We start from the raw sequence: 115343 nt of genomic DNA, 5'->3' as shown, positions 1-115343 counted from the left end.
CGATCTGGTCAAGGGCTCATTCTTCACCGGCGGTTTGTTCCAGGTGGTGATCGGCCCCGGCGAAGTGGAAAAGGTCTACGCCGCCCTGCGCGAACAGACCGGCCTCGCCGCCGCCACCATCGCCGATGTGAAGAAGAAGGGCGCCGACAAGACCAATGCCATGCAGCGCCTGGTGCGGGTGTTCTCCGATGTGTTCATGCCGATCCTGCCCGCGCTGATCATTGCTGGCCTGCTGATGGGCATCAACAACCTGATGGGCGCCAAGGGCATGTTCATCGAGGGCCAGACGCTGCTGGAGGCGTATCCGAACCTGGATGGTCTGTGGAGCCTGATCAACCTGATGGCCAACACCTCATTTGTGTTCCTGCCGGCGTTGGTGGGCTGGTCGGCGGCCAAGCGTTTTGGCGGCAGTGAAATCCTCGGCATTGTGCTCGGCCTGATGCTGGTGCATCCCGATCTGCTCAATGCCTGGAACTACGGCAAGGCGGTCGCCGGGCTCGACGGCCAGAGCCTGCCGTACTTCGATATTTTCGGTTGGTTCAAGATCGAGAAAGTCGGCTACCAGGGGCAGATCCTGCCGATCCTGATGGCGGCGTATGTGATGAGCGTCATCGAGAAATGGCTGCGCGCTCGCGTGCCCAATGCCATTCAACTGCTGGTCGTGCCGATCACTACCATCGTCGTCACCGGCGTGCTGGCGTTGGCGATCATCGGCCCGGTGACCCGTCACCTCGGCATCCTGATCACCGAAGGCGTGGTCACCCTGTTTGACCTGGCGCCGATGGTTGGCGGAGCGATTTTCGGCCTGCTGTACGCACCGCTGGTGATCACCGGCATGCACCACATGTTCCTCGCCGTCGACCTGCAACTGATCTCCACCCAGGGCGGCACGTTTATCTGGCCGATGATCGTCATGTCCAACCTGGCCCAGGGCAGCGCCGCGCTCGCGGTGTTCTACACCACCCGCAATGCGCGGGATAAAAGCATGGCCTCGACCTCGGCGATTTCCGCTTACTTCGGCATCACTGAACCGGCGATGTTCGGAGTGAACCTGCGCTTCAAGTTTCCGTTTTACGCGGCCCTGGTGGGCTCGGCGCTGGGCAGCATTTTCCTGTCGCTGAACAAGGTGCAGGCCTCGGCCATTGGGGTGGGGGGCTTGCCTGGGTTTATCTCGATCGTGCCGCAATCCATCTCGATGTTTGTGATCGGGATGGTCATCGCGATTGTCGTGCCGTTCGTACTGACCTGTGCGTTGAGCATGAAGATTGTTCGGCCCGGTTATCGCGTTGCCTGATCTACCGCTATCGGGGGCAAGTTGAACCGCTGCACCATTAATTGAAGGAACCCACCATGCAAGACTGGCAACACTCGGTGATCTACCAGATCTACCCCAAAAGCTTCCACAGCCACGCGGGTAACGCCACCGGTGACCTGCTGGGTATCGTGGACAAACTCGACTACCTCAAGTGGCTGGGCGTGGATTGCCTGTGGATCACACCGTTCCTGCGCTCGCCGCAACGGGACAACGGCTACGACATCAGCGACTACTACGCCATCGACCCCAGCTACGGAACCATGGCCGACTGCGACCTGTTGATCAGCGAAGCGGCCAAGCGCGGCATCAAGCTGATGCTCGACATTGTGGTCAACCACACGTCCATCGAGCATGAGTGGTTCCAGCAGGCGCGCAGCAGCCTCGACAACCCCTACCGCGACTTCTACATCTGGCGCGACCAGCCCAACAACTGGGAATCCAAGTTCGGCGGTTCGGCCTGGGAATACGAGGCGCAAACCGGCCAGTACTTCCTGCACTTGTTCGACCACACCCAGGCTGACCTCAATTGGGACAACCCCCAGGTGCGTGCCGAAGTGTTCAAGTTGATGCGCTTCTGGCGTGACAAGGGCGTGGGCGGTTTCCGTCTGGATGTGATCAACCTGATCTCCAAGCCCGCCGATTTCCCCGAAGACAACAGTGACGGCCGCCGCTTCTACACCGACGGCCCGAACGTGCATGAATACCTGCAGGAGATGCACCGCGAAGTCTTTGAAGGCCATGACCTGATCAACGTCGGCGAGATGTCGTCCACCAGCCTGGAGCATTGCATTCGCTACTCGCGACCGGAGTCGAAAGAGCTGTCGATGACCTTCAACTTTCATCACCTGAAAGTTGATTACCCGAACCTGCAAAAGTGGGTGAAGGCCGACTTCGACTTCCTGCAACTCAAGCAGATTTTTTCCGACTGGCAACTGGGTATGCAAGCCGGTGGCGGCTGGAATGCGCTGTTCTGGTGTAACCACGATCAGCCCCGGGTGGTCTCGCGGTTTGGTGACGACGGTGAGTACCGCGTGGTCTCGGCCAAGATGCTCGCCACCGCATTGCACTTCCTCCAGGGCACGCCGTTTGTGTATCAGGGCGAAGAGCTGGGCATGACCAATCCGGGCTTCGCCAGCATCGATCAGTACCGCGATGTGGAGACCCTGAACATCTTCCGCCTCAAGCGCGATGCCGGTGAATCCGGAGCGGCGAGCATGGCGGCGATCATGCAGAAGTCGCGCGACAACGGCCGCACGCCGATGCAGTGGAGCGCGCAACCCAATGCGGGCTTCAGCACCGGTGAGCCGTGGATCGGCATCCCGGCGAATGCCGCGCAGATCAACGTTGAACACCAACTCGATGATCCCGACTCCGTGCTGCATCACTACCGTGCGCTGATCGCCTTGCGTCGTCATGAACCGCTGATTCAAGCGGGTGTTTACCGCCAACTGCTGCAAGACCATCTGCAGGTCTGGGCGTACCTGCGTGAAGGCCACGGCGAGCGCTTGCTGGTGCTGAATAATTTCTACCGCCAGCCCTGTGAGATCCAACTGCCTGACGACGTGATCGGCGCGGCGACCGAGCAACGCCTGCTGATCAGCAATTACCCCGACTGCCCGCAACGCACGGCCACGGTCGTCTTGCGTCCCTACGAATCGTTCGTGCTGTATCTGAAGGACTAAACCCCGGGCGCAGGGTGCTTCAAAAAAAACATAATAAAAATATCGGAGTGCTTCATGAAAACAACAATAAAGCTGGGCCTCGTTGCCTCCTGCCTGAGCCTGCCATTCGGTGCGCAGGCCCTGGAATTTGCAGGTTACTTGCGCAGCGGTGCGGGGACTTCAACGGGCAGTGGCAAGCAGCAATGTTTCCAACTGCCGGGGGCGCAAACCAAATACCGATTGGGCAACGAATGCGAGCAGTACGCCGAACTGGAACTGCGTCAGGACCTGCTGACCCTCGACGATGGCTCAGTGCTCAGCGTCGACGCCATGGCATCCCTCTACAACAAATACGACCGCGCCCTTAAATTCCAGGGCGAAGACAACGGTTCGGCGCGCATGCCGCAGATGTATGCGCAGTGGTCGAACCTGCCGGCCCTCAATGGCGGTTCGCTGTGGGCCGGTCGGCGCTACTACAAACGCAATGACATCCATATTTCCGACTTCTACTACTGGAACCAGAGCGCCACCGGTGGCGGTATTGAGGACGTGCTGATCGGCGACCTGAAATACAGCTACGCGCTCTCGCGCAAGGACAACCTGTACCAGAAGGAATACGCCACCCGTCACGACTTCAACGTGGCGGGCTTCAAGACCAACCCCGGCGGCGAGCTGGAGCTGGGCTTGAGCTATATCGAAAAGGCCGGCGGGCGCGACACCAACAGCGGTTGGGCGCTCACCGCGCAGCATGTGCAAAAACCCTTTCTGGGCGGCAAGAACAAATTCGCCCTGCAGTACGGCGAAGGTCCCGGCACCGGCCTGGGCTACACCGGCAATACCTTCCTAGATAACAGCAGCAAAAGTTATCGCGCCGTGGAGTTCTTCGACTGGCAAGTGACCCCGCGCTTTGGTGGGCAGATCGAAGCGGTGTACCAGAAGGATATTCGCCCCGGCAGCCAGGACCAGACCTGGATGTCCATCGGTGTTCGCCCTGCGTATGCGATCAGCGAACAATTCAAACTGGTCACCGAACTCGGGCACGATCAGGTCGATGCCACAGGCGGCACGCGCAAACTGAGCAAATTTACCTTCGCCCCGACCTGGTCGCCCAAGGGGCCGGATTTCTGGGCGCGGCCGGAAGTGCGGTTGTACTACACCTATGCGACCTGGAACGAAGCGGCCAAGCGTGCAGCGAATGAACTGGCGGCGGGCTCGGCGTTGTCCGACACCGGCGCCTATGGCACCGCGCGGCATGGGTCGAACGTTGGCGTGCAGGTTGAATACTGGTGGAAATAAGTCATCCGTGGGATAGGCATCCACCCAAGGATTTTTACAGAACAAAACAGCAGGTGACGTCATGACCGCAACTCAACCCCTGGAATTGCTCGCGCCTTTATCCGGCGTGCTGCTGGCACTGGACCAGGTGCCTGACCCGGTGTTCGCCAGCCGCATGATTGGCGACGGCCTGTGCATCGATCCCACTTCGCAGACCCTGTGTGCGCCGCTGGCCGGAGTGATCAGTAATATCCAGGACAGTGGGCATGCGGTCAGCGTCACCGACGACAACGGCGTGCAGGTGCTGATGCATATCGGCCTGGACACCGTGAGCCTGGCGGGCAAGGGCTTCACCCGCCTGGTCGAGGAAGGCCAGCGGGTGGAGGCCGGGCAAGCACTGATTGAATTCGATGCCGACTACGTGGCGCTCAACGCGCGCAGTTTGCTGACCTTGATGCTGGTGGTCAGCGGCGAGCCGTTCACGCCGTTGGCAAGCGGCCTGGTGGAACGGGGCCAACCGGTGTTGCAGGTATCGCCCGGCAACCGGGTAGAGGAGGCCGATGAGGAGGAGGGCGATGCACGCTTCTCCAAGCCGTTGACCTTGCCCAACGCCAATGGCTTGCACGCGCGCCCGGCAGCGGTATTTGCCCAGGCGGCGAAAGGTTTTAACGCGAGCATTTACCTGCACAAGCAAACCCAGAGTGCCAACGCCAAGTCGCTGGTGGCGATCATGGCGCTGCAAACCGTACAGGGCGATACCTTGCAAGTCAGCGCAGCCGGGGAGGATGCCGAGGCAGCAATCAATGCGCTGGTTGCGCTGTTGGCTGAAGGCTGCGGCGAGGCCATTGCGGCGCCGGCTGCACAGCTCGAAGCGCGCGTGCCGGTATCGTCGACGACGCTGCTGCGAGGCGTTTGCGCATCGCCGGGGTCGGCGTTTGGCCAAGTGGTTCAGGTCGCTGAGCCCGAGCTGAAGGTGACTGAACAGGGGGCGGGAGAAACCTTCGAACGCGCTGCGTTGGCGCGTGGCCTGTTGGCTGCAAACGAAGCGCTGCAAGCCCTGCACACCCAGGCGGCAGGCAGTGCCCAGGCGGAGATTTTCCGTGCCCATCAGGAATTGCTCGAAGACCCGACGCTGCTGGAACAGGCCCACGGCTTGCTGGCCGAAGGCAAGAGCGCCGCGTTTGCCTGGAACAGCGCCACGGTCGCCACGGCCCAACTGTTCCAGGGCCTGGGCAATGCCCTGTTGGCCGAACGTGCGGCGGACCTGGCGGATGTCGGTCAGCGCGTGCTGAAACTGATCCTCGGTATTCAAGACCGCGCCTGGGACCTGCCCGACCGCGCGATCCTGGTCGCCGAACAACTGACGCCTTCGCAAACCGCCAGCCTCGATACCCAAAAGGTGCTGGGGTTTGTCACCGTCGGCGGCGGGGCGACCAGCCATGTCGCGATCCTGGCGCGTGCCCTGGGCCTGCCTGCCATGTGTGGGGTCGGGCCTCAAGTACTGGCGCTGGCCAACGGCAAACAGGTCCTGCTCGACGCCGACAAGGGCGAGTTGCACCTGGACCCCAACCTGGCCGAGATCGAACAATTGGAGGCTGCGCGCCAACAGCAAATGCTGCGACGCCAGCGTGACGTGGCGCAGGCCTCCGTGCCTGCGATTACCCGTGACGGCCATCACGTCGAGGTGACCGCCAACGTCGCTTCATTGCAGGAGGTGGAACAATCCCTGGCCCTGGGAGGCGAAGGCGTCGGCCTGCTGCGATCGGAGTTCCTGTACTTGGATCGCAATCGCGCGCCAAGCGTGGATGAGCAGGCCGCAACCTACAGCGCCATCGCCCGTGCCCTGGGCACCGAGCGCAATCTGGTGGTGCGCACCCTGGATGTCGGCGGCGATAAACCGCTGGCGTATGTGCCGATGGACAGTGAAACCAACCCGTTCCTGGGCCTGCGCGGCATACGCCTGTGCCTGGAGCGCCCGGAGCTGTTGCGTGAACAGTTGCGCGCGATCCTTGCGAGTGCCGGGCTGGCACGCCTGCATATCATGTTGCCGATGGTCAGCCTGCTGTCGGAGCTGCATCTGGCGCGCAAGATTCTGGAAGAAGAAGCCCAGGCCCTCGGGATCAGCGAGTTGCCCAAACTGGGCATCATGATCGAGGTGCCGTCGGCAGCCTTGATGGCGGATGTGTTTGCGCCCCATGTGGATTTCTTCTCCATCGGCACCAACGACCTGACCCAGTACACCCTGGCCATGGACCGCGATCACCCGCGCCTGGCCAGCCAGGCCGACAGCTTTCACCCGGCGGTGCTGCGCCTGATCGCCACCACCGTCACGGCCGCCCACGCCCATGGCAAGTGGGTGGGCGTATGCGGTGCACTGGCCTCCGAAGCGCTGGCGGTGCCGGTGTTGATCGGGCTGGGTGTGGATGAGCTGTCGGTCAGTGTGCCGCTGATTCCCACCATCAAGGCCACCGTGCGCGAGCTGGACCTGGTCGACTGCCAGACCATCGCCCGTCAGGTACTGGGCCTGGAAGAAGCCGCCCAGGTGCGCGAGGCCTTGCGCCTGTATCACGCGGCCACCGTTGAAACCTCACCTGTCGTGGAGCACTGAGCATGTTCGAGAAATTGCAGCGGGCGTTCTGGAAAGCCCTGACCCCGGATTTGATTGCCGAGACGGTGGTGACTCCGACGCAGGGGCTGTTGTCGGCCGAGGTGCTGAGTGCGTTGGGAGGTGCGGATAACCTCAAGTCGCAACAGCGTGTGGCGCTGACGCGGGTGAGGGTGCAATTGCAGGATGCGGGCCGGCTGGATGAGGCGGCGTTGAAAGCGGCGGGTGTGCCGGGTGTGATGGTGTTGGCGGGAGGAGTGGTCCACCTGATCACCGGCCTCTAATCCAAGTAGAGATCAAAATGTGGGAGGGGCGGTGTTGGGAGGATCAGTTTTACAGCTGCGGGGTGTCTTCCGGCGGCTTGGTCTTGTCCACACCCGGCACATGCAGGTTGCCCTCCACCACCTGGTTGCCTTCCAGCTGCGGCTGGGTCACCCAGGTCAGGATGTCGTAATAACGCCGGATGTTCGCCACAAAGTGCACCGGCTCGCCGCCTCGCGCGTAGCCGTAGCGGGTCTTGCTGTACCACTGCTTCTGCGACAGGCGCGGCAGCATCTTCTTCACGTCCAGCCACTTGTTCGGGTTCAGGCCTTCCTTCTTCGCCAGAATGCGCGCGTCGTCCAGATGGCCGGTGCCGACGTTATAAGCGGCGAGGGCGAACCAGGTGCGGTCGGGCTCGGCGATCTTGTCGTCCAGCTCGTCCTTGATCTTGGCCAGGTACTTGGCGCCGCCCATGATGCTTTGCCTGGCATCCAGGCGATTGGACACGCCCATGGCCTGGGCGGTGTTCTGGGTCAGCATCATCAGGCCGCGCACGCCGGTCTTTGACGTGACCGTCGGTTGCCACAGCGATTCCTGATAGCCGATCGCCGCGAGCAGGCGCCAGTCGACTTTTTCTTCCTTGGCGTAGGCGCGAAAGTGCTTCTCGTATTTGGGCAGTCGCTGCTGCAAATGCTGGGCGAAGGTGTAGGCGCCGACATAGCCGAGGACATCGACATGCCCGTAATAGCGGTCTTTAAGGCGTTGCAGGGTGCCGTTCTTTTCCACCTTGTCCAGGTAGCTGTTGATCTCGTTGAGCAGGCTGTTGTCGTCGCCGGCCGCCACGGCCCAGCTCTGGTTGCTGGCATTGCCGAGGTCGAACGCCACCCGTACGTTGGGGAAGTACACCTGGTTCATCGCCACTTCGTTGGAGTCCACCAGGGTCAGGTCGATTTGCCCCTCGTCCACCATGCGCAGCAGGTCGACCACCTCAACGGCGTCGGATTCTTCGTATTCGATGGCCGGGTTCTGCTTTTTAAGCGCCGCCAGTTGTTCGGCGTGGGTGCTGCCCTTGAGCACCATGATCTTCTTGCCCACCAGGTCTGCCGCGTTCGTCGGCCGTGACTGGCCGTTGCGGTAGATGATCTGCGGGGTGACTTCAAGATAAGGGTGGGAGAACCGCACCTGTTGCTGGCGCTGCTCACTGCTGACCAGGCCGGCGGCGGCGAGCACCGGGCCGTTGGGTTTGCCCAGTTGGCTGAACAGGTCATCGAGGTTGTCGGCGGTCTCGATCTCCAGCTTTACGCCCAGGTCATCGGCAAAACGCTTGACCAGTTCGTATTCGAAACCGGTTTCACCGTTGCGGTCCTGGAAATAAGTCGCCGGGCTGTTTCGGGTAATCACCCGCAATACGCCATCCTCCTTGATTCGCTCGAGCGTGCTGGGTTTATCAACACAGGCGCTGAGCATCAGGAAGAGTCCGGTGACGATGAGCCATCTGGCGCATCGCGGGCGCAAAGCAGTTGGGGAGAACATCTGCGCAGTATACGCAAACGGCCCACGGCGCCATATCTCGACAGCGGCGGACTTGTCTGCTAGCGCCGGAAAAACTGTGCTGCAGCCCGCAGAAACGTGGCCTGGGGGCCGATTGTGACGGTTAAAATAACTGCGCGGAATGCCCTGGATAACGCCCCGATAGCGTGCAAACCGTGCCAACTGACGTTCGGCAGCGGCCAGCGGTGCCGTTTCGGGTGCCGTTGGCGCAGGTTTACGCTAGAATGCACGGCCTCAAAGCACACCCCTTCCCGAGGCTGTCCCGAAGATGTTGATCCTGCGCGGCGCTCCTGCCCTTTCTGCCTTTCGCCACAGCAAACTCCTTGAGCAACTGAGCCAGAAGGTTCCAGCGGTTACAGGCCTGTATGCTGAATTTGCTCACTTCGCCGACGTTACCGGCGTCTTGACCGCCGACGAACAGCAAGTGCTCGCACGCCTTCTGAAGTACGGCCCCAGCGTTCCCGTTCAAGAGCCGACTGGCCGCTTGTTCCTGGTTCTGCCACGGTTCGGCACCATCTCGCCCTGGTCGAGCAAGGCCAGCGATATCGCCCGCAACTGCGGCCTGGAAAAAATCCAGCGTCTGGAGCGCGGTATCGCCTTCTACGTTGCCGGCCAGTTCAGCGATGCCGATGCCGAGCTGATCGCCAGCAGCCTGCACGACCGCATGACCCAGATCATCGTCAGCCAGCTGGAACAGGCTGCCGGCCTGTTCAGCCACGCCGAGCCCAAGCCGCTGACCGCGATTGACGTGCTTGGCGGTGGCCGCGCCGCCCTCGAGAAGGCCAACACCGAACTGGGCCTGGCCCTGGCCGAAGACGAGATCGACTACCTGGTCAACGCCTTCAACGGTCTTAAGCGCAACCCGCACGACATCGAACTGATGATGTTCGCCCAGGCCAACTCCGAGCACTGCCGTCATAAGATCTTCAACGCCAGTTGGGACATCGACGGCGAGAGCCAGGAAAAAAGCCTGTTCGGCATGATCAAGAACACCTACGTGATGCATAGCGAAGGCGTTCTGTCGGCTTATAAGGACAACGCTTCGGTAATCGTCGGCTCGGTTGCCGGCCGTTTCTTCCCGGACCCTGAAACCCGCCAATACGGCGCGGTGCAGGAACCGGTGCACATCCTGATGAAGGTCGAGACCCACAACCACCCGACCGCGATTGCCCCGTTCCCGGGCGCCGCCACCGGTTCCGGCGGCGAGATCCGCGACGAAGGTGCCACCGGCCGTGGTGCCAAGCCAAAGGCCGGCCTGACCGGTTTCACCGTGTCCAACCTGCAGATCCCGGGCTTCGAACAGCCATGGGAAGTGCCGTACGGCAAGCCTGAGCGCATCGTGACTGCGCTGGACATCATGATCGAAGGCCCGCTGGGCGGCGCCGCGTTCAACAACGAGTTCGGCCGTCCGGCGCTGACTGGTTATTTCCGTACTTTCGAACAGTCCATCACCACCCCGCGTGGCGATGAAGTGCGCGGCTACCACAAGCCAATCATGTTGGCTGGCGGCATGGGCAACATCCGTGAAGAACACGTCAAGAAAGGCGAGATTCTGGTCGGCTCCAAGCTGATCGTCCTCGGCGGCCCGGCGATGTTGATCGGCCTGGGCGGCGGCGCGGCTTCCTCCATGGCCACCGGCACCAGCTCGGCAGACCTCGACTTCGCCTCCGTACAGCGCGAAAACCCTGAGATGGAACGCCGCTGCCAGGAAGTCATCGACCGTTGCTGGCAGTTGGGTGACAAGAACCCGATCAGCTTCATCCACGACGTCGGCGCCGGCGGTTTGTCCAACGCCTTCCCGGAGCTGGTCAACGATGGCGACCGCGGTGGCCGCTTCGAACTGCGCAACATTCCAAACGACGAGCCGGGCATGGCCCCGCACGAAATCTGGAGCAACGAATCCCAGGAACGTTACGTACTGGCGGTCGGCCCTGAAGACTTCGCGCGCTTCCAGGCCATCTGCGAACGCGAGCGTTGCCCGTTTGCCGTGGTCGGCGAAGCCACTGCCGAGCCGCAACTGACGGTCACCGACAGCCACTTCGGCAACAGCCCGGTGGACATGCCCCTCGAAGTGCTGCTGGGCAAGGCCCCGCGCATGCACCGTTCGGCGGTACGTGAAGCCGAATTGGGCGATGATTTCGACCCAAGCGCCCTGGAACTGGCCGACAGCATCGAGCGTGTGCTGCACCACCCGGCCGTGGCGAGCAAAAGCTTCCTGATCACCATCGGCGACCGCACCATCACCGGCCTGGTGGCCCGTGACCAAATGGTCGGCCCATGGCAGGTACCGGTGGCTGACGTTGCCGTCACCGCCACCAGCTTCGACGTCTACACCGGTGAAGCCATGGCCATGGGCGAGCGTACGCCGCTGGCCCTGCTGGACGCCCCTGCGTCGGGCCGCATGGCCATTGGTGAAACCCTCACCAACATCGCCGCGTCGCGTATCGGTAAATTGTCCGACATCAAGCTGTCGGCCAACTGGATGTCCGCCGCCGGTCACCCAGGTGAAGATGCGCGTCTGTACGACACGGTAAAAGCGGTCGGCATGGAGCTGTGCCCGGAGCTGGGCATCACCATTCCGGTGGGCAAGGACTCCATGTCCATGGCCACCCGTTGGAACGATGAAGGCGTGGACAAGAGCGTCACCTCGCCGCTGTCGCTGATCGTCACCGGCTTTGCGCCGGTCACCGACATCCGCCAGACCCTGACCCCGCAACTGCGCATGGACAAGGGCACCACCGACCTGATCCTGATCGACCTGGGCCGTGGCCAGAACCGCATGGGCGCCTCGATCCTCGCGCAAACCCACGGCAAGCTCGGCAAGCACGCGCCGGACGTGGATGACGCCGAAGACCTGAAAGCCTTCTTCGCCGTGATCCAGGGCCTCAACGCCGACGGCCACCTGCTGGCTTACCACGACCGTTCCGACGGTGGTCTGCTGACCAGCGTGGTCGAGATGGCGTTTGCCGGTCACTGCGGCCTGAACATCGTGCTCGACAGCGTTGCCGAGGACGCCTCTGAAATCAACGGCATCCTCTTCAACGAAGAGTTGGGCGCCGTGATCCAGGTTCGCCAGGACGCTACTCCGGACGTCCTCGCACAGTTCAGCGCCGCTGGCCTGGACGACTGCGTCGCGGTGATCGGCCAGCCGATCAACAACGGTGAAATCAACATCTCCTTCAACGGCGACACCGTGTTTGCCGGCCAGCGCCGCTTGCTGCAACGCCAGTGGTCCGAGACCAGCTACCAGATCCAACGCCTGCGTGACAACGCCGACTGCGCCGAGCAGGAATTCGACGTGATCCTTGAAGAAGACAACCCGGGCCTGAGCACCAAGCTCAGCTTCGACGTCAACCAGGACATCGCCGCGCCGTACATCAAGAAAGGCATCCGCCCGCAAGTTGCCGTACTGCGTGAGCAGGGCGTCAACGGCCAGGTGGAAATGGCGGCCGCGTTCGACCGCGCCGGCTTCAATGCGATCGACGTGCACATGAGCGACATCCTCGCCGGTCGCGTTGACCTCGACGCGTTCAAAGGCCTGGTGGCCTGCGGTGGTTTCTCCTACGGCGACGTGCTCGGTGCCGGCGAAGGCTGGGCCAAATCGGCCCTGTTCAACAGCCGTGCCCGCGATGCGTTCCAGGGCTTCTTCGAACGCAACGACAGCTTCACCCTGGGTGTGTGCAACGGTTGCCAGATGATGTCCAACCTCCACGAACTGATCCCGGGCAGCGAGTTCTGGCCGCACTTCGTGCGTAACCGTTCCGAGCAGTTCGAAGCCCGTGTCGCCATGGTGCAGGTGCAGGAATCCAACTCGATCTTCCTGCAAGGCATGGCCGGTTCGCGCATGCCAATCGCCATCGCCCACGGTGAAGGTCATGCCGAGTTCGAAAGCGAAGAAGCCTTGCTCGAAGCCGACCTGTCCGGTTGCGTGGCCATGCGTTTCGTCGACAACCACGGCAAGGTCACCGAAAGCTACCCGGCCAACCCGAACGGCTCGCCGCGCGGGATCACCGGCCTTACCAGCCGCGACGGTCGCGTCACCATCATGATGCCGCACCCGGAGCGTGTATTCCGCGCCGTGCAGAACTCGTGGCGCCCGGAAGAGTGGAACGAAGACGGTGCGTGGATGCGCATGTTCCGCAACGCCCGCGTATGGGTGAACTAAGGCCGTGTACAAGCTTGCCTTCTTCGTGCCCGACAGCCATGTGGAGGCGGTGAAAACCGCCGTCTTCGCGGTTGGCGGCGGGCGCATCGGCGACTACGACAGCTGCGCCTGGCAAGTACTGGGCCAGGGCCAGTTTCGCGCGTTGGACGGCAGCCAGCCGTTTATCGGGCAGGTTGGCCAGGTTGAAGTGGTGGAAGAATGGAAGGTTGAGCTGGTGGTGGCCGATGAGTTGATCAGCGCGGTGGTCGCCGCGTTGAAGCTCAGCCACCCCTATGAGACACCGGCTTATGAAGTGTGGCAGTTGGCGGACTTCTGATCCGCCGACGGTAAAGACAAGAAACCCGCTGGGCCAGTTTGGCCAGCGGGTTTTTTGTTGACGGTCACGAACCCCGCGTCAAAGCCTCAGTGGCTCAGGGGGCCGGAACCAACCCCACTTCCGCCTTCAACGCATCGATCAAGATGTTTTCGTAGCTGAAACGCTTGCCCTGCATCGGCTCCCAGCGTTCGACATAAAACAGGCCGTTGTTGTCGACCTTGATCGGCGTCGACACGATCTCCCCGCTGCGCGAGCGATGCAGCAAGTTGCTCTGCGACGGCGACGAGCGTTCGATCAGGAACAGGCCGGGCCGGTTCAGTCGTGCCCTGTCCACCGCAACGAACGGGGCGGGGGCGTTGATACCGGCAACACCGGCGTCTAGGATGAAGTCGCTGCGCAAGGCTTTCCTGTACGGACTCATCCCTTCGGCAAACGACTCCCAGGCACCCGGACGAATATTCCGGGCCAGCGCGGGGGCTGTGTCCCGGACATGCAGGCTGACCGCACCTTGCAGTTCCGCCAGGCCTTGCACGCCCAGGTGCGTATTGGTGTGGGTGCTGCCAATGAAGGCAAGCCACTTGTGAGATCCCTGTGCCGCCTGGTCGGCCGTGATTACCTGGTTGGCGAAGTAACTGAACAGCTGGTTGCGCGAGACGTCCGCATCCCCCAGGCCCTTGACGTGATAACTGGCGGTGCAGTCCAGGGCCCGGATGCGCAGGCCATGTTTGGCCGCCGCCTGGATCACCTCAGTGTAGGTATCGTTACCTTTGTAGCCAGGCATATGGCCCCGATCCAGCTGGGTGAGGTAGCGCTTGAGGTTGTCCGGCAGCCGCTGTGTACGCAGAAAAATATCCAGCTCTTCCTGGTGGATATCGGTCAGCAGGTGCTCCATGTACAGCGTCTTGAATTCCAGGTCCTTGAGCTTTTTCATGTAGTCGCGCAACCAGCGTTTGCTGGACTGCGCGCTGTGTCCTTCACCGATTACCAGCCCCGAGAACTCGCTTTGACGGACGTTCTCCAGCAGCGCTTCCGGGCTTTTCGGTGAGGCGAGAACGGAGGGATCGGGCCTGGCGGGGGGGACGTGGCTGGCCAGGTAGGTATCTGCATCGGTGACCAGACGTGCCCTGGCGTTTTGAAACGCCAGGAAGGCCTCGGTATGGTCAGGGTTCTGTGGGAAGTAGCGAGTGTCCAGCCCGTGCCGGGTATCGGTCTGACGGACGATGCTTTCCCTGAGAGGGCGGGCAATGTCGTATTCGTCGTAATGTGCCACCGCCGCCGTGACTGTGCTGGACGATGCTATCGGCTCGGGCGCTTTGTACGAGGTTCGCAGGGCCAACTGGTAATCGCCCCTGGCCAGCGCGTCACCCGCCAGGGCGCCGGGGGCGTCGACCCACACGCCCACCGGTTGGTCCGCGCCCACATCCACCACGCGCAGCGCAACCGCATCCTGCAGGTCCGCCAGGCCAGGCGTTTTCTCGAAGGTACGCAGGCGGGAGTGATCCACCAGGGCAATCCAGCATTCATCCTGTTCGCTGAGGGCATCGGCCTCAATGACTTTATGGGAGTAGAAGTTCCTGACGCTGTTACCCCGTGGCGTGGTCGGTGGGGTATCGCCCATTTGCAGCACATCGTCCAGCAGGTAGGACGTGGAGGCGTCCAGGGCTTTGACCTGCATGCCCTTTTCCTGGGCTTTGCGCACCAATGCTACGTAGGAGTACTCGGCATCCTCGGCAAAACCGAGGGTTTTATCGACGGCCCTGAGGTGCCGTTCGATATGCTGCCAGGATTTGCCGCTGTTGAGTTTTTCCAGTTTTAGGCGGAATACATCGGTGGGCAGGTACTCGATGTACACATGCTTGAAGCCGCGCTCAATCAAGGCGTCCATCTGGGTGATCAATAGTTGTTTGCTGGCGATGGAGCCCGGTAGTGCGCCAATGACCAGGTTCTTGTTGCCGCTGAAGGCATCGCTGGCAATCAGCTGTGCAAACGATGTGCTGGCCTCCAGGGCCGGGGGCGCGGTACGGGGCGGCAACGGGTCGAGGTGCTTGAAAAAGTCCTCGGCGTCAGTCGCCAAGCGTTTGGCCTGTTGCAGGTAAGCCGTGCGCAGGGATCGCAGGTCGCTGATGCCACTTCCCCGACCGACGTTTGTGGTGCCGAACTCCCATTCGGAACGTGACAGGATGTCGGCTCGCACCTGCGGGTTAAGGGCCAATTCCAGCTTGCCGGCGTATTTCCCCGGTACCTCGTAAGGCTTGAGCGGCTCCGGTGTGTCCGGCAATTTTTCATACTTGGGCGCGCCGCCCGTGACCCCGGTGCGGCGCCACACACCTTGTGCATCAGGCGCAGCCACGCGAGTCGTGGAGATCAATTTGCCGGTAGGCGGATCGAGTCGGTACAGCAAATAACGTCCGATCGGGTCCGGGGTGTTCTTCGCCCAAAGCAACTCGCCATCGAACAGCACCGCCTGCATGTCTGCCGGTGCAAGAGCCTGGGCTTGCAGGGGTTGCACCAGCTTCACGGCCTCGCTGGCAGCGGCGGCGCTCTTGGCTGCCTCGCGCGGCGCCGGTCTTGCCAGTTGCCTAAGGGAAACCAATGCCGGGCGCAGATCGGTAAAAGCCGCGCCGGCGCTGTTGAGCACGTAACCGATCAAGTGTTCCACGGCAGCCCCGGTGTCGCCTTGCTCATAAGCGTTCAGGGCGAGCATGCCGTCCTTGAACGCCAGCAGCATGCCCAGGCTCAGGCTGACGGTGGGAAACGGCGCGGTAGCAATGGCAGTGACCCATTCCACGCAGGTCCAGAGGATGCCCGTGATCATCTGGGTGCGATTGGCCGTGGTGCCTTCAACGTCATCGATCTTGCGCTGCAGCTTCATGTCGTACAGTGCTCGACGCAGATCCGTCAGCGGTGGTTGTGCACGGATTGTGTCGTAGCGTGCCGGGCTGGTGTCGGTTTTGTTCAGGTCCTCGGGCAGCTGTGCCTTGGCATTTTCGAGAAAGGTACGCACTTTGGCCTGGGAGTGGGCGCCAACCCGCAGGGTGAAATAGCCGACCATGCCGGGCACCTTTTTCAGCAGGTAGTTGAACTGCCTGGCCTCGCGAAAGCTGATGCCGTCCGGGGCATTGGGGGTGTAGAGCAGCGTCGGGAAAGTGGCGTGGCTGAAGAGGAAATTGCCCATCACCCATTCGCCATCGATGAGCAGGCGATGAATGGCGTAGGTGTTGCGTGTGTCGGTGGCGGTGTCACCCATGCTGGCTATGGCGAGCTCCAACCAGGTCCAGTCGACACCAGCGATGTAGCCTTCAAGCCGGCACTCCAGGGCGGCGCTCTGCATCTGGCGCTGGGTGATGCTCAGCGTCGCATTGCGCCGCAGGTCATAGTCCGCGTTGCCAACGTTGAGCAGGCGGCGCCTGACCTCGTTGATGTAACGCTGGCCGACCCAGGTGCCGGTGATCGAGCGGGCGACTTTTTCTGCCGTCAGCGCACTCAGGTCCACCCCTTTGGGGCCTTTGAACCGGGCGGCGCGCGAGAACTTCTCGTCGATAAACCCCACACCGTTGGCGTAGCCGTCGCGGTACAGCTGGGTGTAGGTCATGGGCGCGGGGGTTAATGAGCCGAGCAGCGCCGGTGGTGAGAAGGCCCAGACGGTGTCGGGGTCGACATCGTTCTGAGGGCGTGCCAACAGCAGGTTAAGGCGTTTTTTGGCCTGTTCATGCAGGTAGTCAGCGAAGCTGGGAAACTGCGCGTCAGACAGCGGAAAGTCCTGGTAGGTGAGCAGCGCACCTTCGCTGTCCTCGGCCAGTTTCAACAACTTGCGGCGGGTGTCGGGGTGGGCCGCGCGGTACCAGGTCGGGGTGCTGAACGCGTAGTCGTCGAGGCGGGTCGCCAGCACATGGGCGGACATGGCCTTGAGGCAGTCGGCGTGGCTGCCGACATTGCCAAAGCTGATCGCTGTGTACTCGCGGTCCTGAACCTTGAAGCTCAAGCCGCTCAGGACGCGCTTCATGGCCCTGCGAAAACGCAGGGCGACCCGTTTGATCAGGTAATCGGTGAGGGTGCCCGGCGGTTTTTTTTCGCCGTTGTCCAGGCTCCAGCCGAGGATGTGATTCTGGCACGCGACCTCGCTGTCGAAAGCCTGGAACTGCTGCTCCCGTGGCGCTTCGGGCGTGCACAGCAACAGGCGGATGATCGCGCCGCTGGCGTCGCGTTGGCGCAGTACCCATATGTCCTGCAACTGGGCTTCGTGCAATGACAGGGTGGCGGCGCTCAGGCGAGTGTTGGTGCCCAGGCGTACGTCCTGGACCAACTGAAAGTCCTCTTCACTGAGATGACCCTGGAGCATCGCGGTGTAGGCCAGTGCGTTGATCCGCTGGTCGAGCATTGCTTCGATCGCACGGCTGACCACAGGTTTGGCATGCATCTGTTGCTGCAACTCACCGAACTCGATACGCGGCTGCAAGGTGGTCAGTACCTGCGCCAGCCAGGCGGGAGTCAGGTCCTGGTAGGCCTCGGGCAGCGGTGCCTCCTGGTAGGTCAGCGTGGTTTTGGTCAGGAAGTCCGAACCCGGCGCGTCATCACCGGCGTGCAGCCCGCGCAGGGCCAGCTCAACCAGGTTGCGGTCGTGTTCGTATTCGCCGATGGGGTCCACGTAGCGGCGCGTGTTGATCACCAGGTGTTCCGGCGCCAGGTCGTGGATGTCCAATTCATCGCTGAGGTGTTGCAGCAGTCGATAACGGGCCAGGGCTTCAGGGCTGGTGACCGGGCCGAGCACGTCGAGAAGCTGCTGGCGGGCCTCGTTATAGCTCGCCAGGTGAGCGGCGAGTGCGGCGCGGCGAGCTTCGGTGGCGCTGCGATACCAGTCCGGAGCGCTGTGGCGCAGGTGCCGCTCCAATAGACGTCGGCTGCGCCATTGCAGGCGTGCGCTGAAATCCGGCGACCCCCGCGCTATGGCACGGTCCAGGGCGTCGATCAACTGAGCCGCCGCGTGGGCGGGGTTGTCCACCAGGCTCAAGGCGCGCTCGATGTCCTGGGTGCGCTTGTCGACCAAGGCGTTGTAGGTGTGCTCAAACAGCGGCTTGTCCTGGATGGGCGTCAGTTCCAGCGGCCAGATGGCGGCGGGCGTCACATCGCGATAACGCACGGGCAACAGCGCCATGAAGTCGCGTCGCCGCTCGGCATCCTCCATGCCTTGCAGCACGTGCGTATTGAGTTGCGCCAGCGAGCCGAAGGACTCGATCCCGCGCGAAGGCGTGAACAGCATCACTTCACCTAACGCCGGCACAGCGCTCAGGTCAGCCACCACAGGGTTGGTTTTTTCGGTCAGGACGAAGGCCCCGGCCAGTTCGACCGTCTGATCCTGATAACGAAAGGTCAATGCATACAAACCAGGGCGCAACGTAGCGCCCAGCGGTACGCGCTCAAGCATGGCCTGTTGTTGCGGATGCAGCAGGCGGTCCTGGGCACTGACCGCCGTTTCGTTGGCCAGGGCCGTGTAGCCGGCTTCAAAGGTCATGAAGGATTTGCGGGGCTTGCCATCGATTTGCTCGTTGCGATCAAGTGCCAGCAGATACGTATTCAAGGTGGTCTTGAGTGCTTCGACTCGGGCGAGCAAATCGCTCTGGGTGATGTCCTGATAGAGGGCGCGGCTCTTGGCCAGGAACTGCTGGCGGTAACGCGTCAGGATGCCGTTGGTTTTTTCCAGGTAGGCCAGTTCGGCAGACGGTGTGTGTTCGGGCACTAGCGGCTTTTCGATCTGGAGCAGATGGTGCCCGATCTGATTGAGGTGACCTTTGATACCTTCAAAGGTCTGGGGGGTTGTGCTCACAGGTACGCTCTCCATGCGGGGATAAGAACCTTGAGCATGCGCAGGCGGGCCATTGGCAGAGAGGTAGATAAGTAAGTTTTTTGATTTGTGGGAATGAATCTACCCGACGACAATCTGCATGTTTCCTACAACCCTTTCAGGTTGTCCCTAGGAACCCGCCTCAATAACCTTCGCCGGTCGCTGACAATTCAGTGATCGGGGTTTGAACTCAAGACCCGTTCAGTAACGTTGCACCGGCTTGAGATTCAATAATGGAGTTACCAGACGTCGTCGTTCCTAGACTCAATACGAGTACTGCACTGGGGCAAGCATTGGTTTCGATGTTCAAGTCCATCGAGGTGGAGTTAATGCTTGAGGGCGCCGCGTCAGGCGCGGTCAAGTCATTGTATTCGGTGGTTGCGCTGTTCATTTATATACGCACCACCGTGTTTCCACTGACGTGGATGCAGAGATTTATTGCGCGAATATTCAGGACAAGCTGCGTCTGCGGACATTGCTGGCCGAGTTTCCAGAGCAGTTTTTCGACCAGCAGTCTGGCCGTGTAATGGAACTGAATTACGATCTTCAGTACAACACGGGTTTTGGCCCGCTTCACGAAGATTACTGGGAACGCAGTCTTCCCCTCGAAGAGTTTCCTGATGAGTCTGCATTGCATCTGCGTATAGCTGCGCCTATCGATATTGCAATTTCCAAACTGGGTAGAGCGACTGATCAGGACATTGGCGATATCATGGCGTTGCTTAGGGCCGGCTTCATTGTGACCACTGAGTTCCGCCGGCTGGCGTTGCAGGCGATTGATATGTATGTTGGTAACAAAGAGCCACCTAGATCCATTCTGACCAATATTTTGCACGATTATCTGGACACTGAAGTTGACGAAGCCTTTTGATGGTCCAGTCCTCTCTTGCGCCTTGGGGACTCTGGTCAAAGAACCTTTGAATCAGGCTGATGACACTGCTCTTGTCAGTGCAGCGAAAGCGGTTTGGTACTCGGAAGCGAACCTTGTGGGCGAGGTGAGAGCTTTTCTGGAGGAACACTCCAGTGAGGTGGAACTTCGTCGCGCAGGCTACTTGCTTGAGCGATTCACGCGTTTTTCGTGTGCGACAGACAGTCGGGTAATGGAGGCGTTGAAGGCGCTTGAGTTGTTTTCTGCTTCCAGGCAAGACGTAAAACCACAAGGTACTGTTGCGCTTCGCCGTCGTCGTGATGAGTTGGCAGTGTCTTGGGGGTTGAGTGAAGGGCTGGGTTTGAAGGCTCAGGCATTGATACCTTTTCAGACCCGCCACTACGAGGCGCAACAACGTGCGGCAGCATCTACCTAAGCGTTGGTCGCGATCAGAGGACCCGGTTCAGGCCGGTTTTTTATTGTCTGCGATATCTTCAGCTCTCGGAGATTTCCCACAATCTGTTCAGGTTGTCCCTCGGAACTCACCTCACTAACCTTCGCCAGTCGCTGCTTATTCAGCGATCGGGACTGCAAGCCCGCCGAAACCTCACCAGTTAGTCACAAGCGCCTTTATAATTGCGGCGCTTTTTCATGGTCGTCATATGGTGGCTGTGTGCGGGAGACCTTCGGGTCTACCGAGATTTACTGGTGATTCTCGGTCTTGCAGGCCTGCACACAGCTGCCACCCATCAACTGCAAGTGATGCTGGCTGCTATTACTTCACACCAGAGGTTCACCATGATCAAAGACAGTCCAAATCCCCCATCCGCCTCTCAACCCACCGACCAACTCTTCACCGTACTTCCCCATCTGAACAGCGAAACCTTGCTTGCCAACGCATCCCAGGATCTGGCATCCGTGCAGGCGCTGGCGGCCCATCTGGCGTTTGACATCGACGGCTCGCAGCGTGATGCGGTGCTGGGCATTCACCGGATGGTGGAGGGGATCCAGTTGATGGTGGATCGAGTACTGGATTTATCCGAGGTGCCTGCGCAGTAGTAATTCGGCGCCGATGAGGCCCATTCGCGAGCAAGCCCGCTCCCACATTTGACCGTATTGCCAAGTCGGGCACCGATCAAAATGTGGGAGTGGGCTTGCCCGCGATTGGTCAGTACGGTCACCGCAGCTCTATACCCTGGCGCCTACGTCACGGCCACTGACCAAGCGCTCCAGTGCGTCCCCCAACCCCGACGCCTTGTCACCCATCACCAGGTGCCAGACCCCGCTGTCCAGTTGGCGCACACCCTGGCAACCCAACGCCGTCAGTTGAGCTTCGGACACCACCGAATCATCGCCCAACTCCACCCGCAGTCGCGTCATCGCCACCGCTTCCAGCTGGCGCACATTCCCTCGACCGCCCAGCGCGCTCAGCCATTGTTCGGCCTCCTGCACATTCACCGCAGTCGGCTTATCCACAGGCACCGCCGCTACGGATGCAGAGGCCACGAACGATGGCATCGCCAACCGAATTTCATCGGCAATGCTGTCCGCCAGCGGTCCGACCACCACCTGCAAACTCCCCCCATTGCCAGGCCGCACCACGGCCATCGCACCCAGGGCTTTCAATTCGGCATCCACGGCTTTGTTGCGGTCGACCATGTCCAACCGCAGGCGCGTGGTGCAGGCGCCCACACTGAGCAAGTTGGCCGCACCGCCCAAGGCCCGGATGTAAGCCGTGGCGCGCTGGTTATCACTCATCGCTTCGGCCTTCGCCACCTGGATATCCTCACGGCCCGGGGTTTTCAGGTTGAAACGGCGGATGCAGTAACTGAAGACGCTGTAGTAGATCGCGGCATACGCCAGGCCCACCGGGATCACCAGCCAGCCATTGGTGGACTTGCCCCAGCCCAGCACCATGTCGATAAACCCACCGGAGAAGGTAAAGCCCAGGTGGATATTCAACATATTGGTCACCGCCATCGACAGGCCGGTGAGCAGCGCGTGGATCAGGTACAGGAACGGTGCGAGGAACATGAACGCGAATTCAATCGGCTCGGTCACCCCGGTCAGGAACGACGTCAGCGCCATCGACAGGAAGATCCCGCCCATCACCTTGCGCCGCTCCGGCAGGGCGTTACGGTACATCGCCAGGCATGCGGCGGGCAGGCCGAACAGCATCACCGGGAACATGCCGGTCATGAACTGGCCGCCTTTCGGGTCGCCTGCAAAGTAGCGGGTCAGGTCGCCGGTGACGACGGCGCCGGTGACCGGGTCGGTGAAGGTACCGAATACGAACCACGCCATATTGTTGAGGATATGGTGCAAACCGGTGACGATCAGCAGGCGGTTGAACACGCCAAACACGAACGCGCCGAAGCTGCCACTTTCCATCAGCAACACGCCGAAGCTATTGATGCCGTGCTGGATCGGCGGCCAGATCAGGCCAAAGATCACCCCCAGCGCAACGGCCGAGAACCCGGTGACAATCGGCACAAACCGCCGCCCGCCGAAGAACGCCAGGTATTCCGGCAGCTTGATGTCCTTGAAGCGGTTATACAGCGCACCGGCCATCAGGCCGCTGGCGATACCGGCGAGCATGCCCATGTTGATGCTGCTGTCCATCACCTTGAGTGTGGAGACCATCACCAGGTAACCAATCGCACCGGCCAGCCCGGCCGTACCGTTGTTGTCGCGGGCAAAGCCCACGGCGATGCCGATGGCGAAGATCAGTGCCAGGTTGGCGAAGATGGCCTGGCCGGCATCGTGCATCACCGCGATGTTCAACAGGTCGGTGTCACCCAATCGCAGCAGCAGGCCGGCAATCGGCAAGATGGCGATGGGCAGCATCAGCGCGCGGCCCAGGCGTTGCAGCCCTTCGATGAATAATTGGTGCATGGCGGGTCTCCTTTTTCTTGTTGTTGTCAGCTCAGCGGCCAGTGGTGTTGACAGGCTTGGCGAACTGCCTTGGCGCTGCTCAGGTCAAGCAGGCCCTGGCTGAGTTGCCGGCATTGCGCCGCGTCCAGGTGACGGACGCGGTCCTTGATTTCTGCGATCTGCGGCGGGCTCACCGACAGTTCGCTGACCCCCAGGCCGACCAGCACCGGCGTGGCCAGCGGATCGGACGCCAGGGCGCCGCACACGCCGACCCAGCGCCCGTGTTTCGCCGCGCCGGTACAGGTCTGGGCGATCAGCCGCAACAGCGCCGGGTGCAGCGCATCGACACGTGCGGCGAGGCCGGCGTGGTCGCGGTCCATGGCCAGGGTGTACTGGGACAGATCGTTGGTGCCGATGGACAGGAAGTCCGCGTGCTCGGCCAACTGCTCGGCCATCAGCGCCGCGGCGGGCACTTCGATCATCACCCCCAGCTCGGGGCGTTGGGTCAGTTCCAGCTCTGCACACAACTCATCCAGGCGCTGGCGAATCTGCAGCAGTTCGTCGACTTCGCTGACCATCGGCAGCAGGATGCGGCAGCGTTCCAACGGGCTGACTTGCAGCAGCGCCCGCAGTTGCTGGTCGAGCAGTTCGGGACGCACCTGGGCCATGCGGATGCCGCGCAGGCCCAGCACCGGGTTAGCCTCGACGGGAAGCGGCAGGTAGTCGAGCTGCTTGTCGCCACCGACGTCGATGGTGCGGATGATCACCGACTTGTCGCCCATGGCGTCCAGCACGGCTTGATAAGCGTCGCATTGTTCCTGCTCATCCGGCGCAGTGCGGCGGTCGACGAAGAGGAATTCGGTGCGCAGCAGGCCGACGCCATCGGCGCCGTTCTCAAACGCTATGTGCGCCTCGGCACTCGACGCGACATTGGCGGCCACTTCGATGCTTACGCCATCGCGGGTCAGGGCCGGCGATTGGGCCTGGGCCTGTTGATGCTGGCGGCGCAGTTTTTGTGCGTCACGCATCTGGTGTACTTCGGCATGGCGCGCCTCGCTGGGGGCCAGCTCCAAGCGGCCGTTGACTGCGTCGAGCACCACGCGCTGGCCTTGCGGTACAGCGAGCACTTCAGCACCCAGGGCAACCACGCAAGGCAAGCCCTTGCCCCGGGCCAGGATCGCCACATGGGAGGTGGCGCCGCCTTCGGCCATGCAGATCCCGGCAGTCTGTTGCGCGCTCAGTTGCAGCAAATCCGAAGGGGTCAGTTCATGGGCACTGACAATCGCCCCCGCAGGCAACTCGAAATGCCAGGCTTCGCCCAACAGTGCGCGCAGCACCCGTTGTTGCAGATCGCGCAGGTCGTTGGCGCGTTCGGCGAACAGCGGCTTGCCCAGGGCCAGCAATACCGCGCACTGCGCCTGGATCGCATCGCGCCAGGCGTGGGTGGCGGCGCTGCCGTGTTCGATGGCGTCGGTGGCGGCCTCCAGTAGGGCCGGGTCTTCGAGCAGGGCGAGGTGGGCGGCGAAGATCTCTTCTTCTTCGACGGCCTTGCGTTGGCGAGCCTGGTCCAGGGTGCTGCGGATCTCACCGCGCACCTGCTCCAGGGCCGCGTCCAGGCGTTGCAGTTGTTCGTCGGTGCCGTGATTGCCGGGGTCTGACGGCAACTCGATACCCGCCAGCCGGAACAACGGCCCGCAGACCAGGCCCGGCGCCGCACACACGCCCTGCAACACATCTGCCTCAGTAGTTGCCCGGCGTGGCATGGCGACGACCGGTGCGTGGTGTTCTTGCTTAACCGCGACGGACAAGGCCGCGACCAGCGCCTGCAGCGCGGCCTCGGCGTCCTTGCCGCGACAGGTCACGCGCACCTCGTCGCCTTCGCCAATGCCCAGCCCCATCAGGCCGATCAGGCTGTCGCAAGCGGCCGACTTGGCGCCGAAGTGCACCTTTGCCTGGCTGCTGAAACCCTGGGCGGTCTTGCGGATCAGCGCCGCCGGTCGTGCGTGCAGGCCGCCACGGTGAGTCACGCGCACGCTGGCGCTGGCTTCGGCGACGACGTTATCCACAGCCGTTTGCAGCGGCGCGGTTGCGCGCGGCACGACCTGCAACAGCGGTTCGCCCAGCTTGACGGTTTTCGCGGCAAGCGGGCGCAGTTCAAAGTGTTCGCCATTGGTGAGGATGATCAGGCTGATCAGGCTTTTGCACTGGCGGGCGATACGGTCCAGGTCAAAGCGCACCAGCGCCTGCCCATTGCGGACCCGGGCGCCTTCCTTGACCAGCAGGGCAAACCCTTCGCCATTCAATTCGACCGTGTCGATGCCGATGTGCAGCAACACTTCGGCGCCATTGTCGGCACGAATCGTCAAGGCGTGGCCGGTGCGGGCGACATGGATGATTACGCCATCACACGGCGCATGCAGGCAATCGTTGAGCGGGTCGATAGCGATGCCGTCGCCCATGGCGCCGCTGGCGAACACGTCATCAGGCACGGTGCCCAGGGCCAGTAACGGCCCGCTTAGGGGCGCGTTGAGGGTTAATTCATTATTGTTGTTGGACATGGGCACGGTACTCATCAGGAAAGCGCGACTCAGTGAGTGCGGGTAACTTTGCTCAGGTGGCGCGGCTGGTCCGGGTCCATGCCTCGGGCGACGGACAGGCCGGCTGCCATGACATAGAAACTCTGGATCGCCAGGATCGGGTCCAGGCTCGGGTGTTCGGCGCGGCTCAGGGTCAAGTCGCGTTCGGCGATATCGTCGGGCGCGGCGAGCAGCACGCGGGCGCCGCGCTGGCGCATATCGGCGGCCAGGCTCAACAAGCCGGCTTGCTCGGCACCCCGTGGTGCGAAGACCAGCAGCGGGTAGTCCGCGCCGATCAAGGCCATCGGCCCGTGGCGCACCTCGGCGCTGCTGAAGGCTTCGGCCTGGATCGCCGAGGTTTCCTTGAGCTTGAGCGCCGCTTCCTGGGCGATGGCAAAACCGGCGCCACGGCCGATCACCATCAGTTGCTGGCAGCCACGCAGCGCCTCGATGGCGTGCGTCCAGTCCTGCCCGGCGGCCTCACGCAGGCCAGCGGGCAGGGCCTGGCAGGCTTGCAGCAAGTCGGGCTCCTGGTTCCAGTGGCCGATCAGCAGCGCGCTGGCGCTGAGGGTGGCGATAAAGCTCTTGGTCGCGGCGACGCTGAGTTCCGGCCCGGCGCACAGGGGCACATGGAATTCACAGGCGGCTTCCAGCGGTGAGTCTTCGACGTTGACCAGCGAGATGCTCAAGGCGCCACGCTTGCGCAGCAGGCGCAGGCTGTTGACCAGGTCCGGGCTTTGCCCCGACTGGGAGAAACCGAACGCTACCTGGCCGCTGACTTTCATTGGTGCTTGCAACAAGGTCACCACCGACATCGGTAACGACGCCACCGGGATGCCGACATGCTGCATGGTCAGGTAGGCGAAGTAGCTGGCGGCGTGGTCCGAGCTGCCCCGCGCAATGGTCATCGCCACTTGTGGCGGCTGGCGGCGCAGGCGGCCGGCGACTTCTTCCAGCAACGGTTCCAGGCGTTGCAGTTGCGCCGCGACGGCGTCACAGGAGGCCAAGGCCTCTTCAAGCATTTTTGAAGACAATGGTTTCTCCTTCGACCATGACGTCGGTGAGGTGCAGGGAGCGGTCCAGGCGCACGCAGTCGGCGAAGCTGCCGGGTTGCAGGCGACCGCGTTGTTCCAGGCCCAGGTAGTCCGCCGGAAATTGCGACAGGCGTTGTGAGGCTTCGCTGATGGGCAGGCCGATTTTCACCAGGTTGCGCAGCGCCTGATCCATGGTCAGGGTGCTGCCGGCCAGGGTGCCGTCGGCCAGGCGCACGCCGCCCAGGCATTTGGTCACGGTGTGGCTGCCCAGCTTGTACTCGCCGTCGGGCATGCCGGCGGCGGCGGTGGAGTCGGTGACGCAGTACAGGCACGGGATCGCGCGCAGGGCCACGCGCATGGCGCCGGGGTGCACGTGGAGCAAATCCGGGATCAACTCGGCGTACTGGGCGTGGGCCAGCGCGGCGCCGACGATGCCCGGTTCGCGGTGATGCAACGGGCTCATGGCGTTGTACAAATGGGTGAAGCTGGTGGCGCCGGCAGCGAGGGCGGCGACGCCTTCTTCATAGCTGCCCAGGGTGTGGCCGATCTGCATACGCACGCCGCGCTCGCTGAGGGCGCGGATCAGGGCGTCGTGGCCGGCGATTTCCGGGGCGATGGTAATTACCCGGATCGGCGCCAGGCGCAGGTAGGCTTCAACTTCGGCCATCAATGCGGTATGAGCGAAGTTGGGTTGCGCGCCGAGTTTTCCCGGATTGATGTAGGGACCTTCCAGGTGCACGCCGAGTACCCGGGCGCTGCCTGCAGGACGCTGTTCGCAGAAGCGGCCGAGTTGGCCCAGCACGCTGGAGATTTCCTCCACCGGGGCAGTCATGGTGGTGGCCAGCAGCGACGTGGTGCCGAAGCGCACGTGGGTGCGAGTGATGGTCTCGAAGGCGTCGGCGCCTTCCATGATGTCTTTACCGCCGCCGCCGTGGACGTGCAGGTCGATAAAACCCGGCAGCAGGTACGGCAAGTCGTTTTCAGCCGGATCGCAACGCTCGCCTTCAATGGCGATGACCTTGCCGTGCTGGTGCACCAGGCGGCCGCGCATCCAGCCGTGGGGCGTGAGGATATTGTCTTCGGACATGGGCAGTTCTCTAAGGCCGCAACTCGGCGGCAAAGTCATAACGGCGAAGCTCTGCGACAAAGTCGTAGTAGTCGTTGCGGCAGTAGGTGTCGGTGATTTCGATCGGCGTGTTGTCGGCGGTGTAGCCGACCCGGGTCATCAGCAGCATGGCGGTGCCGGGGGCGATGCCCACCAGCTTGGCGAATTCATCCGAGGCGTTGATCGCCTGGATGTGTTGCAGGGCGCGAACGATGGGTTTGCCGATGCCTTCCAGGTATTCGTACAGCGAATTGCCGATGGCTTGCGGCTGCGGCAGTACCGAGGCGGGCATGGCGGTCATCTCGATCGCCATCACGGTGTCATCGGCCTTACGCAGGCGTTTGAGGCGCGCGACCTTGTCGTTCGGCGACAGGCACAGTCGGATCAGTTCTTCATGGGTCGGCGGGGTGATGTCACGTTCCAGCCATTGGGAACTGGGCACAAATCCCTTGAGGCGCAACATCTCGCTGAACCCCGACAGGCGCGACAGCGGTTGCTCCAGGCGTGGCGTGATAAAGGTGCCGGAGCCCTGGCTGCGGCGGATCAGGCCTTGGGCAAACAACACTTCCAACGCTTTACGGGCGGTGACCCGCGAAATGCTCAGCTGCTCGCTGAGGGCACGTTCCGAGGGCAGGGCCTGTTCGGATTTCCACTGGCCGGCATGGATCGCCGCTTCCAGGTTGCGGGCCAATTGCAGGTACAGCGGTGTGGATTGCTTGTCGTCGGGACGCAGCGTCAGGATGGGGTTCATCTATGGGGTTTCCGATGCGGTTATTGGAGTGTTGTCGCCCGGTATTGGCCGGAAGCTAATACCACTTAAATACCATGTCAATGCTTCCAAAACGGTGCATGTAGCGGTTTAAGGGCACCTTAACGGTGCCTGGTATCAAGTGGTATTAGAGAGGTCTTTATAGCGCGCAGAGGTGCGCAGCCCGCGCAGTGAATTGGTATTCACTGGCAGGGGCTGCCGAGGGCAGGAATCTTTTTTGATTTATTTTACGAGCGGTCCAACGTCAGGGCCGAATCTCGATCAGCGTGCCGTCCTTGACCAGGTTCCAGACTTCGCGCATGTCGACGTTGCGCATGCCGATGCAGCCGTCCGTCCAGTCCAGGGTGTGAAACCACTGCTCCGGGTACTCTTCGGTGTCGGGCGTGCCGTGGATCATGATCATGCTGCCGGGCTTCACCCCTTCGCGTCGGGCGCGGGCGGCATCGCTGATATTGGGGTAGGAGATGTGCATGGACAGATAGTAGCGGTCGCTGGTCTTGCGCCAGTCGATCCAGTACAGGCCTTCCGGTGTGCGGCGGTCACCTTCGATCAGCTTGTGGCCCTTGGGGTTTTTGCCCAGGGAAATACGGTAGGTCTTGAAGGGCTTGCCGTCGTTGATCAACTGCAATTGGTGGGCGGACTTGAGCACCAGGACTTTTTCGACCGTCTTGCCACCCAGGGTTTCCACGGTAGAGGCTGACGACAGCGTGGCGAACGACAGGCAGATCAGAGCAAGCAACCAACGCATTAAAACGGTATCCCTGTGGCGACGAGCGGCCGAATGGTTATTGGGCGGGCTTGGAAAGAGGTGGCACGGCTTCGCTGCGCACCGGGAACGACTGCTGGCGGCGGTCGGCGAAAAAGTATTCTAGGGTACGCCCGACCGTGCGGAAAGCCAGCTCGGACCAAGGGATGTCAGCCTCGTCGAACAGCTGCACTTCGAGGCTTTCGGGGCCTGCGGCGAAGTCCAGGTCGACCAGTTCGGCACGGTAGAAAATATGCACCTGGCTGATGTGCGGCACATCAATCAGGGTATAGATGCTCAGGTTGCGTACGTGGGCGCAGGCTTCTTCCAGGGTCTCGCGCATGGCGGCCTGTTCCACGGTCTCGCCGTTTTCCATAAAACCTGCGGGCAGGGTCCAGTAACCCAGGCGCGGCTCGATGGCGCGGCGGCACAGCAGCACCTTATCGCCCCACACCGGCACGGTACCGGCGACGATATTGGGGTTTTGATAGTGAATGGTCGAGCAGTGATCACACACAAAACGCAGACGGGCGTCGCCGTCGGGAATGCGTTGGGTAACCGGTTTACCGCACTGGCTGCAGAAATTCATGCTGGGGTTCCTGGAAAGTGCGTCTATCTTGGCTTGGCCGGCAGGGCCCTGCAAGTTGTCGTTTAGCGACAGCCCTAAGGTTTTGGGGTTGGGCACCCGGCGGCTTTGGTGCATGATGCAAGGTAGCCAACAGACCGAGATGACTCATGCTGGACGAGCTACTTCGCCGGGTAAGCAACCACACCCCCCACACGCTGGAAACCGACGGGCGTTTCCCCGAGGCCGCGGTACTGGTGCCGATTACCCGCAGTGACGAACCCGAGCTGATCCTGACCCTGCGCGCCAGCGGCCTGTCGACCCATGGTGGCGAAGTGGCCTTTCCCGGCGGGCGCCGCGACCCCGAAGACCCGGACCTGATCTTCACCGCCCTGCGTGAAGCTGAAGAAGAAATCGGCCTGCCCCCCGGCCTGGTGGAAGTCATCGGCCCGCTCAGCCCGCTGATCTCCCTGCACGGCATCCGGGTCACGCCCTATGTGGGGGTGATCCCCGATTACGTCGAATACCTGGCCAACGATGCCGAGATTGCCGCCGTCTTCAGCGTGCCCTTGGATTTTTTCCGACAGGACCCGCGCGAACATACCCACCGAATCGATTACCAGGGCCGCAGTTGGTACGTGCCCAGTTATCGCTTCGGCGAATACAAGATCTGGGGCCTGACGGCAATCATGATCGTCGAGTTGATCAACCTGCTTTATGACGACGCCAAGATCAGCCTGCACCAGCCGCCCAAGAGCTTCATCAATACCTAAGCCGTCGTTTGAACGGCCAGCCGTGAGGGAACACCATGAAATACCGCCTGGGCGATGCCCGCGTCGAGACCCATCCACACAGCTGGGTGGCGCCGAATGCCACGCTGGTGGGCAAGGTCAAGCTGGAGGAGGGCGCCAACGTCTGGTTCAACGTGGTGCTACGCGGCGACAACGAACTGATCCTGATCGGCAAGAACAGCAACGTGCAGGACGGCAGCGTGATGCATACCGACATGGGCTACCCGCTGACCCTGGGCACCGGCGTGACCATCGGCCATAACGCCATGCTGCACGGCTGCACGGTCGACGATTACAGCCTGATCGGTATCAACGCGGTGATCCTCAACGGCGCCAAGATCGGCAGGCACTGCATTATCGGCGCCAATTCGTTGATCGGCGAAGGCAAGGAAATCCCTGACGGTTCCCTGGTGATGGGCTCGCCAGGAAAAGTGGTACGTGAATTGACTGACGCGCAAAAACGCATGCTCGAAGCCAGCGCCGCACACTATGTGCATAACGCCCAGCGGTATGCGCGTGACCTGGTCGAGCAGGAAGAATGAGTGCAGTTGAACGCCCTGTCGCCTCGCCGTGCGTGAGCATTTGCGCGCTGGATGACGACGATATTTGCACCGGCTGCCAGCGCAGCGTGGATGAAATCACGCGCTGGAGCCGCATGGACAACGCCGAACGCCGGGTGGTGCTGGGCTTGTGTCATGAGCGGGCGGTGGCGGGAGGGTTGGTGTTTATGGCTTCTGGTAAATCCGGCGCCTGATAGATCGCCATCGGGAGCAAGCCCCCTCCCACATTTTGACCTCATTCTTACAGTTTAAACGCGGTTAAGTGTGGGAGGGGGCTTGCCCCCGATGAGGCCCGCCAAGACGACATATTTCCAAATGTGAAGTACCCTGTGGCCCTTGTTCACAGGTCCCTCGCCCCATGCTCTTCCTGATCGCCTACATCAGCAGTGTCGTGCTGATCAACTTCGCCTTCTCCACCGCCCCGCACCTGGATGTCATCTGGTCGGCCTGGGGTGGCCTGGTGTTTATCCTGCGTGACATGGTGCAAACCCGCTTCGGCCACGGTGCGATCATCGCCATGCTGGCGGCGCTGGTGTTGTCGTATATCACCTCCGACCCGTCCATCGCCCTGGCCAGCGCCACGGCATTCGCGGTGTCGGAATGCATCGACTGGCTGGTGTTCAGCATCACCAAGCGTCCGCTCCACGACCGCCTGTGGATAAGTTCGGCGCTGAGCATTCCCCTCGACACGTTTATCTTTTTCGGCCTGATCGGCGCACTCACACCTGCCGTGGTGGGCACGGCCCTGGCATCGAAATTCGCCGGGGTCACGGTGGTGTGGCTGATCATGGCCTGGCGTATCCGCAAGCGGGCCGTCGCCAACTGAGGCCAATTTTTACAGTTCATGTAAAATGCCGGCCTTTCTCCCCATGATCCGCTCCCCTGAGGACCTGAGATGACCCGAATCGGAACTCCATTGTCGCCAACCGCGACCCGCGTTTTGCTGTGTGGCTGCGGTGAGCTGGGCAAGGAAGTGGTGATCGAACTGCAACGCCTGGGCGTTGAAGTGATTGCCGTGGATCGCTATGCCAATGCACCGGCCATGCAGGTTGCCCATCGCAGCCATGTGATCAATATGCTCGACGGCGCCGCCCTGCGTGCGGTGATCGAAGCGGAAAAGCCGCATTTCATCGTGCCGGAAATCGAAGCCATCGCCACCGCGACCCTGGTGGAGCTGGAGGCCGAAGGCTTCACCGTGATCCCGACCGCCCGCGCCGCGTCGCTGACCATGAACCGCGAAGGTATCCGTCGCCTGGCCGCCGAAGAGCTGGACCTGCCGACCTCGCCGTACCACTTCGCCGACACCTTTGAGGACTACAGCAAGGCTGTCCAGGACCTGGGCTTCCCTTGCGTGGTCAAGCCGGTGATGAGTTCGTCGGGCAAGGGCCAGAGCCTGCTGCGCAGCGCCGACGATGTGCAGAAAGCCTGGGACTACGCCCAGGAAGGCGGGCGTGCCGGTAAAGGCCGGGTGATCATCGAAGGCTTTATCGATTTCGACTATGAAATCACCCTGCTGACCGTGCGTCACATCGGCGGCACCACCTTCTGCGCGCCGGTGGGTCATCGTCAGGAGAAGGGCGACTATCAGGAATCCTGGCAGCCGCAAGCCATGAGCCCGATTGCCCTGGCCGAGTCCGAGCGTGTGGCCAAGGCAGTGACCGAGGCGTTGGGCGGTCGTGGCCTGTTTGGCGTGGAGCTGTTCATCAAAGGCGATCAGGTGTGGTTCAGCGAAGTGTCACCGCGCCCCCATGACACCGGCCTGGTGACCCTGATTTCCCAGGACCTGTCGCAGTTTGCCCTGCATGCGCGCGCCATCCTGGGCCTGCCAATCCCGTTGATCCGTCAGTTCGGGCCTTCGGCTTCGGCGGTGATTCTGGTGGAAGGGCAGTCGACCCAGACCGCATTCGCCAACCTCGGCGCCGCCTTGAGCGAGCCGGACACGGCGTTGCGTCTGTTTGGTAAGCCAGAAGTGAATGGCCAGCGCCGCATGGGCGTGGCGTTGGCGCGGGATGAGTCGATTGAAGCGGCTCGAGCCAAGGCGACCCGTGCTTCCCAAGCGGTTGTTGTAGAGCTCTAAAAGCATCGGGGACAAGCCCCCTCCCACACTGACCGCGTTTAATCTGTAGGAATGCGGTCAAAATGTGAGAGGGGCTTGCCCCCAATAGCTGTTTATCAGGCAACCCTGTTCAAATCGTTATCCCGCGTCTCTTTCAGGCACAGCACCGCAATCAAGCTGAGCAACGCTGCCGCCGACACATACCCGCCGACATAACTCAGCCCACCCATCGCCACCAGCTTGGTCGCGAAGAACGGTGCGGCCGAAGCGCCGACAATCCCACCCAGGTTATACGCCGCCGAAGCCCCGGTATAACGCACGCGAGTCGGGAATAATTCTGGCAACAGCGCACCCATCGGCGCGAAGGTCACGCCCATCAGGAACAGCTCCAGGGCCAAAAACAGTGCTACGGCCCAGGTCGAACCGTGGGTCAACAGCGGTTCCATGGTAAAGCCCGACAGAATCGCCAGGACTGCGCCGACGATCAGCACCGGCTTGCGCCCATAGCGATCACTGGCCAGCGCCGCCAGCGGTGTGGCCAGACCCATGAACAGCACTGCAAAGCACAGCAACCCAAGGAACGTCTCGCGGCTGTAGCCCAGCGTCGAAACGCCGTAGCTCAGGGAAAAGGCCGTGGTGATGTAGAACAGCGCATAGCACACCACCATCGACGCGGCGCCCAGCAGGACCGGCAACCAATGCTGGCTGAACAGCTCCACCAGCGGCACTTTCACCGGGGCTTCCTTCGCCACGGCATTGGCGAACACCGGGGTTTCATGCAGCTTCAGGCGCGCATACAGGCCGACCATCACCAAGGCTGCGCTGAGGATGAACGGGATACGCCAGCCCCAACTGCGGAACTGCTCGTCATTCAGGCTCATCGCCAGGATCAGGAACAAACCGTTGGCTGCCAGGAACCCGATCGAGGGGCCCAGTTGCGGGAACATGCCGAACCAGGCGCGCTTGCCCTTGGGCGCGTTCTCGGTGGCCAGCAGTGCCGCGCCACCCCACTCGCCGCCAAGGCCCAGGCCCTGGCCGAAACGCAGCACGCACAACAGGATCGGCGCCCAGGCACCAATGCTGTCATAGCCGGGCAGCAAGCCGATCAGCGTGGTGCACACGCCCATCAGCAGCAGCGAGGCCACCAGGGTCGACTTGCGGCCGATGCGATCGCCAAAGTGGCCGAACAGCGCTGAGCCCAGTGGGCGGGCGATAAAGGCGATGCCGAAGGTCAGGAACGACGCCAGCATCTGCGCGGTACCGGAGGTCTGCGGAAAGAACACCGGCCCGATCACCAGCGCGGCAGCCGTGGCGTAGATATAGAAGTCGTAGAACTCGATGGCGGTGCCGACGATGCTCGCGGTGGCGACACGTGCGGTCGAGTTGGTCGGGGCGGCGGTCGCGGCCTCGTTATAGGTGGTGCTCATGGAGGTATCCCTGACGGTCGTTGCGCGCTTGGACGCGGATTATTATTGGGTCGAACACCCTTGGATCAGGGTAGTGCTCGGGGCGGCTCGGGATGGGAGCGGACACCGGTCGGACATGGTAAAGCGGTGCCTGGACGCGCTGAGTGCGGGTAGCACGCGGTCGGGCGGGGGCTTGGGTAAGCCGCAGGGATTATAGGAAGGGGTTTGGAATTACAACAAGTGACTGGAGCGCCGCAAATCAAAATGTGGGAGGAGGCTTGCCCCCTCCCACACTGGATTGTGGTTTATCAGGAAGTTATGCGGCTACTGGCACGTGGCTGGTATGCCAGATCAGCACCTTGCTGACGCGGTTGTCCTCGGTCTCAAGGATTTCCAGGCGGTAGCGGCCGATCTTCAGGCACACCGCACAATCCGGAATGGTCTCCAGTGCTTCGGTTACCAGGCCGTTGAGGGTCTTGGGGCCGTCGCTGGGCAGGTGCCAGCCCAGGCTCTTGTTCAATTCGCGGATCGAAGCGGCGCCGTCGATGATATAGCGGCCATCCGGCTGCGCTTCGATATGCGGGTTGTCCGCACTTTGCTCGTTTTCGAATTCGCCGACGATTTCTTCGAGAATATCTTCCAGGGTGACGATACCTAGTACTTCGCCGTATTCATCCACCACCATGCCCAGGCGTCGCTGCTGTTTGTGGAAGTTCAGCAGTTGCAGTTGCAGGGGCGTGCTTTCGGGGACGAAGTAGGGTTCGTAGGAAGCGTCCAGCAGGGCTTCCTTGGTCAGGCTGGCGTCCGGCAGCAGGTGCTGGATCAGCCGGGTGTTCAGTACGGCTTCAACCTGGTTGATGTCACTGTGGAACACCGGCAGGCGAGTGCGCGAGGAGGTGCGCAATTGCTCGATGATTTCTTCGATCGAGTCATCCAGGTTGATACCGTCCACTTCGCTGCGGGGTACCAGGATGTCATTGACGGTGATGTTGTCCAGGGCGTGGATACCCGGCATGCCAGGGATGCGGCCGTCATCGGCCTCGGGCTGCGGTTCATCGTCGTGGCCGGGCTGTGGCTCATCGCTGTTTTTCACCACGCCGGGCTTTCGGGCAAACGGGCGCAGCAGCAACAGGCTGATGCCATTGAGCAGCCAGGCGGCGGGATAGAGGATTTTCAATGGCACGCCCAGCAGCGTGTTGCCGAAGCCCAGCACCGCTTGTGGATGACGGGTTGCCAGGGCGCGTGGCAGGTAGTCGGCCAGGATCAGCAGAACGGCGCAGGAGATCAGCCAGCCGAGCCACGGGCCGTTCTGTGCCCAGGCATAAATCGCCAGCAGGGTGCAGAGGATTACCACGGCCGCACGGCACAGGCTGTTGCAGAGGATCAGGCTGTGGCGCGGGAAACTCAGGCGGGCGGCAGCCTTGTCGCCCTGGCGTGTACCGGGGCGCAGGGCCAGCAGGTGTTGTTGTGCGGCTTCGATGGCGGTAAACAGCGCCGCCCATAACACCAGCAAGGCGATTACCGCGAGCATCGGCCCCAGGGGCAAGTTGTCCATTTTTGCTGCCCGTCAGATATGCAGGATGTATTCGCGAACCAGCTTGCTGCCGAAATAGGCCAACATCAGCAGGCAGAAACCGGCCAGGGTCCAGCGAATCGCTTTGTGTCCGCGCCAGCCAAGGCGGTTGCGGCCCCACAGCAATACGCTGAACACCACCCAGGCCAGGCACGCCAGCAGGGTCTTGTGCACCAGGTGCTGGGCAAACAGGTTTTCGACGAACAGCCAACCGGAAATCAGCGACAGCGACAGCAGCGTCCAGCCGGCCCACAGGAAACCGAACAACAGGCTTTCCATGGTTTGCAGGGGCGGGAAGTTCTTGATCAGCCCGGAAGGGTGCTTGTGCTTGAGCTGGTGGTCCTGCAGCAGCAGGAGCAAGGCCTGGAACACCGCGATGGTGAACATGCCGTAGGCCAGGATCGACAGCAGGATATGGGCGAGGATGCCTGGCTCCTCATCGATCACCTGCACCGTGCCGGTGGGGGCGAACTGCGCGAGCAGCACCGTCAGCACGCCCAATGGGAAGAGCAGGACCAGCAGGTTCTCGACAGGAATCCGATAACAGGCCATCAGCGTCAGCGCAATGACCGCCGCCGCGATCAGGCTGGCGGCGCTGAAGAAGTCCAGGCCAAGGCCAACCGGCGTCATCAGGTGGGTGAACAGGCTCGCAGCATGGGCCAGCAGGGCGAGGACGCCCAGGCCGACCAGCAGGCGTTTGTCCGCCTTGGCGCCTTTGGCCAGACGAGTGCCCTGATAAAGGGTCGCAGCGGCATACACGATGGCGGCGGCGAGGCTGGGTAGCAAACTGGGTGACAAGGGGAGCATAAATCCTGAGAGGCAAGCCCGAAAGGCGCTGAGTTTGGCATACACCTGCGTTCCACGAAAGACTCCAGGGCCAGACAGCGGGTGTGCATGGGCGCAGTCTTCGCTATAATCCGCGACCTGCCCACGCCGCAGGCTCGCCGAGCGCTGTTTTTAATAGCGATTTACCACAGCCTGGGCCGCCATTACCTCGGTCTACCAATGCATTTCGATGAATAGGGCCTGAAAGGATCGCGCATGTTTGAAAACCTGACTGACCGTCTCTCGCAGACGCTGCGCCACGTAACCGGCAAGGCCAAGCTGACCGAGGACAATATTAAAGACACCCTGCGTGAAGTGCGCATGGCGTTGCTGGAAGCCGATGTCGCCTTGCCTGTGGTCAAGGACTTCGTCAACTCGGTCAAGGAACGTGCGGTCGGCACTGAAGTGTCCCGCAGCCTGACTCCGGGCCAGGCCTTTGTGAAGATCGTCCAGGCCGAACTCGAAAGCCTGATGGGCGCGGCCAACGAAGACCTGAACCTCAGCGCCGTGCCACCGGCCGTCGTATTGATGGCCGGCCTGCAAGGTGCGGGTAAGACCACCACCGCCGGCAAGCTGGCGCGCTTCCTTAAAGAGCGCAAGAAGAAGTCCGTGATGGTGGTGTCGGCCGACGTGTACCGTCCGGCGGCCATCAAGCAGTTGGAAATGCTCGCGGGCGAAGTGGGTGTGACCTTCTTCCCGTCCGACCTGAGCCAGAAGCCGGTCGACATCGCCAACGCCGCTATTAAAGAAGCAAAACTGAAATTCATCGACGTGGTCATCGTCGATACCGCCGGTCGCCTGCACATCGATGAAGAGATGATGGGCGAGATCAAGGCGCTGCATGCCGCGATCAATCCGGTCGAGACGCTGTTCGTGGTCGACGCCATGACTGGCCAGGATGCGGCCAACACCGCCAAGGCCTTCGGCGACGCGCTGCCGCTGACCGGCGTGATCCTCACCAAGGTCGACGGCGACGCCCGTGGCGGTGCCGCGCTGTCGGTGCGTGCCATCACCGGCAAGCCGATCAAGTTCATCGGTATGGGCGAGAAGAGCGACGCGCTCGAACCGTTCCACCCTGAGCGTATCGCCTCGCGTATCCTCGGCATGGGTGACGTGCTCAGCCTGATCGAACAGGCCGAAGCCACCCTCGACAAGGACAAGGCCGATAAACTGGCCAAGAAGCTGAAGAAGGGCAAGGGCTTCGACCTCGAAGACTTCCGCGACCAGCTGCAACAAATGAAGAACATGGGCGGCCTCGGCGGCCTGATGGACAAGCTGCCGAACATCGGCGGTGTGAACCTGGCGCAAATGGGCAATGCCCAAGGCGCGGCGGAGAAGCAGTTCAAGCAGATGGAAGCCATCATCAACTCCATGACCCCGGCCGAGCGCCGCGACCCTGAGCTGATCAGTGGTTCGCGCAAGCGTCGGATCGCCATGGGTTCCGGCACCCAGGTGCAGGACATCGGTCGCTTGATCAAGCAGCACAAGCAGATGCAGAAAATGATGAAGAAATTCTCCGCCAAGGGCGGAATGGCCAAGATGATGCGCGGCATGGGCGGTATGTTGCCCGGCGGCGGCATGCCGAAAATGTAAAGAATTCGAGCGGGAGTTCACTCCTGCTCCGACCCACAGGGATGTGGGATCTCCAGCAAACCCGCCGTTGGCGGGGGCTGACCTGCCGTTTTAACCGACGGCTCTCTAGCAGATCTGAATGGCACGCTGATAGGCGCCAGAAAAAGACATTTGCAAAAGTCCGGATATTCCTTAGAATATGCGGCCTTTCGGGCACCTATGCCCGCTGTGCATTTAGATTTGCAGCACCGACTACAGGAACGATGTTCACATGCTAACAATCCGTCTTGCCCTTGGCGGCTCCAAAAAGCGCCCGTTTTACCACTTGACCGTAACTGACAGCCGCAACCCACGTGACGGCTCTCACAAGGAACAAGTAGGTTTCTTCAACCCGATCGCTCGTGGTCAAGAAGTCCGCCTGTCCGTGAACCAAGAGCGCGTAGCCTACTGGCTGAGCGTTGGTGCACAACCGTCTGAGCGTGTTGCCAAGTTGTTGAAGGACTCGGCTAAGGCCGCAGCCTGAGCAATATGAACGCGACGCCAACTGTTGCTGATGATTTGATCGTTATTGGCAAGATTTATTCTGTTCATGGCGTTCGCGGCGAAGTGAAGGTGTATTCCTTTACTGATCCGACTGAAAACCTGTTGCAGTACAAAACCTGGACGCTTAAGCGCGAAGGTAGTGTGAAACAGGTCGAGCTGGTCAGTGGACGCGGGAGCGATAAGTTCCTGGTCGCAAAGCTCAAGGGTCTTGATGATCGTGAAGAAGCTCGTCTTCTGGCCGGTTATGAGATCTGCGTGCCGCGCAACCTGTTCCCTGAATTGACCGATGGCGAGTACTACTGGTACCAGCTGGAAGGTCTGAAGGTTATTGATCAACTCGGGCAATTGTTCGGGAAAATCGATCATCTTCTGGAAACCGGCGCCAATGATGTAATGGTGGTCAAGCCTTGCGCTGGCAGCCTGGATGATCGCGAACGCCTGTTGCCCTATACCGAGCAATGCGTGTTGGCTGTCGACCTGGCAGCGGGCGAGATGAAGGTGGAATGGGACGCGGACTTCTAAGCGTGGCTAATTTGCGCATCGAAGTGATCAGTTTGTTTCCCGAGATGTTTTCCGCCATCAGCGAGTACGGCATCACCAGTCGGGCGGTGAAACAGGGGCTGTTGCAGCTTACCTGTTGGAACCCGCGAGACTACACGACGGATCGACATCACACTGTGGACGATCGCCCATTTGGCGGTGGCCCGGGCATGGTGATGAAGATCAAGCCCCTGGAAGACGCGTTGGCTCAGGCCAAGGTCGCTGCCGGGGAGAAGGCGAAGGTTATTTACCTGTCCCCTCAAGGCCGCCAGCTGAAACAGGCTGGGGTCCGCGAACTGGCGAATGAGGAAGCACTGATCCTGATTGCCGGTCGCTATGAAGGCATTGACGAGCGTTTTATTGATGCTCATGTCGATGAAGAGTGGTCGATTGGGGACTATGTCCTGTCTGGCGGCGAGCTGCCGGCGATGGTCCTGATAGATGCGGTTACACGACTGCTGCCTGGAGCTTTAGGGCATGCGGACTCCGCGGAGGAAGATTCCTTCACGGACGGTTTGCTGGATTGCCCGCACTACACCCGACCGGAGGTGTATGCGGATCAGCGTGTTCCCGACGTATTGCTAAGTGGCAATCACGCACACATCCGGCGTTGGCGTTTACAGCAGTCCCTTGGTCGGACCTATGAACGACGCGCCGATCTTCTGGAAAGCCGCTCGCTTTCTGGAGAAGAGAAGAAGCTGCTCGAGGAATACATCCTCGCGCGGGACGATAGTTAACAACGTATCGATGGTAGGTCCATTGACTTACCTTAGGAGCACAGCATGACTAACAAAATCATCCTTGCACTCGAAGCAGAGCAGATGACCAAAGAGATCCCTACCTTTGCCCCAGGCGACACCATTGTCGTCCAGGTGAAAGTGAAGGAAGGCGACCGTTCGCGTCTGCAAGCGTTCGAAGGCGTGGTAATCGCCAAGCGTAACCGTGGTGTGAACAGTGCTTTCACTGTTCGTAAAATCTCCAACGGTGTTGGCGTAGAGCGTACTTTCCAGACCTACAGCCCGCAAATCGACAGCATGGCCGTTAAGCGTCGCGGTGACGTACGTAAAGCCAAGCTGTACTACCTGCGTGACCTGTCCGGTAAAGCAGCTCGCATCAAGGAAAAACTGGCTTAAGTCCAGCTTCCCGATGCAGAAAAAAGCAGCCTACGGGCTGCTTTTTTGTGCCCGCGATTTGAGCTGCCCTTGGCGGAAATGCGGCCTGCTGCGACGGTTCATACCTTCAAGCGTGTGTACATGGCTGGGCTGCGATAGGATCTACCCGATACCCGCACTTTCCTTACCTGAGCCCTCATGCCTGCCATTGACCACCCCCTGATCGACCGCTTCCTCGACGCCCTCTGGCTGGAAAAAGGCCTGTCAGACAACACCCGCCAGGCCTACCGCAGCGACCTGGCGCTGTTCAACGGCTGGTTGCAGGAGAAACACCTGGAACTGATCAATGCCGGCCGCGAGCTGATCCTCGATCACCTGGCCTGGCGTTTGGAGCAGAACTACAAACCCCGTTCCACTGCACGGTTTCTCTCCGGTGTGCGTGGTTTTTATCGCTATTTGCTGAGGGAGAAACTGATCGCCCTCGATCCAACCCTGCAAATCGATATGCCGCAACTGGGTAGGCCTTTACCCAAATCCCTGTCGGAAGCCGACGTCGATGCCTTGCTTGCTGCGCCCGACCTCAGCGAAGCCATCGGCCAGCGTGACCGCGCGATGCTGGAAGTGTTGTATGCCTGCGGCCTGCGGGTCACGGAGCTGATCAGCCTGACTCTGGAGCAAGTCAATCTGCGTCAAGGGGTGCTGCGGGTAATGGGCAAGGGCAGCAAGGAACGGCTGGTGCCGATGGGGGAGGAAGCAATTGTGTGGGTCGAGCGCTATATGCGCGATGCCCGTAGCGAGCTGCTTGGCGGACGGCCAAGCGATGTGCTGTTTCCCAGTCAGCGTGGCGAGCAGATGACCCGACAGACGTTCTGGCATCGCATCAAGCACCAGGCCAAGGTGGCGGGGATCGGCAAGAGCCTGTCGCCCCACACCTTGCGCCATGCATTCGCCACCCATTTGCTCAACCACGGCGCGGATTTGCGCGTGGTGCAAATGCTGCTCGGGCACAGCGACTTATCCACCACCCAGATCTATACCCACGTGGCGCGTGCGCGCTTGCAGGAAATGCATGCCAAGCACCACCCACGAGGCTGAAAACCGCCAATTTATCCCGCCACGGGCTGCCCTGCGGCCCAACTGTGGTAGGCTTTGCCGGTTAGCAAAGGGACGGCCCGCACCCGTGTTTGCGTATCGGCGTGCCTGCGCCCGTCCCTGCATCTGCCTTCAGGAGTTTCCATGCGCTTGACCCAGATTATTGCCGCCGCAGCCATTGCGTTGGTTTCCACCTTTGCCGTCGCCGATGACGCTGCCGAGCAGACCATCCGCAAGAGCCTGGCCAACCTGCAGCTCGACACCCCGATCGAAAGCATCAGCGCCAGCCCGATGGCCGGCCTGTATGAAGTCAAGCTCAAGGGCAGCCGTGTGCTGTACGCCAGTGCAGACGGTCAGTACATCGTTCAGGGCTACCTGTTCCAGCTCAAGGACGGCAAGCCGGTCAACCTGACCGAGAAAGCCGAGCGCCTGGGTGTATCCAAGCTGATCAACGGCATCCCGGTGGCGGAAACCGTGGTTTACCCAGCTATCGGCGAAACGAAGACCCATATCACCGTGTTCACCGACACCACCTGCCCGTACTGCCATAAGCTGCATGCCGAAGTGCCTGCGCTGAACAAGCTGGGTGTTGAAGTACGCTACGTAGCGTTCCCGCGCCAGGGTCTGGGTTCGCCGGGCGACGAGCAGCTGCAGGCCGTATGGTGCTCGGCCGACAAGAAAGCGGCCATGGACAAGATGGTCGATGGCAAGGAAATCAAGGCCGCCAAGTGCGCCAACCCGGTGTCGAAGCAGTTTGCCCTGGGCCAGTCCATCGGCGTCAACGGTACACCGGCCATCGTTTTGGCTGACGGCCAGGTGATTCCGGGCTACCAGCCGGCACCACAAGTTGCCAAACTGGCGCTGAGTGCCAAATAAACCAGCATCGTCGAACCTTTGACGATCATGGCCCGCGGATAAGTCGACGGGCTATTAATTGAAAGCCGCAGTTGTGCGGCTGTTTTCCACGGCCGACCTAGCGTCGGCCGTTTCATGGGGAGTTCTTCAGTGAAACCGGTCAAAGTAGGCATCTGTGGGTTAGGGACCGTCGGTGGCGGCACCTTCAACGTACTTCAGCGTAATGCTGAAGAAATTTCCCGCCGTGCAGGGCGTGGGATTGAAGTGGCGCAAATTGCCACGCGTTCGCCAAAGCCTCAGTTCCAAACGACCGGTATTGCAATTACCAACGATGTCTTCGCCGTGGCCACCAACCCTGAAATCGATATCGTCATCGAGCTGGTGGGCGGTTACACCGTGGCCCGCGAGCTGGTGCTCAAGGCTATCGAAAACGGCAAGCACGTGGTCACCGCCAACAAGGCGCTGATTGCCGTGCACGGCAACGAGATCTTCGCCAAGGCCCGCGAGAAGGGCGTGATCGTCGCGTTCGAAGCTGCGGTTGCCGGTGGTATCCCGGTGATCAAGGCGATCCGTGAAGGCTTGTCCGCCAACCGCATCAATTGGGTAGCCGGTATCATCAACGGCACCGGTAACTTCATCCTCACCGAAATGCGCGAGAAGGGCCGTACCTTCGAAGACGTGCTGGCCGAAGCCCAGGCGCTGGGTTACGCCGAAGCCGACCCGACATTCGACGTGGAAGGCATCGACGCGGCGCACAAGCTGACCATCCTGGCGTCCATCGCCTTTGGTATCCCGTTGCAGTTCGACAAGGCCTACACCGAAGGCATCACCAAGCTGACCACTGCCGACGTGAACTACGCCGAAGCCCTGGGCTACCGCATCAAGCACCTCGGTGTCGCGCGTAGCACTCCGGCGGGTATCGAGTTGCGTGTGCATCCGACGCTGATCCCGGCCGACCGCCTGATCGCCAACGTCAATGGCGTGATGAACGCCGTGATGGTCAATGGTGATGCCGCCGGTTCCACCCTGTTCTACGGCGCCGGTGCCGGCATGGAGCCGACCGCTTCGTCGGTGATCGCCGATCTGGTGGACGTGGTTCGCGCTATGACCAGCGACCCGGAAAACCGCGTGCCGCACCTGGCCTTCCAGCCGGATTCGCTGTCGGCCCACCCGATCCTGCCGATCGAGGCCTGCGAAAGCGCCTACTACCTGCGCATCCAGGCCAAGGATCACCCAGGCGTATTGGCCCAGGTGGCCAGCATCCTGTCGGAGCGCGGTATCAACATCGAGTCGATCATGCAGAAGGAAGTCGAGGAGCAGAACGGCCAGGTGCCGATGATCCTGCTGACCCACCGCGTGCTCGAGCAGCACATCAACGATGCCATCACTGCTCTGGAGGCCTTGCAGGGCGTCGTGGGCCCGGTGGTGCGGATTCGCGTCGAACACCTGAACTAACCGATCTGTTCCAGAGGCCCCGCGTGTGCGGCGGCCTCTGTTCGAGAATGTTTTAGAGGAGCCAGTCATGCGTTACATCAGCACCCGCGGCCAGGCACCGGCCCTGAATTTCGAAGACGTCTTGCTGGCAGGCCTTGCCACCGACGGCGGCCTGTACGTGCCGGAAAACCTGCCACGCTTTACCCAGGAAGAAATCGCTTCTTGGGCCGGCCTGCCGTACCACGAGCTGGCGTTCCGGGTGATGCGCCCGTTCGTCACCGGCAGCATCCCCGATGCGGACTTCAAAAAGATTCTGGAAGAGACGTACGGCGTGTTTTCCCACAGCGCCATCGCCCCTTTGCGCCAGCTCAACGGCAACGAATGGGTGCTCGAGCTGTTCCATGGCCCGACCCTGGCGTTCAAGGACTTCGCCCTGCAACTGCTGGGTCGTCTGCTGGACTACGTGCTGGAGAAGCGCGGCGAGCGCGTGGTGATCATCGGCGCGACCTCGGGTGATACCGGTTCGGCCGCCATCGAAGGCTGCAAGCACTGCGAAAACGTCGACATCTTCATCCTGCACCCGCACAAGCGTGTGTCGGAAGTGCAGCGTCGCCAGATGACCACCATCTTCGGTGAGAACATCCACAACATCGCCATCGAAGGCAACTTCGATGACTGCCAGGAAATGGTCAAGAACAGCTTCGCTGACCAGGGCTTCCTCAAAGGCACGCGACTGGTGGCGGTGAACTCGATCAACTGGGCGCGGATCATGGCCCAGATCGTCTACTACTTCCACGCCTCGCTGCAGTTGGGCGGCCCGGCGCGCTCGGTGTCGTTCTCGGTGCCGACCGGCAATTTCGGCGACATCTTCGCCGGCTACCTGGCCCGTAACATGGGCCTGCCGATCAACCAGTTGATCGTTGCTACCAACCGCAACGACATCCTGCACCGCTTCATGAGCGGCAACCAGTACGTCAAGGAAACCCTGCACGCCACCCTGTCGCCGTCCATGGACATCATGGTGTCGTCGAACTTCGAGCGTCTGCTGTTCGACATGCACGGTCGCAACGGCGCAGCCATTGCCGGCTTGATGGACACCTTCAAGAGCGGCGGCGGTTTCAGCGTTGATGAAGAGCGCTGGACCGAAACCCGCAAGCTGTTCGACTCCCTGGCCGTGGATGACGCGCAGACCTGTGAAACCATCGCCGAGGTCTACGCCCAGACCGGCGAGCTGCTTGACCCGCACACCGCCATTGGGGTGAAGGCCGCCCGCGAATGCCGTCGAAGCCTGGATATCCCGATGGTGATCCTCGGCACCGCCCATCCAGTGAAATTCCCGGAAGCGGTGGAGAAGGCGGGTGTCGGCAAGGCGCTGGAACTGCCGGTGCACCTGACAGACCTGTTCGAGCGTGAAGAGCGTTGCACGGTGCTGCCGAATGACTTGAAGGCGATGCAGGCGTTTGTCAGCCAGCATGGCAACCGTGGTAAGCCTTTGTAAGGCAAATCACGAAGACAAAAACGCCGCTTTCCCTTCCTTGGGTCAGCGGCGTTTTTTGTTTCTGGCAGGCCCGGTCTCGCGTTACGAGAATAGTTTCTGCGCGACCACTATGACCGTGCCCACGGCGGCATAGAAGCCTGTCGCGATACCCACCGGGTACCAGAAAGTCTCACAGGTTATCTTCAGGGATTCTTTGTTGAGTTTGTTTTGCTCTGCGTTCATACGTGCTATTTCAGCAAAAATACGTGATACCTCGGCGTGCATTCTGTCTGTCGACGTTTGTTGCTCATTTTGTTCTGCCATCGCTATTTATCCTTCGCAATAAGGGCCTGATGACATGCGCTTTCATCTGCATCGCAGCGTAACCAGCGCTCACCGAGTATAGGATTCACTCCCGGCCTCAGCGCCTGGCAAACCCCAAAAACAGCAGCCCATTGCGTAAGCATTTATGTGCTGCCGTTTTTTGCCTGTCATGTTGCAAGCGCATGCTGGAAACGTCATCCCCCGACAACCCCGCATAAACGAAAAAGCGAACTTTCCTACGTCACAACCAGTCACTTAGGATAGATGCAGCTCCCGTTTACAAGAATGTTTGCGAACTATTGAGTGGTGATCGAGATGGAAAGTATCAGCCTATTGCTCGAAGAAGCACTGAGCCCTTATCAGGTGACGTTGACCACCGCAGGTGTGCAGGAAGAGTGCCTGGTAACCGTGAAGAACCCCGCCGGCGCGATCATGGTCGAGCGTGAAGTCGACCGGGCGCAATTGCTCGATAAGCGCCTATTGGTGGATGTGGTGGATTGCCTGCTGCGTGACCTCAAGATCGCTGAAGGACGCCTGGAGCCCTCGGTCATCGCGGCCTTGCGCAGCGCTGCCCAGACCCGTGGCGCTGCCGTTGCATGAAGAATTGTTTACCCATGGAAACTTCCCACGTCATGGCCGGTCAGATTTCGTAACAGCAAGAGCAAACATTGTGCTCCGGTGTTTGTGCCTTGTTGTACTGGTCTTTGTAGGCCACGTTTAACCCCGAAGTGTCTCCCCACTCTTCGGGGTTTCTTTTTGCCTGGGATTTGTCAGGGTTCTGGTGAATCCCGGAAAAAACTCGGGTTGTCTCGCAGGTAATGTTCACGCATGGCAGGGTCTAGCCAGGCGGCATAGGACTGTTGTACTTGTGCAAGCGGGAGGCTGAGCAGAACCTGGTTGATCCGTTCCATGGCCTCGCGCCCCTGAGGCGTATCCGAGCAGCCGATATACGTGCGCTGGTAAGGTGCTGTGCCCTTGATGGGGTAGAAGCTGAGGTCTTCGGTTGCGATCCCCTGTTGCATCGCGTGGTAGCGGATTTCCGGCCAATAGCCCAGCACCGCCTCCAGCCGGCCCAGGCGCTGCATCTGCAGCAAGCTGCCAAGGGCATCGTTGCCGTAGTGCAGTGCCAGTTTGTGTGTGTCGGCCTGTTTCAGCCGCTCATCGATAACGGGGCCGTAGCTGCGTTCCGCAATCGCGCCGACCCTTGCCTTAGGGGCGGCGAAGAAGGCCTGCAGGTCAAACTGGCCGTCTACGATAAACGCCGCCAAGGCGTCCTGCTGGCTCTGTCGAATCGTGATGCCATTACTGACGACCACAAACGCCTGCCTGGAAAATACGATGTACCTGGCCCGCTCGGCCGTCCACAGCAATGATGGATCGCAGGTGAGCGTGGGCTCGCGCAGCATCTGCATGCCGCGCGCGCGATTGACGTGCATTACCTGGTGGCGATACTCCGGCAAGTGTCCGATCAGTATCGGCAGCAACTGGTCGAGTGCCCCCAGGCCTTTGCTTGGCCCTTCGAAGATGGTCAGCGGCGGCAAGTCGCGCAACAACCAGATCAACGTGCCCTCGGCACTCGCCGGTACGGGCCAGCTGCCGGCCAGCATGACGGCCAGGTACAGCGCAATGAGCCAGTGTTTGCAGCCGTGGGGCATCAGATTGCGCCTTTCTCACGCAGGCGGACAATGGCGGCGGCGTCGTATCCCAGCTCGCCCAACACCACGCCGTTGTGTTCACCCAGTTGCGGCCCCACCCATTCGCAACTGCCCGGTGTATCCGACAGCTTGGGCACGATGCCCGGCATCTTGAAGTCCTTGCCGCCGGGAAGCCGGGCCTTGAGGAACATCTCGCGCGCGAGGAATTGCGGGTCGCCCAGCATGTCTTCGGCGCTGTAGATACGGCTGGCGGGCACTTCGGCCTTGTTGAGTTGCTCCACCACCTGCTCCAGCGGCAGCGAGTTCACCCAGCGATCAATCACGCCATAGAGTTCATCACGACGGCTATCGCGCCCGTCATTACTGGCCAGTTGTGGATCGTTCGCCAGGTCTTCCCGGCTGATGGCACTCATGAAACGTTTGAAGATGGCATCACCATTGGCGCCGATCTGAACGTGCTTACCGTCCGCGCTGGTGTGGATCGATGACGGCGTGATGCCGGGCATGATGTTGCCGGTGCGTTCGCGAATAAACCCGAATACGTCGAATTCGGGGATCATGCTTTCCATCATGGCGAAGATGGCTTCATACAGCGCCACATCCACCACCTGGCCCACACCTCCGTTGACCTCGCGATGACGCAGCGCCATCAAGGCGCCGATGACCGCCCACAGCGCGGCGATGGAGTCGCCAATGGAGATCCCGGTGCGTACCGGCGGGCGATCTTCGAAACCGGTGATATAGCGCAGCCCGCCCATGGACTCGCCCACTGCGCCAAACCCGGGTTGGTCTTTCATCGGCCCGGTCTGGCCGAAACCCGAGAGGCGCACCATGACCAGTTTCGGGTTCAGTGCGTGCAGGGTTTCCCAGCTCAGGCCAAGCTTTTCCAGCACGCCTGGACGGAAGTTTTCGATAAGGATGTCGGCGTCGGCCAGCAGTTGCTTGAGAATCGCCAGGCCGTCCGGATGCTTGAGGTTCAGCGTCAGCGACTTCTTGTTGCGCGCCTGCACAAACCACCACAGCGAGGTGCCTTCATACAGCTTGCGCCATTTGCGCAGCGGGTCGCCGCCGTCCGGGGATTCGACCTTGACCACCTCCGCGCCGAATTCGGCGCAGATACGTGAAGCGAACGGCCCGGCGATCAGGGTGCCGAGTTCGATGACTTTCAGGCCTGCAAGTGGTTTGGCATTAAACGACATGGGGATCCTTGTCTGCGCAGAACGATGATGTGAAGCCTTTTAACATAGGCGAGTAGCCCAGGGATAAGGATGATGCAGCGCAGGATTCGGTGAATGACCTCGCCATCGGTTAGACTGGCCGCCTTTCCCTGTCTCTAGAAGCCCGTTCATGGCCCAGCCGTCCACGACCTATAAATTCGAACTCAACCTCACCGACCTTGATCGCTCGGTGTACGAGAGCGTCAAGCAGACCATCGCCCGTCACCCGTCGGAAACCGAAGAACGCATGACCGTGCGTCTGCTGGCCTACGCCCTTTTTTACAACGAACAGTTGGCGTTCGGTCGTGGCCTGTCAGATGTAGACGAGCCAGCCCTGTGGGAAAAAAGCCTGGACGATCGGGTCCTGCACTGGATCGAAGTCGGCCAGCCGGATGCCGACCGCCTGACCTGGTGCTCGCGCCGCACCGAGCGCACCAGTCTGCTGGCCTACGGCAGCCTGCGCGTGTGGGAGGGCAAGGTCGTGCCGGTGGCCAATAACCTGAAGAATGTGCACATCGCGGCGGTGCCCCAGGAGATTCTGGAGGTTCTGGCCAAGGACATGCCCCGCGTGATCAAGTGGGACGTGATGATCAGCGAAGGCACGATCTTCGTCACTGACGACCGTGGCCAGCACGAAGTACAACTGCAATGGCTGGTCGGCGAACGCGGTTGAAAATGTGGGAGGGGGCAAGCCCCCTCCCACATTTGATCTGTGTTGCCTTCAGAGTTGTCGTTTAACCGTTGTATTCAAGAGAAGCTCCCGTCACCCATGCGTATCGATCCCCGCCCACTGCCCGCCGTCCTGCCCTTCCTTGGTGAATTGCCGCCGCTGTTGACCCGTCTTTACGCCGCTCGTGGTGTGCAGTCCGAGGCTGAGCTGGACAAGAGCCTGGCGCGGTTGATTCCCTATCAGCAGCTCAAGGGCATCGACGCGGCAGTGGACTTGCTGGTGACGGCACTGGAACAGCGCCAGCGCATCCTCATCGTCGGTGACTTCGATGCCGATGGCGCTACCGCCAGCACCGTGGGCACCCTGGGCCTGCGTCTGCTCGGTGCGGCGCATGTCGATTACCTGGTGCCCAATCGCTTCGAGTACGGCTACGGCCTGACCCCGGAGATCGTCGCCGTGGCGCTGCAGCGCGAGCCGCAGTTGCTGATTACCGTGGACAACGGCATCTCCAGTGTCGAAGGCGTGGCGGCGGCGAAAGCGGCGGGGTTGCAGGTGTTGGTGACCGATCACCACTTGCCTGGCGACGAGTTGCCGGCGGCGGATGCCATCGTCAACCCGAACCAGCCGGGCTGTGAGTTCCCGAGCAAGGCCCTGGCCGGCGTTGGCGTGATCTTCTACGTGCTGATGGCCCTGCGCGCGCGTTTGCGCAGTCTGGGCTGGTACGAGAACACGCCTCAACCGAATATCGGCGAACTGCTCGACCTGGTGGCCCTTGGCAGCGTCGCCGACGTGGTGCCCCTGGACGCCAATAACCGCATCCTCGTGCATCAGGGCCTGGAGCGTATTCGCGCCGGTCGCGCACGGCCGGGGATCAAGGCGATTCTCGAAGTGGCCAAGCGCGATGCGGCGCGCATCACGTCCACCGACCTCGGCTTTATCCTCGGGCCACGCTTGAACGCCGCTGGGCGCCTGGACGATATGAGCCTGGGCATCGAATGCCTGCTCACCACGGATTTCGCCGCGGCACGGGAAATGGCCGCGCAACTGGACGGCATGAACCAGGACCGCAAATCCATCGAACAAGGCATGCAGCGCGAGGCCCTGGCCCAGCTCAAGGACTTGCCGGTGGAATCGATGCCCTACGGCTTGTGCCTGTTTGATCCGGACTGGCACCAAGGTGTGATCGGCATTCTTGCGTCGCGCATGAAGGAGCGGTACTTCCGCCCGACCATCGCCTTCGCCGATGCCGGCGATGGGCTGCTGAAGGGCTCTGGACGCTCTGTGCAGGGCTTTCACATCCGCGATGCGCTGGCGGTGGTCGCGAGCCAGCATCCCAACCTGATCACCAAATACGGCGGCCACGCCATGGCGGCGGGGCTGACCTTGCCCGAGGAAAATTTCCCACTGTTTGCCGAAGCCTTTGACGCCGAAGTGCGTCGGCAACTGCGCGAAGAAGACCTCACCGGGCGTCTGCTGTCCGATGGCACCCTCGCGGTGGAAGAGTTTCACCTGGAACTGGCGCGCGCATTGCGGCATGCCGGGCCGTGGGGGCAACACTTTCCAGAGCCGCTGTTCCATGGTGTGTTCCAGCTGGTAGAGCAGCGAGTGGTGGGGGAGCGGCACCTGAAAGTGGTGCTCAAGAGCGAGTGCGGGTCGGTGAAGCTCGATGGCATTGCCTTTGGCGTCGACCGGGAAGTCTGGCCGAACCCGTCCGTACGTTGGGTGGAGTTGGCTTACAAGCTGGACGTGAACGAGTTTCGTGGGAATGAAACCGTGCAACTGATGATTGCCCACATCGAACCGCGCTAGATCTTACCGACGCCGCAAAAAACTGTGGGAGGGTGCTTGCCCCCGATAGCATTGGGTCAGTCACAGCATTGTTGACTGACACTCAGCTATCGGGAGCAAGCACCCTCCCACAGTTTGATTTGTATAAGGCTCGGGTTTATTCGGTTTTGGCCTGGTGCTTCACGATGATATCCACCAACCGCTTGGCCAGCGCCGGGTAGTTCTCATCGAAGTGATGCCCGCCCGGCAGCTTCACAGTCTCGCCCACGGCAGTCTTGTCGGTGCAGCCACTCTCGTCGACTTCTTCGGCACCGTAGATGCACACCACCTTGTCAGCCGGCAGCTTGGCCATTTCCGGGCCGGTCGCGGCTTCTTTGCCGGCGTTGCCCAGCCAACCTTCCACTTCGATTTCAAAGCTGCCGGTACGGGCGAATGCCAGCAGGATGATGACGTCCACACGCTGCTGTTCGTTTTCCGGCAGGCGGTTGTAGATCGCCGGCAGTACGTCGGCACCGAACGAGTAGCCGGTCAGTACGAAGCGCTTGGTGCCCCACTTCTGCCGGTAGTGCTGCATCAGCTCGGTAAGGTCCTTGGCGCTTTGTTCCGGGGTCTTGTGCTGCCAGTAGTAGCGCAGGGTGTCGATGCCGACCACCGGGTAGCCGATCTTGGCCATCTCGCCGGCCACATCGCGGTCGAGGTCACGCCAGCCGCCATCACCGGAGAGGAACAGGGTCACGGTGTCCTTGGCCTGGCCAGCCGGCACTTCCACGACGGGAATCGCCAGGCCGCCGTTGTCCGAACCCACCAGTTGCTTGCGCAGTTCGTTGTTCAGCACTTGCGGATAGTGAATGTCGTAGTCGCTGATACTGGTGGTGGCACGCGGGGTGTCACGTACGAAACTGGCGCTTTCATCGTCAGGGTTATCGTTCCAGGCCACCAGCCAATTACCGTGTGCGGCGGTTTTCGGCAGTGGGTCCTTGCAACCTTCCTGTACCAACGCGAAGCCGACGGAGATGGCGTTGGCCTTGTCGTCGTTCTGTGTGGCCAGCCAGCGCCAGGCGAGGGCGGCGCCAGGGCCGATGCCGCTGACCAGGGTCGCGGGCCCTTTGAGCTGGCCCAGGGCGCTTTGCAGCGCTTGTTCCTGCAGCTTGCAGTCATCCTTTGGCAGGATCACCTGGACGATCTGCGCCTTGCCGCCTTGGCTCAGGGTAATCAGTTGGCTATCCGTCAGGGTTTCGCCAGCCATCACCGCCACCGCGACGCGGGCTTTCGGGGTGCCGGCCGGGGTCACGCGGGTCATCACCGAGCCGTCGGCCTGGGGCAGTTGCTCCAGGGTCGGCTGCGGGGCAGGGCGGTTCCAGAACCAAAAGCCGCCACCCAGGATCAGGGCCAGCAGCACTACAAAGGCCAATACATACCGCCAGGAGCGTCGAATCATCAGCGTTTCACCAATCCAGTCAAGCCGCCCGCGATCAGGGCGGCGGTATCGGCCAGTGCCACCAGTGGGTCAAGTCCCGCGGGCACGGCCATGTAACGGGGTTCCCAGTCAGGCTGGAACTTGTCTTTGAAGCGGCGCAAGCCTTGGAAGTTATACAGTTGCTCGCCGCGACGGAACACCATCGAGCCCAGGCGCTGGGTCAATGGCGCGCCGCGTCGCGGTTGCAGGCCCGACAACGGCACCATGCCGAGGCTGAAGCGGGCGTAGCCGTGACTCTTATAGTGTTGAATCAGGCCGACCATCATGAATTCCATGGTCAACTTGGGCGCATCCGGGTGGGCGCGCATCAGGTCGAGACTGGCCAGGTCGTGGTTGTAGGTCTCGAGCAGGTTGGCAAAGGCCACCGGGCGACCTTCGAAGCGAATGATCGCGATGCGAAAGTGCTTGAGGTAGTCGTCGCTGAAACGTCCGAGGGAAAAGCCCTTTTCCCGCACATTCTTACCGGTAAGCCAGGCATCCGAGATGACTTTTAATTCATCCATCGGCGCCGTGCCGGGTTCAAAAATCTCCAGGGACAGGCCGTCCCGGGTGCCACGGTTCCAGGTGTAGCGCAGGTCCTTCATCTCTTTGCCCTTGGCTTCCAGGTCAAAGCGTTTCAGGTCGACGCGGGCCTCTTCCCCCAGCTTGATCGCGGTGAGACCGATGTCCATGTAATAGGGCAAGTTCTCGGCGCGTACCTGATAGAACACCGGGCGCGCATGATGGATGTCGCACAGGTCACGGAACTGCCAGATCATTTCGGCACGGGGTTGAGTCGGGCCGATCGGGTCATACAAGGCCACCAGGCTGCGCCCGCGACGGGCGTACATCAGGAAGGCTTCATCGTTGGGGTGGAACAGCAGCGCCTTGTCGCCGGTCAGCGCCAGGCCGCCGTCGGGTTGCGACGATGCCATCAGGATCTTGGTGGCGCGTTCCAGCTCATCGGGTGTCGGCAGGTGGATCACCGGGCGTGCGGTGCGCAGCAGCCAGGTCAGCGAAACGATGACCAGCAGCACGGCGGCGCCCAGCAGCGAGCGCAGGCCGCGCGGGGCGTTGGCATCGAGGGTGAACTGCCACCACAGTTGATGGCTGTACGGTACATCTTGATACGCGAACAGCAGCAGCCAGATAGAAGCACCCAGCACACAGACACTGGCTACCAGGTACAGCGGTGAAAAAGGCAGCTCGGTCAGGCGGCTGGCGCGATAGAACGAGCGGCGGAAGATCGCCAGCAGTATCGCCGTCATGGTCATCAGGCTGGCTTCTTCCCAGTCGAAGCCCTTGAGCAGCGAGAGCAGGGCGCCCACCAGCAGCAGCACCATGGTCAGCATCCACGCAGCCGACAAGCGTCGACGCAGACCCTGGGCCAGCAACAGGCACAGCACGCCGATCAGGCTGGCACCGAAGTGCGAGGCGTCAATCAGGCGGTGGGGAATCAGGAAGCCGATGTTTTCCAGGCGTGAGTCGATCTCCGGCGTGGCGCCGGAAAACAGCAGGACCACGCCGGACAAAAAAACCAGTACGGCCAGCACCGGGGCCGCCAGGCCGGAAGCCACCCGCAGACTCTGTTGGGTCTGGAACAGGCGCTGCGCTTCGTTGACCAGCAGGAACACGCAGGCGATCAGCAGCGGTAATACAACGTAGATCATGCGATACAGCAGCAGGGCGGCCGCCAGTGGCGCTGCACCGAGCTTGTCGGCGAAGGCCGCGAGCAGGATTGCCTCGAATACCCCGACACCGCCTGGTACATGGCTGAGCACACCCGCGGCCAGCGCCAGCAGATACACCAGCAGGAACGGGCCGAAAGGCGGTGCTTCCGGCAGCAGCATATAAAGGACGGTAGCGGCAGCGGCAACGTCCAGTGCGGTGATGATCAGTTGCAGGAACGTCAGGCGCCGGCCAGGCAGGCGCAAGGTCCGACGCCCGGCTTTTACCAGCAGGTTGTCAGGGTAGGGCTGTTCCGGCAGGCGGCGGCGATAGATACCTATGCACAATACGACCGACAGCAACAGCACCGCGCCGGCAACGCCGCCGAGCACAGTTTGTGGCAAATGCAGGTAGGTCGACGCTGCCGGCAAGTTGCTCAACGTGGCCAACGCAGCCAGCGGGGGCAGGGCGCAGCCCAGTGCCAGGCTGGCGAACACGGTCATGTGGGCGACTTCCGAAGCCCCGATGCCATGGCGTGCATATAAACGGTAGCGCACCGAGCCGCCCGAGAGCATCGAAAGGCCAATGGCATTGCCGATCGCAAAGGCAGTAAAGCCGCCGAGGGCCAAGGTCTTGGCAGGCAGGTTCACCCCGGCATAGCGTGCGCCGGAAAACTCATAGCCCAACAGAATGACGAACCCCGCGATGGCGGCGGCGAACGCACCGAGCAAAGCGGGTTTGGGCACTTCCAGGATCGAGTCGTGGAGGGCGTAGAGGTCCAGCTCCAATAGCAGGTGTCGGCAGGCGATCAGCGCGATTGCGAACAGCAACAAGGTCACGGCCAGCCCTATGGGTTGCCGGTATTTGCTCAACAGATCCAGCCAGCGCAAGCGGGTCGGAGCGATAGGTTGTTCTGCTGTGACGGTGTCTTGTGGTTCAGACGAGTTGGCGCGCATCAATCACCTCGTGGATTGTGCGCGACAGGATGGAGGTATCCAGCCAAGTTACCAATCCCTATGGACAAAATAATTACAAATATTAACGCGGATCACCGGGTGCGGCGACTGCGGCCATTGGTCGTAGAGGCGTAAGCATAGCGTGCGATGAGATGGACTCTACAAACCGTGTACGGTTTCATGAAAGATGCCATGCCATTGTTTCAGATGAACTTTTTCATCGGATACAAAAAAGGCCACTCTTTCGAGTAGCCTTTTTTGATGTTTGGTTGCGGGAGCCGGATTTGAACCGACGACCTTCGGGTTATGAGCCCGACGAGCTACCAGACTGCTCCATCCCGCGTCTGTGGGCGGCATTCTACAGCCCAACGGCGAGGTGTCAACCGTTAATGAGCCGATGGGTCAAATAAGTGTGAAATGAGCGGTGAAGGGCGGCTGTGGAAGGTAAGTGCGCGATGGGTAAAGATTTTTTTGTCTTACAATTTTCGTACAGACACAAAACAGACGCGCACAAAAAAGGCCACTCTTTCGAGTAGCCTTTTTTGATGTTTGGTTGCGGGAGCCGGATTTGAACCGACGACCTTCGGGTTATGAGCCCGACGAGCTACCAGACTGCTCCATCCCGCGTCTGTGTGTCGGCATTCTACAGAGGATCGCGTGTGTGTCAAGCTGTGAATCGAAGAAAAGGGCTTGTGGTTCAATCGGTTAGCTCTCCAAACAGAGCCATTTCAATCGTGCGGGCCAGTCGGGCTAAGGGTTTCAGCTCTATTGGGGGGCTAATTTCGATTGAAAAAATAAATTCATCTGGGAAATTTCCTACCGCTTAGGCGGAAGATTCAAACTACTGGTGCTATATACAGGGGTGAATGCGATACTGCTCACCCGTTGGATTACACCCCCTTCTATCTATGACGCAGCGCAAAATCATCCACGTCGACTGTGATTGCTTCTACGCCGCCATTGAGATGCGCGATGACCCGAGCCTGGCGCAAAAGCCCCTGGCGGTAGGTGGATCGGCAGATCGAAGGGGGGTGATCGCTACATGTAACTACGAAGCGCGGGCGTATGGGGTGCGTTCAGCCATGTCGTCGCGCCATGCCCTGAAGCTCTGCCCGGACCTGACCATTGTCAAGCCGCGCATGGATGCATATAAGGAAGCGTCGAAGGAAATCCAGACGATCTTCCGCGACTACACCGATCTGATCGAGCCCCTCTCGCTGGACGAGGCCTACCTGGATGTCTCCGACAGCCCGCACTTTGGCGGCAGCGCCACGCGCATCGCCCAGGATATTCGGCGCCGGGTCTCCAACCAGTTGCACATCACCGTGTCCGCCGGCGTGGCACCGAACAAGTTTTTGGCCAAGATCGCCAGCGATTGGAAAAAGCCCAATGGCCTGTTTGTCATTACCCCGGATCAGGTCGAGGACTTTGTCTCCCAACTGCGGGTAAGCAAGTTGCACGGCGTGGGCAAGGTGACGGCGGACAAACTGGCGCGCCTGGGCATCGAAGACTGCCTGCAATTACGCGAGTGGAACAAGCTGGCGCTGGTGCGTGAGTTCGGCAGTTTTGGCGAGCGGCTGTGGAGCCTGGCCCGTGGGATAGATGACCGTGTGGTACAGAATGACAGCCGGCGGCAGTCCATCAGTGTGGAAAATACCTACGATGTGGACCTGCCGGATCTCTCAAGCTGCCTGGCGAAACTTCCAGAGTTGATGGAAACCCTGGCCGGGCGCATGGCGCGTATCGACAGCAGTTATAAGGCGGGAAAGCCGTTCGTTAAGGTGAAGTTTCATGACTTTACCCAGACGACGTTGGAGCAGGCGGGAGCGGCGCGGGATCTGGAGAGTTATCAACAGTTGATGACCCAGGCGTTCAATCGTGGCGGTAAACCGGTGCGGTTGCTGGGGATTGGCGTGCGGTTGCTGGACCTGAGTGGCGGGAACGAACAGTTAGAGTTTTCTTGGTAGAAACCGGGAAAAAATGTGGGAGAGGCAAGTCGCACCGCCCCTCTCACATTTGGATCTATAGCGTTTTCGAAGTCTCAGTGTGCTCCGGGATCTGCGACTAACCGCCCCGCATCCTTGGTCAACGCTTGCAGGAATTCCTGCTGCAACTCGGGATCATTGCGGGTCAATTCGATCAGGCTTTGTTCCAGCTCACTGGCTTCTTCTTCCAGGCCCAGCTCCGACAGACGCTTGACCCGGTGCACCCACTGGCTGACTTCATCGTCTTCGAGATCGTCGTAGATCAGTCCGTGGGCTTCCAGCAATTTGCCGCGCAGGGTGCTGCTGATTGCCAGGGTCGAGTCCGAGTGCACGTCGTCCTGGCCATCTTCCACGCTGATCTTCAAGGTCGTGACGCGGTTCAGGTCCTGCTCGGCAAACGGGCTGTCCAACAGGTTCAGGCGCAGGACGCCGTTGCGGTCGGTGGTCAGCTCATGGGTCTGTTTGCCGGCGGTGACCTGGACCGGGCGTTCGCTCCAGGGCAGGCTCGAATACTCCACGCGCTTGTCACGCTGGACCTCATCGATACCGGCCAGGTTCTGTTGCGCACGGCCATGGGACTGCACGTTCATGAACGGGTTGAGGCCGTCCACGCCGTAGGTCAGCCAGTCGTGGGTCATGCTGGTCGGCAGGTTGCCGAGGGCGAAGATGTTCGCCACGTTGGCGCCCGCGCCCGCGACCAAAGCCACTGCACCCAAGGGCATCTCATAGAGTTTGCGCCAGGGCTGGTAGGGCGTGTAGCGGTCGTAACGACGGGTGACTTCGAATTCGGTGACCTCAAAGGTCTTTTGCTCGTGAATACGAACCCGGCGTTGCGGCAGTTCCAGCACTTTGGGTTCGCCTACATCGATCTGCAGGCTGTGGTCGAGCAACTTACGCTCGACCCGCTCCTCGTGCTCACTGCGTTGCGACATCTGATTGGCGCAGCCGCTGACCAGCAGGGCGCCGCACAAGGCGGCGCCCCCCAGGGCTCTGGTGTTTCGCTTGAACATGACTTCTCTTGATCTGGTTTTCAGCGACGAATACGCGCCTGGAGGAAAGACAGCACGTCAGCCACCGGCAGCGGTTGGGCTTCGGCTTCGGTCCGGCTCTTGTATTCCAGATTGCCATCGGCCAGGCCACGGTCACTGACCACGATCCGGTGCGGGATGCCAATCAGCTCCATGTCGGCGAACTTGATGCCCGGGCTGGTTTTCTTGTCCCGGTCATCCAGCAGCACTTCAAAACCAGCGGCCGTCAGTTCGGCATACAGCTTGTCGGTGGCTTCGCGTACTTGCTCGGTTTCGTAACGCAGCGGTACCAGGGCAACCTGGAAAGGCGCCAGGGCGTCACTCCAGATAATGCCTTTCTCGTCGTTGTTCTGCTCGATGGCAGCGGCAACCACGCGGGAAACGCCAATGCCGTAGCAGCCCATGTCGAGGGTGATCGGCTTGCCGTTCTCGCCCAGCACTTCGCACTTCATCGCCTTGCTGTACTTGTTGCCCAGCTGGAAGATGTGCCCGACTTCGATGCCACGCTTGATTTCCAGGGTGCCCTTGCCGTCCGGGCTTGGGTCGCCGGCCACCACGTTGCGCAGGTCGGCCACGGTCGGAACCGGCAGGTCACGCTCCCAATTCACGCCGAAGTAGTGCTTGTCGTCGATGTTCGCGCCGATACCGAAGTCGCTCATCAGCTCGACTGAGCGGTCGATGATGATCGGCAGCGGCAGGTTCAGCGGGCCGAGGGAGCCGGCACCGGCGCCAATGGCGTCGCGCAGTTCGGCATCGCTGGCCATGACCAGCGGGCTGGCCACGCCAGGTTGCTGGGCGGCCTTGATTTCGTTGAGTTCGTGGTCGCCACGGATCACCAGGGCGATCAGCTTGCCTTCTTCTTCGGCGTGGACGATCAGGGTCTTGATGGTCTTTTCAATCGGCAGATTGAATTTCTCCACCAGGGCCGCGATGGTCTTGGTCTCTGGCGTATCCACCAGGCGCAGTTCTTCAGCCGGGGCTGGACGGGACGTTTCCCGTGGCACGGCTTCGGCTTTCTCGATGTTCGCCGCGTAGTCGGAACCGTTGCTGAACGCGATATCGTCTTCGCCGGACTCGGCCAGCACGTGGAATTCGTGGGAGCCGGCACCGCCGATGGAGCCATTGTCCGCTTCAACCGCCCGGAACTTCAGGCCCAGGCGTGTGAACACGTTGCAGTAGGCCTGGTGCATGCGGTCGTAGGTGGCCTGCAGCGATGCCTGGTCGGCGTGGAACGAATAGGCATCCTTCATGATGAATTCGCGGCCGCGCATCAAACCGAAGCGTGGGCGGATTTCATCGCGGAATTTGGTCTGGATCTGGTACAGGTTGAGGGGCAGCTGTTTATAGCTGCTCAACTCGTTGCGCATCAGGTCGGTGATCACTTCTTCGTGGGTCGGGCCGGCGCAGAAGTCGCGGCCATGACGGTCCTTGAAGCGCAGCAACTCAGGGCCGTACTCTTCCCAGCGCCCGGATTCCTGCCACAGCTCGGCCGGTTGGGTGCTCGGCATCAACACTTCCAGAGAGCCGGCGGCGTTCATTTCTTCACGAACGATGGCTTCGACCTTGCGCATCACCTTCAAGCCCATGGGCAGCCAGGTGTACAGGCCGGAGGCCAGTTTGCGGATCATGCCGGCGCGCAGCATCAGCTGATGGCTGATCACGACCGCGTCGGAAGGCGTTTCTTTCTGTGTGGCGAGCAAATATTGACTGGTACGCATGGTAGGCCGTTGTCGGTTGCTTGGACTTGAAATGACTTGGGATTGTACGGGCGCAAACTGCTGGAGTACAGGCATCAGAATGCAGAGGGGGATGTGGGAGGGGGCTTGCCCCCGATAGCAGGGTGTCAGGCGCTTATGCGTCACTGACCCACCGCTATCGGAGGCAAGCCCCCTCCCGCATTGTCAGTCTTCGGCGGGTGGATTCAACCGAATCCGCCGATTCTCCTGATACCAGTGCAGCGCAATCAGCAACAGTGTCGGCACACCCAGCATGCAGGTGATCAGGAAGAAATTGTGATACCCGAATTTCTCCACCATCACCCCCGAATACCCGCCGATCAGGCGAGGCAGCAACAGCATGATCGAGCTGAGCAGCGCATATTGGGTGGCGGAAAACTTGAGGTTGGTCAGGCTCGACAGGTACGCCACGAATGCCGACGTGGCCAGGCCCGAGCTGAAGTTATCCAGGGAGATGGTAAAGATCAGCATCTGCAGGTCGGGGCCCATGTCGGCTAGCATCACGAACAGCAGGTTGGTCCCCGCCGAGGTCACGCCGCCGATAAACAGGATCGGCAGGATGCCGAAGCGCACGATCAGCAGGCCGCCCATGCCGGCGCCGAGCAGGGTCATGATCAGGCCGAAGATCTTGCTGACCCCCGCGATCTGGTCCTTGGTAAAGCCCTGGTCGATGTAGAACACGTTGGCCATCACGCCCATCACTGTGTCGGACATGCGATAGGTGGCGATCAGCCCCAGCAGCAGCAATGCCTGCCAGCGGTAGCGCAGGATAAAGTCGTTGACCGGCGTGAGTACCGGCGCCAGGCCCCGCCGACCCATGGCCGAAAGGCATAACGCGGTGAGGATGATATAGAGAATGGCACGCAGGAAAGCGCGGTCGTCCATCAGCAAGTCCCACAAGCTGACACCCTGAAACAGCACGCTGGCGAAGTCGGTGTTGAACAGCTGGGTGAACATCGCCGGTACGGACACCAGCAGGACGATCAGTACGAACACCGACACCAGCTGATGCACGAAGCTGTAGCGTCCGGCCTGCAACTGGGTGCGCAGCGGCACATTCGGTTCGCGCATGAACAGGGTGGTCAGCAGCGCCGGGATCATCAGCACGCCGAACAGCACATAGGTGCCGGTCCAAGCCGAGTGCTTATAGTTGAAGCCAGTGGAGCCGAAGCCTTCGGCAAAGAACAGCGCACCGGCCGTGGCCAGCAGGGCGGCGATGCGGTAGCCGGACATATAGCTGGCGGCCAGGGCAGCCTGGCGGCTGTCGTCGGCGATTTCCAGGCGATAGGCGTCGACTGCGATGTCCTGGGTGGCGGAAGCGAAAGCAACCACGACGGCAATGGCGATCAGCCAGGACAGGTGTTTCTGCGGGTCGCAGAAGCCCATGCCGATCAATCCGAGGATCACCAGCGACTGTGCAAGCACAAGCCAGGAGCGACGACGTCCGAGTTTACCGAGCAGTGGCAGGCGCCATTGGTCGAGCAGCGGCGACCAGACCCATTTGAAGGCATACGCCAAACCGATCAGGCTCGCATAGCCGATGGTCTCGCGGGCCACACCGGCCTCACGCAGCCACACCGAAAGCGTCGAGAACACCAACATGTAAGGCAAGCCGGCGGCAAAGCCGAGCAACAACAGCACTAACGTCGAGGGGCTGGCATAGGCGGCGAGCGCGGCGCGCCAGGTTTTACGGGGCATGGGCTGGAGTCTGCCTCAGATTCACGGAAACAAAGCGCGCACTCTAACCGCTGTGCTCTACCGGGCGCCAGCCATGGCGCTGAATATCCACGCGATTGTTGCGCACCGTGACGCCCTCATCGCGCAAGCGCGCCCGCTGCTCGTCCCCTGAGACGCTGCCCACCGGCAGGCTTATCCGACCACCGGCACCCAGCACGCGGTGCCAGGGCAATGTGGTGCCCTCGGGAAGTTGGCTCAAGGTGCGCCCGACCCAGCGTGCCGCGCGTCCCAGCCCGGCCAGTTGCGCCAGCTCGCCGTAGCTCACGACGCACCCTGGCGGGACTTGCGCCAGTGTCAGGTACAGCGCAGTGCGGCGCATCTCGGCGGGGTTTTGTGGAGCATCGGCAGGCTGATTCACTGTGGGCATATCCGTTGGGATCGTCGGTCTTTTGTAAGAAACGTCTGTAAGTATGCTGTTGAGAATTGAACTCAACACAAATCCTTGAGTCAGTCCTAGCTATCTAACACGATAATCGCCCCTTTTCGCCAACCTCGAGCTCCCCATCCGCTTATGTTGTCCAGAACCCTGCTGTGCCTTGCTGTCTTCAGTGCCTCCACGCCCCTGCTGGCCGATACCGTCTGGTTAAAAAACGGTGACCGCCTGACCGGCAAGATCAAGGTCTTCGACGGTGGCAAGCTACTGATCCAGACCGACTACGCCGGCGCCATTCCGGTGGACTGGAAGCAGGTGAAAACCCTGGAGAGCGACCAGGAGCTGCTGGTCAAGCAGGACGCCTACACCGGCGAGAAAGCCAAGTCCCTGCAGGCGGCGGACGATGGCAAGGTGGTGCTGGCCAATGGTGAGGCGCCCAAGACCGTCGAGCTGGCAAGTATCCAGCAGATCATCAAGCCCAAGCCGGTGATCGAAGACCTGGTGTGGAAGGGCAATGTCGACATGGCGCTGGACTACAAGCGCGCCGAAAAAGACACCAACGACTACGACATCGACTTCAAGACCACCGCGCGTCATGGCCAATGGCGCCATACCGGGCAGGGTGAATACAACCGCGAGTTCCAGGACGACGTCACCACCACCGACAACTGGGCCCTGGAGTATGACCTGGACCGCTTCATCACCGAGCACTGGTTCTGGCAGGGTCGTCTGACCTACAAGCGCGACAAGGTTGAAGACCTGGCGCGCCAACGTACCGTCGGTACCGGCCCGGGCTACCAGTTCTGGGACGACGAACTGGGTGCATTCTCCCTCGGTTCGTTGGTCAACCGCACCGATTACGAATACGCCGAAGGTGGCAAGGACAACTTCTATTCCCTCGCCATGAAGTGGAACTACAACCGCTACCTGGTGGGCAAGACCGTTGAGTTCTTCACCAATGGCGAGGTGGGCAAGCCTATCGACGGCCCGGCGGAGTACTCCCTGGATGCGGAAATGGGCCTGCGCTACAAAGTCACCGAGTGGGCGTCGCTCAACCTTAAGGCCGAGCGCGACGTGATCAGCGGCGATTCGGAAAGCAGCCTGAGCAAGACCCGCTATACCGCAGGCTTCGGCGTCGCCTGGTAAATCGAGCCCCTGGCAACCGGCGCGTAGATTGATTACCTTGTGTTGAGATCCATTCCCATACGCTATGGGCGGCTGAATACCCGAGGAGTCATACGTTGAGCACGCAGGTTGCCAAGAACGCCCGAGAGCTGTTGCTCAAGGAGTACCGTGGGGCTCTCTCCACATTGTCCAAAGCCATGCCCGGCTTTCCGTTTGGATCGGTTGTCCCTTATTGCCTGGACGATCAGGGCCGCCCGTTGATCCTGATCAGCCGCATCGCCCAGCACACCCATAACCTGCAAAAAGATCCCAAGTGCTCGCTGCTGGTCGGCGAGCGCGAAGCGGATGATGTGCAGGCCGTGGGGCGCCTGACCTATCTGGCCGAAGCCGAGAAACTCGAGGAGGGGGCCGCCATCGAGGCGGCCGCCGAGCGCTATTACCGCTACTTCCCCGATTCGGCCAACTACCACAAAGCCCACGATTTCGATTTCTGGATGCTCAAGCCGGTACGCCACCGTTATATCGGCGGGTTTGGCGCGATTCACTGGATCGACCAGTTGACCCTGGCCAACCCCTTCGCGGGCAAGGCCGAGCGCAGCATGATCGAGCACATGAACAGCGACCACACCAAGGCCATTGCCCACTACGTCGAGTTGGCCGGCTTGCCGACGTTCGAGCCTGCGCAATTGGCCGGCATCGACAGCGAAGGCATGCACCTGCGTATCGGCCAAGCCCTGCATTGGCTGCCATTTGCCGAGTCTTGCAACACGCCGACACAAGTACGCGAAGCCTTGGTTTCATTGGCCCACGCCGAGGTCTGGCCGAAAAAAGCCGCTGCTGAAGCTTGAATTCACGAAACGGCGACGTCATCTAAGGTGGACTGGCAAGGCATTCTTGCGTTGAGGAACCATTTGATGCGCCCTTTTTTATTGCTCTTTCTGCTGTTCCCGGTGTTGGAGCTGTTCGTATTCGTTCAAGTCAGCGGTGCGATCGGGTTCTTCCCGGCCCTGTTGCTGATCATTCTCGGCTCGATGCTCGGCGTCTTGGTGCTGCGCGTCGCCGGCCTCGCCACGGCGCTGCGTGCCCGTGAGAGCTTGAACCGCGGCGAACTGCCGGCCCAGACCATGCTCGAAGGCCTGATGATGGCGTTGGCGGGCGGCCTGTTGATCCTGCCGGGCTTTATCAGCGATGTAGTGGGCCTGGTCATGCTGCTGCCGTTCACCCGTAAATTGCTGGCGGGCAAGATGCGCCAGCGCGCCGAAGAGGCCGCGATTCGCCAACGTGCGTTCGCCGACGACCTGCAACCCCGTGGCGGCCCGGCTCCGCGCCAACCGTTGGGGCGAGAAGGCGATGTGATCGAAGGCGAGTTCGAGCATCGCGACAGCAAATAACCGCTTCACTGGCACGGCACCTTCGGGTGCCGTGTTGCTTTTATAGGCTGGCAGACGCAAAAAAATCATCGCCGGCCCCTTGTAATAAGCTTATGCGCCCTTATGTAACGGTCACCGCAAGGTTTCTGGTGGCGACACCGGACAGACTTCCGTGTTTCGCCCAGCGAACCGCGACCGGCACTGCCGGAATACAACCCGCCGGTATCAATACCGGCCGATGAAAAACACAATTAGGAGAGATCGACAATGAGCAAGCTTCGTCCTCTGCACGACCGCGTCGTAATCCGTCGCAGCGAAGAAGAAAAGAAAACCGCTGGCGGTATCGTTCTGCCAGGTTCGGCTGCTGAAAAAGCCAACCACGGTGTGATCGTCGCTGCAGGCCCAGGCAAGACTCTGGAAAACGGTGACGTACGTGCGCTGGCCGTTAAAGTCGGTGACAAGGTTGTATTTGGCCCTTACTCCGGCAGCAACACTGTGAAAGTCGACGGCGAAGACCTGCTGGTTATGGCTGAGAACGAGATTCTCGCTGTTCTGGAAGACTGATTTCCCCGCTCATTTTCCCGTTACTACAAAGTATTTAAGGAATATCGATCATGGCTGCTAAAGAAGTTAAATTCGGCGATTCCGCCCGTAAGAAAATGCTCACCGGTGTCAACATCCTGGCTGACGCAGTAAAAGCGACCCTGGGCCCGAAAGGCCGTAACGTGATCATCGAGAAGAGCTTCGGCGCTCCGACCATCACCAAGGACGGCGTTTCCGTCGCCAAAGAAATCGAACTGGAAGACCGTTTCGAGAACATGGGCGCGCAGCTGGTCAAAGACGTTGCCTCCCGTGCCAACGATGACGCAGGCGACGGCACCACCACGGCTACCGTTCTGGCTCAGGCCATCGTCAACGAAGGCTACAAGGCCGTTGCTGCCGGCATGAACCCGATGGACCTCAAGCGCGGCATCGACAAGGCGACCATCGCCATCGTCGCTGAGCTGAAAAACCTGTCCAAGCCTTGCGCCGACACCAAGGCTATCGCCCAGGTAGGCACCATCTCCGCCAACTCCGACAGCTCCATCGGCGACATCATTGCCGAAGCCATGGAAAAAGTCGGTAAAGAAGGCGTGATCACCGTTGAAGAAGGCACTGGCCTGGAAAACGAACTGTCGGTTGTTGAAGGCATGCAGTTCGACCGTGGCTACCTGTCCCCGTACTTCGTCAACAAGCCGGAAACCATGGTTGCCGAGCTGGACAGCCCGCTGATCCTGCTGGTCGACAAGAAAATCTCCAACATCCGCGAAATGCTGCCAGTGCTGGAAGCCGTTGCCAAAGCCGGCCGCCCACTGCTGATCGTTTCCGAAGACGTTGAAGGCGAAGCCCTGGCGACCCTGGTTGTGAACAACATGCGTGGCATCGTTAAAGTCGCAGCCGTCAAGGCTCCAGGCTTCGGCGACCGTCGCAAGGCCATGCTGCAGGACATCGCCGTCCTGACCGGCGGTACCGTTATCTCCGAAGAGATCGGCCTGAGCCTGGAAAGCGCCACCCTGGAAAACCTGGGTAGCGCCAAGCGCGTGACCATCTCCAAGGAAAACACCATCATCGTTGACGGTGCTGGCGTTGACGGCGACATCCAATCGCGCATCACTCAGATCCGTGCGCAGGTTGCCGAGACTTCCTCGGACTACGACCGTGAAAAACTGCAAGAGCGCCTGGCCAAGCTGTCCGGTGGCGTTGCAGTGATCAAGGTTGGCGCTGGTTCCGAAGTTGAAATGAAAGAGAAGAAAGCCCGCGTTGAAGACGCCCTGCACGCAACCCGCGCAGCCGTCGAAGAAGGCGTGGTACCTGGCGGTGGCGTTGCGCTGATCCGTGCTCTGGAAGCGCTGACTAACCTGACCGGCGACAACGCTGACCAGAACGTCGGTATCGCTGTGCTGCGTCGTGCTGTTGAAGCACCGCTGCGCCAGATCGCTGCCAACTCCGGCGACGAGCCAAGTGTTGTGGTCAACGAAGTCAAGAACGGCAAAGGTAACTACGGTTACAACGCTGCGACTGGCGTCTACGGCGACATGATCGAAATGGGCATCCTGGACCCTACCAAGGTGACTCGTTCCGCGCTGCAAGCAGCATCCTCCATCGGCGGCCTGATCCTGACCACCGAAGCTGCGATCGCTGATGCACCGAAGAAAGAAGGCTCGGCTGGCGGCGGTATGCCAGACATGGGCGGCATGGGTGGCATGGGCGGCATGATGTAAGCCAGCCTTACCCTGCGACTGAAAAAACCCGCCTGCAGTGATGCAGGCGGGTTTTTTTACGCCAAGTTTTTGATCGGCGTGAAGGCCATGAGCTTGGCACGCCCGATGTACCGACGGGGTGAAGCGATAGTGAAAAACTTGTGAACTGCGCCTGTTGGTTAAAAAAGCTTATAGACTCGCTCAGGTACCCTAGTCGTGAGTCAGCGTTGGCCTTAAGCTGCGCGAGCCAACACGGCCGTTACCGCGTACGGAGACACTGCCCATGCGAATTCTATTGGTTGAAGACAACCGCGATATTCTGGCCAACCTGGCCGACTACCTGGGGCTAAAAGGCTACACCGTGGACTGTGCGCAGGACGGTTTGTCGGGCCTGCATTTGGCCGCGACCGAGCATTACGACTTGATCGTGCTCGACATCATGCTGCCTGGCATCGATGGCTACACCTTGTGCAAACGCCTGCGCGAAGACGCCCGCCGCGACACGCCGGTGATCATGCTCACCGCCCGCGACCAGTTGGATGACCGGCTGCAGGGCTTCAAGTCCGGCGCCGATGATTATTTGCTCAAACCGTTTGCCCTGTCGGAATTGGCCGCGCGCATCGAAGCCGTGCTGCGCCGTGCCCAAGGTGGCGGTCGTCGCGCCCTGCAAGTGGCCGATCTGAATTACGACCTTGATACCCTGGAAGTGACCCGCGAAGGGCGCCTGCTCAAACTCAACCCGGTCGGCCTCAAGCTGCTCGCCGTATTGATGCAGAAAAGTCCCCACGTACTGCGTCGGGAAGTGCTTGAAGAGGCCCTGTGGGGCGATGACTGCCCGGACAGCGACAGTCTGCGCAGCCACGTCCACCAGTTGCGTCAAGTGATCGATAAGCCGTTCGCCAAACCGTTGCTGCAAACGGTGCATGGGGTGGGTTACCGCTTGGCCGAGGGCCGTGATGGAGTTTAAGCAAAGCCTTGCCCAGCGGATCATCATCGCCTTTGCCTTGATGAGTGCGTTGGTGGCGGGGGCCTTCGCCATGGGCATCGTCGCCACCGTGCACCTGGTGGAAGAGAAGTTGATCTCGGCAGGCTTGGGCGGTGACTTGCAGCGCCTGCTGCTGATGGACACCGTCGAGGACTGGCGGCACCGGCCCGAGCCCGACCAGCTGTTTTACTTCAGCGGTGGCCCCGGCGATTTTGAATTGCCCAAGGACCTGCGGCATCTGGAACCAGGGTTTCATGAGGTGTTTCGCGAGGCGCTGTCGTACCACGCGATGGTAGAAGTGGTCGACGGTCGGCGCTATGTGCTGCTGCAGGATCAAAGCGATTTCGAAGAGCGCGAGCGCGTGCTGTTTGCCGTGGTGCTGGTGGGCTTCGTGCTCAGCTTGGCGCTGGCGGTGTTCCTCGGCTGGGTGCTGGCCCGTAAGGTGATGGCGCCGGTGGTGCGCCTGGCCCGCCAGGTGCGGCACCGCGACCAGTTGCTGGGCCTGGCGCCGCCCCTGGCACCGGACTACGCCGCCGACGAAGTGGGGGAGTTGGCCGTGGCCTTCGACGCCACGCTGGGGCGCCTGCGCCAGGCGTTGTCCCGCGAGCAGCTGTTTACCAGCGATGTCAGCCACGAACTGCGCACACCGTTGATGGTGCTGGCCAGTTCCTGCGAACTGCTGTTGGAAAACCCGGCCATCGATCAGCGTGGGCGTAACCAGGTCGAGCGAATCGCCCGTGCCTGCGAAGAAATGCGCGAACTGGTGCAAACCTTCCTGATGCTGGCCCGGGCTCAGCATGATGACGGGAGCATGTCGCCCAAGGTCAATCTGTCCCAGGTGGCTGATGATCTGCTCGGCATCTGGCGCGAGCCTATCGAGCAAAAGGGCCTGGAGTTGATCTACCAGCCGGGCAACCCTCTGGATACGCGCTACAACGCGACCTTCCTGCATGCCGTGATGGGCAACCTGTTGCGCAATGCCCTGCATTACACCGAACGCGGCTTTATCCGGCTTACCCTGGAACCGACCGGCTTTGTGGTGGAAGACAGCGGCGTCGGCATTCCCGAAGACAAGCGCGAAGCGATGTTCGAGCCGTTCGTACGCGGCAGTGAGAAGCGCGGTGAGGGCCTGGGATTGGGGTTGTCGCTGGTCCAGCGTATCTGCGAGAACCAGGGCTGGAGCGTTACCCTCAGCACCATGGAGCCCCATGGCTGTCGCTTTCATGTCCAGTTGAGTCAGGTCAACGCCTGACCGTTCCCCCTGCCGCTATCCTGCCAGAGATCCCCGTAAATCGGCGAAGATGGCCCCATGATATTGCTTGTAACTGTAAAGTCTTGAAATGTATGAGATTGGACAGGACAAGTTTTTCACAATGGGTTGACCTGTTGATCACAGGTCGCTGCTTAAGGTTGTAGGCATCAGTAACAGGAGATCTGTAGATGCCTACCCCGATCAAGCTCGAATTTTCCGATAAGTACGACGACCAGCACGCCCACGAATATTTGCTCAAGCATCAGGACAATCTGGCCCGCCGGTTGTCCCACAAACGCGACGAGCAATTGGCCCGTGGCGCCCTGGCGATGGCTGGTGAGCCCGGCCTGGTGCTGGACCTGCCGTGCGGCGCCGGACGTTTCTGGCCGTTGCTGGCTGAAAAGCCCAACCGCGTGATCATCGGCGCCGATAATTCGGCCTCCATGTTGAAGGTAGCGACGGCCGCCCAACCCGCAGAAGTGGTGAAACGGGTACGGCCCTTGCAGACATCTGCCTTCGATATCGATTTGCCGGATAACTCGGTCGACAGCATTTTCTGTATGCGCCTGCTGCACCACATTGGTGATCCGGCGCACCGGCAGGCGATTCTGCGGGAGTTTCAGCGGGTTACCCGTGACAGCGTGATCATTTCGCTGTGGGTGGATGGCAATTTCAAAGCCTGGAAACGCAAGCGTCTTGAAGGGCAGCGTCGCAGGAAAGGTGAGCAGGAAGGTTACCAAAACAGATTTGTGTTACCGGCTGCTACTGTTGAGGCAGAGTTCGAGCAAGCCGGTTTCCGTGTTCAGGAATCCCTGGACTTCATTCCGCTCTACGCCATGTGGCGTGTATATGTATTGCGCAAGAGGTAACAGGATGGCAGTTGAGTGCGTAGCAGGCAGTCACGTAGCTCCCGAAGAACGCTTCGATTATTTCTGGCGTCAGCAAGGCGAATGGGTCGAAGAACCCAATCTCCGGCGTGGCGGTGAAAGTGGTGTACAGCGCGTACTCAGTGCCAATGGCCGGTTGCTCTACAGCAAGCGCCAGACGGGCCATATCTACCGCAGTTGGCTGCACCCGTTTGGGCGCCCCACCGTGCTGCGCGAGCGTGATGCCCTCAGGGGCCTGCGGCGGTTGGATGTACGCGTGCCCGAAATGGTCTTTTGCGAGGCGCGTCGTGACCCCGAGCACCGCTGGAAGGCACTGCTTGTAACCGCCGCCCTCGACGGCTTTGAAGAAATTGAACACTGGTACGCCGCCGGTGGCCGCGAACAGTACGGCGAGCGAGTGCACGAGCGCTTGCTCAAGGAGTTGGCCGGCACCCTGGCCCGCATGCATAAAGGGCGCTGGCAGCACGGTTGCCTGTACATCAAGCATATTTTCGTGCGGGTGACGGGTGAGGGTGACTTGGCCCAAGTGGAAGTGGCGCTGCTGGACTTCGAAAAATGCCGCCAGCGCTTGACCGCTTATCGGGCAGCCTCCCATGACATGTTGCAGCTGCGTCGCCATTCGTCGTGGAACAGCACCGACTGGGAAAAACTCAGCTACTTTTACGAGACGGCGTTTGGCAGCGCTATCAAGGGTTTAACCAAATGAAGCTAGAAATAGCACGAGGTTTGTTCCTGGTCGGGGCCATGGGCGTTGCAGCGCTGGCCCTGGCGGCGTGGGAGCAGCCTCGCACACAAGTGCTCAGCGCGGTGCAAGACGGCACGCAATGCCTGTTGCCGCGCGTCGCCAAGGCGAGTGTGGCGGCCAAGCCTGATCATGAGCTGTTGCTGTTCATGTTTGGTATGTCTCAAGCGATGAGGCCGCAGAGTTGAAACGATTCAAACCCCCGAAAAGGGCCTTGCGATGCGAGGCCCTTTTTTTTGCCTTTCAAACCTTACCCGCAGCGCGGCTGCTACGGATTTGTGCGGCGGTGGATTAGACGGTGTCTACGCAGGTCAGATCAGATGCAGGTGGTTATCCCAGAGCCCCGCCGGTAATTCCAACGGTTTGGCGACCAGCTGTTTCTGGCGGCAATCGTAGTAGCGGCAACGGCCCTGGCCCGAGGTGACGACAAAACCATCGGCCACTGCGCCAACGCCCGCGCAATCGGGCAACGGTCCATCCAGGCGCAGCTCGGCGGTGTCCATGTCCCAGATAAAGAAGCGGTTGCCACGCGGTGCGGTCAACGCCACCAGGCGCAATTCGCTGTGTACGGCGACGCTGGCGGTGTAATGCCCCATGGCCTGCAACTGCTCATCGGCCACCGGGAAGGCCACGAACGGCTGCCCCGGACGCTTGATTGCCAGCAACTCGGAGCGCTCCTGGGAAGGCCCCATGAACTGCTGGCCGGTGAGGACGGTGCCATCGCTGGCGATGCCCATATGGCGCACGCTGTTCATCTGCTGGCCAAGGGTTTCCTTGCTGATCAAGGTGCCGTCGCGCTGCATCAGCACCAGGCTCGGTTCCATGGCGTTGAGGTTCATCTCCACGCGGCTTTCGGCTTCGGTGCGAATGCCGCCGTTGGCCACCACCAGTGTTTCGCCGTCGGGCATCCACGACACCTGGTGCGGGCCGATGCCATGGGTTGAGATCTCGCCGCTGTGTACCAGGCGCTCGCCTTCGAACTTATACACACCGAGCAGGCCACGGCCGGGGTCGGACGTGTCGTTCTCGGTGGCGTACAGCCAATCGCCGCTCTTGTGGATGACCGCATGGCCATAGAAGTGGCGGTTGGCGTTCGAGGTGATGGTTTGCAGCAGGGTGCCATCGCGCAGGTCGATCAAATAGCTCTCGGTGCCCGGGCGGCGGGCGACAAACAGTGCAATCGGCAACGTCGGGTGGTTGATGATGTCGTGGCAGCGCTGGCCGACCTGAGTGGCAAATACCTGCTTGCCGTCCAAGTGAAAGCCCACGGCGTAGTGCTTGCCGTCTGCATCATCGCGCGCCGACAGCAGCAGCGGGCGCTTGTCCTTCCCTTTGAACAGCGTCCAGCCACCCAACGTAAGTGCGCTGAGCAGCACGCTGCCGATCGCCAAAGCCTGTCGCCTGAGCATCATCAGTCACCGTCGTTGGCATTGAAGCCCAGTTGGATCCCCAGCGCTTTGGCCAGCTCGCCTTCGTGCAGGCGGTGGACCACGTTGAGGCTGTCGTAAATGTCGTTGAGCTGCTGGCGCCCGGCGTCATCGTTCAACAGTTCGTTGAGGGTGCGCTGGTTGCTGGCGAACAGTTTCAGCGAGGCGGCATAGGCCGCGTCGATCTTGTCGGCCAATGGCTTTTGATCCGCCGGCAGCAAACCACGCAGGCCCTTGTTGTCGACGCCGACCCACACGGTCTGGGCGGCGGCGAGGCTGGCTTCCAGGCTTTGCAGGGATGACTGGCTGCGCCATGCATCGGCCTGGAACGGCTGCGGGATGCCCTTGGTCTGGCGGCCCATGGGCGTGCCGAGTTTTTTCTTCAGGGTGTCCAGTGCGGTCACTTGTACGCGCAGCAGATCGGCGATGGCTTCGTGGGAATCAGCGTAGCGCTGGTTCGGAAACTTGCTCATCTGCGCGAGCATGCCGTCGGTGCTGTTCCAGCTGGCCAGGATCTCTTCGGCCAGGGCTTTCTGACGCTCACCAATGGCCACCAGCAGCGGGCAGTAGCGGGCTTTCTGCGCGTCGTCGGCGATGTCGGTCTTGGCGTCGTAGAGGATGTATTCGTAGGCCGACAGGCCCTGTACCACCACGCTGGATTTGGCCAGTGCGGCGCCGTCGATCTGCGGCTGGGCGGCGACCAGTTGCTCGACCTGGCGGCCCACGAGGTTCTTCTTGTCCGGCCAGAACTGCACCTGCCACGAGCGGTTGCCCTCAGCCAGCGGGCCGATCAGCAGCGGTTGCAACTCGGCCCAGGCTTTTTGCGCGTGGAGGAAGTCGGCGCGGGCGGTGTCCAGGCTTTGCTTGCCCTGGCAGTAGGCGAGGGCGCTGACGGCCAACTGGCGGTCGGCTTCGACCCAGCGGCTGTAGGTCGGCAGGATCACCTGCTTGGCGATCGCCGCCGAGGTCACTGCTTGCGGGTCTTGTGGCGAGCAGGCACCCAGGGCGAGGGCGGCCAGGCTGGTGAACAACAACTTGGGACGGAACATGTCGAGCTCCCTTCTGTAATTGGGGCGAAGCTTATAAAGAATTCAGGAACGCCAGCAACGCAGCACGCTGCTCGGCATTGAAGGACAACACATGCTGCTGCGCCGCTTGTGCTTCGCCGCCGTGCCACAGCACGGCTTCGAGCAGGTTGCGGGCGCGGCCGTCATGCAGGAACTGGGTATGGCCACTGACGGTCTGCGTCAGCCCGATGCCCCACAACGGCGGCGTGCGCCAGTCGCGGCCACCGGCCTTGAATTCTGTGCGGTTGTCGGCCAGGCCTGGGCCCATGTCGTGCAACAGCAAATCGCTGTAGGGACGAATCACTTGGTTGGCCAACTCGGGTTCGGCGGCATTCGCAGCGGTGGTGAACGTCGGCTTATGGCAACCCTGGCAACCGGCCTGGTAGAACAGGTTTTTCCCGGCCAGCACCTGCGGTGTGTTGACGTCGCGGCGCACGGGCACGGCCAGGTTGCGGGTGTAGAACAGCACCAGGCGCAGGATGTTATCGCTGACTTCCGGCTCGCCATCGGGGCCATTGCCGTTGGGCGCCTGTTTGCAGGCGACTTGGGCCTCGGTGCAGTCATCGAAGGGTCTCAGGGAGGTAGTGAGGCCCATATCACCAGAAAACGCGTGAACATTTTGTTGGTTGAGGTTGGGTTGCCCGGCTTTCCAGCCAAAACGCCCGAGTACGGTTTTTTGCTCGGCGTCATCCCAGACCCAATTCGCCCGGCCGACGAGGGCTTCTTTGTCGGCGGTCTTCGGCTCGGTATTGCGCAGGATGTCCGCGTCGCTGATGGCTTCGAGCAGGCCCAGGCCGATCATCGGCGGGGCGATGCGCGCGGAGAAGCGCGTGTCCGGGTGCATCGGGCCATAGCCGAGCTGGGTAATCTGCAGGTCGGGCTTGCGCAACTCGACGACGCTGCCGTCCTTGAACGTGACGTTGACCGGCGTGTAGTCGACCCGCACCTTGCCTTCCGGCAGTACGCCTGGCACTGCCATGTCCTGCAGTTGCCCACCGTAGACGGGCTCGGGTACCACCCCGGCTTGCTCGATGAGCTTGGCGTAGGGCGGCTGTTCCTGGATAGACACGGGGATCGACAGGCGCACCAGCATCGACACCGCATTGGCCGCGTCGGGCAGTGGCGGGTGGCCACGGCCGTCCTTGATATGGCAGTTCTGGCAGGCGTTGGTGTTGAACAGCGGGCCCAGACCATCACGGGCGGTGGTGGTGGACGGCGCGATCACCCAAGGGCTGCGAAAAAAGCTGTTGCCCACGCTGAAATCCAGGCGGCGCGTGGGCGACAGGTTGGCCGAGGGCAGGGAAAACGCATTCTGGTCGCGCTTGTTCACCGTCGTCGCGCCGCCGGCTCGCGATTCACCCGGCTCGGCCTTGGTGAAACGAGGGGCGTCATCGCAGGCGGTCAGGCTCAAGGCCATCAATGCTGCGCACAGGCGAAAAAGCGAACGAAACATCGAGTTTCCCGGACGAAGGCTGAAAATAAGGTCGCAAAGTCTAACAGGGCGGGGCGGATTGAATAAGAGCAATTATCGTTTGGTGGCATCCCGATTCATTCCCGCTAGAATGACCGCACATTTTTTTCTGGAGGTGGCCAATGCAGGCTCTCGACGCTTTGCTCAACCGTGTTTCCGTGCCGCGTTTGCTGGAGCCGGCACCGACCCAGGAGCAGCGCGATGTGCTGTTCGCCGCGGCCATGCGTGCGCCTGATCACGGCCAACTGCGCCCTTGGCGTTTCCTCACCGTGGAAGGTGCCGCCCGTGAGCAGATGGGCACGCTGCTGGCCGAAGCCGCCCGCCTGCAAGACCCCGATGCCCCGCAAGCTGCCATCGACAAGGCCCAGAACGGCCCGTTGCGTGCGCCGCTGGTGGTGGTGGTTATTGCCCGTCTGCAGGAGCACTTCAAGGTGCCCAAATCCGAACAACGGCTGGCAGCCGCCTGCGCGGCCCACGGCATTCTGCTGGCGGCCTATGCCCAGGGGATTGGTGCGGTGTGGCGCACGGGTGAGTTGTCCTACTCGGCCCACGTCGCCAAAGGCCTGGGGCTGACCGCGGATGAGGAAGTGATTGGCTTCCTTTATTTGGGTACACCGCAGAACCCGCCGCGTACGGCCGCGAAGGAAGATGTGGCGGCGTTTGTGCAGGCCTGGCCCGGTCTTTGACAATGTGGGAGGGGGCTTGCCCCCGATTGCAGTGTGTCAGTCACCTCATCTGTAGCTGACACATCGCTATCGGGGGCAAGCCCCCTCCCACATGGGTCCTGTGGTGTTTGTTAAACCTTGAACTGATCCATGAGTTTCATCTGCTGGCTGGCCAAGGCATTGAGCTGGCTGCTGATGGCCGCCGACTCGGTGGCCTGGCCGGTGAGGGTTTCGGTCACGGTGCGGATCGCCGAGACGTTGCGGTTGACCTCTTCGGCCACGGCACTTTGCTGCTCGGCGGCGCTGGCGATTTGCAGGTTCATGTCGCTGATCACCGTCACTGCATCACTGATCTTGCCCAAGGCCTGTACGGCTTGATGGATCTGCCCGGCATTGCTCTGGGCCTGGCTTTGGCTGGAGTGCATGGTCGCCACTACGCCACGGGTACCGCTCTGGATGCGTTCGATCACCAGGCGGATTTCCTCCACCGAGTCCTGGGTGCGCTTGGCCAGGTTGCGCACTTCGTCGGCCACCACCGCAAATCCCCGGCCGCTTTCCCCGGCGCGTGCGGCTTCAATTGCTGCGTTGAGCGCCAGCAGGTTGGTCTGCTCGGCAATGCTGCGGATCACTTCCAGGACTGAACCGATTTGTTCGCTGTTGACCGCCAGGGCTTCGACTTCGCCCACGGCCTTGCTGACTTCTTCGGCGAGGGTGGTGATGTCGCGGGTGCTCTGTTCGATGATCGACATGCCTTCACGCGCCGACTGGTCGGCGCCGCGTGCCGCGCTGGCGGCATTGGAGGCACTGTTGGCGACCTCGTGGGCGGTGGCGCTCATTTCGTTGGACGCCGTGGCCACCTGGTCGATTTCGCGGAACTGCACCTGCATGCCTTCGCTGGTCTGGCGCGCGATGGCCGAGGACTGGTCAGCCGTGCCACGCGCTTCGGTGATGCTTTGCTTGATCTGGGCGATGGTCGGTTGCAGCTTGTCGAGGAAACGGTTGAACCAGTTCACCAATTCGCCCAGCTCATCCTTCTTGGCGTAGGCCAGGCGCTGGGTGAGGTCGCCGTCGCCGCTGGCGATGTCCTTGAGCATGGCGGCGACGCTGTTGATCGGACGAGTCACACCGGTGGCGGTGAGCCAGATCAGCAGCAAACCGAGCAGGCCGGCAGCGGCACCGACCAGCAGGGCCTTGAGGGTGCCGCTGGCTTGGGCTGCGTCGAGCACGCCTTGAAGTTTCATGCTGTCGGCAAGCATCACGTGTTTGGGCAGTTTGATCACTACACCCCAGGCTTTGGCATCGGCGATGGGCTTGACCGGGTAAACCGCGTAGATGGTGTCGCCTTGTTCGCGGTTGACATAGCTGCCACTGGCGAGCAGTTGCACGATCTCCTTGCCTTCTGCACCGAGGGTGTCGACCAGGTTTTTCCCAACCTTGGCGGGCTCGCCACTGTAGGCAGCAATCAGGCCGTTGCTGGAAATGATCTCCAGGTGTGCAGCGCCGTTGAACAACTCTTTTTGCGCGGCGTCCGTGCTGGCTTGCAGGGTGTTGAGGGCGATATCGACACCGACCACGCCGATGACTTTACCGTCCACGATCATCGGCAAGGAGATGGTGGTCATCAGTACCGGTGTGCCGGTCACTGTGTCTTCATATGGGTCCAGCAGGCAGGTGCTTCGGGTGTCCCGGGGGCAGGTGTACCAAATGTTGTAGGGCGTTCCACTGAGGTTGAGCGTGGTCTTGGTCAGGTCTTCCTCGACCATGATGGTGTTCAAGGCTTCACCTCCGACGCGGTTCCAGTAGCTGGAGAAACGGCCTTTTTCGTTGGACGCGCGGGACTTGTCATTGGCGAATTCGCTGTCCTTGCCGTCCAGGCCATTGGGCTCGAACGCCAGCCAGATGCCCAGCACTTTGCTGTTGCGTTCGAAGGTGGTTTTCAGGCTCTGGTTGAGTTCTTCACGCAAGGCGCCGGGGTCCAGCGAGCGCTTGGTGGCCAGGTTGCGCAGGTCTTTGACCTGATCGGCGATGGCCGTGATCACGGTAAGATTTTCGCCAAAGGTTTTCTGCAGCAGCACGGCTTGCTCCGCTGCCTTGGCTTGCAGCAGGTTCTGCACGCTGCTGGTGAGCATTCGCGAGCTTGAATCGCTGATCAGATGGTCGTTCTGGTTGGTTTCGTAAAGGTTGATGCTGATGATCAACGCTATTACGCCCAGCAGACATAGCCCGGACAGCAGCACGATTTTCAAACGTATGGAGAGGGTGTCGAACATAGGTTCACTCGCGAATGGGCGTGTGGAAATGCATGCAATCCAGGGCCAAGTCCATTCAGCGCTATGTCTGAAACATCGGCGTAACAAATCAATTCATGAGAGATAGGCGATGGGCGGTAGGAAAACACCTACAGCCAGCGTCACACGGGCTGTGCGAGTCGTTCGGGGCGTGACCAGATCCACAGGTTGCCCAGGCTCATCCCGGCAATCGCCAGGTAGATCGGCCAGCCGTGGTCGAGCATTAGCAGCATCAGGATGGCGCACAGCAGCATGCTCACGGTGGCGCTGACCTTGGCCCTGCGCGCGATGATCTTGCCGTTGCGCCAGTTGACCAGGATCGGACCGAACAGGCGGTGGTTTTCCAGCCAGGCACTGAGGCGCGGCGAACTTTTGGTCGCGGCCCAGGCGGCCAGGAGGATGAATTCGGTGGTGGGCAAACCCGGCACCACAATCGCCACCAGCCCGATGCCCAGGCTGACGTAGGCCAGCAGGCCGAAGAGGATCTGTGCGATTTTCGAGGTGGATTGGGGTTTGCCGGTCATGGTGAAGCTTTTCTTGGAGGAAGGTTTACAAAAAGTCCGAACTTAAATGCGATCAAAATGTGGGAGGGGGCTTGCCCCCGATGGCAGTGCATCAGTCAACAAATAGGTCACTGACCCACCGCCATCGGGGGCAAGCCCCCTCCCACAGTTGATTGCATTTCAATGTGGGCGATCAGGCCAGTTCAGGGGCGCTAGCGTACGCCTGTTCCAGCAGCACGGTGAAGCGCACAAACGCATCCACCGCGCCTTTTTCCGCTGCGGCTTCTTCTTCGGCGCTCAACTCCAGGGCGTCGAGGGTGCGGGTGAAGCTTTTCCAGCCTTCGGCGCGACCACCGGCGGGCTCACCCAGGTGGCGGGCACCGAAGGTTTCGCTCAGGCCCAGGCCTACCGCGCGCTTGATCAGGAACGCAGCGCCCAGTTTGGAACCTTCGGATACGAACAACCAGCCCAGGGCTTCGGCCTTGCTCGGGTTCTTCAGTGCGCCCGCGACCGGGGCAGGCACTTCGGTATCCAGGTCTGCCAGGTCCAGCCTGGCGGCTTCGGCGCGGCACCGTTCGGCCAGGTCAGGCACGATCTTGATCAGTTCGGCATCGTTGTACAGGGGCACCAGTTCCGACTGGAACAGGTACTGCGCCACCACGAAACGCGCGAAGTTGGCCTGGGTTTCGAACGGGGCGTGGGCCTTGACCAGTGCATCCAGCTTGGTGTGCGGCTCGTGGGTGATTTGGTTCAGGCGCTGGGAGCGCAGGCTTGGGCGTTCTGCGGTAGGAGAAGCGGTCATGAAAAAGTCCTTGAGAAGGGGAGCGCCTTGTTGCCCTTAAAGAGAGCTGTTATCAACTAGACGAACAAGAAGACGCGGCACAGTAAAAAATCCTCACCTCGCCGCTGAAATTTCGACGAGGTGAGGGAAGCTTTGTCAGATGTCCCAGATCACGTTGATCGCAAAGTTGCGGCCCGGCTGGGTCAGGCGGTCGAGGTTGGCCGGTCCGGTCACAGCGGCTTCGCCGACACTGTCGTAGCTGCGCACGTCATCCCAGTTCCAGTACTTCTTGTCGGTGAGGTTGTAGAGGCCGCCGTTGATGGTCACGTCGTTGGTGACTTTGTAGAAGGCGGTCAGGTCGATAACACCGAACCCTGGGGTCTTGAAGGGCCCGCTGGTGTCGCCGTCCGGCGCGTGGAAGGTAGTGCTGTCGACGCGATCCTGCTTTTTCACCAGGGTCCAGCTCAACAGGCCACCGTAGTTGTCCTGGTCGTAGCCCAGGCCGAAGACGCCCTTGAGCGGGTTGACGCTGTTCAGCGGCTCGCCGTTATCGTCGTTGCGGCCGTAGGCATAGGACACCGAACCCTGGGTGTAGAGGCCTTGCGGGGCGCCGAATGGATCCAGGTTCAGGCGGCCTTTGGCTTCGGCCCCCTTGATGGTGGCGCGCTTGATATTGACGGCCTGGAACTGTTCAACGGTGCCGCCGACGACGGCGTTGTCTTCGTCGATAAAGTCGCGGTACTTGTTGTAAAACACGGCGATCTCGAAGGAGCCTTCGTCGAACTTGCCGCGAATCCCGGTTTCGATGCCTTTGCTGGTTTCTGGCTTGAGGTCGGGGTTCGGCTCGACGGTGTAGCCCAAGTTCAGGTTTTCAAAGCGGCCGTACAGCGCCTTGGCCGATGGCGTACGGAAACCTTCGGCATATTGGCCGAACCAGGTGTATTGATCCGTCAGGGCGTAAGTCAGGCCGAACTTGGGGGTCACACGGTGCCAGGTTTTTTCCTTGTCGCTCACCGGGTCCGCACCTGTCGGGTTGACGGTGTTGAGGAATTCCTGGGTCAGCTTGGGTTTGAGCTGGGTGTAGTCGTAGCGCACGGCGGGCAGGAAGGTCCATTTGTCCCAGCTGATCTGGTCCTGTGCGAACAGCGAATACGTGTTGATGGTCGGGTCGGGGAAGTCGCTGGACTTCTTCACGCTGTCAGTGGCAATCGGGCTGGGCGCGCCGATGGCGGTGCAACCGCTGCCGACGGCCACACAGGTCGCGCCGCCCTCGCGCGAGCCTGTGACTTTCTGCTGCTTGAGGGTGGTGCCATAGGTCACTTGGTGATCGGTTTCACCGAGGCTGAACGCTTTGTCTAACTGGGCATCGAAAATCCACTGTTTTTCCTGGTACAGCGTGTCGCGGGTGCGCAGGACACGACGACCTGACTGATAGATCTCGGCAGTGGTCTGGTCGGTCTTGGCGATCTGGTAATTGAGGCTGGTCTTGATCCGGTCGGCAATCGGCGACTCAAGGGCGAAGCTGTTTTCCAGGCCGAAACGTTCACGGGTAATGGTGTCGTTACCACGACGATCTCGGTAGAGGTTGAAGCCTCGGCCGCCGATGAACGGGCCGCCCACCGCGTTCTTCAGGTTGACGTCGCGATCATCCTTGTACTTTTCATAGGTCAGGCCCAGGCGGTTGTCATTGCCATAGTTCCAGCCGAGCTTGGCCAGCACGTTGGTGGTGCGCGCATCCTCGGGGTTGGCGCCGGTACGGGCCAGGCCGGTGGCGTTGTTGCCGTCGTAGGACTCGGTCTCATGGCCATTGCGCTGGCTCAGGTGCAGTAAACCGTCGAAGTCCTGCACGCGGCCGGCGACGGTGCCGGAGGTGAGCCAGCTTTCATCGGCGGAGCTGTAGCCGGTCTTCAGGCGTGCGCCGACGTCCTGGCCGGGCTTGATGATGTCGTCCGGGTCGAGGGTGAAGTAACTCACGGCGCCGCCGATGGCGCTGCTGCCGTACAGCGCCGAGGCCGGGCCGCGCAGGATCTCGACGCGCTTGACGATCTCCGGGTCGACGTAGTTGCGGCGGGTCTTGGCGTAGGGGCCGTTGAAGAAGTTGTCGGGCACTTCCACACCGTCCACCTGGGTGAGGATACGGTCGCCGTCGATACCGCGGATGTTGAATCCGGCATTGCCGGCACGGGTGCCAGCGCCGCCCACCGAGACGCCGGGCTCGTAGCGCACCAGTTCGCGGATGTTGTTGACGTTCTGGCGGTCCAGCTCTTGGCGATCCTGCACGCTGACGGTGCTCGGTACGCTGTTCACATCCTGTTCGTTACGGGTGGCGCTGATGGTCACCTGTTGCAGGTTGAGGGTGCTGCCCGCTGTGCGCTTTTCCAGGACGATGTTGTTATTGCCCAGCTTGCGGTAGCTCAGGTTGGTCCCCACCAACAGCCGGTCCAGGGCTTTCTCAGGCGACAGTGCGCCGCGCACGCCAGGGGACGACACGCCCTGGGCCAGCTCGGCGGGTAGGCCGACTTGCCAGCCGGTTACGCTGGTAAAGGCGTTCAGCGCCGAGACCAGCGGCTGTTGCTCGATGCTGAAACTGTAGTTGCCGTGGCTGCGGGCGGCAGGTTCGGCTGCCGTCGCGGTCATCACTGGTGAACCGGCCAGCAGGATGGCGGCGGTCAGCAACGACAGCACGGGCGAGGAGGACCGGCGGTTGAAACGAGAGGACATCGAAAGCGCTCCGGAAGGTACGAATCTTATAGTTGCGAACCGAACCAAATAGGAATCAGTTGCATTGGCTAAGACGAGACGTACCGTCGAGGGCTATCGAGTAAAAATAATTCTCATTTAGTTGAGGATGACCAGCGCAGGGTATTCCGACAACTTCGCTGAGGTGATGTGGGCCAGGGAGCGCACCACGTCCAGGGGTTGGTCGAGGCGGTAATTGCCGGTGACGGCAACGCTGGCGAGCTTGTCGTTGGTGTTGACGATCCAGCCGGGGTAGTAACGACGCAGCTCGGCGAGCACTTCGCTCATCGGGCAGTTTTCGAAAATCAGCCGGCCTTGGACCCAGGCCAGATCCTTGTTGGCATCCAGCCTGGCCGGTTGGCCAAAGCCCTTGGGCCCGATGCGGATGCTTTCGCCCGCGCTCAGGCGTACGCGGGCATCGTCGACGGTGTTGCTCAGGTCGACATCGCCGCGCTGCACCTGCACCTGGGCTTCGCCGTTGAGGTAGCGCACGGCGAAGGCGGTATCCCGCACGCTGGCGCGCACGGGGCCGGCGTCGATTTCCAGGGGCAGGCCATGGCCGGGCATGATTTCGAAAAAGGCTTCGCCCTGGTACAGGCGGGCGATGCGCTGGTGGTCCTTGATGCTGCTGGAAAACGCCGAATTGGTGTTCAGCAACACTTTCGATCCATCGTCCAATTGCAGGCGCTGGCGTTCGCCCACCACCGTGAGATGGTCGGCTTGCAGGCGCACCGGCAGGTTGCTGAAGCTGAACAGGCCGATCAACAGCACGGCGGCGGTGGCCAGCGGCTTCCAGTGCGGCTTGATCCGGCGCCAGCCGCTGGGCTTGCGCGGCGCGGCCAGGGCGACGGCGGCGCTGTGCACCGGCGCGCCACCCCAGGCGGCCTGAGCCTTGCCGAACGCGTGGACGTGGGCGGGGTCTTGGGCCAGCCAGGCTTCAAACTCGGCGTGCTGCCCAGGCGCTGGACACTGCAAGGCGATCAGCCAGTCGAGGGCTTGGTCCATAGCCGTGTCTTGCAACACCTCATGAGCCAGCTCATGGGGGCGCAGTTTATTCGGGTCCGTCACGGTGTTCCTCGGGTCTTCGCCACGTTCTATTCATCTTTCCTACAGCTTGGGTCCACTCTTCTGTCGGCTGAAGCTTAAGGCTGATCCAGTCTTTCGGCCACACCTACGCAAATAGCCATGATCAATTTCAGTTCCTTTTGCACGGTGCTCAAGGACACGTCCAACTGATCGGCAATCTCCTGGTAACTGCAACCGTGCAGGCGGCTGAGGATGAAAATCTGCTGCTGGCGCGCGCTCAACTGGCCGAGGCTGATGCTCAGGTGTTCAAGCAATTGCTCGGCCTGGGTTGCGTCTTCGGGGGTGCTGGTGGGGGCGGCGACGCTTTGCAGGATGTCCAGCGGTACATCTTCCTGCAGCGTGCGCGCCTGAATCCTGCGCGAACGCAAGTGATCCAGCGCCAGGTTACGCGCGGTTTGGTAGACGAAGGGTTCGAGGTGATCGATCGGCCGCTCGCTGAGGGCTCGGGTGACGCGCAAGTAGGTTTCCTGCAACAGGTCCTCGGCGGTGCTGTGGTTATTCACCATCCGCTGCAAGGTGCGTAGCAGAATCACCCGTTGGGTGAGAAAGACTTGGTTGAAGCGAGATTGGCTCACAGTGATACCAGACCGATTTGCAGTTAATGATAATGCTTATCATCAACTCAAATGGCAAGTGGCTATTTCTCTGGGTCTACATAGAACAAATGTGGGGGGAGGGCAGTGCGACGATTCGACTGGCCCCTCCCACAGGACCGCATTATTCGGCGTTGCACAGCGCCAGGCAGTTATCCAGCATGCGGTTCGAGAAGCCCCACTCGTTGTCATACCAGGCCAGTACTTTCAGCAACTTGCCGCTGACCTTGGTGTGGTTGGCGTCGAAGATCGACGACAGCGGGTTGTGGTTGAAGTCACTGGAAACCAGCGGCAGGGTGTTGTAACCGAGGATCTTCGAGTGCTGGCTGGCTTCTTTGAGCAGCGCGTTGACTTCATCGGCAGTGGCTTCTTTCTTCAGCTGCACGGTGAGGTCCACCAGCGACACGTTGATCACCGGCACACGCACGGCCATGCCGGTCAGCTTGCCTGCCAGTTCCGGCAGTACAAGGCCGACCGCTTCGGCAGCGCCGGTCTTGCTCGGGATCATGTTCTGGGTGGCCGAGCGCGCGCGGTACGGGTCGGTGTGGTAGACGTCGGTCAGGTTCTGGTCGTTGGTGTAGGCATGAATCGTGGTCATCAAGCCGCTTTCGATGCCCAGCTCACGGTGCAGCACCTGGGCAACCGGCGCCAGGCAGTTGGTGGTGCACGACGCGTTGGAGATGATCTGGTGGGATTGACGCAGGATGTCGTGGTTCACGCCGTAGACCACGGTCGCGTCCGCGCCTTTGGCCGGTGCGGAGATGATCACCTTGCGTGCACCGGCGCTAATATGGGCGGCAGCCTTGTCACGGTCGGTGAACAGGCCGGTGCATTCGAACACCACGTCGACCTTGTGCGCCGCCCACGGCAGGTCGGCCGGGTTGCGAATGGCACTGACGGCAATCCGGTCACCATTGACGGTCAGGCTTTCCTGATCGTGGGCGACCTCTGCATCGAAAGTGCCATGCACGGTGTCGTATTTAAGCAGGTGGGCGTTGATCGAGCTGTCGCCCAAATCATTGATGGCGACGATCTGCAAATCCTGGCGATAGCCTTGGGTATACAGTGCGCGCAGGACATTACGGCCGATACGGCCAAAACCATTGATTGCGATACGAAGAGTCATTGGAAAGTGCCTGTCGTCGATTTGTTGTAAGAATTACAAGATTATTCGCATAAAAATAGAAAACAAGCCTTTTTAGTGGCAATATTTTGTTCAATCTACAACGAGTGACCTGAATCAACTGGTCCGATGATCCAAACGACTCTCTGCCATCCCATGAGCTGCGGGCGTTTGATCAGCATAGACACTCAGGTCGCCACATCCGTTAGCCTGGAGTTCTACACATGCATCCCCGCGTCCTTGAGGTCACCGAACGGCTTATCGCCCGCAGCCGCGCCACTCGTGAGGCTTACCTTGCGCTCATTCGCGGCGCAGCCAGCGACGGTCCGATGCGCGGCAAGCTGCAATGCGCCAACTTCGCCCATGGCGTGGCCGGTTGCGGCACCGAAGATAAAAATAGCCTGCGCATGATGAACGCCGCCAACGTGGCAATTGTTTCGTCATATAACGACATGCTCTCGGCGCATCAGCCGTACGAACATTTTCCTGAACAGATCAAGAAAGCCCTGCGCGAAGTCGGCTCGGTCGGTCAGTTCGCCGGCGGCACCCCCGCCATGTGCGACGGCGTGACCCAAGGCGAGCCCGGCATGGAGCTGAGCCTGCTCAGCCGTGAAGTCATCGCCATGTCCACGGCGGTAGCGCTGTCCCACAACATGTTCGACGCCGCGCTGATGCTGGGCATCTGCGACAAGATCGTGCCAGGCCTGATGATGGGCGCGCTGCGCTACGGCCACCTGCCGATGATCTTCGTACCCGGCGGGCCGATGCCGTCGGGCATCTCCAACAAGCAGAAGGCCGACGTGCGCCAGCGCTACGCCGAAGGCAAGGCCAGCCGCGAAGAGCTGCTGGAATCGGAGATGAAGTCCTACCACAGCCCCGGCACCTGCACGTTCTACGGCACCGCCAACACTAACCAATTGCTCATGGAAGTGATGGGCCTGCACTTGCCGGGCGCTTCGTTCGTCAACCCGTACACGCCGCTGCGTGACGCCCTGACCCGCGAAGCCGCGCACCAGGTCACGCGCCTGACCAAGGCCAACGGCAACTTCACGCCGATCGGCGAGATCGTCGATGAGAAATCCATCGTCAACGCCATCGTTGCGCTCAACGCTACGGGCGGCTCCACCAACCACACCCTGCACATGCCGGCCATCGCCATGTCGGCGGGCATCATCCTCACTTGGGACGACATGGCCGACCTCTCCGAGGTGGTGCCGACCCTGTCCCACGTGTATCCAAACGGCAAGGCCGACATCAACCACTTCCAGGCGGCGGGCGGCATGTCGTTCCTGATTCGCGAGCTGCTCGAAGCCGGCCTGCTTCACGACGACGTCAATACCGTGGCCGGCAAGGGCCTGAGCCGCTACGTCCAGGAACCGTTCCTGGTCGATGGCGAGCTGGTCTGGCGCGACGGCCCGATCGAAAGCCTCGACGAAACCATCCTGCGCCCCGTGGCGCGCGCGTTCTCGCCGGAAGGTGGCCTGCGTGTGATGGAAGGCAACCTCGGCCGGGGCGTGATGAAAGTTTCCGCCGTGGCTCCGGAGCACCAGATTGTCGAAGCACCGGCGGTGGTGTTCCAGGACCAGCAGGACCTGGCCGATGCGTTCAAGGCCGGCCAGCTGGAAAAAGACTTCGTCGCGGTCATGCGCTTCCAGGGCCCGCGCTCCAACGGCATGCCGGAACTGCACAAGATGACGCCGTTCCTCGGTGTGTTGCAGGACCGTGGCTTCAAAGTCGCACTGGTGACAGACGGGCGTATGTCCGGCGCGTCGGGTAAGATCCCCGCCGCGATTCACGTCAACCCCGAAGCCCAGAGCGGCGGGCCACTGGCACGGGTCAAAGATGGCGATATCATTCGCGTCGATGGCGTCAAAGGCACCTTGGAGCTTAAGGTGGACGCCGAAGAATTTGCAGCGCGCACGCCTGCCACGGGCCTGTTGGGCAATAACGTGGGGGCCGGTCGCGAGCTGTTTGCATTTATGCGCTTGGCCGCAAGCTCCGCAGAGCAGGGCGCCAGCGCCTTTACCTCTGCCTTGGAGACGCTTAAGTGAAGCTAGCGCTGGTCGGTGACATCGGGGGTACCAACGCCCGTTTTGCGTTGTGGCGAGATCAGGCACTGCATTCGATTCGGGTGCATGCCACGGCTGATCACCAAAGCCCTGAGGACGCGATCAAGGTCTATCTCAAGGAAGAAGGCCTGCAAATCGGCGACATCGGTGCGGTGTGCCTGTCCGTCGCCGGGCCGGTGAGCGGGGATGAATTTAAATTCACCAACAATCACTGGCGCCTGAGCAAGACTGCGTTTTGCCAGGCCTTGCAAGTGGATGAGCTGCTGCTGGTGAATGACTTCTCGGCCATGGCCCTGGGCATGACTCGCCTTAAACCCGACGAATTCCGCGTGGTCTGCGAAGGCACGCCGGAACCGTTGCGTCCGGCGGTGGTAATCGGTCCGGGCACCGGCCTGGGTGTCGGTACCCTGCTGGACCTCGGCGCAGGTCGTTACGCGGCGTTGCCAGGGGAGGGCGGCCACGTCGACCTGCCCCTGAGCAGCCCACGGGAAACCCAGCTGTGGCAGCATATCTACAACGAGATCGGCCACGTCAGCGCCGAAACCGCCTTGAGCGGTGGCGGTCTGCCGCGGCTGTACCGGGCGATTTGTACGGTCGATGGCCACACACCGGTGCTCGACACGCCCGAAGCCATCACGGCGGCGGGCCTGGCCGGCGACCCGGTGGCCATGGAAGTGTTGGATCAATTCAGCATCTGGCTGGGCCGGGTAGCGGGCAACAATGTGCTGACCACCGGTGGACGCGGGGGGGTGTATATCGTGGGTGGGGTGATTCCGCGGTTTGCCGACTTTTTCATCAACAGCGGATTTGCCAAGAGCTTCAGTGACAAAGGCTGCATGAGCGACTACTTCAAAGGCATTCCGGTGTGGTTGGTGACCGCGCCGTATTCCGGGTTGACCGGGGCTGGCGTCGCATTGGAACAGGCGTTTGCCTGATCCGCATCACCTATAACAACAAGGAGGACCCCGTGAGCGTAATCAGTAAATCGATTCTCCTCGTCGATGACGACCAGGAAATCCGCGAATTGCTGCAAACCTACCTCAGTCGCGCCGGTTTCCAGGTGCGTGGCGTGCCGGACGGCGCGGGGTTCCGCCAGGCGATGAACGAGGCACCGTGCGACCTGGTCATCCTCGATGTGATGCTGCCGGACGAAGACGGTTTCAGTCTCTGCCGCTGGATTCGCCAGCACCCGCGCCAGGCGCAGGTACCGATCATCATGCTCACCGCCAGTTCCGACGAAGCCGACCGCGTGATCGGCCTGGAACTGGGGGCCGACGACTATATCGGCAAGCCGTTCAGCCCCCGCGAGTTGCAGGCACGGATCAAAGCCCTGTTGCGTCGCTGCCAGTTCGGCCAGGAGCGCAGCGGAAATGGCGATGTGCTGGTGTTCGATGAATGGCGTCTGGACATGATCAGTCACCGGCTGTTCCACGTGGATGGCGAAGAGGTGATCCTCTCCGGTGCCGACTTTGCCCTGCTCAAGCTGTTTCTCGATCACCCGCAACAGATTCTCGACCGCGACACCATCGGCAACGCCACCCGTGGCCGTGACCTGATGCCGCTGGACCGGATCGTCGACATGGCTGTCAGCCGCCTGCGTCAACGCCTGCGCGATACCGAAAAACCCCCGAGGCTGATCCGCACCGTGCGCGGCAGCGGTTATCAACTGGCAGCCAGCGTGGTTGCCGGCAATGCCCACTGAACTGCTGACCGAGCGCCGCCGGCGCTTCCCGGTCCCGCGCTCATTGCTGGGGCGCATGTTGCTGCTGACCTTGCTCGCGGTGCTGTTCGCCCAGGCGCTGTCCAGCGTGATCTGGGTTTCGCAGTTGCGTGCCACCCAGCTCGAAGGCCTGGTCACCAGCGCACGTAGCCTGGCGCACTCGATGACCGCCAGTGTGAGTTATTTCCGTTCGTTGCCGGTGGCCTATCGGCCGTTGGTCCTTGACCAGTTGCGCAGCATGGGCGGCACCCGTTTTGTCGTGACCCTCAATGACCGGCCACTGGACATGCAAGTGCTGCCGCAAACCCCTCGTAAACAGGCGGTGCTGGTGGCCGTGGATGAAGTCCTGCGCCAGACCCTGGGCGCCAACGTGCCAATCTCGGTGGAGTTCGTCAGCGCTGAAGACCTGCGCATCTTCAACGCCGGCTTGAAACTGGATGAGTTGCCGCGCTCCTGGGCGCATTACGCGCTGACCCTGGAACCCGTCAACCCGCCGGTACTGGTCACCCAGATCGAACTCGCCCCCGGCGAATGGCTGTACATCGCTTCGCTGTTGCCCGAGCCCTACACCAGCCTGGAAGAACAGGGCCTGCCGTCCCAGCAGGTGTGGTTTATCGTGCTGACCAGCGGCTTTTTGCTGCTGTTCATCGGCCTGCTGGTGCACTGGCAAAGCCGGCCGCTCAAGCGCCTGGCGCGGGCGGCGCGGGACATGTCCCTGGGCGCCGATGTGGAGCCGGTGGCCGAAGGCGGCGGCAGCGAAGTGGTGGAAGTGGGCCGCGCGTTCAATGCCATGCGCGAACGCATCAGCCGTTACCTCACGGAGCGCAGCCAGTTGTTCAGCGCGATTTCCCACGACCTGCGCACACCGATTACCCGCCTGCGCCTGCGCGTGGAATTGCTCGAAGACGAGAACCTGCAAACCAAGTTCGGCCGTGACCTGGATGAGTTGGAGTTGCTGGTCAAAGGCGCGCTGCAATGTGTGAAAGACACCGATATCCACGAGAACATCCAGCCGGTCGACCTCAACCATGTGCTCGAATGCCTGGTGGAGCCTTATGTGGCGCCCAACGGTAACGGCCGGGTCACCTTGGACGGCGCAGCGGTGGCGGCTTACCCAGGTAAGCCGCTGGCGCTCAAGCGCTGCATCGGCAACCTGATCGACAATGCCTTGAAGTATGGGCAGAACGCCCATTTGCGTATCGAGGACGATGGCGCAGAGTTCATCCTGCACGTCGACGATGAAGGCCCTGGTGTGCCGGAACAGCGCCTGGAACAGGTCTTCGAACCGCACTTTCGCCTGGCCGGCCAGCAGCAGGGTTACGGTTTGGGCTTGGGTATTGCCCGTAACATCGCGCACAGCCATGGCGGTGAAGTGAGCTTGCAGAATCTGCGTGAGGGGGGCTTGCGGGTGACGTTGCAATTGCCCCGGACCCTGGACTGAAAAACACGGTTGGGCAAATGTGGGTCAGACGCTTTGGCGCAGTCTGGCCAAATCCCTCAACGGCGGTGCCCCAAACAACCGGCTGTACTCCCGGCTGAACTGCGACGGGCTTTCATACCCCACCCGATACCCTGCCGCCGACGCTTCCAGCCCTTCGGCAATCATCAGCCGACGTGCCTCCTGCAAACGCAGCTGTTTCTGGTACTGCAGCGGGCTCATGGCCGTAATCGCCTTAAAACGGTGATGCAGGGTCGAGACGCTGAGGTTCACTTCCTTGGCCAGGTCATCGATGCGCAACGGTTGTTCGTAGTTGCCATTGAGCCACTTGATCGCCTGGCTGACGCGATGGCTTTGGCTATTGGCCACGGCAATTTCATACAGGCGATAACCCTGCGGCCCGCGCAGCAGGCGGTAGAGAATTTCACGATTGATCAGCGGCGCCAGCATGGCGATGTCTTTGGGCGTATCCAGCAGGCGCGCCAGGCGCAGCACGGCGTCGAGCAACTGGGGGTCGATGCGGTCCACATACATCCCGCGCGATGTCGGGCGCGTGGGCACGCCCATGGGGCCGGCCTCGGCGATCAAGGCGGTGAGCTGCGCCGGGTCGATATTGATGCGCACTGACAGGTTCGGATCTTCCGGCGTGGCATCGATGATCCGCCCGGCCACCGGCATCGCCACCGAGAACACCAAGTAATTGAGCGGGTCGTAGGCAAAGATTTCGTCGGCCAGGCGCACTTCCTTGCTGCCGTTGGCGAGGATGCACAACGCAGGCTCCACCAGCACCGGCATGAAGTCACGCGGCGTGTTGTGGCGGTTCAGGAACAGTGACGTAATCGCGGTGCCATAGGAGCCGTCTTCCCAGGTATGGCGATGCACGATGCTCGCCAGCTCGGCGCGCTGTTTTTCCGTCTCGGCGTCGAGGGGCATGGACTGATGTTCGGGCGACGGCATAAGGCGTCCTCTGCATGCTTTTTTGATGGGCTCAGCTTAGCGGCGGCTTTTCAAACAGTGTTAGGTCGATTCTGCACAATCCTTGCCTGATCCTGCGACACCGCGTGAATCAGGCAAGCGCCGGGGCTGTCAACTCCCTGAAATAAGGCGTTGGTCTGTGGAATAAACCGGCGGGCCGAACGTCCTGTCTACGCTTCTCGCAGGATTGTGCAATAAGCCTGCAGGAATTGACTAACCGCGCCCGCACCCGCGCCGTTATCTTTGATCCTGTGGCAACACGCCCTCACAGTGCTTGCCGAGCATCACTTCTCAACGGGAGAGTCGAACATGTCCACCCCCATTCCCGCGAGCCATATGGCCTTTATCCGCGCCCGCACCGGGTGCAGCACCGAACTGGGTGCACGCTTGAGCAGTTTGATCGAACCGGGCCGTCAGGCTCAGGGTTGCCTGCAGTTCTCGTTGCAGCATTCCCAGGTCGATCCCGATGTCTGGTTGATCTCGGGTTTCTGGAGCAGCGAGCAGGCGATGAGCGCCTACTTCAACTCGCCGGCCCTGATGATCTTTACCGAGCTGTTGAACGACATGGTCGTGCGCAGCATGGACTTCCAGACCTTCACCGATGCCTCTGCCGCCAATGCTTACGGCGAGTACCTGCAACTGGCCGGTTAATGGTTAGAATGGCCCACTTTTCCATTGGCCAGGACCTGCAACATGGCACGTAAACAATTTGCCCACCACGAAGCCGTTTCCGCCGTAGTACCGGGTGAAGGGGGCTACAGCGCCGCCGTCGCCGTCAAGGCACTGGATGGCATGGGCGCACCGCAGTTTCACAAGATCCTGAATGGACAGACGTTCAAGACTGCCTCCGATGCCGATGATGCAGCCACCGTGGAGCTTGAACGGTTGATCGGTGTGGATGAAGAGGGTCAACTGACCTGGGCGAGCGCCGCCAGCTGAACAACGCTGACAATCTAATGTGGGAGGGGGCTTGCTCCCGATAGCAGTGTGTCAGTCAACAACGATGTTGGATGTGCCATTGCCATCGGGGGCAAGCCCCCTCCCACTTTTTGACTGTATTTCAGTCAGGGTTTGCTGGCGCCTGGGCGGTACATCTTGAACAACGCCTCCGGCCCCAGCTGGAAGTAATCCGCCGGGCCGCCACCGCGCAAAATCGGCTCGGCGGCGGCGGTGTCGTACACCCCATCCTTGAGCAACCACTTGGCAATGTGCACCGCGACCACCTCGCCCAGCACCAGCCAGCTTGGTACCAGCTGTTTGTCAGCGCGCTGCAGCTGGATGATCTGCGTCACCTTGCACTCGAACGAAACCGGGCTCTCGCCCACCCGCGGCACGCCAATGATTTTCGACGCCACCGGCGTCAGGCCGGACAACTCGAACTCATTCACATCCGGCGAGACGGCCGCGCAGCTCTGGTTCATCTGCTCGGCCAACGGGCGGGTGGCCAGGTTCCACACAAACTCGCCGGTCTGTTCGATGTTGTTCAGGCTGTCTTTACGCCCGACGCTGGAAAACCCGATGATCGGCGGAATGTAGTTGAACGCATTGAAAAAACTGTAGGGCGCCAGGTTCAGGCGCCCGTTGCTGTCGTGGGATGAAATCCAGCCAATCGGCCGTGGTCCGACGATGGCATTGAACGGGTCGTGTGGCAGGCCGTGGCCGTTGGCCGGTTCGTAGAAGTGGATAGCGTCAGACATGGCCGGGCTCCTGCTGCGGGGTTCTGGGAGGCCGCCATAGTGCAATCCACGGCGACGAATTTCCATCGATCCTATGGAATTTGGCGACCCTGGGCGACTTCCTGACCAGGCCCCATGAAAAGGGCGGGTGGAATTTCGGCACCATTGGATCATCGGCGGTATTGGCGGCGGTGCTGGTGGTGGTGATTGCCGGGGCGTCGTATGCACAGCGTCGGTATGGCCGGAGCCCGGTAGCAGAGGTGTCCTGATTCAAAATGTGGGAGGGGGCTTGCCCCCGATGGCAGTGTTTCAGCTAATACAACCCTGGCTGGTCCACCGCCATCGCAGGCAAGCCCGCTCCCACATTTGTTACTGCATTCAACCGTTAGTCCGTGGTAATCCGCGAATGCTTGCGCGTGTCCTTCATGGTCACATAGACCACCAGCGACACCGCGATACACGCGGTCACGTACCAGTAGTAACCGGTTTCCATGCCGATGCTCTTGAACCACAGCGCGATGTATTCAGCGGTACCGCCGAAGATCGACACGGTCAGCGCATACGGCAGGCCCACGCCCAGGGCGCGGATTTCGGTCGGGAACAGTTCAGCTTTGACCACTGCGTTGATCGAGGTGTAGCCGCTGACGATGATCAGCGCCGCCATGATCAGGAAGAACGCGCCCCACCAGGTCTGGATCGTGTGCAGGGTGGTGAGGATCGGCACGGTGAACAGGGTGCCGAGGATGCCGAAGGCGATCAGGATCGGCCGACGGCCGACTTTGTCCGACAGCCCACCGACGATCGGTTGCAGGCACATGAACAGGAACAGCGTTGCCGCCGAGATGGTGGTGGAGTCGGAAATGCTCATGCCGACGGTGTTCACCAGGTACTTCTGCATGTAGGTGGTGTAGGTGTAGAAGGCCAGGGTGCCGCCCATGGTCAGGCCGACCACGGTCATCAGTTCCTTGGGGTGGCGCATCAAGGTGCGCATGGCGCTTTCCTTGGCTTTTTCCTTCTTGGTGAACGACTCGGTTTCTTCCATGCCGCGACGCAGGTACAGCGCGACCACTGCGCACAGGGCGCCGATGGCGAACGGGATACGCCAGCCCCAGTCGTACAGTTGCTCGGTGGTGAGCACTTGTTGCAGCACGATCAGTACCGCCAGGGCGATGAGCTGGCCGGAGATCAGGGTCACGTACTGGAAGCTGGAGAAGAAGCCGCGACGTTCCTTGGTCGCCATTTCACTCAGGTAGGTGGCCGAGGTGCCGTATTCGCCACCGACCGACAAGCCTTGCAGCAGACGCGCGAATACCAGCAGGATCGGCGCGCCGACGCCGATGGTTTCGTAACCGGGACTCAGGGCGATGATCAATGAGCCGAAGCACATCAACAGGACCGAAGCCATCAGTGCCGCTTTACGACCCGCACGGTCGGCGTACAGGCCCATCAGCCAGCCACCGATCGGGCGCATCAGGAAGCCCACGGCGAAGATCGCGGCGGTGTTGAGCAATTGGGCGGTGGTGTCGCCTTTCGGGAAGAAGGCTTTGGCGAAGTACAGCGAGAAAGCGGCGTAGACGTACCAGTCGTACCACTCGACCATGTTGCCGACCGACCCGCTGAAGATCGATTTGATCCGGCTGGAGGTGGAGCGTTCTTTAGCCGGCGCGGCCGCCGACCCCAGAGGCAAGGTGTTGGAGTTATCCATTGAAGGATCCTTCATCTAGTTGTTTTTATGGAGCGGCGCGAGCGCAGCCTGGCTGGGGCTATAGCAGGAGCTGTGCCAGATAGATGAAGGTCCGGTCTAGAAGGGTCTGGGGTTTATTTTGAGCGGAAAGTCGCTGATGTTTTTTAGGGGGATGAGCGGAAATCCGCTCATTCATCTTTCAGGAACATGTCCCTGGCCAACCCATGGCGCTGCATCTTTTCGTTGAAGGTGCGCCGTGGCAGTTGCAACTCCGCCAGCACCGCCTTGATGTCGCCTTTATGCCGGGTCAATGCAGCCTTCAGGCAATGGGCCTCGAACGCCTCCTGCTGCGCGGCCAACGATTGCCCGGCTTCGATCCCTTCTGGCTCCGGCTCGCCAAGGCCCAACACCTGACGTTCGGCGACGTTGGCCAACTCGCGCACATTGCCCGGCCAGTCATGGCTGAGCAGGCGCCCCAGTTGCACGCCGCTCAGCGGTTCGACGCTGCGGCCCAGGCGCTCGGCGGCGCTTTGGGCAAAGTGGTCGAACAGCAGCGGAATGTCTTCGCGGCGCTCGCGCAGAGGCGGCAGGCGCAGTTGTGCAACGTTGAGCCGATAGGCCAGGTCTTCGCGAAAGCGCCCGGCGCGGGCTTCTTCCAGCAGGTCCGGCTTGGTGGCGGCGATAATGCGCAAGTCCACGTGGATGCTCTGGTTGGAGCCTAACCGCTCTAACTTTTGCTCCTGCAGTACGCGCAACAGCTTCACTTGCTGGGCGAGGGGCATGCTTTCGATTTCATCGAGGAACAGCGTGCCGCCATGGGCGTACTCCAGTTTGCCGATGCGCTTGCCCTGGGCGCCGGTAAAAGCGCCGCTTTCGTGACCGAACAGTTCGGCCTCGAACAACTGCTCGGGGATCGCCGCGCAATTGAGCGCCACGAACGGTTTTTTCGCGCGTGGGCCGAAGTCATGCAGGCAGCGGGCGACCAACTCCTTGCCGCTGCCGGTCTCGCCACGGATCAGGACGTTGACCGGCAAGCTCGCCAGGTCGAGCACCTGCCGGCGCAGGTTCTGCAAGCCACGGGACACACCGAGCAGGCTCGATTCCAGCTGCGCCCGATGATCAGCTTGTTGGTGCAGGCGGCGGTTTTCGAGGATCAGCCTGCGCTTGTCCAGCGCGCGGCGCAGGCTGTTGAGCAAGGCATCGGGGCTGAAGGGTTTTTCCAGGAAATCGTAGGCGCCGTCGCGCATGGCTTCGACGGCCATCGGTACATCGCCATGCCCGGTCAGCAGGATGACCGGCAGGTCGGCGTCACGGCGTTGCACTTCGGCCAGCAGCTCCAGGCCGCTGAGTCCGGGCATGCGCACGTCGCTCAGGATGACCCCGGGAAAGTCCCTGGGCAGTTGCGCCAGGCAGGCCTCGGCGCGGCTGAACAACTGCACCTCGAACCCCGACAAGCTCAGCCATTGCTCGACGGCCGTACGAATGCTGGCTTCGTCATCGACCACAATCACCGCGTTCAACATAAGTCGGGTGTCTCCAGCGCGATAGGCAAGGTCAGGGTAAATACCGCGCCGTCGCCACGGTTACTGGCGACCAGGCGACCGCCCAATTCGTGCACGATAGCGTAGGAAACTGCCAGACCCAAGCCGAGCCCGTCGCCCACCGGCTTGGTGGTGAAGAACGGGTCGAACACGCTGTTGAGGTGCTCTTCGGCAATCCCGCCGCCGCTGTCGCTGACCGTGAGTTGCCACAGTTGCTGATCGGCGTGCAGGCGGATTTCCAGGCGCTTGCGTGGTTTGTCGGCCATGGCGTCGAGGGCGTTGCGCAGCAGGTTGATCAGCACCTGTTCGAGGCGGATCGCATCGCCACGTACCCAGGCGGGGCGGGCCAGGTCCAGCACGGTGCCGATGGCTTCATCACGCAAGCGTGCATCGAGCAGGTGCAGGGACTGGTCGACCACGGTGGCCAGGTCCAGGCGTTCGCGCAGGCCGCTGGGGCTTTTGCGCGCAAAGGTCTTGAGGTGGCCGGTCAGCGCAGCCATGCGTGTGAGCATATCGTCCAGCGGGGTCAGGGCCTTGTAGGCGTCGTCCACCCGACCGTGGTCCAGCAGTAACCGCAGGGTCGCCAACTGCATGCGCTGGGCGGTCAGTGGCTGGTTGATCTCATGGGCGAGGGCGGCGGACATCTGCCCCAGCGCCGCCAGCTTGGCCGATTGCACCAAGCCATCCTGGGCGGTGCGCAGTGCCTGGGTGCGCTCCTCCACAAGCTGTTCGAGTTCTTCGCGGCTGCGCTGGCGTAAACGGGCCAGGCGCCAGCGTTGGCTGAGGAACAGCGCCAGGAACACCAGTGCCAGCCAGGAACCGGCGGCGGCGAGGCCGGCGTTGCGTTGGTCTTCAAAGGCGAACTGGGGTTTGCGCAACAGGTGCAGGGTCCAGCCCTCGGCCTTCAGCGGCAGGGACTCCCAGATGTAATTGGCGTTGCCATCCGGGCCGTTGACGCGCATCAGGTGGCTGTTTTCGTCGAAACGTTGCAACGTTTGGGTGTCCAGCGGCTGCAGTTGTTTCTTGTCGTATTGGCGGGTGGCCTTGAGTTCGGCGAGGTCGCTGGCCGACAACGGGTGCAGGTTGCGATAACGCCAGCCCGGTTGGTTGGCGATAAACACGATGCCGCGTGCATCGCTGACCAGCAACAGGTCATTGCCCTGGGCCCATTCGCGCTCCAGCTCAGGGAACTCCAGCTTCACCACCATGGCACCAAGGAACTGCTCGTGTTCATCGAGCACCGCGCTGGAGAGGAAATAGCCCGGAATCCCTGTGGTCACGCCTACCGCGTAAAAGCGACCGGTGCCTTGGCTCTTGGTCTGGCTGAAATACGGCCGAAACCCGTAGTTATGCCCGACGTAACTGCTCGGCAAGTTCCAGTTACTGGCGGCCACGGCCAGGCCTGTACGGTCCATCAGTTCCAGGGTGGAGGACTGGGCTGCACCGTTGATGCGTTCGAGCTTGCGGTTGAGCAGGTCCTGGGTGCTGGCGTCCAACGGGCCTTTGAGCGCGTTGATCATCTCCGAGTCCAGCGCCAGCACGGCGGGCAGGGCGCGGTAGCGTTCGATCAGGGTGTGCAGGGAATTGGCGTACAGCGCCAGTTGCTGATTGGCGCGTGCCGCATCGTCCACCAATGCCTGGCGTTCGGCATGGCGCGTGGCCAAGGCAGCGGCCAGCAACGCACCGGCGATGATCAGCAGGGAATAGAAGGTCAGGCGCAGGGGACGAGGGATCACGATCATACGGTGATAGGCAGGCACGGTAAGGGGAGTGCACCATAGCATGAGCCATAAAAAAGGCGACTGGGCCATGGGGCCGCAGTCGCCTTTATCCTTGCGGGAAAGTGCTTACTGCACTTCTACCGCCAGGCTTTCACTGATCTTTTTCTGCCAGATGGCAGGACCGGTGATGTGGACGGATTCGCCCTTGCTGTCCACCGCAACGGTGACCGGCATGTCTTTTACGTCGAACTCGTAGATCGCTTCCATGCCCAATTCGGCGAAGGCAACCACGCGCGACTTCTTGATGGCTTGCGCCACCAGGTAAGCGGCGCCGCCCACGGCCATCAGGTACACGGCCTTGTGGTCCTTGATCGCTTCGATCGCGGTAGGGCCGCGCTCGGATTTACCGATCATGCCCAGCAGGCCGGTTTGCTCGAGGATCTGACGGGTGAACTTGTCCATCCGCGTCGCGGTGGTCGGGCCAGCCGGGCCAACCACTTCTTCGCGCACCGGATCAACCGGGCCGACGTAGTAGATAAAGCGACCCTTGAGGTCCACCGGCAGGCTTTCGCCCTTGTTCAGCATCTCGACCATGCGTTTGTGCGCCGCGTCGCGACCGGTGAGCATCTTGCCGTTGAGCAGCACGGTTTCGCCCGGCTTCCAGCTCTGTACTTCTTCCGGGGTCAGGGTGTCGAGGTTGACGCGACGGGCCGATGGGCCGGCTTCCCAGACGATTTCCGGGTAGGCGTCCAGCGGAGGCGCTTCCAGCGACGCCGGGCCCGAACCGTCGAGCACGAAGTGCGCGTGACGGGTGGCGGCGCAGTTGGGGATCATGCACACCGGCAGCGAAGCGGCGTGGGTCGGGTAGTCCATGATCTTCACGTCGAGCACGGTGGTCAGGCCACCCAGGCCCTGGGCGCCGATGCCCAGTTGGTTGACCTTCTCGAACAGCTCCAGGCGCATCTCTTCGATACGGTTCTGCGGGCCGCGCTTTTTCAGCTCGTGGATGTCGATGGATTCCATCAACACTTCCTTGGCCATCACCGCGGCTTTCTCGGCGGTGCCGCCGATGCCGATGCCGAGCATGCCCGGTGGGCACCAGCCGGCGCCCATGGTCGGAACGGTCTTGAGCACCCAGTCGACAATGGAGTCGGACGGGTTGAGCATGGCCATTTTCGACTTGTTCTCGGAACCGCCGCCCTTGGCCGCCACGTCCACTTCCACGGTGTTACCCGGGACGATGGAGTAGTGGATCACGGCCGGGGTGTTGTCCTTGGTGTTCTTGCGTGCGCCGGCCGGGTCGGCCAGGATCGATGCACGCAGGACGTTTTCCGGCAGGTTGTAGGCGCGACGCACGCCTTCGTTGATCATGTCGTCCAGGCCCATGGTGGCGCCATCCCAACGTACGTCCATGCCCACGCGCACGAACACGGTGACGATACCGGTGTCCTGGCAGATCGGGCGATGGCCGGTGGCGCACATGCGCGAGTTGATCAGGATCTGCGCGATGGAGTCACGGGCTGCCGGCGATTCTTCGCGCAGGTAGGCCTCGTGCATCGCCTGGATGAAGTCAACGGGGTGGTAGTAGGAAATGAATTGCAGGGCGTCGGCAACGCTCTGAATCAGGTCGTCTTGCTTGATCACGGTCATGAGTCGCGCTCCTCTATAAGGGAACATTCAATAAAGGTGGGCTCAGTGGGGTGCATCGGTCGGCTGAGTCCACCTTTCCAAGGCACGCCAAGTGGTGCAGGCGCGACGCTAAAAAGGCGCGGCAGTATAACCCGGCCCGGTGGCCGATACACCCGACTATGGTCAAACTGTCGCAGGCATGATTCCCTGTGCCACCCCCTTGTGATTGAGTCCTTCCATGCCTGAACTGTACGTCGGCGAACGCCATTGGTCGGTAGCCACCGGCAGCAACCTGCTGGATGCCTTGAACCAGGCGGGTGTGGCCGTGCCTTACAGCTGCCGAGCCGGCAGTTGTCATGCGTGCCTGGTGCGGTGCCAGGGTGAGGTCGAGGACCAGCAGCCCGATGCCCTGAGCCCGGCACAACGCCAGGAGGGCTGGCGCCTGGCGTGCCAGTGCCAGGTGATCGGCGATCTGCAGGTCGAAGCGTTCGACCCGCTGCGTGACGGTTTGCCGGCCCAGGTGGTGGGTGCCGATTGGTTGAGTGCCTCGGTGCTGCGCTTGCGGCTGCAACCGGAGCGCGGGTTGCGGTATCGCGCCGGGCAGCACCTGGTGGTGTGGGCCGGGCAGGTGGCACGGCCTTACTCCCTGGCCAGCCTGCCTCAGGAGGATGCTTTCCTGGAGTTTCATATCGATTGCCGGCAGCCCGGCGCATTCAGCGATGCCGCGCGAGCATTGTCGGCGGGTGATCGCCTGCGCCTGGGAGAATTGCGTGGCGGCGCACTGCAATACGATCCCGACTGGCAATCCCGGCCGCTGTGGCTGCTGGCTTCCGGTACCGGCCTGGGCCCTTTGTGGGGTGTGCTGCGCGAGGCGTTGCGCCAGGATCACCAGGGCGCCATCCGCCTGATTCACCTGGCCCATGATGCCGACGGTCATTACCTGGCCGGGCCCCTGGCCGAGCTGGCTGCGCGTCATCCGAACCTGACGGTGGAGCTGTGGACTGCGGCCGAGTCGGCCCAGGCATTGGCGCAACTGCGGCTTGTTTCCCGGCAAACGCTGGCCTTACTCTGCGGGCATCCTGTCAGCGTCGAGGCCTTCTCCAAGCGCCTGTTCCTGGCGGGACTGCCGCGCAATCAACTGCTGGCCGATGTGTTCCTGTCCCGTGGTTGAGTGCTGAATTCCACTGCCGTGAGATTCGCCATGACCGATGCCATCCTGCTGCAACGCGAGCGCGGACTGCTGACCCTGCAGCTCAATCGCCCGGACAAGAAAAACGCCCTGACCCGAGCCATGTACAGCCAATTGGCCCAGGCGTTGGAGCAGGCCGACGCGGACCCGGACATCAACGCCGTGCTGATCCAGGGCAGCAGCGGGTGTTTTACCGCCGGCAACGACGTCGGCGATTTTCTCGAACAACCGCCCAGCGACCTCGACAGCCCGGCGTTTCACTTCATGAAAAGCCTGCTCAACTGCCGCAAGCCGGTGATCGCAGCCGTAGCGGGTGCGGCGGTGGGTATCGGCACGACCCTGTTGCTGCATTGCGACCTGGTGTACATCAGCCGCGATGCACGGTTGCGCATGCCGTTCGTCAATTTGGGGCTGTGTCCGGAGTTTGGGTCGAGCCTGATCCTGCCGCGTTTGCTGGGGCACGCGAAGGCGGCTGAACTGCTGTTGTTGGGCGAGGGTTTTACTGGCGAACAAGCGGCAGCGTGGGGGATTGCTACCGAAGCGTTGGGCAGTGGCGAGGCAGCGTTGGCCAAGGCACGGGAGATGGCCGAGCGCTTTGAAGCCCTGGCGCCGGGGGCGGTACAGGTGAGCAAGCAGTTGATGAAGAGCGTGGACCGTGAGCAGTTACGGCAAGTGATCGAGGAGGAGGGGGCGCTGTTTGTGCAGCGCTTGAAGTCACCGGAAGCGATTGCGGCACTGTCGGGGTTTATGGATAGGCGTTAACCAGATGTGGGAGGGGCGGTGCGACGATTCGACTTGCTCCCTGCCACACGGAAAGCAAAAAGCCCCGCCATTCACATGGCAGGGCTTTTGTTTCTCAGCCTGTCACTCAGACCATTGGGTCGCCAACGTGCAGGATTTTCATGCCGTTGGTGCCGCCGATGGTGTGGTAGCTGTCGCCCTTGGTCAGGATAACCCAGTCGCCTTTCTCCACCACGCCGCGCTTGATCAGCTCGTCGATGGCTGCCTGGCTGACTTCATGGGGCGGCAACGACGCCGGGTCGAACGGTACGGTGTACACGCCACGGAACATGGCCGCACGGGCCTGGGTTTCGCGGTGCGGGGAGAACGCGTAGATCGGCACCGAAGAACGGATACGCGACATGATCAACGGCGTGTAGCCACTTTCGGTCAAGGCGATGATCGCCTTCACGCCCGGGAAGTGGTTGGCGGTGTACATGGCTGCCAGGGCGATGCTCTGGTCGCAGCTTTCAAACACTTTGCCGATGCGGTGGCTGGAGGTCTTGCTGGTCGGGTGCTTTTCGGCACCGACGCAGATACGCGCCATGGCCTGCACGGCTTCCAGTGGGTACGGGCCGGCGGCACTTTCGGCCGAGAGCATCACGGCGTCGGTGTAGTCGAGCACGGCGTTGGCCACGTCGGACACTTCGGCGCGGGTCGGCATCGGGTTCTGGATCATCGACTCCATCATCTGGGTCGCGACGATCACCGCTTTGTTATGGCGGCGTGCGTGCAGGATGATCTTCTTCTGGATACCGATCAGTTCGGCGTCACCGATTTCCACACCCAGGTCGCCACGGGCAACCATCACGGCGTCGGACGCCTTGATCAGGCCGTCGAGGGTTTCGTCATCGGCCACGGCTTCGGCGCGTTCGATCTTCGCCACCAGCCAGGCGGTACCGCCGGCTTCGTCGCGCAGTTTACGGGCGTATTCCATATCGGCGGCGTCGCGCGGGAAGGACACGGCGAGGTAGTCCACTTCCATTTCAGCGGCGAGCTTGATGTCGGCCTTGTCTTTTTCAGTCAGGGCTGGGGCGGTCAAGCCACCGCCGCGACGGTTGATGCCTTTGTGGTCGGACAGCGGACCGCCGATGATCACCGTGCAATTCAATTCAGTGGGGGTAGCGGTGTCGACGCGCATCACCACGCGACCGTCGTCCAGCAGCAGCTCGTCACCGACGCCGCAATCCTTGACCAGGTCCGGGTAGTCGATACCCACGACGTCCTGGGTGCCTTCGGTCAGCGGGTGGCTGGTGGAGAAGGTGAACTTGTCACCGATCTTCAGCTCGATACGCTTGTTGGCGAATTTGGCGATACGGATTTTCGGGCCTTGCAGGTCACCCAGCAGTGCGACGAAGCGGCCATGCTTGGCGGCCAGGTCACGCACCAGCTTGGCGCGAGCCTTGTGCTCGTCCGGGGTGCCGTGGGAGAAGTTCAGACGGGCAACGTCCAAACCAGCCAGAATCAGCTGTTCGAGGACTTCCGGCGAGTTGCTGGCCGGGCCAAGGGTGGCGACGATTTTGGTACGACGGACGGACATGCACAGACTCCTGAGTTCAAGCGCTGAGGAAGGCTACTATGCTCTTTGGTTGTAGTCATTGTTCGTTTGCACTACTTATCGACGATTCGCTTGTTTTCGCGCCGGTTGAATAGATGAACATCCTTGAAGATTTTTGACGAGGGGTCGATACACTGCACAAGACAGGAGAACCTTCATGCGAATTTTGCTCATTGCTGCCCTGGCCGTCAGTGTTGTCGGCTGCACCCGTTGGTCGATGGACCACCATTTGAACAATGCCTACCGGGCGTACAAGGTCGGTGATTGCGAGCGCGTCACTTTGGAACTATCCCAGGTCGACCGCGAGAGCCGTACACGGCGTTATGTACAACCGGAAGTTTCGATGTTGCGCGGGCAATGCCTGGAACGCCAGAAACTGTTCGTCGACGCCGTGCAAACCTATCAATTCATCATTAACCAATACCCGTCGAGCGAGTACGCCTACCGTGCCCGCGCGAGGCTGGACACCTTGCAACAACTGGGTCATTACCCCGGGGCGAGCGTGGCACAGCCGCGGCCCGCCTCTTTGTGATGGCATTCGTCATTCAACCACTAGCCCGTTGCCAGTCTTGGGCTATTCTTTCAATGTTCGTTTGTACAAGTTTCTATTCGAACGGATGCAGGGCCCGGATTCGGCAGCTGTCGAGTGACAAAATGTTGTCCGTTGTCACACCGAGATCCAGGGAGAGCGAGCAATTGCGCTCGTTCCGAATCACTGGCACGGCCAGAGTCATGGCCACTGGATGGCGATCTCACCATGTTTACCGACCGACGGATCGAGCGGCATCAACTACCGTATTTCCTGCAAGTATTTAACCGCGTCACCGACAAACCCATAGGTTTTTTGGGTAACGTCTCTGAAGACGGGCTGATGTTGATCAGCCAGTTACCGATGATGGTCAATGTGGATTTCGAGTTGTGTTTGAAGATACCCGGAGCTGGCGACACGTTCCATGCCATCGACATCACGGCGACCTGCCTGTGGAGCCATGAAGATATCAACCCGCAGCACTACGATTCCGGGTTCAGCGTGCTTGAGGCTCCCCAGGAGTATGGGCAACTGATCAACGTGCTGTTGCAGTACTTCAGTTTTGATCCCTTGCAGGCTTCGGCCTAGAAGCAGCGCGTCGTCGATGCGGCCGGGAGCTACTGTCCCTGCCGCAGTCGTGCGCTTTTTTTAGAATACTCCGGCTTTCTTCCAGCCCAGGTAGCGTGTCACCAGGGCCGCGCCCATTTCTGATGGCAACGTATCCAACAGCGACAGGCCGTGGGCGTTCATGCGGTCATGCAATTCATCCCGAGTATTGAGGTAGTCGACAGTACCGCTGTAGGCCAGGGCTTCGGGCAAGGTTTGTACGGGGGATTGGCGAAGTCGATCGAGTACTTCCTCACGCATACTCGCCACCAGCACCCGATGTTGGCGACTGATGCGCTTGACGGCGGAGAGCAGCGCCTCATCGTCTTCATCGCGCAGGTTGCTGACAATAATGACCAATGCCCGACGTTTCTGCCGGGCCAGCAGTTGGCTGGCTGCTGCCTGGTAGTCGGCGGTTCGGCGGGTGGTGTCCAGGTCATAGACCGTATTGAGTAACAGGTTCAACTGGCTGCAGCCCTTGACCGGCGCCAGGTAGCGGGGCGGGTCAGCGGCAAAGGTGCACAACCCCACCGCATCGCCCTGACGCAGGGCCACATAACTGAGGAGCAGGCAGGCATTGAGGGCGTGGTCGAAATGGGACAGCTCGTCATCCTGGCTGCGCATGCGGCGGCCGCAATCGAGCATGAACACGATCTGCTGGTCGCGCTCGTCCTGATATTCCCGGGCGATGGGGGTACGTTGCCGCGCGGTAGCTTTCCAATCGATTTGCCGCAGGCTGTCGCCTTCACGAAACTCGCGCAACTGATGAAACTCCAGTCCCAATCCTCGTCGTTGCCGTTGGCGTACCCCCAGTTGACTCAGCCAGTTATCCACACCCAGCAGTTGTGCCCCGTACAGGCGGGCGAAATCCGGATAGACGCGGGTGGCATCCTCGGCGTCGATAAAGCGCCTTGCAGACCAGAGCCCCAATGGACTGGGCAGGTGGATTTCGCAGCGACTGAACGTGAAATGCCCACGCCGCAAGGGGCGCAGGCGATAACCCAGCTCACTGCGTTCACCAGGGCGCAATTCGATGGACTGGGGCAGGTTTTCCACGCTTAGCCCATCGGGGACGTGATCGAACACCTGCACCGTCAGCGCCTGTGGGTAGTCATATTCCAAGGACAGGCGTACTTCGCCCCAGCGGCCCAGCGCCAGGCTGCCGGGCATCTGCCGGTGCACGCGTGGCGAGGGTCGGCGGCGCAGACGCAGTGCGTCCAGCATGGCCAGCAGCAACAGCGCCAGGAGCAAGCCCCACGCTATTGAGTGCAAGGTGTCGGGTACCTTGAACTGCAAGGCTGCCGCAGCGCCCAGCAGGATGCTCAAACCCAGCAGTACGCTAAGCCAGGCTAATAACAGACGGGTCGGTTTCATGGACGGGTCATTGCCGGGGGGCCGGAATCTGGTCCAGCAACTGCTTGAGCACCTGGTCGACCTCCAGCCCGTCTATATCCAGTTCTGGCGCAAGACGTACCCGATGACGCAGTACCGCCAGGGCACAGCCCTTGATGTCGTCCGGTGTGACGAACTCGCCTGCACGTAACAAGGCCCGTGCGCGGGCGCCGCGTACCAGGGCGATGGAGGCTCGCGGGCCGGCGCCTATGGCCAGTCCCGGCCAGCTGCGGGTTGCTCGCGCCAGGCGCACGGCATAGTCGAGCACGTGTTCATCCAGAGCCAGTTCACTGGCGATCCGTTGCAGTTGCAGCACGTCCTCGGCCTTCAGCACGGTGCGCAACGGTTGCACATCCAGCATGTCGGCCCGTGATGAGCGCGTCACTTCGCGCACCATATCCAGTTCCTGCTGAGCATCGGGGTAGTCCATGCGTACCTTGAGCATGAAACGGTCCAGTTCCGCTTCCGGCAGGGGATAGGTGCCTTCCTGTTCGATGGGGTTTTGCGTGGCAAGTACCATGAACGGCTGGCCGATAGGCAGCGCCTCGCCTTCGAGGGTGACTTGCCGTTCCTGCATGGCTTCGAGCAGGGCAGCCTGGGTCTTGGCCGGGGCGCGGTTGATTTCGTCGGCCAGCAACAAGTGGGTAAATACTGGCCCCTTGCGCAGCTTGAACTGTTCGGTGTGCAGGTCGTACACCGCGTGGCCGGTGACATCGCTGGGCATCAGGTCCGGGGTGAACTGGATACGCGCGAATTCGCCGTCAAAGCAACGGGCCAGGGCACGTACCAGCAAGGTCTTGCCCAGCCCGGGGACACCCTCGAGCAATACGTGGCCGCCGGCGATCAGCGCGGTGAGTACATCATCGATCACCTGATCCTGCCCGATCACCGCCTTGCGCAGTTCAATGCGCAGGGCCTGGGCCTGCTGGCTGGCACGTTGCAGAGAGTCGCCGGGCAGGGTGTTAGCGCTGGGAAATTCGCTCATAGGGCATTCCTGAGGGTTTGCAGGCACGCCACCTGCCGGCTGAAATCGGCACTGGAAAGCCGTTTTGCCGGGAGTGGGCCGAGGGCCTGGCTGATGACGTGAGAGGGTTGGCGCGTCAGGTGGGCAAGTACTCGCCCCTGTTCCGTGTTGTCGAGATGTTCAAAGCCGGGATGACGCCGCCGTGCGGCGCGCAGGATGTCGCGCTGCAAGGCCTGCAATAGTGTGCCTTGGCCGCTGCGACGCAGCAGGAAGTCGGCACTGGCTTTCAGGTGCTCCTGCAATTGCCGGCGTGCCTTGGGGGCGGGCGCCTGGATTGGGCCCTGGCGCATACCTGCCTGCCAGAGTGCCAGGGCAATCAGGGCAATGAGCGCCACCAACGCCTGGGGGAAATAACGCAGCAGCAGGGTGAACAGGTCATCCACGTTGCTGTTGAACAACAAGGTCACGGCAGTGCCCTGGGCCAGGTACCACAGCAGCCAGGCATTGTCGTGTTTGCCAATAGCCGGTGTTTTCCACAGGTCGCTGTCGGTGATCACCGTGACGCGGCCTTGCCCGACATCGAGTTGCATCAAGTGGCTCGACCTGGCGCTATTGGCTGAAAATTGTGCCCGGTGCTTGGGGTCGATGAGATTGAAGTCGGTGTCGAAACTGAAATAGGCCGGTGCGGTGTCGTTGTCGACATAGAGTTTGGTCAGGTCCGGTGCTTTGTTTTTGCGGGCCGGTGCGGGGTCATCAGGTTCATCGCTGAGGGCCTGGTGGATATGCAGGCGATCGAGCAGCATGTCGCCGCTCTTGCCGGCTTCTTCGTCCCACAGGGCCTCGGCGACTACCAGTAGATGGCCGCCGGACTTGGCCCAGTCCAGGAGTTGCCCTACCTGGCGTGGCGACATGTTGCCGCGCTCGCCCAGTAACAACAGGCTGTTGCCCTTGGCAGGCAGTGTAGTCAGGCGTTCCAGGCCATTGGCGTGTTCCACGGCCAGGCCTTGCTGGCGCAGAAAGTGTTCGGCCGCCAGGTAAGGGTTGGCCATGGCTTCCGGGGAGGGGCCGCGGTCCACCACTTCTTCATAGGGGATCGCTTTGCTCCAAGCGTAAAAGCCGCCCGCTCCAAGCAGGCACGCCATCAGTAGCCCCACCCACAGTAATGGCCGGTTCATTGGGCGCCTCCCGAACTGAACAGGGCACGCCAATCGTTGCACAATTTCTGCTGGGCTGAGACCGGGGGGAGGTGGTGGCCATAGGCAAGGTTTTGCCAGTGCCGAGTCAATTCATCACTGAAGGCCAGTAACTGCGGCTGCTGCAACTGGTGAATGCGTTGCAGGACCTGACCTTCGGTGTCGGCGCTTTTAAGGGGCAGGTTGAAATCATGCAACAACCTGCTCAGCAGGCCACGATACAAAAGGCCGAGGGCTTCCCGTGGCTGGGTAGACCAGAGTTGCTCGGCAGTGCTGGCGATATCCTCGGGCAGTGTCTCGGTGCCCAGCTCCAAGCCGAACAATTGTGCGGGTGATGGCTTCGCCGCTTTGGGTGTACGTGCCCCGCGCAGGCTGACAAAGGTGCGCAACCAGTCCCGATAGCGCCATGCCAGCAGGGCCACGCCACCGATCAGCAGGCTCCATAACAGTACTTCCAGGCCTTGGGTGACAGGCTTGAAAGTATTGCTGTTGAGGTTGTCCAGCAGTGCCTGCAGCCATGCCGGAAGTTTGCCGTCACTGTGTGCCTTGTTTTTAACGACGGGTTTTTCTTCGCCAAAGCGATAGCGGGTGACGGTTTCCGGATTTTTGAAGGGAGGCTTGTCCAGCAGCGATTTGATGGATTGGCTTGCGCTTTGGGGGGGCAGTGGTTTGGCTTCATCCGCCATGGCGGGCGGGTTGAATGACAGCAAGGTCAGTCCGATTAACAGCATTAACAGTGGCGCTGCACTGCTCAGGCGCTGGCGCAGGCGGCGGAATACCAGTTCCAGGTCCCACGCCTCCAGTAGGGTGCGACGATTGAGATAAAGGCTGAAACCACAGGCGACATAGATGGGCTCCCAAAACACCAGGATCAAGGCGTAGAAGGCATTGCTCAAGTGTTCCAGCCAGACCCCCTCGGAGCCGGTCGCCAGCGCCAACCGTTGCCAATCCCAATCCAGTTCAAGTTGTTGCGGAATGAATAGATAGAACAGTGCCATGCAGCCGAACCACAACCCGATTTCCAGGTGCACCCCAACGGTGGTCAACCACCGCGCGGCACCGGCATTGCGCTGCTGCAGCACGCCCAGGCGTTTCTGACGTGCCTGGCCGTCCAAACCTTCGAGCTGGCTGACCGGCATTACAAAACTACGGCTGAGGCTAAGTCGGCGCCAGGTCAGGCTGGCCAGCAGTTGGTGGTTAAGTAGTCTTGGCCATTCGCGCACAGCCTGTTTAAGGCTGGGCGTTTCGCCGAACAGGGCTTTGGAGAGGATATATAGAGGCAAGCGGTCGAAGGCCGGTTTGAACCACCAGAACAGGAACATGGCTGCGGATGGGTACTTCCATAGCAACGCGGTAAGCAGGGCAAAAACCGGCAGGGTCACCAGCGCCCAACTGCTCATCAACAGCAGGCGATGTTCCCGGGCCATTAATACCCCAAGGTCCATGGCCTCCCATGCGGTACGCGGTCGAATCGCCACGCTGGCATTACTCAGGCGCATGGCGAGTCCGTCCGGCAAAGGTCAGGTAAGCCGCCACCAGCAGCCAAAGTGCAGCGCCCACCAGGTATTTGACCCAAGGGGCGATCTGGGTGGTGGAAGACCAGTAGGCCTCGATAAATGCCGCGATCAGCAGGAACACCATGACACCGCACAGCAGTTGCACACTCTTGCGAGCTGCGAGCCGCAGGGATTCGCCACGGGTCAGTTGCCCCGGGGCGATCAACGCCCAGCCCAGTTGCAAGCCCGCGGCACCGGCGAGTGCAATGGCCGTCAACTCAAAGGCCCCATGGCCGATGACGAATGACCAGAAGGTCTGCCCATAGCCGATTTCGGTCAGGTGCCCGGAAATCGCGCCGATGATCAGCCCATTGAATATCAGGAAAAACACACTGCCCAGGCCGAACAGCAAACCGGCGGCAAATGTCTGAAAGGCGATACCGATGTTGTGCATTACGTAGTAGCCAAACATCATCCAGTCTTCGCTCGAAGCACGTTCGGCAGCACGCCCCAGCCGGCTGGCTTCGGGGTCATACATGCTCTGCATCTCGGCCACCTGCTGGGGGCTGACAATGCTGTAGATCAGGTCGGGAAACAGATAGACCAGCAGGGCAATGCCCAGCAGGCTGCCAAAGAACAGCAGGCTGGCAATCAACACGAAACGCCACTGGTCTCGTACCAGTCGCGGAAAGTCGGCCAGGATGAAACTCAGCAGATTCGCCGCCAATTGGCTGCGGTGGCGATACAGTTGTTGATGGCCGCGCAACGCCAGTTGTTGCAGGGGGTCCACCAGGTAACTGCTGTAGCCGCGTTCCTGGGCGAGGGCCAGGTGCTGGCATAGACGCCGGTATTGATGAGGGAAATCGGCCATGTCACTGGCCTTGGCCTTGCCGTGCTCCAACAACTTCAGCTGTTCGGCAAAGGATTGCCATTGGTGCTGGTAACGGCTTTCGAAGAGACTTTGCTTCATGTCGGCCCCAACAGGCCACGGGCCACACCATTGAGTTGCTCCACGGCGCGGGCCGGGGATACTTGCAGCGGCGTTGCAAGGATCGAGGCGAGCTCGTGTACCCGTTCGGCGGACAGTTCACCCTGGCGTTCCGCGAAGCCAAGAATCGCTCGCTGCTCACTCAGGTCCAGGGCAAACGGCAAGCGCAGTGCCGCAGCTTGAGGTACCTGGGGACGTGCCAGAGGCTGTTCGCGGTAGACCACCAAGGTGCCAGCGGCCAGGTCGCCAAGGCGTTTGAAGTGAGGATGTTGCAAGCAACTGATTGCGCCGAGAAAGTAGCCGAAAGGCAGCATGTCGACAAACCGCAGGAGGTTGCGGATCAGCGACGCCGACCAGCCTATGGGGGTGCCGTCGTCCTGCACGACCCGTAAGCCCATGACCTGTTTGCCCGGTGAGCAGCCCTGGTTGAGTACCTCGAACAGCACCATGTACCACCAACTGACCAGGAACAACAAAAGCGACCCCAGGCCGATACCAATATTGCCGAGCAGCGCCAACGGCACCAGCAGCACGCCCATGATCACTGCGCGTGCGCCGAGGTCGAAGGCAAATGCCAGCGCCCGTGACACCAGTCCGGCTGGGCGCAGCGGCAGGTCGATGCCCTCCGGGGTCTCGATCTGGTAGAGGGTATCCAATGGGGCTGATGGCATCGCGATCCTTGGCAGTGCAGAGCGGCTGGAGACACGGATGCTAACAGTGTCGGCGATGGAAGCAACTACCCAAGGTTTTGCTGGATGTTTGTACAGTGTAATTGGTGCTGGCCGCGAATACGACTGAACGCCTAGACTTTGTCGATCTTCAGCACAGGAATAGCCCGTGACCTCCATTTTCTGGTACGACTATGAAACCACCGGCATCAACCCGCGCAGCGATCGCCCACTCCAGGTTGCCGGCATTCGTACGGATCTCGATCTCAACGAGGTCGGCCCGCCGGTCAATCTTTACTGTCAGCCGAGCGACGACATCCTGCCCCATCCCGCCGCTTGTGCCATCACCGGCATCACCCCTGTAATACTGGCGGAAAAAGGTCTGGCCGAGGCCGATTTCATGACCCGTGTACATGCCGAACTGGCGGCCCCGGGGACGTGCGGCGCAGGTTACAACACGTTGCGGTTTGATGATGAAATGACGCGCTACAGCCTGTATCGCAATTTTTTCGACCCTTACGCGCGGGAGTGGCAGGGCGGTAACAGCCGCTGGGACCTGATCGACGTGGTTCGCACTGCCTACGCCCTGCGTCCGGAAGGCATCGAGTGGCCGCAGCAGGACGGGCGCGTGACCCTCAAGCTTGAGCGCCTGACCGCCGCCAACGGCATTGACCACGGCCAGGCCCACGATGCGTTATCCGACGTGCGTGCCACGATCGCCCTGGCGCGCCTGGTGCGCGAGAAGCAGCCCAAGCTTTACGACTGGCTGTTTCAACTGCGCAGCAAGCAACGGGTGATGGACCAGGTGCGCTTGCTGCAACCCATGGTGCATATTTCCGGACGTTTTTCTGCCGAGCGTCATTACCTGGGTGTCGTGCTGCCCCTGGCCTGGCACCCGCGCAACCGTAATGCGCTGATTGTCTGCGACCTTGGGCTCGAACCCCAGGGGCTGCTGGACATGGATGCCGCTGCCTTGCGCCAACGCCTGTACACCCGTCGTGAGGACCTTGCCGAAGGAGAGCTGCCGGTGCCGCTCAAGTTGGTGCATATCAACCGTTGCCCCGTGGTCGCGCCCTTGAATGTACTGCGGGCCGAGGACCGTGAACGCCTGCAATTGGATATGGATATTTGCCAGGCGCGGGCCCTGCGGCTAACTGACGCACAGGAACTTTGGCGCGATAAGTTGGCGGTCATTTACGCCGAGGAAGATTTTGCCCCGAGCTCAGACCCGGAACAGCAGCTTTACGAGGGTTTTATCGGGGATCGTGATCGGCGGTTATGCGAGCAAGTCCGGGCGGCTGATCCTGCGCAGTTAGCCAGCCGGCAGTGGCCTTTTGATGATCACCGTTTGCCTGAATTATTGTTTCGTTACCGGGCGCGTAACTTCCCCGATACGCTGAACAGCGAGGAGCTACAACGCTGGAAACTTTTCTGTCAGCAGCGTTTGGCAAATCCTGAATTCGGCGCGCCGAATACCCTTGAGGCATTTAATCTAGCTCGGCAGGAGTTGGCCGTTAGTGCGACGCCGTTTCAGCAGCAGGTGCTGGAGCAGTGGCAGGGATATGCTGAGTCTTTAGCTGCTCGTGTGAATCGGTAATAGCGGTTTGTAGAAAAGACGGACAATAAAAAACGCCAGCAAGCTGGCGTTTTTAATGGGTCGCGTATCAAGCGCGGACCAGGCGAAGCTTAGCCCAGCAGGGTAGCCCAGCCTTCAACCACGTCACCGCCCCACTTGGCTTTCCACTCTTTCAGGGTTTTGTGGTTGCCGCCTTTGGTTTCAATCACTTCGCCGTTGTGCGGGTTTTTGTATTGCTTGACCTTGCGAGCACGCTTGGTACCGGTAGTTTTTACGGCGCCACGTGGTGCTTTAACTTTCGACTCTGGATCCAGCAGCGCGATGATGTCACGCAGGGATTTGGAGTATTCACCCATGAGGGTGCGCAGTTTGCCTTCGAATTCCAGCTCGGTTTTCAGTTTGTCATCTTGGGACAGGTTCTTCAAACGAGCTTGCAGCTCTTTGATAGCTTCTTCGGTGGCACGGTATTCGTTGATCAGAGACATGTGGACTACCTTATGTAGAACGCTGATTGACAGGGAGAGTGGCCCAATAATAGTCAGGCGGTTTCCTCAAGTAAACATTTAAGAACGCATTTAGGTGAATTACTTTGAATGTTTGTAAAGGCGCTATGCAATCGAGTTAATTAGTAGGGGCTACCCCGCAAATAACCTGCTTAATTTTTCCATAATTGCCGCAGCTTGCGCTGTTCATTCATATAGCGCTGGTAAAACCATGCGCTATTAAGGGATGTGACCAGGTCGGGGGATCAGAATAAGGCTCATCGAATACTGCAGTTTTTCTGCACAATCGCTAGAATGGCGGCCTTTGCGAAGTTCTGGAGTTCCCCCCTAATGCGCACTTTTCGGCTGGTGATTGCTTGCCCGGACCGGGTCGGCATCGTTGCCAAAGTCAGTAACTTTCTGGCCTCCCACAACGGCTGGATCACCGAGGCGAGCCATCACTCGGACAATCTCAGCGGTTGGTTCTTCATGCGTCACGAAATCCGTGCCGACACGCTGCCCTTTGGTCTTGAGGCTTTCCGCGAGGCATTTGCGCCAATCGCAGAAGAGTTTTCGATGACCTGGCACATCACCGACACCGAGCAGAAAAAGCGCGTAGTGTTGATGGCCAGCCGCGAATCCCACTGCCTGGCCGACTTGCTGCACCGCTGGCACAGCGACGAGCTGGATTGTGAGATCGCGTGCGTGATCTCCAACCATGACGACCTGCGCAGTATGGTCGAGTGGCATGGCATCCCCTACTACCACGTGCCGGTCAACCCGCAGGACAAGGAGCCGGCATTCGCCGAGGTCTCTCGCCTGGTCAAGCGGCATGAGGCCGACGTGGTCGTGCTGGCGCGCTACATGCAAATCCTGCCGCCGCAGCTGTGCCGCGAATACGCGGGCAAGGTGATTAACATCCACCACAGCTTCCTGCCGTCGTTCGTGGGGGCCAAGCCTTACCACCAGGCTTCCTTGCGTGGCGTGAAGTTGATTGGCGCAACCTGCCATTACGTCACCGAAGAGCTGGATGCCGGTCCGATCATCGAGCAGGACGTGGTGCGTGTCAGCCACAGCGACAGCATTGAGGACATGGTGCGGTTTGGCCGGGATGTCGAGAAGATGGTGCTGGCCCGTGGCCTGCGCTATCACCTGGAAGATCGCGTGTTGGTGCACGGCAACAAGACTGTCGTGTTCTGATCAACGCGTTTAGATTGAAGAATGGAGGGCCTGGGCGTTAAATCGCTGCAGGCCCTTTTTCTTTGTCGGCCATTGAGGAGTCGGCGATGCGCGATCCACTTGATAAAGCCACGTCCAAAGCGCCGGCTACGTTGGGCGAAGGCTGTCTGAGTCGTTACGACCCTGACGCGCTGGATGCCGAGGATGGCACCGACTTTCCCGGAGCTGCCCAGCTGTGGGAGCAGTTGCAATTGCCGGACGAGCCGCAAGAGTCTTCTGAAAAAGACGCTTGAGCAGCGCCGGCGAATCCCCGTCCGACATCCGTCAAACCACCCGACTCAGGGTTGCGCTGCCAGCCACGCCACTTTGGTCTGCGGCGTGCGGCCAGCGGCCAGCAGGCGTTGCAGGGTTTCAATCCAATAACGACGGGAAAAATCGTGGCGCATATCCACGGGATGCAGCCCCAGTCGAATCACCGGGGCGTTCTGCCAGCGCTGTTCACGGTGGTCGCTGACGAGTTTGGATAAGCCCCGACGCCAGCTGCTACGGGCACTCCACACCAGGCCCGGGGCGTCGATACGGCTGAAGTCGGGGAGCCGGTATAGGTGTTGTGGATCGCTGGTGTAATTCAGCGGCAATTGGCGCAAGGCATCACGGGTGCCTTGGCTCATCAACCAGGCGGGTGCAACGAACCCATGAAGTGGCCAGTCGTTGCGGCGAAATACCTCGATGCCGGCGCGAATACGTTCCAGGGCCTGGGCCTGTGGCAATTTGTAGAACTCACCTTCGTGAGTATAGATGCGACGCATGAACCATTCTTTGGGCGTGCGCGGTGGCGGTTGATCATCGCTATGGAAGTAGCCATGCAGGGCCAGTTCATCGCCCCGCTCCAGGCGGCGGTCCAGCAGTCGTCGAAAGTCTCCTTGGGTGGACAGTGCATCACGATGATGAAAGTCCGGCACTACCAGCCAGGTGACAGGCACCGCTCCCAGCGCGTCAACGGCTTCGACAAACGGTCGGTAGTCGGCCCAGTTGTGCGGTGCCACGTCATGCAAGACCAGCAACACCGAGCGCTCAGCCATGGGAAAGCATCGGCTTGTGGCTGCCGAGTACCGCACGATAATGGCCCAGCAGGCTGTCGACCACCGCATCCCACGCATAATGCTGCGCCACATATCGGCGTGCCTGTGCGCCCAGGTGACGGCTGTCGGCGCTGAACAACTCGCGCACCTTATCGGCCATAGCCTTGGGGTTGTTCGGGGGGCACAACAGGCCGCAGTGCTCATGGACAATTTCAGTGAAGGCGCCAGCGGCCACTGCAACTACCGGGATCCCGCAAGCCATGGCCTCCAGGATTACCAGGCCAAAGGTTTCCTGGTCCCCGCCATGCAGCAGCGCATCGGCACTGGCCATCAACCGCGCGACATGCGGGGCAGGCCTGAACCCATCGATGACCGTGACATTGTCCGGCACGCTGGCAGGCATGCTGGAGCCTACCAAGAGCAGGTGATAGCCACTCCCCAGGCGTTTCATGCAGTTGAGCAGCACTGGCAGGTTCTTTTCCTTGGAGCCGCGCCCGGCGAAGATCAGCAGGCGCGTGTCTTCACTGACCCCCAACTCCGCACGCAACCCCGGGTCGCGCCTGTCCGGGGTGAAGGTCTGCAGGTCCACCCCCAGCGGCTGAACGAAAACATTCTTCACCCCAAGCCCCGTGAGCTTGTCGGCCATTATCCGGCTGGGTGCCAGGACGCGATCGAAATTCCCATAGAGCTTGCTGACGTAGGCTTCGACATTCGGGGTAAACCAGGGCCCCATGCGGTTGCGCACCAACAACGGCAGGTCGGAGTGATAAAAGCCGATCACCGGCACATCCAGCTGGCGCCGGGCATCCAGCGCGGCCCAGGCGGTCAGGTAGGGGTCACCCACTTCGATCAGATCAGGCTGTAAATCGTGTAGGACGTTTCGCCATGGCGCCAGGCGCAGCGGGAACCGG

General features: G+C 61.1%; 99 protein-coding genes, 2 tRNA genes and 1 pseudogene (2 of these 102 only partly in view). 53 read left to right on the top strand and 49 right to left on the bottom strand.

All coding sequences use genetic code 11. From position 1 onward, the window contains the following. The 5 genes from treP to HDC32_RS11640 form a co-directional block, all read left to right on the top strand. Positions 1-1294: the 3' portion of a PTS system trehalose-specific EIIBC component gene (treP, locus tag HDC32_RS11660; RefSeq protein ID WP_131697971.1), read on the top strand. Its footprint begins 149 nt before the window's first position; the window shows 1294 of its 1443 coding nt (coding positions 150-1443); its start codon lies beyond the left edge, outside the window; it ends in the stop codon at positions 1292-1294. 56 nt (positions 1295-1350) lie between these two features. Continuing rightward, the gene (gene treC / locus HDC32_RS11655) at positions 1351-2997 is read left to right on the top strand and encodes an alpha,alpha-phosphotrehalase (RefSeq protein WP_184744021.1); all 1647 of its coding nucleotides are present in this window, start codon (positions 1351-1353) and stop codon (positions 2995-2997) included. 54 nt (positions 2998-3051) lie between these two features. Continuing rightward, positions 3052-4272 carry a carbohydrate porin gene (locus HDC32_RS11650; protein WP_145338396.1) on the top strand — a complete coding sequence of 407 codons (1221 nt, stop codon included), beginning with the start codon at positions 3052-3054 and terminating at the stop codon, positions 4270-4272. A gap of 61 nt (positions 4273-4333) precedes the next feature. After that, positions 4334-6859 carry a phosphoenolpyruvate--protein phosphotransferase gene (gene ptsP, locus HDC32_RS11645; RefSeq protein ID WP_184744017.1) on the top strand — a complete coding sequence of 842 codons (2526 nt, stop codon included), beginning with the start codon at positions 4334-4336 and terminating at the stop codon, positions 6857-6859. Positions 6860-6861: 2 nt separating this feature from the next. Further along, positions 6862-7140, top strand: a complete 279-nt coding sequence (locus HDC32_RS11640) for a PTS transporter subunit EIIB (protein ID WP_131697967.1) — start codon at positions 6862-6864, stop codon at positions 7138-7140. Between the two features lie 49 nt (positions 7141-7189). On the opposite strand, the gene mltF is transcribed toward HDC32_RS11640, so the two are convergent. Continuing rightward, positions 7190-8650: a membrane-bound lytic murein transglycosylase MltF gene (mltF, locus tag HDC32_RS11635; protein ID WP_184744015.1), complete on the bottom strand. Its 1461-nt coding sequence runs from the start codon at positions 8648-8650 to the stop codon at positions 7190-7192. A 286-nt stretch (positions 8651-8936) separates the two neighbouring features. Here mltF and purL point away from each other — a divergent pair, with 286 nt between their 5' ends. Further along, positions 8937-12833 carry a phosphoribosylformylglycinamidine synthase gene (gene purL / locus HDC32_RS11630; RefSeq protein WP_184744012.1) on the top strand — a complete coding sequence of 1299 codons (3897 nt, stop codon included), beginning with the start codon at positions 8937-8939 and terminating at the stop codon, positions 12831-12833. 4 nt (positions 12834-12837) lie between these two features. Then, positions 12838-13149 (top strand): NGG1p interacting factor NIF3, encoded by a 312-nt coding sequence (locus tag HDC32_RS11625; protein ID WP_167655129.1) that lies wholly within the window; start codon positions 12838-12840, stop codon positions 13147-13149. Between the two features lie 94 nt (positions 13150-13243). On the opposite strand, the gene HDC32_RS11620 is transcribed toward HDC32_RS11625, so the two are convergent. Continuing rightward, the gene (locus HDC32_RS11620) at positions 13244-18970 is read right to left on the bottom strand and encodes a membrane-targeted effector domain-containing toxin (RefSeq protein WP_184744009.1); all 5727 of its coding nucleotides are present in this window, start codon (positions 18968-18970) and stop codon (positions 13244-13246) included. 382 nt (positions 18971-19352) lie between these two features. On the opposite strand from HDC32_RS11620, the gene HDC32_RS11615 reads away from it, so the two are divergent. The 3 genes from HDC32_RS11615 to HDC32_RS11605 all read left to right on the top strand — a co-directional run bounded on the left by HDC32_RS11615 (position 19353) and on the right by HDC32_RS11605 (position 20915). After that, a complete protein-coding gene (locus HDC32_RS11615; RefSeq protein ID WP_311771964.1) occupies positions 19353-19859 on the top strand; it encodes a DUF6036 family nucleotidyltransferase in 507 nt (168 codons plus the stop codon). Then, positions 19843-20292, top strand: coding sequence for a hypothetical protein (locus tag HDC32_RS11610; protein WP_131697961.1), 450 nt, complete (start codon positions 19843-19845; stop codon positions 20290-20292). The genes HDC32_RS11615 and HDC32_RS11610 overlap by 17 nt, the downstream gene beginning before the upstream one ends. A 362-nt stretch (positions 20293-20654) precedes the next feature. After that, positions 20655-20915, top strand: coding sequence for a DUF6124 family protein (locus HDC32_RS11605; RefSeq protein ID WP_131697960.1), 261 nt, complete (start codon positions 20655-20657; stop codon positions 20913-20915). Positions 20916-21044: 129 nt separating this feature from the next. Here the strand turns inward: HDC32_RS11605 and nagE are convergent, their stop codons facing one another. From nagE to HDC32_RS11570, 7 genes are all read right to left on the bottom strand, one after another. Beyond that, entirely contained in the window at positions 21045-22751 is a 1707-nt protein-coding gene (nagE, locus tag HDC32_RS11600) for an N-acetylglucosamine-specific PTS transporter subunit IIBC (RefSeq protein ID WP_184744006.1), read from the bottom strand. 26 nt (positions 22752-22777) lie between these two features. Continuing rightward, positions 22778-25288: a phosphoenolpyruvate--protein phosphotransferase gene (gene ptsP, locus HDC32_RS11595; RefSeq protein WP_184744004.1), complete on the bottom strand. Its 2511-nt coding sequence runs from the start codon at positions 25286-25288 to the stop codon at positions 22778-22780. A gap of 29 nt (positions 25289-25317) precedes the next feature. Continuing rightward, a complete protein-coding gene (locus HDC32_RS11590; protein WP_184744164.1) occupies positions 25318-26328 on the bottom strand; it encodes an SIS domain-containing protein in 1011 nt (336 codons plus the stop codon). Next, the gene (nagA, locus tag HDC32_RS11585) at positions 26321-27427 is read right to left on the bottom strand and encodes an N-acetylglucosamine-6-phosphate deacetylase (RefSeq protein WP_184744001.1); all 1107 of its coding nucleotides are present in this window, start codon (positions 27425-27427) and stop codon (positions 26321-26323) included. Before nagA ends, HDC32_RS11590 begins: the two co-directional genes overlap by 8 nt. A 10-nt stretch (positions 27428-27437) precedes the next feature. Then, entirely contained in the window at positions 27438-28196 is a 759-nt protein-coding gene (locus HDC32_RS11580) for a GntR family transcriptional regulator (protein WP_131697956.1), read from the bottom strand. A 262-nt stretch (positions 28197-28458) separates the two neighbouring features. Next, positions 28459-28962 carry a murein L,D-transpeptidase family protein gene (locus HDC32_RS11575; RefSeq protein ID WP_131697955.1) on the bottom strand — a complete coding sequence of 168 codons (504 nt, stop codon included), beginning with the start codon at positions 28960-28962 and terminating at the stop codon, positions 28459-28461. A gap of 37 nt (positions 28963-28999) precedes the next feature. Next, entirely contained in the window at positions 29000-29548 is a 549-nt protein-coding gene (locus HDC32_RS11570) for an NUDIX hydrolase (RefSeq protein WP_131697954.1), read from the bottom strand. Between the two features lie 146 nt (positions 29549-29694). On the opposite strand from HDC32_RS11570, the gene HDC32_RS11565 reads away from it, so the two are divergent. From HDC32_RS11565 to purT, 5 genes are all read left to right on the top strand, one after another. Further along, positions 29695-30297: a CoA pyrophosphatase gene (locus HDC32_RS11565; protein WP_071489281.1), complete on the top strand. Its 603-nt coding sequence runs from the start codon at positions 29695-29697 to the stop codon at positions 30295-30297. 35 nt (positions 30298-30332) lie between these two features. Then, positions 30333-30857, top strand: coding sequence for a gamma carbonic anhydrase family protein (locus HDC32_RS11560; protein WP_184743998.1), 525 nt, complete (start codon positions 30333-30335; stop codon positions 30855-30857). Then, complete coding sequence (locus HDC32_RS11555) at positions 30854-31069, top strand: DUF1289 domain-containing protein (protein ID WP_184743995.1); 216 nt, start codon at positions 30854-30856, stop codon at positions 31067-31069. Before HDC32_RS11560 ends, HDC32_RS11555 begins: the two co-directional genes overlap by 4 nt. Positions 31070-31233: 164 nt before the next feature. Further along, complete coding sequence (locus tag HDC32_RS11550) at positions 31234-31701, top strand: VUT family protein (RefSeq protein WP_053135599.1); 468 nt, start codon at positions 31234-31236, stop codon at positions 31699-31701. A gap of 69 nt (positions 31702-31770) precedes the next feature. Then, the gene (gene purT / locus HDC32_RS11545) at positions 31771-32952 is read left to right on the top strand and encodes a formate-dependent phosphoribosylglycinamide formyltransferase (RefSeq protein WP_145338405.1); all 1182 of its coding nucleotides are present in this window, start codon (positions 31771-31773) and stop codon (positions 32950-32952) included. A 95-nt stretch (positions 32953-33047) separates the two neighbouring features. Here the strand turns inward: purT and HDC32_RS11540 are convergent, their stop codons facing one another. The 3 genes from HDC32_RS11540 to HDC32_RS11530 form a co-directional block, all read right to left on the bottom strand. Next, positions 33048-34358 (bottom strand): MFS transporter, encoded by a 1311-nt coding sequence (locus tag HDC32_RS11540; RefSeq protein ID WP_053135602.1) that lies wholly within the window; start codon positions 34356-34358, stop codon positions 33048-33050. Positions 34359-34653: 295 nt separating this feature from the next. Then, positions 34654-35892 carry a transporter associated domain-containing protein gene (locus HDC32_RS11535; protein WP_184743992.1) on the bottom strand — a complete coding sequence of 413 codons (1239 nt, stop codon included), beginning with the start codon at positions 35890-35892 and terminating at the stop codon, positions 34654-34656. Positions 35893-35904: 12 nt separating this feature from the next. Continuing rightward, positions 35905-36717, bottom strand: a complete 813-nt coding sequence (locus HDC32_RS11530; protein ID WP_122720320.1) for an inner membrane protein YpjD — start codon at positions 36715-36717, stop codon at positions 35905-35907. Positions 36718-36951: 234 nt separating this feature from the next. Here HDC32_RS11530 and ffh point away from each other — a divergent pair, with 234 nt between their 5' ends. The 9 genes from ffh (at position 36952) to thrC (ending at position 45381) form a co-directional block, all read left to right on the top strand. Further along, complete coding sequence (ffh, locus tag HDC32_RS11525) at positions 36952-38328, top strand: signal recognition particle protein (RefSeq protein WP_010207982.1); 1377 nt, start codon at positions 36952-36954, stop codon at positions 38326-38328. 250 nt (positions 38329-38578) lie between these two features. Further along, on the top strand, positions 38579-38830 hold the full coding sequence (rpsP, locus tag HDC32_RS11520; RefSeq protein WP_003238923.1) for a 30S ribosomal protein S16: 252 nt from the start codon (positions 38579-38581) through the stop codon (positions 38828-38830). A 5-nt stretch (positions 38831-38835) separates the two neighbouring features. Further along, positions 38836-39372: a ribosome maturation factor RimM gene (gene rimM / locus HDC32_RS11515; protein WP_027605457.1), complete on the top strand. Its 537-nt coding sequence runs from the start codon at positions 38836-38838 to the stop codon at positions 39370-39372. Then, a complete protein-coding gene (trmD, locus tag HDC32_RS11510) occupies positions 39354-40127 on the top strand; it encodes a tRNA (guanosine(37)-N1)-methyltransferase TrmD (protein ID WP_184743990.1) in 774 nt (257 codons plus the stop codon). The genes rimM and trmD overlap by 19 nt, the downstream gene beginning before the upstream one ends. A 45-nt stretch (positions 40128-40172) precedes the next feature. Further along, positions 40173-40523: a 50S ribosomal protein L19 gene (gene rplS / locus HDC32_RS11505; protein ID WP_003175895.1), complete on the top strand. Its 351-nt coding sequence runs from the start codon at positions 40173-40175 to the stop codon at positions 40521-40523. A 177-nt stretch (positions 40524-40700) separates the two neighbouring features. Beyond that, complete coding sequence (gene xerD / locus HDC32_RS11500) at positions 40701-41597, top strand: site-specific tyrosine recombinase XerD (protein ID WP_131697949.1); 897 nt, start codon at positions 40701-40703, stop codon at positions 41595-41597. Between the two features lie 141 nt (positions 41598-41738). Further along, positions 41739-42470, top strand: a complete 732-nt coding sequence (locus HDC32_RS11495) for a thioredoxin fold domain-containing protein (RefSeq protein ID WP_003175893.1) — start codon at positions 41739-41741, stop codon at positions 42468-42470. Between the two features lie 129 nt (positions 42471-42599). Further along, on the top strand, positions 42600-43904 hold the full coding sequence (locus HDC32_RS11490) for a homoserine dehydrogenase (protein ID WP_027605461.1): 1305 nt from the start codon (positions 42600-42602) through the stop codon (positions 43902-43904). A gap of 67 nt (positions 43905-43971) precedes the next feature. Continuing rightward, positions 43972-45381: a threonine synthase gene (gene thrC / locus HDC32_RS11485; RefSeq protein ID WP_027605462.1), complete on the top strand. Its 1410-nt coding sequence runs from the start codon at positions 43972-43974 to the stop codon at positions 45379-45381. A gap of 81 nt (positions 45382-45462) precedes the next feature. Here thrC and HDC32_RS11480 read toward each other — a convergent pair whose 3' ends face one another. Next, positions 45463-45684 carry a hypothetical protein gene (locus HDC32_RS11480; RefSeq protein ID WP_016971927.1) on the bottom strand — a complete coding sequence of 74 codons (222 nt, stop codon included), beginning with the start codon at positions 45682-45684 and terminating at the stop codon, positions 45463-45465. A 315-nt stretch (positions 45685-45999) separates the two neighbouring features. Between HDC32_RS11480 and HDC32_RS11475 the strand changes: the two genes are divergently transcribed. Beyond that, positions 46000-46284, top strand: a complete 285-nt coding sequence (locus HDC32_RS11475) for a DUF3509 domain-containing protein (RefSeq protein WP_131697948.1) — start codon at positions 46000-46002, stop codon at positions 46282-46284. 170 nt (positions 46285-46454) lie between these two features. On the opposite strand, the gene HDC32_RS11470 is transcribed toward HDC32_RS11475, so the two are convergent. Together HDC32_RS11470 and HDC32_RS11465 are read right to left on the bottom strand one after the other, a co-directional pair. Beyond that, entirely contained in the window at positions 46455-47339 is an 885-nt protein-coding gene (locus HDC32_RS11470; RefSeq protein ID WP_131697947.1) for a TIGR02285 family protein, read from the bottom strand. Next, positions 47339-48538, bottom strand: a complete 1200-nt coding sequence (locus HDC32_RS11465) for a CaiB/BaiF CoA-transferase family protein (RefSeq protein WP_184743987.1) — start codon at positions 48536-48538, stop codon at positions 47339-47341. Before HDC32_RS11465 ends, HDC32_RS11470 begins: the two co-directional genes overlap by 1 nt. A gap of 148 nt (positions 48539-48686) precedes the next feature. Here HDC32_RS11465 and HDC32_RS11460 point away from each other — a divergent pair, with 148 nt between their 5' ends. Then, positions 48687-49229, top strand: coding sequence for a YaeQ family protein (locus HDC32_RS11460; RefSeq protein WP_032890801.1), 543 nt, complete (start codon positions 48687-48689; stop codon positions 49227-49229). A gap of 96 nt (positions 49230-49325) precedes the next feature. Continuing rightward, positions 49326-51035 (top strand): single-stranded-DNA-specific exonuclease RecJ, encoded by a 1710-nt coding sequence (gene recJ, locus HDC32_RS11455; RefSeq protein WP_131697945.1) that lies wholly within the window; start codon positions 49326-49328, stop codon positions 51033-51035. 136 nt (positions 51036-51171) lie between these two features. On the opposite strand, the gene HDC32_RS11450 is transcribed toward recJ, so the two are convergent. The 4 genes from HDC32_RS11450 to HDC32_RS11435 all read right to left on the bottom strand — a co-directional run bounded on the left by HDC32_RS11450 (position 51172) and on the right by HDC32_RS11435 (position 55721). Further along, positions 51172-52452, bottom strand: coding sequence for a virulence factor family protein (locus tag HDC32_RS11450; RefSeq protein ID WP_145338412.1), 1281 nt, complete (start codon positions 52450-52452; stop codon positions 51172-51174). Further along, a complete protein-coding gene (mprF, locus tag HDC32_RS11445) occupies positions 52452-55094 on the bottom strand; it encodes a bifunctional lysylphosphatidylglycerol flippase/synthetase MprF (RefSeq protein ID WP_131697943.1) in 2643 nt (880 codons plus the stop codon). The genes HDC32_RS11450 and mprF overlap by 1 nt, the downstream gene beginning before the upstream one ends. Positions 55095-55360: 266 nt before the next feature. After that, positions 55361-55437 (bottom strand) — tRNA-Met (locus HDC32_RS11440). A gap of 207 nt (positions 55438-55644) precedes the next feature. Continuing rightward, positions 55645-55721 (bottom strand) — tRNA-Met (locus HDC32_RS11435). A gap of 281 nt (positions 55722-56002) precedes the next feature. Here HDC32_RS11435 and dinB point away from each other — a divergent pair. Further along, positions 56003-57061 (top strand): DNA polymerase IV, encoded by a 1059-nt coding sequence (dinB, locus tag HDC32_RS11430; RefSeq protein ID WP_115487213.1) that lies wholly within the window; start codon positions 56003-56005, stop codon positions 57059-57061. 74 nt (positions 57062-57135) lie between these two features. Here the strand turns inward: dinB and HDC32_RS11425 are convergent, their stop codons facing one another. The 4 genes from HDC32_RS11425 to HDC32_RS11410 form a co-directional block, all read right to left on the bottom strand. Continuing rightward, the gene (locus HDC32_RS11425; RefSeq protein WP_131697942.1) at positions 57136-58089 is read right to left on the bottom strand and encodes a hypothetical protein; all 954 of its coding nucleotides are present in this window, start codon (positions 58087-58089) and stop codon (positions 57136-57138) included. Between the two features lie 20 nt (positions 58090-58109). Continuing rightward, on the bottom strand, positions 58110-59825 hold the full coding sequence (locus HDC32_RS11420) for a proline--tRNA ligase (RefSeq protein ID WP_065925012.1): 1716 nt from the start codon (positions 59823-59825) through the stop codon (positions 58110-58112). A 183-nt stretch (positions 59826-60008) separates the two neighbouring features. Continuing rightward, positions 60009-61541 (bottom strand): AmpG family muropeptide MFS transporter, encoded by a 1533-nt coding sequence (locus HDC32_RS11415; protein WP_131697941.1) that lies wholly within the window; start codon positions 61539-61541, stop codon positions 60009-60011. Between the two features lie 43 nt (positions 61542-61584). Further along, the gene (locus HDC32_RS11410; protein WP_131697940.1) at positions 61585-61947 is read right to left on the bottom strand and encodes an MGMT family protein; all 363 of its coding nucleotides are present in this window, start codon (positions 61945-61947) and stop codon (positions 61585-61587) included. A gap of 144 nt (positions 61948-62091) precedes the next feature. On the opposite strand from HDC32_RS11410, the gene HDC32_RS11405 reads away from it, so the two are divergent. From HDC32_RS11405 to HDC32_RS11360, 10 genes are all read left to right on the top strand, one after another. After that, complete coding sequence (locus HDC32_RS11405; protein WP_131697939.1) at positions 62092-63099, top strand: DUF481 domain-containing protein; 1008 nt, start codon at positions 62092-62094, stop codon at positions 63097-63099. A gap of 95 nt (positions 63100-63194) precedes the next feature. Beyond that, positions 63195-63926: a HugZ family protein gene (locus HDC32_RS11400; RefSeq protein ID WP_131697938.1), complete on the top strand. Its 732-nt coding sequence runs from the start codon at positions 63195-63197 to the stop codon at positions 63924-63926. 66 nt (positions 63927-63992) lie between these two features. Next, positions 63993-64469: an FxsA family protein gene (locus tag HDC32_RS11395; protein WP_024077215.1), complete on the top strand. Its 477-nt coding sequence runs from the start codon at positions 63993-63995 to the stop codon at positions 64467-64469. 246 nt (positions 64470-64715) lie between these two features. After that, the gene (groES, locus tag HDC32_RS11390; protein ID WP_003175874.1) at positions 64716-65012 is read left to right on the top strand and encodes a co-chaperone GroES; all 297 of its coding nucleotides are present in this window, start codon (positions 64716-64718) and stop codon (positions 65010-65012) included. Between the two features lie 50 nt (positions 65013-65062). Then, entirely contained in the window at positions 65063-66709 is a 1647-nt protein-coding gene (gene groL / locus HDC32_RS11385; RefSeq protein WP_131697937.1) for a chaperonin GroEL, read from the top strand. Between the two features lie 262 nt (positions 66710-66971). Further along, positions 66972-67655, top strand: coding sequence for a two-component system response regulator ColR (gene colR / locus HDC32_RS11380; protein ID WP_027605482.1), 684 nt, complete (start codon positions 66972-66974; stop codon positions 67653-67655). After that, positions 67645-68925: a HAMP domain-containing sensor histidine kinase gene (locus tag HDC32_RS11375; protein WP_184743984.1), complete on the top strand. Its 1281-nt coding sequence runs from the start codon at positions 67645-67647 to the stop codon at positions 68923-68925. Before colR ends, HDC32_RS11375 begins: the two co-directional genes overlap by 11 nt. 188 nt (positions 68926-69113) lie before the next feature. Further along, entirely contained in the window at positions 69114-69794 is a 681-nt protein-coding gene (locus tag HDC32_RS11370) for a class I SAM-dependent methyltransferase (protein ID WP_184743980.1), read from the top strand. Between the two features lie 4 nt (positions 69795-69798). Further along, on the top strand, positions 69799-70518 hold the full coding sequence (locus tag HDC32_RS11365; protein ID WP_131697934.1) for a lipopolysaccharide kinase InaA family protein: 720 nt from the start codon (positions 69799-69801) through the stop codon (positions 70516-70518). After that, the gene (locus tag HDC32_RS11360) at positions 70515-70742 is read left to right on the top strand and encodes a hypothetical protein (RefSeq protein WP_131697933.1); all 228 of its coding nucleotides are present in this window, start codon (positions 70515-70517) and stop codon (positions 70740-70742) included. Before HDC32_RS11365 ends, HDC32_RS11360 begins: the two co-directional genes overlap by 4 nt. A gap of 123 nt (positions 70743-70865) precedes the next feature. Here HDC32_RS11360 and HDC32_RS11355 read toward each other — a convergent pair whose 3' ends face one another. From HDC32_RS11355 to HDC32_RS11345, 3 genes are read right to left on the bottom strand one after another with little or no spacing between them, the layout of a single operon-like run. After that, positions 70866-71963, bottom strand: a complete 1098-nt coding sequence (locus tag HDC32_RS11355) for a DUF1513 domain-containing protein (protein ID WP_167655189.1) — start codon at positions 71961-71963, stop codon at positions 70866-70868. Positions 71964-71965: 2 nt separating this feature from the next. Continuing rightward, on the bottom strand, positions 71966-73030 hold the full coding sequence (locus tag HDC32_RS11350; RefSeq protein WP_145338417.1) for an imelysin family protein: 1065 nt from the start codon (positions 73028-73030) through the stop codon (positions 71966-71968). Between the two features lie 31 nt (positions 73031-73061). Then, entirely contained in the window at positions 73062-74501 is a 1440-nt protein-coding gene (locus HDC32_RS11345; RefSeq protein ID WP_131697931.1) for a di-heme oxidoredictase family protein, read from the bottom strand. Between the two features lie 140 nt (positions 74502-74641). Here HDC32_RS11345 and HDC32_RS11340 point away from each other — a divergent pair, with 140 nt between their 5' ends. Further along, positions 74642-75205 carry an NAD(P)H nitroreductase gene (locus HDC32_RS11340; RefSeq protein WP_131697930.1) on the top strand — a complete coding sequence of 188 codons (564 nt, stop codon included), beginning with the start codon at positions 74642-74644 and terminating at the stop codon, positions 75203-75205. 110 nt (positions 75206-75315) lie between these two features. Here the strand turns inward: HDC32_RS11340 and HDC32_RS11335 are convergent, their stop codons facing one another. From HDC32_RS11335 to gap, 7 genes are all read right to left on the bottom strand, one after another. Continuing rightward, complete coding sequence (locus HDC32_RS11335) at positions 75316-77454, bottom strand: methyl-accepting chemotaxis protein (protein WP_145337845.1); 2139 nt, start codon at positions 77452-77454, stop codon at positions 75316-75318. A gap of 140 nt (positions 77455-77594) precedes the next feature. Continuing rightward, on the bottom strand, positions 77595-77996 hold the full coding sequence (locus HDC32_RS11330) for a YbaN family protein (RefSeq protein WP_184743977.1): 402 nt from the start codon (positions 77994-77996) through the stop codon (positions 77595-77597). A 172-nt stretch (positions 77997-78168) separates the two neighbouring features. Then, complete coding sequence (locus tag HDC32_RS11325; RefSeq protein WP_131697927.1) at positions 78169-78777, bottom strand: biliverdin-producing heme oxygenase; 609 nt, start codon at positions 78775-78777, stop codon at positions 78169-78171. Between the two features lie 135 nt (positions 78778-78912). Continuing rightward, positions 78913-81477, bottom strand: a complete 2565-nt coding sequence (locus HDC32_RS11320) for a TonB-dependent receptor (protein ID WP_184743975.1) — start codon at positions 81475-81477, stop codon at positions 78913-78915. A gap of 117 nt (positions 81478-81594) precedes the next feature. Then, on the bottom strand, positions 81595-82563 hold the full coding sequence (locus HDC32_RS11315) for a FecR domain-containing protein (RefSeq protein ID WP_184743972.1): 969 nt from the start codon (positions 82561-82563) through the stop codon (positions 81595-81597). Positions 82564-82637: 74 nt separating this feature from the next. Next, positions 82638-83156 carry an RNA polymerase sigma factor gene (locus HDC32_RS11310; protein ID WP_131697924.1) on the bottom strand — a complete coding sequence of 173 codons (519 nt, stop codon included), beginning with the start codon at positions 83154-83156 and terminating at the stop codon, positions 82638-82640. Between the two features lie 142 nt (positions 83157-83298). Then, positions 83299-84300, bottom strand: a complete 1002-nt coding sequence (gap, locus tag HDC32_RS11305; RefSeq protein ID WP_184743969.1) for a type I glyceraldehyde-3-phosphate dehydrogenase — start codon at positions 84298-84300, stop codon at positions 83299-83301. 221 nt (positions 84301-84521) lie between these two features. Between gap and edd the strand changes: the two genes are divergently transcribed. From edd to HDC32_RS11285, 4 genes are read left to right on the top strand one after another with little or no spacing between them, the layout of a single operon-like run. Beyond that, positions 84522-86348 (top strand): phosphogluconate dehydratase, encoded by a 1827-nt coding sequence (gene edd, locus HDC32_RS11300; protein WP_131697922.1) that lies wholly within the window; start codon positions 84522-84524, stop codon positions 86346-86348. Beyond that, complete coding sequence (locus HDC32_RS11295) at positions 86345-87301, top strand: glucokinase (protein WP_184743966.1); 957 nt, start codon at positions 86345-86347, stop codon at positions 87299-87301. Before edd ends, HDC32_RS11295 begins: the two co-directional genes overlap by 4 nt. Positions 87302-87333: 32 nt before the next feature. Next, positions 87334-88068, top strand: a complete 735-nt coding sequence (locus HDC32_RS11290) for a response regulator (RefSeq protein ID WP_024077192.1) — start codon at positions 87334-87336, stop codon at positions 88066-88068. Further along, positions 88058-89527, top strand: coding sequence for an ATP-binding protein (locus tag HDC32_RS11285; RefSeq protein WP_131697920.1), 1470 nt, complete (start codon positions 88058-88060; stop codon positions 89525-89527). Before HDC32_RS11290 ends, HDC32_RS11285 begins: the two co-directional genes overlap by 11 nt. 24 nt (positions 89528-89551) lie before the next feature. On the opposite strand, the gene HDC32_RS11280 is transcribed toward HDC32_RS11285, so the two are convergent. Continuing rightward, positions 89552-90481 carry an AraC family transcriptional regulator gene (locus HDC32_RS11280; protein ID WP_027605501.1) on the bottom strand — a complete coding sequence of 310 codons (930 nt, stop codon included), beginning with the start codon at positions 90479-90481 and terminating at the stop codon, positions 89552-89554. Positions 90482-90808: 327 nt separating this feature from the next. Between HDC32_RS11280 and HDC32_RS11275 the strand changes: the two genes are divergently transcribed. Both HDC32_RS11275 and HDC32_RS11270 read left to right on the top strand, forming a co-directional pair. Then, entirely contained in the window at positions 90809-91150 is a 342-nt protein-coding gene (locus HDC32_RS11275; RefSeq protein WP_065925866.1) for an antibiotic biosynthesis monooxygenase family protein, read from the top strand. Positions 91151-91192: 42 nt separating this feature from the next. Next, positions 91193-91438, top strand: a complete 246-nt coding sequence (locus HDC32_RS11270) for a hypothetical protein (protein ID WP_184743963.1) — start codon at positions 91193-91195, stop codon at positions 91436-91438. A gap of 125 nt (positions 91439-91563) precedes the next feature. On the opposite strand, the gene HDC32_RS11265 is transcribed toward HDC32_RS11270, so the two are convergent. Beyond that, positions 91564-92196 (bottom strand): flavin reductase family protein, encoded by a 633-nt coding sequence (locus HDC32_RS11265; protein WP_131697918.1) that lies wholly within the window; start codon positions 92194-92196, stop codon positions 91564-91566. A gap of 83 nt (positions 92197-92279) precedes the next feature. Here HDC32_RS11265 and HDC32_RS11260 point away from each other — a divergent pair. After that, positions 92280-92444: pseudogene (locus HDC32_RS11260) on the top strand (hypothetical protein); the annotation flags it as partial. Between the two features lie 116 nt (positions 92445-92560). Here HDC32_RS11260 and HDC32_RS11255 read toward each other — a convergent pair. From HDC32_RS11255 to HDC32_RS11240, 4 genes are all read right to left on the bottom strand, one after another. Further along, positions 92561-93880 carry an MFS transporter gene (locus HDC32_RS11255; protein WP_131697917.1) on the bottom strand — a complete coding sequence of 440 codons (1320 nt, stop codon included), beginning with the start codon at positions 93878-93880 and terminating at the stop codon, positions 92561-92563. 167 nt (positions 93881-94047) lie between these two features. Beyond that, positions 94048-95382 (bottom strand): sigma-54-dependent transcriptional regulator, encoded by a 1335-nt coding sequence (locus HDC32_RS11250; RefSeq protein ID WP_131697916.1) that lies wholly within the window; start codon positions 95380-95382, stop codon positions 94048-94050. Next, on the bottom strand, positions 95376-97142 hold the full coding sequence (locus HDC32_RS11245; RefSeq protein ID WP_131697915.1) for an ATP-binding protein: 1767 nt from the start codon (positions 97140-97142) through the stop codon (positions 95376-95378). Before HDC32_RS11245 ends, HDC32_RS11250 begins: the two co-directional genes overlap by 7 nt. A 105-nt stretch (positions 97143-97247) precedes the next feature. Beyond that, the gene (locus tag HDC32_RS11240; protein WP_027605509.1) at positions 97248-98771 is read right to left on the bottom strand and encodes a fumarate hydratase; all 1524 of its coding nucleotides are present in this window, start codon (positions 98769-98771) and stop codon (positions 97248-97250) included. A gap of 217 nt (positions 98772-98988) precedes the next feature. Between HDC32_RS11240 and HDC32_RS11235 the strand changes: the two genes are divergently transcribed. Both HDC32_RS11235 and HDC32_RS11230 read left to right on the top strand, forming a co-directional pair. Continuing rightward, on the top strand, positions 98989-99921 hold the full coding sequence (locus HDC32_RS11235; protein WP_131697914.1) for an iron-sulfur-binding ferredoxin reductase: 933 nt from the start codon (positions 98989-98991) through the stop codon (positions 99919-99921). 30 nt (positions 99922-99951) lie between these two features. Continuing rightward, on the top strand, positions 99952-100701 hold the full coding sequence (locus tag HDC32_RS11230; protein WP_184743960.1) for an enoyl-CoA hydratase-related protein: 750 nt from the start codon (positions 99952-99954) through the stop codon (positions 100699-100701). A 106-nt stretch (positions 100702-100807) separates the two neighbouring features. Here the strand turns inward: HDC32_RS11230 and pyk are convergent, their stop codons facing one another. Then, positions 100808-102259 (bottom strand): pyruvate kinase, encoded by a 1452-nt coding sequence (pyk, locus tag HDC32_RS11225; RefSeq protein ID WP_027605512.1) that lies wholly within the window; start codon positions 102257-102259, stop codon positions 100808-100810. Positions 102260-102434: 175 nt separating this feature from the next. Here pyk and HDC32_RS11220 point away from each other — a divergent pair, with 175 nt between their 5' ends. Both HDC32_RS11220 and HDC32_RS11215 read left to right on the top strand, forming a co-directional pair. Next, a complete protein-coding gene (locus tag HDC32_RS11220) occupies positions 102435-102809 on the top strand; it encodes a hypothetical protein (protein ID WP_025854787.1) in 375 nt (124 codons plus the stop codon). Between the two features lie 225 nt (positions 102810-103034). Further along, entirely contained in the window at positions 103035-103394 is a 360-nt protein-coding gene (locus HDC32_RS11215; RefSeq protein ID WP_131697912.1) for a PilZ domain-containing protein, read from the top strand. 60 nt (positions 103395-103454) lie between these two features. Here HDC32_RS11215 and HDC32_RS11210 read toward each other — a convergent pair whose 3' ends face one another. From HDC32_RS11210 to HDC32_RS11185, 6 genes are read right to left on the bottom strand one after another with little or no spacing between them, the layout of a single operon-like run. Next, a complete protein-coding gene (locus HDC32_RS11210; protein WP_131697911.1) occupies positions 103455-104786 on the bottom strand; it encodes a DUF58 domain-containing protein in 1332 nt (443 codons plus the stop codon). Between the two features lie 7 nt (positions 104787-104793). Next, entirely contained in the window at positions 104794-105789 is a 996-nt protein-coding gene (locus HDC32_RS11205; RefSeq protein ID WP_131697910.1) for a MoxR family ATPase, read from the bottom strand. Further along, positions 105786-106943 carry a DUF4350 domain-containing protein gene (locus tag HDC32_RS11200; protein WP_184743957.1) on the bottom strand — a complete coding sequence of 386 codons (1158 nt, stop codon included), beginning with the start codon at positions 106941-106943 and terminating at the stop codon, positions 105786-105788. The genes HDC32_RS11205 and HDC32_RS11200 overlap by 4 nt, the downstream gene beginning before the upstream one ends. Beyond that, a complete protein-coding gene (locus HDC32_RS11195; protein WP_184743954.1) occupies positions 106940-108460 on the bottom strand; it encodes a DUF4129 domain-containing protein in 1521 nt (506 codons plus the stop codon). Before HDC32_RS11195 ends, HDC32_RS11200 begins: the two co-directional genes overlap by 4 nt. Further along, the gene (locus tag HDC32_RS11190) at positions 108447-109427 is read right to left on the bottom strand and encodes a stage II sporulation protein M (RefSeq protein ID WP_131697907.1); all 981 of its coding nucleotides are present in this window, start codon (positions 109425-109427) and stop codon (positions 108447-108449) included. Before HDC32_RS11190 ends, HDC32_RS11195 begins: the two co-directional genes overlap by 14 nt. Further along, positions 109424-110116, bottom strand: a complete 693-nt coding sequence (locus HDC32_RS11185) for an RDD family protein (protein WP_131697906.1) — start codon at positions 110114-110116, stop codon at positions 109424-109426. The genes HDC32_RS11190 and HDC32_RS11185 overlap by 4 nt, the downstream gene beginning before the upstream one ends. A gap of 166 nt (positions 110117-110282) precedes the next feature. Between HDC32_RS11185 and sbcB the strand changes: the two genes are divergently transcribed. After that, on the top strand, positions 110283-111710 hold the full coding sequence (gene sbcB / locus HDC32_RS11180) for an exodeoxyribonuclease I (protein WP_131697905.1): 1428 nt from the start codon (positions 110283-110285) through the stop codon (positions 111708-111710). 89 nt (positions 111711-111799) lie between these two features. On the opposite strand, the gene mvaT is transcribed toward sbcB, so the two are convergent. Beyond that, the gene (gene mvaT, locus HDC32_RS11175) at positions 111800-112174 is read right to left on the bottom strand and encodes a histone-like nucleoid-structuring protein MvaT (RefSeq protein WP_003175830.1); all 375 of its coding nucleotides are present in this window, start codon (positions 112172-112174) and stop codon (positions 111800-111802) included. Between the two features lie 348 nt (positions 112175-112522). Between mvaT and purU the strand changes: the two genes are divergently transcribed. Next, positions 112523-113371, top strand: a complete 849-nt coding sequence (gene purU / locus HDC32_RS11170; protein WP_131697904.1) for a formyltetrahydrofolate deformylase — start codon at positions 112523-112525, stop codon at positions 113369-113371. A gap of 86 nt (positions 113372-113457) precedes the next feature. Continuing rightward, on the top strand, positions 113458-113643 hold the full coding sequence (locus tag HDC32_RS11165) for a hypothetical protein (protein WP_131697903.1): 186 nt from the start codon (positions 113458-113460) through the stop codon (positions 113641-113643). Between the two features lie 45 nt (positions 113644-113688). Here the strand turns inward: HDC32_RS11165 and HDC32_RS11160 are convergent, their stop codons facing one another. Both HDC32_RS11160 and HDC32_RS11155 read right to left on the bottom strand, forming a co-directional pair. Beyond that, positions 113689-114432 carry a DUF2334 domain-containing protein gene (locus HDC32_RS11160; RefSeq protein WP_184743951.1) on the bottom strand — a complete coding sequence of 248 codons (744 nt, stop codon included), beginning with the start codon at positions 114430-114432 and terminating at the stop codon, positions 113689-113691. Then, positions 114425-115343: the 3' portion of a glycosyltransferase family 1 protein gene (locus HDC32_RS11155; protein WP_184743948.1), read on the bottom strand. Its footprint extends 203 nt past the window's final position; 919 of the gene's 1122 nt are visible here — the last part of the coding sequence; the start codon falls outside the window, past its right edge; the stop codon is at positions 114425-114427. Before HDC32_RS11155 ends, HDC32_RS11160 begins: the two co-directional genes overlap by 8 nt.

Source organism: Pseudomonas sp. JAI120 (assembly GCF_014207255.1).
Classification (GTDB): Bacteria; Pseudomonadota; Gammaproteobacteria; order Pseudomonadales; family Pseudomonadaceae; genus Aquipseudomonas.
Note: the sequence above shows the minus strand (reverse complement) of the source record. Positions and strands in the feature narration are given on the sequence as shown.

Excerpts from the sequence above, each read along its gene's own strand:
- HDC32_RS11495 (WP_003175893.1), top strand. The coding sequence starts at position 41,739 with ATGCGCTTGACCCAGATTATTGCCGCCGCAGCCATTGCGTTGGTTTCC.
- HDC32_RS11425 (WP_131697942.1), bottom strand. The coding sequence starts at position 58,089 with ATGTTCAAGCGAAACACCAGAGCCCTGGGGGGCGCCGCCTTGTGCGGC.
- HDC32_RS11210 (WP_131697911.1), bottom strand. The coding sequence starts at position 104,786 with ATGAAACCGACCCGTCTGTTATTAGCCTGGCTTAGCGTACTGCTGGGT.
- HDC32_RS11265 (WP_131697918.1), bottom strand. The coding sequence starts at position 92,196 with ATGTCTGACGCTATCCACTTCTACGAACCGGCCAACGGCCACGGCCTG.
- HDC32_RS11195 (WP_184743954.1), bottom strand. The coding sequence starts at position 108,460 with ATGCGCCTGAGTAATGCCAGCGTGGCGATTCGACCGCGTACCGCATGG.
- HDC32_RS11535 (WP_184743992.1), bottom strand. The coding sequence starts at position 35,892 with ATGGACAACTTGCCCCTGGGGCCGATGCTCGCGGTAATCGCCTTGCTG.
- HDC32_RS11185 (WP_131697906.1), bottom strand. The coding sequence starts at position 110,116 with ATGCCATCAGCCCCATTGGATACCCTCTACCAGATCGAGACCCCGGAG.
- rimM (WP_027605457.1), top strand. The coding sequence starts at position 38,836 with ATGAACGCGACGCCAACTGTTGCTGATGATTTGATCGTTATTGGCAAG.
- HDC32_RS11605 (WP_131697960.1), top strand. The coding sequence starts at position 20,655 with ATGATCAAAGACAGTCCAAATCCCCCATCCGCCTCTCAACCCACCGAC.
- HDC32_RS11415 (WP_131697941.1), bottom strand. The coding sequence starts at position 61,541 with ATGCCCCGTAAAACCTGGCGCGCCGCGCTCGCCGCCTATGCCAGCCCC.
- HDC32_RS11280 (WP_027605501.1), bottom strand. The coding sequence starts at position 90,481 with ATGCCGTCGCCCGAACATCAGTCCATGCCCCTCGACGCCGAGACGGAA.
- HDC32_RS11345 (WP_131697931.1), bottom strand. The coding sequence starts at position 74,501 with ATGTTTCGTTCGCTTTTTCGCCTGTGCGCAGCATTGATGGCCTTGAGC.
- mprF (WP_131697943.1), bottom strand. The coding sequence starts at position 55,094 with ATGCGCGCCAACTCGTCTGAACCACAAGACACCGTCACAGCAGAACAA.
- nagA (WP_184744001.1), bottom strand. The coding sequence starts at position 27,427 with ATGTCCGAAGACAATATCCTCACGCCCCACGGCTGGATGCGCGGCCGC.
- nagE (WP_184744006.1), bottom strand. The coding sequence starts at position 22,751 with ATGCACCAATTATTCATCGAAGGGCTGCAACGCCTGGGCCGCGCGCTG.
- HDC32_RS11650 (WP_145338396.1), top strand. The coding sequence starts at position 3,052 with ATGAAAACAACAATAAAGCTGGGCCTCGTTGCCTCCTGCCTGAGCCTG.
- HDC32_RS11235 (WP_131697914.1), top strand. The coding sequence starts at position 98,989 with ATGCCTGAACTGTACGTCGGCGAACGCCATTGGTCGGTAGCCACCGGC.
- HDC32_RS11565 (WP_071489281.1), top strand. The coding sequence starts at position 29,695 with ATGCTGGACGAGCTACTTCGCCGGGTAAGCAACCACACCCCCCACACG.
- HDC32_RS11530 (WP_122720320.1), bottom strand. The coding sequence starts at position 36,717 with ATGCTCCCCTTGTCACCCAGTTTGCTACCCAGCCTCGCCGCCGCCATC.
- HDC32_RS11200 (WP_184743957.1), bottom strand. The coding sequence starts at position 106,943 with ATGAACCGGCCATTACTGTGGGTGGGGCTACTGATGGCGTGCCTGCTT.
- HDC32_RS11475 (WP_131697948.1), top strand. The coding sequence starts at position 46,000 with ATGGAAAGTATCAGCCTATTGCTCGAAGAAGCACTGAGCCCTTATCAG.
- ptsP (WP_184744017.1), top strand. The coding sequence starts at position 4,334 with ATGACCGCAACTCAACCCCTGGAATTGCTCGCGCCTTTATCCGGCGTG.
- purT (WP_145338405.1), top strand. The coding sequence starts at position 31,771 with ATGACCCGAATCGGAACTCCATTGTCGCCAACCGCGACCCGCGTTTTG.
- HDC32_RS11450 (WP_145338412.1), bottom strand. The coding sequence starts at position 52,452 with ATGATTCGACGCTCCTGGCGGTATGTATTGGCCTTTGTAGTGCTGCTG.
- trmD (WP_184743990.1), top strand. The coding sequence starts at position 39,354 with ATGGGACGCGGACTTCTAAGCGTGGCTAATTTGCGCATCGAAGTGATC.
- HDC32_RS11375 (WP_184743984.1), top strand. The coding sequence starts at position 67,645 with ATGGAGTTTAAGCAAAGCCTTGCCCAGCGGATCATCATCGCCTTTGCC.
- HDC32_RS11370 (WP_184743980.1), top strand. The coding sequence starts at position 69,114 with ATGCCTACCCCGATCAAGCTCGAATTTTCCGATAAGTACGACGACCAG.
- HDC32_RS11480 (WP_016971927.1), bottom strand. The coding sequence starts at position 45,684 with ATGGCAGAACAAAATGAGCAACAAACGTCGACAGACAGAATGCACGCC.
- HDC32_RS11255 (WP_131697917.1), bottom strand. The coding sequence starts at position 93,880 with ATGGATAACTCCAACACCTTGCCTCTGGGGTCGGCGGCCGCGCCGGCT.
- HDC32_RS11165 (WP_131697903.1), top strand. The coding sequence starts at position 113,458 with ATGCGCGATCCACTTGATAAAGCCACGTCCAAAGCGCCGGCTACGTTG.
- rpsP (WP_003238923.1), top strand. The coding sequence starts at position 38,579 with ATGCTAACAATCCGTCTTGCCCTTGGCGGCTCCAAAAAGCGCCCGTTT.
- HDC32_RS11460 (WP_032890801.1), top strand. The coding sequence starts at position 48,687 with ATGGCCCAGCCGTCCACGACCTATAAATTCGAACTCAACCTCACCGAC.
- HDC32_RS11215 (WP_131697912.1), top strand. The coding sequence starts at position 103,035 with ATGTTTACCGACCGACGGATCGAGCGGCATCAACTACCGTATTTCCTG.
- HDC32_RS11560 (WP_184743998.1), top strand. The coding sequence starts at position 30,333 with ATGAAATACCGCCTGGGCGATGCCCGCGTCGAGACCCATCCACACAGC.
- HDC32_RS11420 (WP_065925012.1), bottom strand. The coding sequence starts at position 59,825 with ATGCGTACCAGTCAATATTTGCTCGCCACACAGAAAGAAACGCCTTCC.
- HDC32_RS11575 (WP_131697955.1), bottom strand. The coding sequence starts at position 28,962 with ATGCGTTGGTTGCTTGCTCTGATCTGCCTGTCGTTCGCCACGCTGTCG.
- HDC32_RS11320 (WP_184743975.1), bottom strand. The coding sequence starts at position 81,477 with ATGTCCTCTCGTTTCAACCGCCGGTCCTCCTCGCCCGTGCTGTCGTTG.
- colR (WP_027605482.1), top strand. The coding sequence starts at position 66,972 with ATGCGAATTCTATTGGTTGAAGACAACCGCGATATTCTGGCCAACCTG.
- dinB (WP_115487213.1), top strand. The coding sequence starts at position 56,003 with ATGACGCAGCGCAAAATCATCCACGTCGACTGTGATTGCTTCTACGCC.
- HDC32_RS11275 (WP_065925866.1), top strand. The coding sequence starts at position 90,809 with ATGTCCACCCCCATTCCCGCGAGCCATATGGCCTTTATCCGCGCCCGC.
- HDC32_RS11160 (WP_184743951.1), bottom strand. The coding sequence starts at position 114,432 with ATGGCTGAGCGCTCGGTGTTGCTGGTCTTGCATGACGTGGCACCGCAC.
- ffh (WP_010207982.1), top strand. The coding sequence starts at position 36,952 with ATGTTTGAAAACCTGACTGACCGTCTCTCGCAGACGCTGCGCCACGTA.
- HDC32_RS11395 (WP_024077215.1), top strand. The coding sequence starts at position 63,993 with ATGCGCCCTTTTTTATTGCTCTTTCTGCTGTTCCCGGTGTTGGAGCTG.
- treC (WP_184744021.1), top strand. The coding sequence starts at position 1,351 with ATGCAAGACTGGCAACACTCGGTGATCTACCAGATCTACCCCAAAAGC.
- HDC32_RS11555 (WP_184743995.1), top strand. The coding sequence starts at position 30,854 with ATGAGTGCAGTTGAACGCCCTGTCGCCTCGCCGTGCGTGAGCATTTGC.
- mvaT (WP_003175830.1), bottom strand. The coding sequence starts at position 112,174 with ATGTCTCTGATCAACGAATACCGTGCCACCGAAGAAGCTATCAAAGAG.
- HDC32_RS11220 (WP_025854787.1), top strand. The coding sequence starts at position 102,435 with ATGCGAATTTTGCTCATTGCTGCCCTGGCCGTCAGTGTTGTCGGCTGC.
- HDC32_RS11325 (WP_131697927.1), bottom strand. The coding sequence starts at position 78,777 with ATGACCGCTTCTCCTACCGCAGAACGCCCAAGCCTGCGCTCCCAGCGC.
- pyk (WP_027605512.1), bottom strand. The coding sequence starts at position 102,259 with ATGTCCGTCCGTCGTACCAAAATCGTCGCCACCCTTGGCCCGGCCAGC.
- HDC32_RS11285 (WP_131697920.1), top strand. The coding sequence starts at position 88,058 with ATGCCCACTGAACTGCTGACCGAGCGCCGCCGGCGCTTCCCGGTCCCG.
- HDC32_RS11270 (WP_184743963.1), top strand. The coding sequence starts at position 91,193 with ATGGCACGTAAACAATTTGCCCACCACGAAGCCGTTTCCGCCGTAGTA.
- purL (WP_184744012.1), top strand. The coding sequence starts at position 8,937 with ATGTTGATCCTGCGCGGCGCTCCTGCCCTTTCTGCCTTTCGCCACAGC.
- HDC32_RS11230 (WP_184743960.1), top strand. The coding sequence starts at position 99,952 with ATGACCGATGCCATCCTGCTGCAACGCGAGCGCGGACTGCTGACCCTG.
- HDC32_RS11470 (WP_131697947.1), bottom strand. The coding sequence starts at position 47,339 with ATGCCCCACGGCTGCAAACACTGGCTCATTGCGCTGTACCTGGCCGTC.
- HDC32_RS11340 (WP_131697930.1), top strand. The coding sequence starts at position 74,642 with ATGCAGGCTCTCGACGCTTTGCTCAACCGTGTTTCCGTGCCGCGTTTG.
- gap (WP_184743969.1), bottom strand. The coding sequence starts at position 84,300 with ATGACTCTTCGTATCGCAATCAATGGTTTTGGCCGTATCGGCCGTAAT.
- HDC32_RS11590 (WP_184744164.1), bottom strand. The coding sequence starts at position 26,328 with ATGCTTGAAGAGGCCTTGGCCTCCTGTGACGCCGTCGCGGCGCAACTG.
- xerD (WP_131697949.1), top strand. The coding sequence starts at position 40,701 with ATGCCTGCCATTGACCACCCCCTGATCGACCGCTTCCTCGACGCCCTC.
- thrC (WP_027605462.1), top strand. The coding sequence starts at position 43,972 with ATGCGTTACATCAGCACCCGCGGCCAGGCACCGGCCCTGAATTTCGAA.
- groES (WP_003175874.1), top strand. The coding sequence starts at position 64,716 with ATGAGCAAGCTTCGTCCTCTGCACGACCGCGTCGTAATCCGTCGCAGC.
- HDC32_RS11465 (WP_184743987.1), bottom strand. The coding sequence starts at position 48,538 with ATGTCGTTTAATGCCAAACCACTTGCAGGCCTGAAAGTCATCGAACTC.
- HDC32_RS11405 (WP_131697939.1), top strand. The coding sequence starts at position 62,092 with ATGTTGTCCAGAACCCTGCTGTGCCTTGCTGTCTTCAGTGCCTCCACG.
- HDC32_RS11190 (WP_131697907.1), bottom strand. The coding sequence starts at position 109,427 with ATGAAGCAAAGTCTCTTCGAAAGCCGTTACCAGCACCAATGGCAATCC.
- ptsP (WP_184744004.1), bottom strand. The coding sequence starts at position 25,288 with ATGTCCAACAACAATAATGAATTAACCCTCAACGCGCCCCTAAGCGGG.
- mltF (WP_184744015.1), bottom strand. The coding sequence starts at position 8,650 with ATGTTCTCCCCAACTGCTTTGCGCCCGCGATGCGCCAGATGGCTCATC.
- recJ (WP_131697945.1), top strand. The coding sequence starts at position 49,326 with ATGCGTATCGATCCCCGCCCACTGCCCGCCGTCCTGCCCTTCCTTGGT.
- rplS (WP_003175895.1), top strand. The coding sequence starts at position 40,173 with ATGACTAACAAAATCATCCTTGCACTCGAAGCAGAGCAGATGACCAAA.
- HDC32_RS11360 (WP_131697933.1), top strand. The coding sequence starts at position 70,515 with ATGAAGCTAGAAATAGCACGAGGTTTGTTCCTGGTCGGGGCCATGGGC.
- HDC32_RS11240 (WP_027605509.1), bottom strand. The coding sequence starts at position 98,771 with ATGACCGTGATCAAGCAAGACGACCTGATTCAGAGCGTTGCCGACGCC.
- HDC32_RS11245 (WP_131697915.1), bottom strand. The coding sequence starts at position 97,142 with ATGATCGTGATCCCTCGTCCCCTGCGCCTGACCTTCTATTCCCTGCTG.
- HDC32_RS11410 (WP_131697940.1), bottom strand. The coding sequence starts at position 61,947 with ATGCCCACAGTGAATCAGCCTGCCGATGCTCCACAAAACCCCGCCGAG.
- HDC32_RS11350 (WP_145338417.1), bottom strand. The coding sequence starts at position 73,030 with ATGTTCCGTCCCAAGTTGTTGTTCACCAGCCTGGCCGCCCTCGCCCTG.
- HDC32_RS11640 (WP_131697967.1), top strand. The coding sequence starts at position 6,862 with ATGTTCGAGAAATTGCAGCGGGCGTTCTGGAAAGCCCTGACCCCGGAT.
- purU (WP_131697904.1), top strand. The coding sequence starts at position 112,523 with ATGCGCACTTTTCGGCTGGTGATTGCTTGCCCGGACCGGGTCGGCATC.
- HDC32_RS11335 (WP_145337845.1), bottom strand. The coding sequence starts at position 77,454 with ATGTTCGACACCCTCTCCATACGTTTGAAAATCGTGCTGCTGTCCGGG.
- HDC32_RS11250 (WP_131697916.1), bottom strand. The coding sequence starts at position 95,382 with ATGTTGAACGCGGTGATTGTGGTCGATGACGAAGCCAGCATTCGTACG.
- groL (WP_131697937.1), top strand. The coding sequence starts at position 65,063 with ATGGCTGCTAAAGAAGTTAAATTCGGCGATTCCGCCCGTAAGAAAATG.
- edd (WP_131697922.1), top strand. The coding sequence starts at position 84,522 with ATGCATCCCCGCGTCCTTGAGGTCACCGAACGGCTTATCGCCCGCAGC.
- HDC32_RS11550 (WP_053135599.1), top strand. The coding sequence starts at position 31,234 with ATGCTCTTCCTGATCGCCTACATCAGCAGTGTCGTGCTGATCAACTTC.
- HDC32_RS11205 (WP_131697910.1), bottom strand. The coding sequence starts at position 105,789 with ATGAGCGAATTTCCCAGCGCTAACACCCTGCCCGGCGACTCTCTGCAA.
- HDC32_RS11570 (WP_131697954.1), bottom strand. The coding sequence starts at position 29,548 with ATGAATTTCTGCAGCCAGTGCGGTAAACCGGTTACCCAACGCATTCCC.
- HDC32_RS11330 (WP_184743977.1), bottom strand. The coding sequence starts at position 77,996 with ATGACCGGCAAACCCCAATCCACCTCGAAAATCGCACAGATCCTCTTC.
- HDC32_RS11580 (WP_131697956.1), bottom strand. The coding sequence starts at position 28,196 with ATGAACCCCATCCTGACGCTGCGTCCCGACGACAAGCAATCCACACCG.
- HDC32_RS11365 (WP_131697934.1), top strand. The coding sequence starts at position 69,799 with ATGGCAGTTGAGTGCGTAGCAGGCAGTCACGTAGCTCCCGAAGAACGC.
- HDC32_RS11355 (WP_167655189.1), bottom strand. The coding sequence starts at position 71,963 with ATGCTCAGGCGACAGGCTTTGGCGATCGGCAGCGTGCTGCTCAGCGCA.
- HDC32_RS11540 (WP_053135602.1), bottom strand. The coding sequence starts at position 34,358 with ATGAGCACCACCTATAACGAGGCCGCGACCGCCGCCCCGACCAACTCG.